The sequence below is a fragment of the Massilia sp. genome, assembly GCF_046293535.1.
GTDB lineage: Bacteria > Pseudomonadota > Gammaproteobacteria > Burkholderiales > Burkholderiaceae_D > Telluria.
The window spans coordinates 56,462-154,908 of sequence record NZ_JBKBOV010000008.1; the positions used below are offsets into that span (position 1 = coordinate 56,462).

At 64.6% G+C, this 98,447-nt stretch carries 90 protein-coding genes, 3 tRNA genes and 1 other annotated feature (1 of these 94 cut by a window edge); of the genes, 51 read left to right on the plus strand and 42 right to left on the minus strand.

What is annotated here, in order from left to right; translation table 11 throughout:
• From ACK4S9_RS06645 to ACK4S9_RS06665, 5 genes are all read left to right on the plus strand, one after another.
• A protein-coding gene (locus ACK4S9_RS06645; RefSeq protein WP_409723194.1) for a ribonuclease E/G crosses the window boundary here: on the plus strand, positions 1-2,606 show its 3' portion. It extends 475 nt beyond the left edge of the window; the window shows 2,606 of its 3,081 coding nt (coding positions 476-3,081); its start codon lies beyond the left edge, outside the window; the stop codon is at positions 2,604-2,606.
• Positions 2,607-2,864: 258 nt separating this feature from the next.
• Complete coding sequence (chrA, locus tag ACK4S9_RS06650) at positions 2,865-4,184, plus strand: chromate efflux transporter (protein ID WP_409723197.1); 1,320 nt, start codon at positions 2,865-2,867, stop codon at positions 4,182-4,184.
• Complete coding sequence (moaA, locus tag ACK4S9_RS06655; protein ID WP_409723199.1) at positions 4,177-5,286, plus strand: GTP 3',8-cyclase MoaA; 1,110 nt, start codon at positions 4,177-4,179, stop codon at positions 5,284-5,286. Before chrA ends, moaA begins: the two co-directional genes overlap by 8 nt.
• A gap of 11 nt (positions 5,287-5,297) precedes the next feature.
• Complete coding sequence (glp, locus tag ACK4S9_RS06660) at positions 5,298-7,169, plus strand: gephyrin-like molybdotransferase Glp (RefSeq protein ID WP_409723202.1); 1,872 nt, start codon at positions 5,298-5,300, stop codon at positions 7,167-7,169.
• An 84-nt stretch (positions 7,170-7,253) separates the two neighbouring features.
• Positions 7,254-7,787, plus strand: coding sequence for an REP-associated tyrosine transposase (locus tag ACK4S9_RS06665; RefSeq protein WP_409723205.1), 534 nt, complete (start codon positions 7,254-7,256; stop codon positions 7,785-7,787).
• 54 nt (positions 7,788-7,841) lie between these two features.
• Here the strand turns inward: ACK4S9_RS06665 and ACK4S9_RS06670 are convergent, their stop codons facing one another.
• Entirely contained in the window at positions 7,842-9,158 is a 1,317-nt protein-coding gene (locus tag ACK4S9_RS06670; protein WP_409723208.1) for a DNA recombination protein RmuC, read from the minus strand.
• A gap of 3 nt (positions 9,159-9,161) precedes the next feature.
• Positions 9,162-9,566: a group II truncated hemoglobin gene (locus ACK4S9_RS06675; RefSeq protein ID WP_409723422.1), complete on the minus strand. Its 405-nt coding sequence runs from the start codon at positions 9,564-9,566 to the stop codon at positions 9,162-9,164.
• A gap of 189 nt (positions 9,567-9,755) precedes the next feature.
• Between ACK4S9_RS06675 and ACK4S9_RS06680 the strand changes: the two genes are divergently transcribed.
• On the plus strand, positions 9,756-10,037 hold the full coding sequence (locus ACK4S9_RS06680) for a hypothetical protein (protein ID WP_409723211.1): 282 nt from the start codon (positions 9,756-9,758) through the stop codon (positions 10,035-10,037).
• Between the two features lie 17 nt (positions 10,038-10,054).
• Here the strand turns inward: ACK4S9_RS06680 and ACK4S9_RS06685 are convergent, their stop codons facing one another.
• Together ACK4S9_RS06685 and ACK4S9_RS06690 are read right to left on the minus strand one after the other, a co-directional pair.
• Positions 10,055-12,598 carry an ABC transporter permease gene (locus ACK4S9_RS06685; RefSeq protein ID WP_409723214.1) on the minus strand — a complete coding sequence of 848 codons (2,544 nt, stop codon included), beginning with the start codon at positions 12,596-12,598 and terminating at the stop codon, positions 10,055-10,057.
• Between the two features lie 9 nt (positions 12,599-12,607).
• Positions 12,608-13,639: an adenosine deaminase gene (locus ACK4S9_RS06690; RefSeq protein ID WP_409723217.1), complete on the minus strand. Its 1,032-nt coding sequence runs from the start codon at positions 13,637-13,639 to the stop codon at positions 12,608-12,610.
• Between the two features lie 581 nt (positions 13,640-14,220).
• Here ACK4S9_RS06690 and ACK4S9_RS06695 point away from each other — a divergent pair.
• The 3 genes from ACK4S9_RS06695 to ACK4S9_RS06705 all read left to right on the plus strand — a co-directional run bounded on the left by ACK4S9_RS06695 (position 14,221) and on the right by ACK4S9_RS06705 (position 19,199).
• A complete protein-coding gene (locus tag ACK4S9_RS06695; RefSeq protein WP_409723220.1) occupies positions 14,221-16,143 on the plus strand; it encodes a PrkA family serine protein kinase in 1,923 nt (640 codons plus the stop codon).
• 240 nt (positions 16,144-16,383) lie between these two features.
• Positions 16,384-17,655, plus strand: a complete 1,272-nt coding sequence (locus ACK4S9_RS06700; protein ID WP_409723223.1) for a YeaH/YhbH family protein — start codon at positions 16,384-16,386, stop codon at positions 17,653-17,655.
• Positions 17,656-17,675: 20 nt separating this feature from the next.
• Positions 17,676-19,199 carry a SpoVR family protein gene (locus ACK4S9_RS06705; RefSeq protein WP_409723226.1) on the plus strand — a complete coding sequence of 508 codons (1,524 nt, stop codon included), beginning with the start codon at positions 17,676-17,678 and terminating at the stop codon, positions 19,197-19,199.
• A gap of 138 nt (positions 19,200-19,337) precedes the next feature.
• On the opposite strand, the gene ACK4S9_RS06710 is transcribed toward ACK4S9_RS06705, so the two are convergent.
• Positions 19,338-20,015, minus strand: coding sequence for a transposase (locus ACK4S9_RS06710; RefSeq protein ID WP_409723229.1), 678 nt, complete (start codon positions 20,013-20,015; stop codon positions 19,338-19,340).
• A gap of 833 nt (positions 20,016-20,848) precedes the next feature.
• On the opposite strand from ACK4S9_RS06710, the gene ACK4S9_RS06715 reads away from it, so the two are divergent.
• The 11 genes from ACK4S9_RS06715 to ACK4S9_RS06765 all read left to right on the plus strand — a co-directional run bounded on the left by ACK4S9_RS06715 (position 20,849) and on the right by ACK4S9_RS06765 (position 32,327).
• Positions 20,849-21,511, plus strand: coding sequence for an energy transducer TonB (locus ACK4S9_RS06715; protein ID WP_409723232.1), 663 nt, complete (start codon positions 20,849-20,851; stop codon positions 21,509-21,511).
• Between the two features lie 86 nt (positions 21,512-21,597).
• Positions 21,598-22,539 (plus strand): MotA/TolQ/ExbB proton channel family protein, encoded by a 942-nt coding sequence (locus ACK4S9_RS06720; protein ID WP_409723235.1) that lies wholly within the window; start codon positions 21,598-21,600, stop codon positions 22,537-22,539.
• Between the two features lie 2 nt (positions 22,540-22,541).
• Entirely contained in the window at positions 22,542-22,970 is a 429-nt protein-coding gene (locus tag ACK4S9_RS06725; protein WP_409723237.1) for an ExbD/TolR family protein, read from the plus strand.
• 81 nt (positions 22,971-23,051) lie between these two features.
• Positions 23,052-23,486 carry an ExbD/TolR family protein gene (locus tag ACK4S9_RS06730; RefSeq protein WP_409723240.1) on the plus strand — a complete coding sequence of 145 codons (435 nt, stop codon included), beginning with the start codon at positions 23,052-23,054 and terminating at the stop codon, positions 23,484-23,486.
• Between the two features lie 68 nt (positions 23,487-23,554).
• Positions 23,555-24,784 carry a tetratricopeptide repeat protein gene (locus ACK4S9_RS06735; protein ID WP_409723243.1) on the plus strand — a complete coding sequence of 410 codons (1,230 nt, stop codon included), beginning with the start codon at positions 23,555-23,557 and terminating at the stop codon, positions 24,782-24,784.
• A 180-nt stretch (positions 24,785-24,964) separates the two neighbouring features.
• A complete protein-coding gene (locus ACK4S9_RS06740) occupies positions 24,965-25,936 on the plus strand; it encodes a bifunctional riboflavin kinase/FAD synthetase (RefSeq protein ID WP_409723246.1) in 972 nt (323 codons plus the stop codon).
• A gap of 81 nt (positions 25,937-26,017) precedes the next feature.
• Positions 26,018-28,909 (plus strand): isoleucine--tRNA ligase, encoded by a 2,892-nt coding sequence (gene ileS, locus ACK4S9_RS06745; RefSeq protein WP_409723248.1) that lies wholly within the window; start codon positions 26,018-26,020, stop codon positions 28,907-28,909.
• A 64-nt stretch (positions 28,910-28,973) separates the two neighbouring features.
• Entirely contained in the window at positions 28,974-29,501 is a 528-nt protein-coding gene (gene lspA / locus ACK4S9_RS06750; RefSeq protein ID WP_409723251.1) for a signal peptidase II, read from the plus strand.
• 29 nt (positions 29,502-29,530) lie between these two features.
• Positions 29,531-30,751: a bifunctional phosphopantothenoylcysteine decarboxylase/phosphopantothenate--cysteine ligase CoaBC gene (gene coaBC / locus ACK4S9_RS06755; protein ID WP_409723424.1), complete on the plus strand. Its 1,221-nt coding sequence runs from the start codon at positions 29,531-29,533 to the stop codon at positions 30,749-30,751.
• 17 nt (positions 30,752-30,768) lie between these two features.
• The gene (gene dut, locus ACK4S9_RS06760) at positions 30,769-31,218 is read left to right on the plus strand and encodes a dUTP diphosphatase (protein WP_409723427.1); all 450 of its coding nucleotides are present in this window, start codon (positions 30,769-30,771) and stop codon (positions 31,216-31,218) included.
• A 26-nt stretch (positions 31,219-31,244) separates the two neighbouring features.
• Positions 31,245-32,327 (plus strand): M48 family metalloprotease, encoded by a 1,083-nt coding sequence (locus ACK4S9_RS06765; protein WP_409723254.1) that lies wholly within the window; start codon positions 31,245-31,247, stop codon positions 32,325-32,327.
• An 84-nt stretch (positions 32,328-32,411) separates the two neighbouring features.
• On the opposite strand, the gene ACK4S9_RS06770 is transcribed toward ACK4S9_RS06765, so the two are convergent.
• Positions 32,412-33,152 (minus strand): DUF4214 domain-containing protein, encoded by a 741-nt coding sequence (locus tag ACK4S9_RS06770; RefSeq protein WP_409723257.1) that lies wholly within the window; start codon positions 33,150-33,152, stop codon positions 32,412-32,414.
• Positions 33,153-33,302: 150 nt separating this feature from the next.
• On the opposite strand from ACK4S9_RS06770, the gene ACK4S9_RS06775 reads away from it, so the two are divergent.
• From ACK4S9_RS06775 to ACK4S9_RS06785, 3 genes are all read left to right on the plus strand, one after another.
• Entirely contained in the window at positions 33,303-34,337 is a 1,035-nt protein-coding gene (locus tag ACK4S9_RS06775; protein ID WP_409723260.1) for an XdhC family protein, read from the plus strand.
• Between the two features lie 100 nt (positions 34,338-34,437).
• A complete protein-coding gene (locus tag ACK4S9_RS06780; protein ID WP_409723263.1) occupies positions 34,438-35,343 on the plus strand; it encodes a DMT family transporter in 906 nt (301 codons plus the stop codon).
• A 10-nt stretch (positions 35,344-35,353) separates the two neighbouring features.
• On the plus strand, positions 35,354-36,247 hold the full coding sequence (locus ACK4S9_RS06785) for a DNA-3-methyladenine glycosylase 2 (protein WP_409723266.1): 894 nt from the start codon (positions 35,354-35,356) through the stop codon (positions 36,245-36,247).
• Between the two features lie 10 nt (positions 36,248-36,257).
• On the opposite strand, the gene ACK4S9_RS06790 is transcribed toward ACK4S9_RS06785, so the two are convergent.
• Positions 36,258-36,671, minus strand: coding sequence for a T6SS immunity protein Tdi1 domain-containing protein (locus ACK4S9_RS06790; RefSeq protein WP_409723269.1), 414 nt, complete (start codon positions 36,669-36,671; stop codon positions 36,258-36,260).
• 186 nt (positions 36,672-36,857) lie between these two features.
• Positions 36,858-36,934: transfer RNA gene (locus ACK4S9_RS06795), tRNA-Met, on the minus strand.
• Positions 36,935-37,107: 173 nt separating this feature from the next.
• Here ACK4S9_RS06795 and ACK4S9_RS06800 point away from each other — a divergent pair.
• The 3 genes from ACK4S9_RS06800 (at position 37,108) to ACK4S9_RS06810 (ending at position 39,244) form a co-directional block, all read left to right on the plus strand.
• Positions 37,108-37,689 (plus strand): NUDIX hydrolase, encoded by a 582-nt coding sequence (locus tag ACK4S9_RS06800; protein ID WP_409723272.1) that lies wholly within the window; start codon positions 37,108-37,110, stop codon positions 37,687-37,689.
• 14 nt (positions 37,690-37,703) lie between these two features.
• The gene (gene aat, locus ACK4S9_RS06805) at positions 37,704-38,432 is read left to right on the plus strand and encodes a leucyl/phenylalanyl-tRNA--protein transferase (protein WP_409723275.1); all 729 of its coding nucleotides are present in this window, start codon (positions 37,704-37,706) and stop codon (positions 38,430-38,432) included.
• Positions 38,433-38,515: 83 nt separating this feature from the next.
• Positions 38,516-39,244 (plus strand): arginyltransferase, encoded by a 729-nt coding sequence (locus ACK4S9_RS06810; protein ID WP_409723278.1) that lies wholly within the window; start codon positions 38,516-38,518, stop codon positions 39,242-39,244.
• Between the two features lie 63 nt (positions 39,245-39,307).
• Here the strand turns inward: ACK4S9_RS06810 and ACK4S9_RS06815 are convergent, their stop codons facing one another.
• Positions 39,308-41,035 carry a peptidoglycan DD-metalloendopeptidase family protein gene (locus ACK4S9_RS06815; RefSeq protein WP_409723280.1) on the minus strand — a complete coding sequence of 576 codons (1,728 nt, stop codon included), beginning with the start codon at positions 41,033-41,035 and terminating at the stop codon, positions 39,308-39,310.
• A 378-nt stretch (positions 41,036-41,413) separates the two neighbouring features.
• On the opposite strand from ACK4S9_RS06815, the gene ACK4S9_RS06820 reads away from it, so the two are divergent.
• Together ACK4S9_RS06820 and ACK4S9_RS06825 are read left to right on the plus strand one after the other, a co-directional pair.
• Entirely contained in the window at positions 41,414-42,457 is a 1,044-nt protein-coding gene (locus ACK4S9_RS06820; protein WP_409723283.1) for a quinone-dependent dihydroorotate dehydrogenase, read from the plus strand.
• 23 nt (positions 42,458-42,480) lie between these two features.
• A complete protein-coding gene (locus tag ACK4S9_RS06825) occupies positions 42,481-43,527 on the plus strand; it encodes an aldo/keto reductase (protein WP_409723286.1) in 1,047 nt (348 codons plus the stop codon).
• A gap of 181 nt (positions 43,528-43,708) precedes the next feature.
• Here the strand turns inward: ACK4S9_RS06825 and ACK4S9_RS06830 are convergent, their stop codons facing one another.
• The 7 genes from ACK4S9_RS06830 to ACK4S9_RS06860 form a co-directional block, all read right to left on the minus strand.
• Entirely contained in the window at positions 43,709-44,638 is a 930-nt protein-coding gene (locus ACK4S9_RS06830; RefSeq protein ID WP_409723289.1) for a CysB family HTH-type transcriptional regulator, read from the minus strand.
• Positions 44,635-45,717 (minus strand): sulfate/molybdate ABC transporter ATP-binding protein, encoded by a 1,083-nt coding sequence (locus ACK4S9_RS06835; protein ID WP_409723292.1) that lies wholly within the window; start codon positions 45,715-45,717, stop codon positions 44,635-44,637. The genes ACK4S9_RS06830 and ACK4S9_RS06835 overlap by 4 nt, the downstream gene beginning before the upstream one ends.
• A complete protein-coding gene (cysW, locus tag ACK4S9_RS06840; RefSeq protein WP_409723295.1) occupies positions 45,714-46,634 on the minus strand; it encodes a sulfate ABC transporter permease subunit CysW in 921 nt (306 codons plus the stop codon). The genes ACK4S9_RS06835 and cysW overlap by 4 nt, the downstream gene beginning before the upstream one ends.
• Positions 46,631-47,482 carry a sulfate ABC transporter permease subunit CysT gene (cysT, locus tag ACK4S9_RS06845; protein ID WP_409723298.1) on the minus strand — a complete coding sequence of 284 codons (852 nt, stop codon included), beginning with the start codon at positions 47,480-47,482 and terminating at the stop codon, positions 46,631-46,633. The genes cysW and cysT overlap by 4 nt, the downstream gene beginning before the upstream one ends.
• Before the next feature lie 114 nt (positions 47,483-47,596).
• Positions 47,597-48,370, minus strand: a complete 774-nt coding sequence (locus ACK4S9_RS06850; RefSeq protein WP_409723300.1) for a sulfite exporter TauE/SafE family protein — start codon at positions 48,368-48,370, stop codon at positions 47,597-47,599.
• 139 nt (positions 48,371-48,509) lie between these two features.
• On the minus strand, positions 48,510-49,148 hold the full coding sequence (locus tag ACK4S9_RS06855) for a peroxiredoxin (protein ID WP_281909993.1): 639 nt from the start codon (positions 49,146-49,148) through the stop codon (positions 48,510-48,512).
• A 112-nt stretch (positions 49,149-49,260) separates the two neighbouring features.
• Positions 49,261-49,647, minus strand: a complete 387-nt coding sequence (locus ACK4S9_RS06860; RefSeq protein ID WP_409723304.1) for a diacylglycerol kinase — start codon at positions 49,645-49,647, stop codon at positions 49,261-49,263.
• 133 nt (positions 49,648-49,780) lie between these two features.
• Between ACK4S9_RS06860 and ACK4S9_RS06865 the strand changes: the two genes are divergently transcribed.
• Positions 49,781-50,581, plus strand: coding sequence for an IclR family transcriptional regulator (locus tag ACK4S9_RS06865; RefSeq protein ID WP_409723307.1), 801 nt, complete (start codon positions 49,781-49,783; stop codon positions 50,579-50,581).
• Positions 50,582-50,682: 101 nt separating this feature from the next.
• Here the strand turns inward: ACK4S9_RS06865 and ACK4S9_RS06870 are convergent, their stop codons facing one another.
• The 3 genes from ACK4S9_RS06870 to ACK4S9_RS06880 form a co-directional block, all read right to left on the minus strand.
• Complete coding sequence (locus tag ACK4S9_RS06870) at positions 50,683-51,882, minus strand: serine hydrolase (protein WP_409723309.1); 1,200 nt, start codon at positions 51,880-51,882, stop codon at positions 50,683-50,685.
• Between the two features lie 163 nt (positions 51,883-52,045).
• On the minus strand, positions 52,046-52,741 hold the full coding sequence (locus ACK4S9_RS06875; RefSeq protein ID WP_409723311.1) for a nitroreductase: 696 nt from the start codon (positions 52,739-52,741) through the stop codon (positions 52,046-52,048).
• Positions 52,738-53,664 carry a DMT family transporter gene (locus tag ACK4S9_RS06880; protein ID WP_409723313.1) on the minus strand — a complete coding sequence of 309 codons (927 nt, stop codon included), beginning with the start codon at positions 53,662-53,664 and terminating at the stop codon, positions 52,738-52,740. The genes ACK4S9_RS06875 and ACK4S9_RS06880 overlap by 4 nt, the downstream gene beginning before the upstream one ends.
• A 339-nt stretch (positions 53,665-54,003) precedes the next feature.
• Between ACK4S9_RS06880 and phaP the strand changes: the two genes are divergently transcribed.
• The gene (gene phaP, locus ACK4S9_RS06885; RefSeq protein WP_409723315.1) at positions 54,004-54,588 is read left to right on the plus strand and encodes a TIGR01841 family phasin; all 585 of its coding nucleotides are present in this window, start codon (positions 54,004-54,006) and stop codon (positions 54,586-54,588) included.
• Positions 54,589-54,651: 63 nt separating this feature from the next.
• Here the strand turns inward: phaP and ACK4S9_RS06890 are convergent, their stop codons facing one another.
• The 6 genes from ACK4S9_RS06890 to ACK4S9_RS06915 all read right to left on the minus strand — a co-directional run bounded on the left by ACK4S9_RS06890 (position 54,652) and on the right by ACK4S9_RS06915 (position 60,015).
• The gene (locus tag ACK4S9_RS06890; protein ID WP_409723319.1) at positions 54,652-55,374 is read right to left on the minus strand and encodes an ABC transporter ATP-binding protein; all 723 of its coding nucleotides are present in this window, start codon (positions 55,372-55,374) and stop codon (positions 54,652-54,654) included.
• Between the two features lie 8 nt (positions 55,375-55,382).
• Positions 55,383-56,168, minus strand: coding sequence for an ABC transporter ATP-binding protein (locus ACK4S9_RS06895; protein WP_409723321.1), 786 nt, complete (start codon positions 56,166-56,168; stop codon positions 55,383-55,385).
• The gene (locus tag ACK4S9_RS06900; protein WP_409723324.1) at positions 56,165-57,376 is read right to left on the minus strand and encodes an ABC transporter permease subunit; all 1,212 of its coding nucleotides are present in this window, start codon (positions 57,374-57,376) and stop codon (positions 56,165-56,167) included. Before ACK4S9_RS06900 ends, ACK4S9_RS06895 begins: the two co-directional genes overlap by 4 nt.
• A 16-nt stretch (positions 57,377-57,392) precedes the next feature.
• On the minus strand, positions 57,393-58,322 hold the full coding sequence (locus ACK4S9_RS06905) for a branched-chain amino acid ABC transporter permease (RefSeq protein WP_409723326.1): 930 nt from the start codon (positions 58,320-58,322) through the stop codon (positions 57,393-57,395).
• A 287-nt stretch (positions 58,323-58,609) separates the two neighbouring features.
• Entirely contained in the window at positions 58,610-59,551 is a 942-nt protein-coding gene (gene ispH, locus ACK4S9_RS06910) for a 4-hydroxy-3-methylbut-2-enyl diphosphate reductase (RefSeq protein WP_409723329.1), read from the minus strand.
• A gap of 14 nt (positions 59,552-59,565) precedes the next feature.
• The gene (locus ACK4S9_RS06915) at positions 59,566-60,015 is read right to left on the minus strand and encodes a peptidylprolyl isomerase (protein ID WP_409723331.1); all 450 of its coding nucleotides are present in this window, start codon (positions 60,013-60,015) and stop codon (positions 59,566-59,568) included.
• Between the two features lie 105 nt (positions 60,016-60,120).
• Here ACK4S9_RS06915 and radC point away from each other — a divergent pair, with 105 nt between their 5' ends.
• The 5 genes from radC (at position 60,121) to ACK4S9_RS06940 (ending at position 62,969) form a co-directional block, all read left to right on the plus strand.
• Positions 60,121-60,792, plus strand: a complete 672-nt coding sequence (gene radC / locus ACK4S9_RS06920; protein WP_409723334.1) for a RadC family protein — start codon at positions 60,121-60,123, stop codon at positions 60,790-60,792.
• 143 nt (positions 60,793-60,935) lie between these two features.
• The gene (locus tag ACK4S9_RS06925) at positions 60,936-61,298 is read left to right on the plus strand and encodes a hypothetical protein (protein ID WP_409723337.1); all 363 of its coding nucleotides are present in this window, start codon (positions 60,936-60,938) and stop codon (positions 61,296-61,298) included.
• Between the two features lie 322 nt (positions 61,299-61,620).
• Positions 61,621-61,857, plus strand: coding sequence for a 50S ribosomal protein L28 (gene rpmB, locus ACK4S9_RS06930; protein WP_026354825.1), 237 nt, complete (start codon positions 61,621-61,623; stop codon positions 61,855-61,857).
• Between the two features lie 13 nt (positions 61,858-61,870).
• Complete coding sequence (rpmG, locus tag ACK4S9_RS06935; RefSeq protein ID WP_005665735.1) at positions 61,871-62,038, plus strand: 50S ribosomal protein L33; 168 nt, start codon at positions 61,871-61,873, stop codon at positions 62,036-62,038.
• A gap of 184 nt (positions 62,039-62,222) precedes the next feature.
• Positions 62,223-62,969, plus strand: a complete 747-nt coding sequence (locus ACK4S9_RS06940) for a hypothetical protein (RefSeq protein ID WP_409723341.1) — start codon at positions 62,223-62,225, stop codon at positions 62,967-62,969.
• Positions 62,970-63,149: 180 nt separating this feature from the next.
• On the opposite strand, the gene ACK4S9_RS06945 is transcribed toward ACK4S9_RS06940, so the two are convergent.
• The 5 genes from ACK4S9_RS06945 to ACK4S9_RS06965 form a co-directional block, all read right to left on the minus strand.
• Positions 63,150-64,364 carry a fatty acid desaturase gene (locus tag ACK4S9_RS06945; RefSeq protein WP_409723343.1) on the minus strand — a complete coding sequence of 405 codons (1,215 nt, stop codon included), beginning with the start codon at positions 64,362-64,364 and terminating at the stop codon, positions 63,150-63,152.
• Positions 64,365-64,515: 151 nt separating this feature from the next.
• Positions 64,516-65,799 carry a mechanosensitive ion channel family protein gene (locus ACK4S9_RS06950; RefSeq protein WP_409723346.1) on the minus strand — a complete coding sequence of 428 codons (1,284 nt, stop codon included), beginning with the start codon at positions 65,797-65,799 and terminating at the stop codon, positions 64,516-64,518.
• Positions 65,800-65,808: 9 nt separating this feature from the next.
• Positions 65,809-67,116 carry an RsmB/NOP family class I SAM-dependent RNA methyltransferase gene (locus ACK4S9_RS06955; RefSeq protein WP_409723349.1) on the minus strand — a complete coding sequence of 436 codons (1,308 nt, stop codon included), beginning with the start codon at positions 67,114-67,116 and terminating at the stop codon, positions 65,809-65,811.
• A gap of 41 nt (positions 67,117-67,157) precedes the next feature.
• Positions 67,158-67,775 carry a phosphoribosylglycinamide formyltransferase gene (purN, locus tag ACK4S9_RS06960; RefSeq protein ID WP_409723352.1) on the minus strand — a complete coding sequence of 206 codons (618 nt, stop codon included), beginning with the start codon at positions 67,773-67,775 and terminating at the stop codon, positions 67,158-67,160.
• A gap of 71 nt (positions 67,776-67,846) precedes the next feature.
• Positions 67,847-68,254 carry a barstar family protein gene (locus ACK4S9_RS06965; protein WP_409723430.1) on the minus strand — a complete coding sequence of 136 codons (408 nt, stop codon included), beginning with the start codon at positions 68,252-68,254 and terminating at the stop codon, positions 67,847-67,849.
• 403 nt (positions 68,255-68,657) lie between these two features.
• Here ACK4S9_RS06965 and ACK4S9_RS06970 point away from each other — a divergent pair, with 403 nt between their 5' ends.
• From ACK4S9_RS06970 to ACK4S9_RS06995, 6 genes are all read left to right on the plus strand, one after another.
• The gene (locus ACK4S9_RS06970; RefSeq protein WP_409723354.1) at positions 68,658-69,167 is read left to right on the plus strand and encodes a glycine zipper 2TM domain-containing protein; all 510 of its coding nucleotides are present in this window, start codon (positions 68,658-68,660) and stop codon (positions 69,165-69,167) included.
• A 105-nt stretch (positions 69,168-69,272) separates the two neighbouring features.
• The gene (locus ACK4S9_RS06975) at positions 69,273-70,052 is read left to right on the plus strand and encodes a spermidine synthase (protein WP_409723357.1); all 780 of its coding nucleotides are present in this window, start codon (positions 69,273-69,275) and stop codon (positions 70,050-70,052) included.
• A 25-nt stretch (positions 70,053-70,077) separates the two neighbouring features.
• Positions 70,078-71,886, plus strand: a complete 1,809-nt coding sequence (locus ACK4S9_RS06980) for a GspE/PulE family protein (protein ID WP_409723359.1) — start codon at positions 70,078-70,080, stop codon at positions 71,884-71,886.
• A gap of 62 nt (positions 71,887-71,948) precedes the next feature.
• Positions 71,949-72,024: transfer RNA gene (locus tag ACK4S9_RS06985), tRNA-Lys, on the plus strand.
• A 147-nt stretch (positions 72,025-72,171) separates the two neighbouring features.
• The gene (locus ACK4S9_RS06990) at positions 72,172-72,687 is read left to right on the plus strand and encodes a hypothetical protein (protein ID WP_409723361.1); all 516 of its coding nucleotides are present in this window, start codon (positions 72,172-72,174) and stop codon (positions 72,685-72,687) included.
• An 83-nt stretch (positions 72,688-72,770) separates the two neighbouring features.
• Positions 72,771-72,846 (plus strand) — tRNA-Lys (locus tag ACK4S9_RS06995).
• A gap of 78 nt (positions 72,847-72,924) precedes the next feature.
• On the opposite strand, the gene ACK4S9_RS07000 is transcribed toward ACK4S9_RS06995, so the two are convergent.
• Positions 72,925-73,746: a tyrosine-type recombinase/integrase gene (locus tag ACK4S9_RS07000; protein WP_409723363.1), complete on the minus strand. Its 822-nt coding sequence runs from the start codon at positions 73,744-73,746 to the stop codon at positions 72,925-72,927.
• Positions 73,747-73,828: 82 nt separating this feature from the next.
• On the opposite strand from ACK4S9_RS07000, the gene ACK4S9_RS07005 reads away from it, so the two are divergent.
• From ACK4S9_RS07005 to ACK4S9_RS07040, 8 genes are all read left to right on the plus strand, one after another.
• Positions 73,829-75,051, plus strand: a protein-coding gene (locus tag ACK4S9_RS07005; protein WP_409723365.1) for an IS3 family transposase whose coding sequence is annotated in 2 segments (ribosomal slippage) — positions 73,829-74,117 and positions 74,117-75,051 — 1,224 coding nt in all. Because the reading frame shifts where the segments join, the coding sequence is not laid out codon by codon here.
• Positions 74,107-74,223 (plus strand) — a sequence feature (AL1L pseudoknot). Its footprint overlaps the gene before it by 117 nt.
• Positions 75,052-75,353: 302 nt before the next feature.
• On the plus strand, positions 75,354-76,580 hold the full coding sequence (locus ACK4S9_RS07010) for a hypothetical protein (RefSeq protein WP_409723367.1): 1,227 nt from the start codon (positions 75,354-75,356) through the stop codon (positions 76,578-76,580).
• A 92-nt stretch (positions 76,581-76,672) separates the two neighbouring features.
• Positions 76,673-79,423 carry a type VI secretion system Vgr family protein gene (locus ACK4S9_RS07015; RefSeq protein ID WP_409723370.1) on the plus strand — a complete coding sequence of 917 codons (2,751 nt, stop codon included), beginning with the start codon at positions 76,673-76,675 and terminating at the stop codon, positions 79,421-79,423.
• 10 nt (positions 79,424-79,433) lie between these two features.
• Positions 79,434-81,455, plus strand: coding sequence for a phospholipase D-like domain-containing protein (locus ACK4S9_RS07020; RefSeq protein ID WP_409723373.1), 2,022 nt, complete (start codon positions 79,434-79,436; stop codon positions 81,453-81,455).
• An 88-nt stretch (positions 81,456-81,543) separates the two neighbouring features.
• Entirely contained in the window at positions 81,544-83,058 is a 1,515-nt protein-coding gene (locus ACK4S9_RS07025; RefSeq protein ID WP_409723376.1) for a tetratricopeptide repeat protein, read from the plus strand.
• A complete protein-coding gene (locus ACK4S9_RS07030; protein ID WP_409723378.1) occupies positions 83,055-83,309 on the plus strand; it encodes a PAAR domain-containing protein in 255 nt (84 codons plus the stop codon). The genes ACK4S9_RS07025 and ACK4S9_RS07030 overlap by 4 nt, the downstream gene beginning before the upstream one ends.
• A 318-nt stretch (positions 83,310-83,627) precedes the next feature.
• On the plus strand, positions 83,628-84,221 hold the full coding sequence (locus ACK4S9_RS07035) for an IMPACT family protein (RefSeq protein ID WP_409723381.1): 594 nt from the start codon (positions 83,628-83,630) through the stop codon (positions 84,219-84,221).
• Positions 84,222-84,335: 114 nt separating this feature from the next.
• Positions 84,336-85,511 (plus strand): MFS transporter, encoded by a 1,176-nt coding sequence (locus tag ACK4S9_RS07040; RefSeq protein ID WP_409723383.1) that lies wholly within the window; start codon positions 84,336-84,338, stop codon positions 85,509-85,511.
• Here ACK4S9_RS07040 and ACK4S9_RS07045 read toward each other — a convergent pair.
• Positions 85,500-86,066, minus strand: a complete 567-nt coding sequence (locus ACK4S9_RS07045) for a cysteine hydrolase family protein (RefSeq protein ID WP_409723386.1) — start codon at positions 86,064-86,066, stop codon at positions 85,500-85,502. The two genes, ACK4S9_RS07040 and ACK4S9_RS07045, sit on opposite strands and share 12 nt — an antisense overlap.
• Positions 86,067-86,156: 90 nt before the next feature.
• Here ACK4S9_RS07045 and ACK4S9_RS07050 point away from each other — a divergent pair, with 90 nt between their 5' ends.
• A complete protein-coding gene (locus tag ACK4S9_RS07050) occupies positions 86,157-87,089 on the plus strand; it encodes a LysR family transcriptional regulator (RefSeq protein WP_409723388.1) in 933 nt (310 codons plus the stop codon).
• Positions 87,090-87,102: 13 nt separating this feature from the next.
• On the opposite strand, the gene ACK4S9_RS07055 is transcribed toward ACK4S9_RS07050, so the two are convergent.
• The 6 genes from ACK4S9_RS07055 to ACK4S9_RS07080 all read right to left on the minus strand — a co-directional run bounded on the left by ACK4S9_RS07055 (position 87,103) and on the right by ACK4S9_RS07080 (position 94,135).
• Positions 87,103-87,921 (minus strand): HDOD domain-containing protein, encoded by an 819-nt coding sequence (locus ACK4S9_RS07055; RefSeq protein ID WP_409723391.1) that lies wholly within the window; start codon positions 87,919-87,921, stop codon positions 87,103-87,105.
• A gap of 107 nt (positions 87,922-88,028) precedes the next feature.
• Positions 88,029-89,045, minus strand: a complete 1,017-nt coding sequence (locus ACK4S9_RS07060) for a BON domain-containing protein (RefSeq protein ID WP_409723394.1) — start codon at positions 89,043-89,045, stop codon at positions 88,029-88,031.
• 143 nt (positions 89,046-89,188) lie between these two features.
• The gene (locus ACK4S9_RS07065; protein ID WP_409723396.1) at positions 89,189-89,884 is read right to left on the minus strand and encodes a hypothetical protein; all 696 of its coding nucleotides are present in this window, start codon (positions 89,882-89,884) and stop codon (positions 89,189-89,191) included.
• 103 nt (positions 89,885-89,987) lie between these two features.
• On the minus strand, positions 89,988-91,163 hold the full coding sequence (locus ACK4S9_RS07070; protein WP_409723398.1) for an MCP four helix bundle domain-containing protein: 1,176 nt from the start codon (positions 91,161-91,163) through the stop codon (positions 89,988-89,990).
• A gap of 147 nt (positions 91,164-91,310) precedes the next feature.
• On the minus strand, positions 91,311-93,020 hold the full coding sequence (locus ACK4S9_RS07075; protein WP_409723401.1) for a dipeptidyl-peptidase 3 family protein: 1,710 nt from the start codon (positions 93,018-93,020) through the stop codon (positions 91,311-91,313).
• Positions 93,021-93,070: 50 nt separating this feature from the next.
• On the minus strand, positions 93,071-94,135 hold the full coding sequence (locus ACK4S9_RS07080; RefSeq protein ID WP_409723404.1) for a WD40/YVTN/BNR-like repeat-containing protein: 1,065 nt from the start codon (positions 94,133-94,135) through the stop codon (positions 93,071-93,073).
• 356 nt (positions 94,136-94,491) lie between these two features.
• Between ACK4S9_RS07080 and ACK4S9_RS07085 the strand changes: the two genes are divergently transcribed.
• On the plus strand, positions 94,492-94,677 hold the full coding sequence (locus tag ACK4S9_RS07085) for a hypothetical protein (protein ID WP_027865183.1): 186 nt from the start codon (positions 94,492-94,494) through the stop codon (positions 94,675-94,677).
• A 67-nt stretch (positions 94,678-94,744) separates the two neighbouring features.
• Here the strand turns inward: ACK4S9_RS07085 and ACK4S9_RS07090 are convergent, their stop codons facing one another.
• The 4 genes from ACK4S9_RS07090 to ACK4S9_RS07105 all read right to left on the minus strand — a co-directional run.
• Entirely contained in the window at positions 94,745-95,065 is a 321-nt protein-coding gene (locus ACK4S9_RS07090; protein WP_409723407.1) for a hypothetical protein, read from the minus strand.
• A 144-nt stretch (positions 95,066-95,209) separates the two neighbouring features.
• Positions 95,210-95,380, minus strand: coding sequence for a hypothetical protein (locus ACK4S9_RS07095; RefSeq protein WP_409723410.1), 171 nt, complete (start codon positions 95,378-95,380; stop codon positions 95,210-95,212).
• A gap of 178 nt (positions 95,381-95,558) precedes the next feature.
• The gene (lpdA, locus tag ACK4S9_RS07100) at positions 95,559-97,394 is read right to left on the minus strand and encodes a dihydrolipoyl dehydrogenase (protein ID WP_409723413.1); all 1,836 of its coding nucleotides are present in this window, start codon (positions 97,392-97,394) and stop codon (positions 95,559-95,561) included.
• A gap of 10 nt (positions 97,395-97,404) precedes the next feature.
• On the minus strand, positions 97,405-98,447 hold a 1,043-nt coding region (locus ACK4S9_RS07105; protein ID WP_409723416.1), incomplete at its 5' end, for a 2-oxo acid dehydrogenase subunit E2.

The window sequence follows — 98,447 nt, forward strand, 5'->3', positions numbered from 1 at the left end:
TGCCGCAGGGCATGTCGGTGATCGCCCGCACCGCCGGCATCGGCCGCACCGTCGAAGAACTGCAGTGGGACCTGAACTACCTGATGCAGCTGTGGCGCGCGATCGAAGGCGCCGGCAAGTCGGCCGCCGGTCCGTTCCTGATCTACCAGGAAAGCTCGCTGGTGATCCGCGCAATCCGCGACTATTTCCAGCCCGACATCGGCGAAGTCCTGATCGACACCGACGATATCTTCGACCAGGCCCAGCAGTTCATGTCGCACGTGATGCCGGACATGGCGCATCGCGTCAAGCGCTACAGCGACGACGTGCCGCTGTTCTCGCGTTTCCAGATCGAACACCAGATCGAGACCGCCTACGCGCGCACCGTGCCGCTGCCGTCGGGCGGCGCGATCGTCATCGACCACACCGAAGCCCTGGTCTCCATCGACGTCAACTCGGCGCGCGCCACGCGCGGCTCCGATATCGAAACGACCGCCTTCAACACCAATTGCGAAGCGGCCGACGAAGTGGCGCGCCAGTTGCGCCTGCGCGACCTGGGCGGCCTGATCGTGATCGACTTCATCGACATGGAAGTGGCGAAGAACCAGCGCGAGGTGGAAACCCGCCTGAAGGAAGCCCTGCACCATGACCGTGCACGCGTGCAGATGGGCAAGATTTCCCGGTTCGGCTTAATGGAGTTATCGCGCCAGCGCCTGCGTCCGTCGCTGTCGGAAGGCTCGCACGTGACCTGCCCGCGCTGCTCGGGCACCGGCCACATCCGCGATACCGAATCCTCGGCCCTGCAAGTCCTGCGCATCATCCAGGAAGAGGCCATGAAGGAGAACTCGGCCGCGATCCACGTGCAGGTGCCGGTCGACGTCGCCGCCTTCCTGCTGAACGAAAAGCGCGGCGAAGTGCTCAAGATCGAGAACCGCCACCGCATCACCGTGATCCTGATCCCGAACAAGCATCTGGACACCCCGCACTACAAGCTCGAGCGCATCAAGGGCGACGACCCGCGCCTGGAAGACGCCGCCGCCAGCTACACCATGGCGGAATCGGCCGAGACCGACATGGGCTTCGCCAAGCGCCAGAAAGAAGAAGCCAAGCCGCGCCAGGAAGCCGTGGTCAAGACCATCACCCCGGCCCAGCCGGCCCCGATGGTGGACCGCAGCGAAGCCGCCAAGCCGGCCAAGGCCGCGCCTGCCGCTCCGGCAGCGGCGCCAACGCCGGCCGCTCCGGCCCCGAGCGAACTGGGCTTCTTCGCCCGCATCAAGCAATTCTTCATGGGCGCCCCGGTTCCGCCGGCGCCGGCGCCGGCTCCGGTGGTCGCTGACAAGCCGGCAGCACCGGCAGCCGCAGCCGAGCGCGGCGAACGCGCCGGCCGCAACGGCAGCGGCCAGCGCACCCGCAACGGCCGCGGCGCCAAGGGCGGCCGCGAGCGCGACGAGCGCGACCTGACTGCCAAGCTCGAAGAGGGCGTCAAGCCGGTGGAAGCCGAGGCCAAGCCGGCCCGCCCACCGCGCGAGAAGCGCGAACCGCGTGCACCGCGCGAGCCGCGTGAGCAACTCGATACCGCAGCCGCACCGCGCGCCGAACGCGAGCCGGGCGAGCGCAAGGAACGCGCACCGCGCCAGCCGCGTGGCGAGCGCAGCGAGCGTAGCGCTCAGCAGCCGGTCGAGGCCAAGGCCGAAGAACTGAAGCTGCAGGCCGTCGCGGCCCCGGTCGACGAAAGCGAACTGTCGACCACCACGCCGCACGGCGACGTGCTGGACCACGCGGTGAAAGTGGCAGCAACGGGCGCCAATGGCGAGGAACTGGACGCCGAAGGCGGCGACGAACCGCGCCGCCGCCGCCGCCGCGGTGGCCGCAACCGCAACCGCCGCGACCGTGACCAGGTCGAGGGCATCGAGTCGGCCGACGGCCAGGACGGCGTGCCGGCCTTTACGCCGGTCGCCGACGAGGAAGCCGCCAAGGTCGCGGCCGCCGCCAAGGCTGCGCCCAAGGCAAAGGCAGGCGCCGCATCGGGTCCGTGGCCCTTCCCGACCGCCGCATCGGTGGCTGCCAAGGCGCAGGCTGAAGCCGCTGCCAAGGCTGCCGCCGCCGCACCGGCCCCGGTTGCAGAACAAGCACCGGCCGCTGCCGCACCGGCTCCGGCCGTAGCAGCCGCACCGGGTCCATGGCCGTTCCCGACCGCAGCCTCGGTGGCTGCGGCCAAGGCGCCGGAAGCGCCGGCCGTCCAGACTCCAGTGGCCGCAGCGCCGGTCGTGGAAGCGCCGGTTGTGGAAGCGCCGGTTGTGGAAGCTCCCGTCGCCGAAGCTGCACCGGTGGCCGAAGCTGCACCGGTGGCCGAAGTACCGGCTGCTCCGGCTGCGCCTGCTCCTGCGCCTGTCGCTGCCGCCGCTCCTGCGGCAGCCGCACCGGCGCCGGCACCGGCGCCGGCGGCGGACATGAACGAAGTCCTGTCCATGGCCGGCCTGCAGCTGGCGTCGACCGACCCTGAAAAGCTGCGCGCCGCCCAGGAAGCCGCCGCCGCGGCCAACACCCCGCCGCGCATGGGCCGTGCCCGCAAGCCGGTGCAGGTGCCGGTGGACGAGCCGCTGGTCCAGGTCGATACGCGTCAATAAGCGCTAGCTTGACGTCGCGAAAAGGGAAGCCGAGCCAGGCTTCCCTTTTTCTTTGCAAGTCTCGGGGTCAGGTCTGACATTCAGACACAAACTCAAGCGTGAGTTGCTTGTCTTGCTGGGCTCGTGTCCAAATGTCAGACCTGACCCTGCCCTGTCGGCGCAGGCGTGAACAATGTCACTGGCATTGTTCACGCCAATTTCCTCACCGAAGTCGCGCCCGCAAGCAACAAGTCATATTGCTGGGTTACGATGACAAGCATGCAAGCCCCCGCCCCCATCACCTTCCGCGAAGCCCTGCTCTACTGGCTCAAGCTCGGCTTCGTCAGCTTCGGCGGCCCCGCCGGCCAGATCGCCCTGATGCATGGCGAACTGGTGGAGCGCCGCCGCTGGATTTCCGAGCAGCGCTTCCTGCACGCCCTGAACTACTGCATGCTGCTGCCGGGCCCCGAGGCCACCCAGCTGGCCGTCTACATCGGCTGGCTGCTGCACCGCACCTGGGGCGGCATCATGGCCGGGCTGCTGTTCATCCTGCCTTCGCTGGCCATCCTGATCGGCCTGTCCTGGGTCTACCTCGCCTGGGGCCACCTGCCGGCCATCGCCGGCGTCATGGCGGGCATCAAGCCTGCGGTGGTCGCGATCGTCATCGCCGCCGCCTGGCGCATCGGCACGCGCACGCTGCGCAATGGCGCGCTGGCCGCGATCGCCGCGCTGGCCTTCGTCGCCATCGCCCTGCTCGACATTCCCTTCCCGCTGATCGTGCTGGGCGCAGCAACGGCCGGCTGGGTTGGCGGGCGCATCTGGCCGCAGCGCTTCCAGCCGGGCGGCGGCCATCCGGCCGAGCGCAAGCACTACGGCCCGGCCCTGATCGACGACGACACCCCAAGCCCATCCCACGCCCGGTTCTCGCTGCGCGCCCTGCTCAAGGCCACGCTTGCCGGCGCCGGCCTGGCGCTCGTGGCCTGGCTCCTGCTGGCGGCCGTCTACGGCGTGGACGGCACACTGGCGCGCATGGGCTGGTTCTTCACCAAGGCCGCCCTGATGAGCTTCGGCGGCGCCTATGCGGTGCTGCCCTACGTGGTGCAGGGCGCGGTCGAGAAATACGGCTGGCTCGGCGCCAGCCAGATGATCGACGGCCTGGCGCTGGGCGAGACCACGCCCGGCCCCCTGATCATGATCGTGGCCTTCGTCGGCTTCGTCGGTGGCTGGACCCACGCGCTGTTCGGACCGGATGCGCCGGCCCTGGCCGGCATCGCCGGGGCACTGGTGGCAGGCCTGTTCACCTTCCTGCCCTCCTTCGTCTTCATCCTGGCCGGCGCGCCGCTGGTCGAGTCCGGGCGCGGCAACCTGCGCTTGACGGCCCCGCTCACCGCGATTTCCGCCGCCGTGGTGGGCGTCGTCGCCAGCCTGGCCGTGTTCTTTGGCCAGCACGTGTTCTTCGCCGGCGGCCAAGCCCGCTTGGGGCCGATCGCCATCGGCATTGCCGCCAGCATCGCCCTGCTGAGGTTCAGGATCGGGCCGATCAAGCTGATCGCCGCCTGTGCGCTGGCAGGCATCGTGCTATCGTATTGGCATGCCTGAAAAAATCATCCTGCTGAACGACCTGCGCTCGCCCGCCATGCCGGTGCCAAGCGAGCTTGACGCGCCCACCGGCCTGCTGTCGGATGCCCTGGGCCGCCCGCTGCACGACCTGCGCATCTCGGTGACCGACCGCTGCAATTTCCGCTGCGTCTACTGCATGCCGAAAGAGGTCTTCGACAAGGATTACGCCTACCTGCCGCACGGCGACCTGCTCTCCTTTGAGGAAATCACGCGCGTGGCGCGCCTGTTCATCGCCCACGGGGTCGAGAAGATCCGCCTGACCGGCGGCGAACCGCTGCTGCGCAAGAACCTCGAACGCCTGGTCGGCATGCTGCGCGCCCTCGGCACGCCAAGCGGGCGCCCGCTCGACCTCACGCTCACCACCAACGGCTCGCTGCTGGCACGCAAGGCCCGGGCCCTGAAGGACGCCGGCCTGGACCGCGTCACGGTATCGCTCGACGCCCTCGACGACACGGTGTTCCGGCGCATGAACGACGTCGACTTCGCAGTGGCCGACGTGCTGCACGGCCTGGACGCGGCCCACGCCGCCGGGCTGGGGCCGATCAAGGTCAACATGGTGGTCAAGCGCGGCACCAACGAGGACCAGATCCTGCCGATGGCGCGCCACTTCAAGGGTTCTCCTTTCATCCTGCGCTTCATCGAATACATGGACGTGGGCGCCTCGAACGGCTGGAACATGATTGATGTCATCCCTTCCGCCGAGGTGGTGCGCCGGATCGGGCTCGAGTTGCCGCTGGCGCCGCTTGCCGCCAACTACAGCGGCGAGACCGCCGCCCGCTGGCGCTACCTGGACGGCAGCGGCGAGGTCGGCTTCATCTCCAGCGTCACGCAAGCCTTCTGCCACGACTGCACGCGCCTGCGCCTGTCCACCGAGGGCAAGCTCTACACCTGCCTGTTCGCCACCCGCGGCCACGACCTGCGCGCCCTGCTGCGCGGCGACCGGCCGGACGCGGAGATCTCGGGCGCGATCGCCCAACTGTGGCGCGGGCGCGCCGACCGCTACTCGGAAACGCGCACCGTGGACACCGCCGGGCTGGCGCGCGGCGGCAGGAAGGTCGAGATGTCGTACATCGGCGGTTGATTCGGACTCATATGGACAAACAACTCATCACGGGATTGATCCTGGCGGGCGGCCGTGGCTCGCGCATGGGCAACGTGGACAAGGGCCTGCAGCCCTTCCGCGGCAAACCGATGGCGCAGCACGCGATCGAGCGCCTGCTGCCGCAGGTCGGCTCGGTCATGGTCAACGCCAACCGCAACCTCGAACGCTGGCTGGAGCTGGCCGCGCCGGTCTGGGCGGACGAAACGCCGGGCTTTGCCGGACCGCTGGCCGGGCTGGAAGCCGGCCTGCGCCACTGCGTCACGCCCTGGCTGCTGGCGGTGCCCTGCGATTCGCCCTTCCTGCCGCCCGACCTGGCCGAGCGCCTGGGCGCCGCCGCCGAAGAAGCCGATGCCGACCTCGCCTTTGCCGTCACCCGCGAGCCGGGCATGCGCCCCCAGCCGCATCCGGTGTTCTGCCTGGTGAAGACGAGCCGCCTGCCGGTGCTGTCGCAATACCTGCTTGAAGGCGGACGCCGCATGGACGGCTGGTACAAGGACCTGAAGGCGGTCGAGGTGCTGTTCGAGGACGCCGACGCTTTCCGCAACATCAATACGCTCGAGGAGTTGCAGGGCTTCGACGACAGCCTGCCGCCTACCCTGGCGACAGTGACCAGTTGCCTGTCGGGCTACGATCCGGACGCCCTGCCGGTGCGCGACGCCCAGCGCATCATCCGCGAGTTCGTGCAGCCGGTGCGCGCCGTGGAAAAGGTGGCGCTGCGCGCCGCGCTCGGCCGGGTGCTGGCCAGGGACCTCATCTCGCCGATCGACGTGCCGGCGCACGACAATTCGGCCATGGACGGCTTCGCGCTGCGCGGCGAGGACTTGCGTGGTGACACGCCGGTGACGCTGCGTGTGATCGGCACGACCTACGCAGGCAATGCTTCCGGGCTGGTTCCGGCCGCGGGCGAGTGCGTGCGCATCATGACGGGCGGCGTCATGCCGGACGGCTGCGACAGCGTGGTGCCGCAGGAATTCGTCACCCAGGAAGGCGAAACCATCACCCTGCCGGCGGGCGTGATCCGCCCCGGCGACAACCGGCGCTTCGCCGGCGAAGACCTGAAGGCCGGCAGCCCGGCCTTGAAGGCGGGCCGCGTGGTGCGTCCGGCCGACCTCGGTCTGATGGCCTCGCTCGGCGTCGCCGAAGTCGCGGTGCGGCGCCGCCTGCGCGTGGCCTTCTTCTCGACCGGCGACGAACTGCGCTCGGTCGGCGAGCCACTCGACGAGGGCTGCGTCTACGACAGCAACCGCTACACCATCTACGGCATGCTGCAGCGCCTGGGCTGCGACATCATCGACATGGGCGTGGTGCGCGACGACCCGCTGGCACTGGAAGAGGCGCTGCGCTGCGCCTGCGAGAACGCCGACGCCATCATCACCTCGGGCGGCGTGTCGGTCGGCGCGGCCGACTACACCAAGCAGATCATGGCCAGGCTGGGCGACGTGAGCTTCTGGAAGATCGGCATGCGTCCGGGGCGCCCGCTGGCCTTCGGGCGCGTGCATTCGAACGGCCGCAGCGCCTTCCTGTTCGGGCTGCCGGGCAATCCGGTGGCGGTGATGGTTTCCTTTTACTTCTTCGCGCGCGAAGCCCTGCTGCGCATGATGGGCGCCGAAGCCCCGCTGCCGCTGCTGCGCGCCAGGTCCGGCGGCGCGATCCGCAAGAAGACCGGGCGCACCGAATACCAGCGCGGCATCCTGGCGCCCGGCGCGGACGGCCAACCGGAGGTGCGCATCACCGGATCGCAGGGCTCGGGCATCCTGCGCTCGATGTCGGAAGCGAACTGCATGGTGGTGCTGCACGACGAGCAGGGCAATGTCGCGGCGGGCGACATGGTCGATGTACTCATATTTGACGGGTTGACGTAGGGTGGGCGGCTTTGCCGCCCACGCGGTCAACGCACGTTTGATTTACCACACACTTGGCGCCATTTGCTGCCGTACGATGCGCCGATGTCCCGCTACCGCCGCTCCCTGAATGGGGTCTCCTATTTTTTCACGGTTGTGATTCACCACCGACGTCCCATCCTTTGCCGTGAGCCCGTCCGTCGGGCCCTTCGTGCTGCCATCGAGCGGGTCCGGATTCGTCTGCCTTTCGAAACCGACGCGATGGTCTTGATGCCCGACCATCTTCACTGCATCTGGACACTGCCAGATGGAGACGCGAATTTTTCCATGCGCTGGTCCCAGATCAAGCATGACGTGTCTTATGCGTGCCGTGATTTATATGAGGCTTCACTTTCTACGTCACGCCGACGGCAGCGGGAAGCATCTATATGGCAACGGCGATTTTGGGAGCATCAGATTCGTGACGAAATCGACATGGAGAGGCATGTCGATTACATCCATTTCAATCCAGTAAAGCATGGCTTCGTCAATGCAGCATCAAAATGGCCTTACTCGACGTTCGCACGGTACGTCCGAGATGGCGTGTACGAGCAGGATTGGGGCGGCAATCCGGCATGTGACGATATGAAATTCGAGTAGACAGCGCGGCGGCGCATCTGTCCGTTGACCGCGTGGGCGGCATAGCCGCCCACCCTACTCTTCGGGGCCGAGCATCAGCTGCGCCGCCTCGCTCGGCAGCGCCTCCACCGACTTCAGCTTGCGCGCCATCTGGCGGCTGCGCACCTCGGCGCTTTCGATGTTCTTGGCGGCCTTCTCCAGCGTGGCCTTGGTGGTGGCCAGCACGTCGCCGAACTTGGTGAATTCGGTCTTCACCGCGCCCAGCACCTGCCACACCTCGGACGAGCGCTTCTCCAGCGCCAGCGTGCGGAAGCCCATCTGCAGGCTGTTGAGCAGCGCGCTCAGGGTCGACGGTCCGGCGATGGTCACGCGCAAGCTGCGCTGCAGGTCGTCGGCCAGGCCGGGACGGCGCATCACTTCCGCGTACAGGCCTTCGGTCGGCAGGAACAGGATCGCGAAATCGGTCGTCTGCGGCGGCGACACGTATTTCTCGCAGATCGTTTTCGCCTCTACACGCACTGCCCGTTCGAGCTCGGCGCCGGCACGCGCGACGCCATCGGCATCGGCCAGCTCGGCCGCTTCCAGCAGGCGCTCGTACTGCTCCTTCGGGAACTTGGCGTCGATCGGCAGCCACAGCGGCGGGCCGCCATCGACCACGCCCGGCAGCTTGATCGCGAATTCCACGCGCGCGCCGCTGCCCGCGATGGTCTCGACGTTTTTCGCGTACTGGTCCACCGTCAGCACCTGTTCGAGCAGCATCTCGAGCTGCACCTCGCCCCAGGTGCCGCGGGTCTTGACATTGGTGAGCACACGCTTGAGGTCGCCCACGCCGATGGCCAGCTGCTGCATCTCGCCCAGACCCTGGTGCACCTTCTCCAGGCGCTCGCTGACCTGTTTGAAGCTCTCCGTCAGGCGCGTCTCCAGCGTCGCGTGCAGCTTCTCGTCGACCGTTTGACGCATCTCTTCGAGGCGCTTGGCGTTGTCGTTCTGCAGGTCGCGGATCTTGGTTTCCAGCGTGCCGCGCACTTCCAGCATGCGCTGGGCGTTCGATTCGGTCAGGTTCGACAGGGTCAGCTGCAGGGTGTCGGCGAAGCGCTTCAGCGCCCGCGCCTGCTCTTCGCGGCCGCTGGCGGAATGCAGCTGCATCTGCTGGCGCATGCCGTCGAGCTGCTGCACGGTGGCGGCGTGGTACTGGCCCATGTGGCCCGCCACTTCCTGGCGCGTGGCCTGGGCGGTGGACTGCAGCTCGAGGCGCAGCTCGCGCTCCAGGCGCTCGATGTGGCGGCCGTCGTCGGCCGCAGCGCCGGCCTTCCGCGAACGCGCCAGCAGCGCCAGCTGCAGGACGATGACGACGGCGAGCGCCGCCAGGATCAGGAGTTCGGCGATACCCATGCGTCAGTCGGCCTTGTTCCGCATCCAGTCGGCGGTATGGTAGAAGGACTGCATCAGGCGCATGCGCAGGTCTTCGTCGTAGCCCAGGTCTTCCATCGCCCAGGCCATGGCGCGCAGCCACTGGTCGCGCTCCTTGGTGCCGATGGCGAACGGTAGATGGCGCGCGCGCAGGCGCGGGTGGCCGTAGCGTTCGACGAACAGGTCGGGGCCGCCCGTCCAGCCGGACAGGAACATGAACAGCTTCTCGCGCGAGCTGTCGTTGGGTTGCGGGTGCATGGCGTGGATGACGGCGAATTCCGGCTCCAGCTGCATCAGGTCGTAGAAGCGGTCGACGAGTTCGCGCAGGCGCGCGGCGCCGCCCATCACCTCGTAGAGAGTTTGTGCGTCAGGGGTGTTCGGTTCGGACATGCCGCCATGATAGCGCAGCCGGAACCCACCGTGGCCGCCGCGGCCGGCTGCTGTTGCAAAGCGGGCGCGTACGATGCCCGGCGCCGGCGGCGCTACCTGCGGGCGCATTGCGCGCTACCCCGCCGGAAGCGCTGGGAGCTCGACCGCGGGCTGGGGCATTGCGGCTCCGAGGTGATCGGAGAGATATACGTGCCACGCGAGCGCCTGGTCGATTTCATGCACGCGGCCGCGGCCGGCTTCAGGCGGCATGCGGTAGGTCGGCTGATCGACATGGCGATCGCGCGCGGCGGCAGCTTCTACCTGACCTATTCGCGCGCGGCCACGGCCGAGCAGGTACGCGCCTGCTATCCGGACATCGCGCAGTTCTTCGAGGCGAAGCGCCGCTACGATCCGCAGCAGCGCTTCCAGAGCAGCTGGCACCGCCACTACCAGCCGTTGCTGGCGGCTGCGTCGGCAGCGCTGGCGGCATGATGCGAACGGGCTGCGCCTCAAGCCTCGCGCAGGGTCTGCAGCGGCGGCTGGCGCAGCACGCTGCGCAGCCCCAGCCAGCCACCGATCAGCGCGCAGACGGCGCCCACGACCACGCCGGCCAGCCACACCTGCGGCTCGAACTTCCATGGGAACTTGAACACGTATTCGGCCAGCACCCAGCCCATGGCCGCCGCGCCGGTCGCCGCCAGCACGCCGGACAGGCCGCCGACCAGCACGAACTCGATCCGCTGCGCCGTCGCCAACTGGCCCCGCGTGGCGCCGAGCGCGCGCAGCAGGCCCGCTTCGCGGGTGCGTTCGGACTGCGAACCCATCAGGGCCGCATACAGCACCAGCACGCCGGAGGCGAGCGTGAACATGAACAGGAACTCGACCGCCACCACCACCTGGTCGAGCACTTCCTGCAACTGGCGGATGATGCCGGAGACGTCGATCACGGTCAGGTTCGGATAGGCGCGCGTCAGGGCGTTGGTCAGCTTGCCGGCCGCATTGGCCCCATCTTCGGGCAAATGGAAAGCCGTCATGTAGCTCTTCGGCGCATTCGCCATCGCCTGCGGGTTGATGATGACGAAGAAGTTGGCGCGCATCGAGCCCCATTCGAGCTTGCGCAGGCTGGTCACTTTCGCCTCGACCGGCATGCCGGCCATGTCGAAGCGCATGACGTCGCCCAGCTTCAGCCCCAGCCTGGTCGCCAGGCTCTGCTCCACCGAGGCCTCGGCCACGCCTGGTCCATCGGTGTACCACTTGCCGGCGACGATCTCGTTGGTCTCGGGCAGCTCGGCCACCGTGGACAGGTTGAACTCGCGCTCGGCCAGGCGGCGCGCCTCGCCGTTCTGGAAGGAGTTGCGGGTGAGCTCGGCGCCGTTGACGTGCGTCAGGCGCCCGCGGATCATCGGGTACAGGAACACGTTCTTGACGCCGGCGCCCGCCAGCTGCTGCTCGAGGCCCTGCGCCTGCTCCGGCTGGATGTTGATGATGAAGCGGTTCGGCGCGTCCGGCGGCGTGGCCGTGCGCCAGGCCGTCATCAGGTCGCCGCGCACCACGGTGAGCAGCAGCAGCGCCATCAGGCCGAGCGACAGCGACACCACCTGCACCACGGTGGCGCCGGGACGGCGCTGCAGCGAGGTGATGGCGAAGCGCCAGCTCTGGTTCTTCGAGGCGCCGCGCAGCTGCCGCAGCAGGCGCAGGCCGAGCCAGGCCACCAGGGCGAACAGGCCCAGGCCGCCGAGGAAGCCGCCGGCCGTCATGAAGGCCAGCCTGGTGTCGCCGGCCTGCCACAGCAGCAGGGCCAGGAACACGCCGGTGCCCAGGCCATAGGTGGCCAGCGCCAGCGGCTGCGGGCTGGCCGCTTCGCGCCGGATGACGCGGTTGTGCGGCACGTTGCGCAATTGCAAGACCGGCGGCAGCGCGAAGCCGACCAGGAGCAGCAGGCCGGTGGCGATGCCCTGCAGCGCAGGCAGGAAGGATACCGGCGGCAGGTCCGGCGGCAGCAGGTTGCCGATCATCTGGATCAGGACGAAGTGGGCGCCGAAGCCGACCGCCACGCCCACGATGCTGCCGACCAGCCCGACGATGGCGAATTCGATCAGGTAGAGCGCGCCCACCTGGTTCTGGGTCATGCCGAGGCAGCGCAGCATCGCGCAGGCGTCCAGGTGGCGCTGCATGAAGCGGCGCGCCGCCATCGCGACCGCCACCGCGGCCAGCATCGCCGACAGCAGGCCGACCAGCGACAGGAAGCTGTCGGCGCGGTCGAGCGTGGCGCGCATCTCGGGGCGGCCGTTCTCGAGCGTCTCGATGCGCACGCCGCGCACGTTGCGGGTGGCGATGTCCTTGCGCAGCCATTGTTCGAAGGCGGCCACACCGGACATGTCATTTTTCGAAGTCGAAGCCACCTGCATGCGGTAGGTCACGCGCGAGAACGCGTCCACCAGGCGGGTAGCCGGCAGGTCCTGCAGCGCCAGCATCACGCGCGGCGCGAAATTGGAGAAGCCCGCGCCGCGGTCCGGTTCGGTGGCGATCAGTTGGGCGATGCGAAACTGCTTGTCGCCCAGCTGGAGGGTGCCGCCCACTTCGGTGCGCAGCGCCGGCAGCAGGTTGGCGTCGACCCAGACCGTGCCCGGCGCCGGAATGTCCCTGGTTTTCTGTCCGATGGCGCGGCTGGCGTCGTCGGGATTCGTGCTGATGCTGAGCTGGCCGCGCAGCGGGTAACCGTTCGAGACCGCCTTGACCGCGGACAGCTGCGCCATCGAGGCTTCGCCTTCGCCGGCCTGCGCCATGCTCTGGAAGGCGACCGTCTCGGCGACCAGCAGGCCGCGCCGCGCCGCCTCGTTCTTCCAGCGCTGCTGGATCGGATCGTCGGCGTTGACCAGCAGGTCGGCGCCCAGCAGCTGGTGCGCGTCGCGGTTCAGGCCCGCGCGCATGCGGTCGACGAAGAAGCCGACCGAGGACAGCGCGGACACCGCCACGATCAGGGCCACCAGCAGGAAACGCAGCTCGCCCGCGCGCCAGTCGCGCGCGGTCATGCGGAGGGACTGGATGAACATCGCCCCCCCTTATGCGGCTGCGGCGCCGGCGGCGTTCGCCTTGGCGAAGAACGCGTCCACCTCGGCCAGGAAAGCGCGCTTGCGCTCCGGGTCGAGGAAGGAGGCGGCGAAGCTGTTGCGGGCCAGTTGCCTGGCGTGGCCGGCATCGAGCGGCAGGGCCTCGAAGGCGGCGATGAAGTTGTCGTTCATGTAGCCGCCGAAATAGGCCGGGTCGTCCGAATTGACGGTGGCGGCCAGGCCGGCGTCGAGCAGCGCGCGCAGGTTGTGGCGGTCCATCGCGTCGAACACGCGCAGCTTGATGTTCGACAGCGGGCAGACCGTGAGCGCCATGCCCTCGCGCGCCAGGCGCTCGGTCAGTTCCCGGCTGTCGAGGGTGCGCACGCCATGGTCGATGCGCTCGACCTTGAGCACGTCGAGCGCGCTCTCGATGTAGCTTGGGGGCCCCTCCTCGCCGGCGTGCGCCACCAGGCGCAGGCCGAGCTGGCGCGCGCGCTCGAACACGCGCGCGAATTTCTCGGGCGGGTGGCCGACCTCGGACGAGTCCAGGCCCACGCCGATGAACTTGTCGCGGTAGGGCAGCGCCTCGTCCAGCGTGGCCAGCGCCTCTTCCTCGGACAGGTGGCGCAGGAAGCACATGATCAGGCTCGCGCTGATGGGGCCGTCCTGGCAGGCGCGCCAGATGCCGTTGATGACGGTCTCGAAGGGCACGCCGCGCGCGGTGTGGGTTTGCGGATCGAAGAAGATCTCGGTGTGTCGAACATTGTCGGCATGCGCGCGGGCCAGGTAGGCGGCGGTCATGTCGTAGAAATCCTGCTCGGTCAGCAGCACGCTGGCGCCGGCGTAATAGATGTCGAGGAAGGATTGCAGATCGCTGAAAGCGTAGGCCTGGCGCAACGCCTCGACCGAGGGGTAAGGCAGCGAAATACCATTTCTTTGTGCCAGCGCAAAAATCAGCTCGGGTTCCAGCGAACCTTCGATGTGAATGTGTAATTCTGCCTTCGGCATGTTCTGCAGGATATTGCGTAATTGGGAATGCAGCATGGTCTTCTCCGGCGCTGGTGTGTATTCGATGGGACGTGGCCGACAAGTGTAACGCATGCGTGCGCACCCCTTCCGTCACAGGCAAAAATGGGGGTCCGTATTGACGGTTCGCGTGCGCCACAGCTTGAGCATATCGTGCACTATCGGCTCACAAAGTTGGTATTTAAGCAGGCTGAAGCGGACTGAATCGACCGCTTCGAAACCGCCCTGAAACGGCCTGTCGGGAGCGCATTCCGCATGCTCTCCCGGCGCCTTTGGAACTCAGCTTTTCTTATACGATTCAAGCACTTGCATATGCAGTACCAGCGCGCACGACACGCTTTGACTTCGGGAACTAATAGGCACATAATAAATTTCACAAACGCAAAAAAAAGACGCTCTCCAAGCAACGGGAGACCGGAGCGGCCATATTCGGGTACGTCCGGTACGACAACAAGAAAATCGCAGCATCCACGGCCCCGGTGATCCCGGCGCCAGGTGCGCGACCCACAAGGAGCACGCCAATAAAGACCGGGGCCTGAGGCAGCCCTTGCACAGTCGGCTGCCAGTGATCGTTGTTCGTAACCTTGAGGACATTCGAAATGAGCATCTTTGACAACTATACCGCCCGCTACGAGCGTACCCGCGAAGAGGAATACTCCATGTCGGAGTTCCTCCAACTGTGCAAGAAGGACCCTCTGACCTATGCGAGCGCGCCGGAGCGCATGCTGGCCGCGATCGGCGAACCGACCCTGGTCGACACCCGCCTTGACCCGCGTCTGTCGCGCATTTTCGCCAACAAGGTCATCAAGATTTATCCCGCCTTCCGCGAGTTCTACGGCATGGAAGAAGTGATCGAGCAGGTCGTCTCCTACTTCCGTCACGCGGCCCAGGGCCTGGAAGAACGCAAGCAGATCCTCTACCTGCTCGGCCCGGTCGGCGGCGGCAAGTCCTCGATTGCGGAAAAGCTCAAGCACCTGATGGAAATGGTGCCTTTCTACGCCATCAAGGGTTCGCCCGTGAACGAATCGCCGCTCGGCCTGTTCAACGAGGAAGAAGACGGCACCATCCTCGAAGAGGACTACGGCATCCCGCGGCGCTACCTGCGCACCATCCCGAGCCCGTGGGCGGTCAAGCGCCTGCACGAGTTCGGCGGCGACATCAACAAGTTCCGCGTGGTCAAGCGCTACCCGTCGATCCTGAAGCAGGTGGCGATCGCCAAGACCGAGCCGGGCGACGAGAACAACCAGGACATTTCCTCGCTGGTCGGCAAGGTCGACATCCGCAAGCTCGAAGACTATGCCCAGGACGATCCGGACGCCTACAGCTACTCGGGCGGCCTGTGCCTGGCCAACCAGGGCCTGATGGAGTTCGTCGAGATGTTCAAGGCGCCGATCAAGGTGCTGCACCCGCTGCTCACCGCCACCCAGGAAGGCAACTACAAGGGCACCGAGGGCTTCGGCGCGATTCCCTTCGAGGGCATCGTGCTGGCCCACTCGAACGAGTCCGAGTGGAAGACCTTCCGCAACAACCGCAACAACGAGGCCTTCCTCGACCGTATCTACATCGTCAAGGTGCCCTACTGCCTGCGCGTATCGGACGAGATCAAGATCTACGACAAGCTGCTGCACAACTCCTCGCTCGACAAGGCCCCCTGCGCCCCGGGCACGCTGCGCATGATGGCGCAGTTCGCGATCCTGTCGCGGCTGAAGGATCCGGAGAACTCGAGCATCTATTCCAAGATGCTGGTGTACGACGGCGAGAACCTGAAGGACACCGATCCCAAGGCCAAGTCGATGCACGAATACGTCGACTACGCCGGCGTGGACGAGGGCATGAACGGCCTGTCGACCCGTTTCGCCTTCAAGATCCTGTCCAAGGTCTTCAACTTCGACAATACCGAAGTGGCGGCCAATCCGGTGCACCTGCTCTACGTGCTCGAGCAGCAGATCGAACGCGAGCAGTTCCCGCCGGAGACCGAGCAGCGCTACATGTCCTATATCAAGGAACACCTGGCGCAGCGCTACGTCGATTTCATCGGCAAGGAAATCCAGACCGCCTATCTCGAAAGCTATTCGGAATACGGCCAGAACATCTTCGACCGTTACGTGACCTTCGCCGACTTCTGGATCCAGGACCAGGAATTCCGCGACCCGGACACCGGCGAGAGCTTCGACCGCGAATCGCTCAACGCCGAACTCGAGAAGATCGAGAAGCCGGCCGGCATCTCGAACCCGAAGGATTTCCGCAACGAGATCGTCAACTTCAGCCTGCGTGCGCGGGCCACCAACGCCGGCAAGAACCCGGCCTGGACCAGCTACGAGAAATTCCGTAGCGTGATCGAGAAGAAGATGTTCTCGAACACCGAAGAACTCCTGCCTGTCATTTCGTTCAATGCGAAAGCGAATACCGAGGATGCCAACAAGCATGCCGACTTCGTGGCCCGCATGGTCGAAAAGGGCTACACGCCGAAGCAGGTACGCCTGCTGTGCGAATGGTACCTGCGCGTGAGGAAGTCCTCCTGACAAGGGCCAGCGCACGCCGCAAAATAAAGGCGTGCGCTGCACGCGCGATCTCGGTGCGTATTAAGATAGAAGCATCGAGATTCCGCTAGTCCGCCCGCAACGTATCGGCGGCGCGAAGAACCGTCGCGAGCGGCAGCAGTTGCGGTCGAGAAGCGCAACCGTACAAACGTACGGTGAGCGTCGCAGACCGCAAATGCAACGCGCAGCAGGTTCTTCGCGCCGCCACCACAGGAGGTTAGTTTGACTTATCTCATCGACCGTCGCTTGCAGGGCAAGAACAAGTCCGCGGTCAACCGCGAACGCTTCCTGCGCCGCTACAAGGCGCAAATCAAGGACGCGGTTGGCCGCGCCATCAAAGGCCGTTCGATCACCGATATCGAGAACGGCGAAAAGGTCACGATCCCCGTCAAGGACGTGAACGAACCCCATTTCGGCCATGCCCATGGAGGCGTTTGGGAAACCGTTAACCCGGGCAATACCGAATACCAGAAAGGCGACCAGTTCAACCGTCCGCGCAGCGGCGGGGGCGGCGCCGGGCGCGGGCGTGCCGGCAACAGCGACCAGACGGTCGAGGACGACTTCATCTTCGAGCTGTCGCGCGAAGAATTCATGAATTATTTCTTCGAGGATCTTGAGCTGCCGAATATGATCAAGACGCAGCTCACCCAGACCATCGAATACAAGAACCAGCGCGCCGGCTACAACGTGTCCGGCACGCCTTCGAACATCCACGTGCTGCGCTCGCTGCGCGGCGCGCTTGGACGCCGCATCGCCGTCGGCGGCCCCGCCAAGCGCCAGCTGAAGGAAGCCGAGGAAGCGCTGCGGGCCCTGTTCGACGAAGGCGCGCCTTCGGATGATGAACAGGTGATCGAACTGAAGGACAGGATCCACCACCTGCACATCCGGCTCAACGCGATTCCCTTCATCGACCCCTTCGACCTGCGCTATTCGAACCGGATCAAGGTGCCCAAGCCGAGTACTTCGGCGGTGATGTTCTGCATCATGGACGTCTCGGGCTCGATGGACGAAACCCGCAAGGACACCGCCAAGCGCTTCTTCATCCTGCTCTACCTGTTCCTCAAGCGCGTCTACGAAAAGATCGAGGTCGTCTTCATCCGCCACCACACCGCCGCGGCCGAAGTCGACGAGAACGAGTTCTTCCATTCGCGCGAATCGGGCGGCACCGTGGTGTCCTCGGCCCTGCACCTGCTGCAGAAAGTGCTCACCGAGCGCTACGGCAGCGCGGACTGGAATGCCTACGTGGCCCAGGCCTCGGACGGCGACAACTGGGACAACGACTCGGTGCTGTGCAAGCAGATACTGAACAACGCCATCATGCCGCGGGTCCAGTACTACACCTACGTCGAGATCACCGACGGTCCGCCGCAGAACCTGTGGGAGCAGTATTGCGAGGTGGCCGACCGTCACAAGAACTTTGCGATGCAGAAGATCGTCACCCCGGCCGACATCTATCCGGTCTTCCGCGAGCTGTTCAAGAAACAGCCGAAGTGAGCAGAAACAAGAGGCCCGCCATGCCAAGAGACCCCAACAATCCGCGCGCCCTGCCCGACCAGTCGGAATGGACCTTCGACCTGATCGAGCAGGCGCACGAGGAAATCAAGCGGGTGGCCAAGCGCTACGGCCTGGACACCTATCCCAACCAGCTCGAGATCATCACCGCCGAGCAGATGATGGACGCCTACACGTCCGTCGGCATGCCGGTGTCGTACAACCACTGGTCGTTCGGCAAGCACTTCCTGACGACCGAAAAAAGCTACAAGCGCGGCCAGATGGGCCTGGCCTACGAGATCGTCATCAACTCGAATCCCTGCATCGCCTATCTGATGGAGGAGAACAGCCTGACGATGCAGGCCCTGGTGATCGCCCATGCTGCCTACGGGCACAATTCATTCTTCAAGGGCAACTACCTGTTCCGCACCTGGACCGATGCCGACGCCATCGTCGACTACATGGTCTTCGCCAAGAACTATATTGCCGAATGCGAACAGCGTTATGGCATCGACGCCGTGGAGGAACTGCTCGACTCCTGCCACGCCTTGCAGAACTACGGGGTCGACCGCTACAAGCGACCGGCCAAGCTGTCGGTGGCGCAGGAGACCGCGCGCCAGAAGGAGCGCGAGGAATACGCCCAGTCGCAGATCAACGAAATCTGGCGCACCCTGCCGCTGCGCGAGGAACAGGTAGCCAGTACGGCGCCGACCCGGTTCCCGCCGGAGCCGGAAGAAAACCTGCTCTACTTCATCGAGAAATACGCGCCCCTGCTGGAACCCTGGCAGCGCGAACTGGTGCGCATCACGCGCAAGATCTCGCAGTACTTCTATCCGCAGCGCCAGACCCAGGTGATGAACGAAGGCTGGGCCACCTTCTGGCACTACACCATCCTGCAAGAGCTGTACAAGGAGGGCATCGTCGGCGACGGCTTCATGCTGGAGTTTCTGCAAAGCCATACGAACGTCGTCTACCAGCCGCCAGCGACCAGCCCCTACTACAGCGGAATCAACCCGTATGCGCTCGGTTTCGCGATGATGACGGACATTCGGCGCATTTGCGAAGAGCCTACCGACGAGGACCGTGCCTGGTTCCCGGACATCGCCGGCAGCGACTGGCAGAAGACCCTGGACTTCGCGATGCGCAACTTCAAGGACGAGAGCTTCATCGCCCAGTACCTCTCGCCCAAGCTGATCCGCGAATTCCACTTCTTCGCCGTACTCGACGACGACCGCAGCGACAAGCTGACGATCTCGGCGATCCACGACGAGCAGGGCTACCGCTACGTGCGCCACAAACTGGCCGAGCAGTACAACATCGGCAGCCGCGAGCCGAACATCCAGGTCTGGCAGGTCAACACGCGCGACGACCGTGCCCTGACCCTGCGCCACACGCAGTTCAACCGCCGACCGCTGAACCAGCAGGCGCAGGAGGTGCTGAAGCACGTGGCGCGCCTGTGGGGCTTCGACGTCAGGCTCGAAACGGTGGACCCGAGCGGCCACGTGGTCAGCTTCCTCGAGTGCCGCCGCGAGAAGCGCGGCCGCTGACGCCACCCCGGGCAGCGGCCTTTCGGCGCTGCCCTTCCCTATCCCTCCTTATCCTTCCGCCAGCCTGGCGCGATACCGACGGCGCCGTTTCCGGCAAGCCGGCAATCCCCAGCGCCCCATCCAAGAAAATTGGCGCTGTCACCGTTCGCTATGGATGACTCCGATCGCGATGCGCAGCAATTGCTCCGCCATCGTGATCCGTCCTCCATCGAGCGCCCGGCGCCATCCAAGATAGTTCGGCAAGATTTCGTCGGCTTCGGCAATGCCGCCCAGCCGCTGTGGCTGGTCCTGCTCCGGGCCTTTGAGGAAGCGGTGGCGCCAGCGAAAGGCGGTGTTGCGGTGCACCCCGACTTCCTTGGCGGCGGCGCGCACCGACGTCGAGTCGATCAAGGTGCCCAGGTAATCGAGCCATTTTCCACGCAGCCGCAACCGCGCCAGCGGTGTGCCGCTCAGGTCGTTATAAGTGCGGCCGCAGGCGCGGCAGCGGTAGCGCTGCAGGCCGTTGGCTTGCCCATGCCGGTAGTAACGTTCGCATGCGCAACTGGGGCAGCGACGCATCGCGCCGCCGATCTGGCCGATGAGGGCAATCACCTGGTCCAGCCCGGCAGCGGGATGCAGGGCGGCCAGCGTCTGCAGGCGCTGGGGCAGGTTCAGTGAAGGAGCCTGGCAAACCACTTCTTGAAATGCGGTGCGCGCATGGTCGTTCCCGTCTGTGGTGACAGGCGTTCGACCATGGAGCAGCTCAGCAGTTCGGCGCTCATCCATAGTGAAGGTGGACAGCGCCAAAAAATTTGTACGCTCGGCCGCGCCATCCAAGCAATTTTCCTGTAATAATGCGTGCGCGCGGGATTCGGCTGGACCAATTCGCGCTGAACATGCGCCAACTGCATAAGTGACGCTACGAAAGGCGCCCTGCCGGGGCCGAACAGGCCACTTTCCGGGGTCGCGGCTGGTGCCACCGCGGTGTCCGCACGGCGAAAAGTCTACCCTTGCAACCTAGCACTGGCTTCCATCGCCTCGCGCACCGCCTTACTACCCTCTAGCCGCCCAAATGACCATCCCGACGTAATTTTTTTGCGCTTCAGTACGCAAACACACTGTTCAAAACGTCCAAATCCATGTAGTTTTGCTATGCATGAGAAGCAGATATCCGCAAAGCGCTTATCAAAAGCACAACTGAAGCATATCAAGACGGGGCTCTCCCATGAGTTTTAGCTATGAGTTTGGCGGGAGAGAATCGCGTTCGGCATCTGCTCAACAGTACGCGCCGCTTCGGCAAAACTAGCTATAGTTTTCGTAAATACCGAGGCGGCGTCATACGAAATTTGCTATGTGCGTGCCCTGGCATGGAAAATTCGGCAAAACCATGTTAGCTGCCTCATGATCCACAGATGGAGGAAAACCGCTACACAAAATTACAATCACCCCCTGCTTTCTGGACCACGCACGCACGACTGCGGGACTTGTATAGATGAGCTTCTTTGCCTGTTTTTACAGGCAGTTAGCATCCCTTCAGGGGTGTAAAAATGTCTCCTCAAAAAAGAATTCGTAGGTATAATTCTTTGATGTCCCAGATGCGGCCCTAGGTTTTTGTCGTGTTTAGTGGGTTTAGTGGCAACAAAAAAGAGTTGGTATTGGAGAAAGATGGCATGAATTTTACGCATGATAAGAACCCGGGAAAGAATTACACCGGTCTCGCCATTGTTATCCTGTTGCACGTGGTGGTCGCTTGGGCATTTGTCAATGGCCTGGGCACCCGGATCGTGGAAAAGGTAACTGAGTCCGTTGAAACGAAGCTGATTGAAGAGGTGAAGCCGCCGCCACCGCCGGAGACGCCGCCACCGCCGCCGCCGCCGGAAATGAAGGCTCCGCCACCGCCGTTCATCCCGCCGGTCGAAGTCCAGGTGCAGCAACCGCCGCCGCCGCAGAACACGATCGTGACGGCGACCAACACGCCGCCGCCGACCACGACCCTGGCCCCGCCGGCCCCGCCGGCACCGCCGGCACCAGCGCCAGCGCGTCCTGCAGGCCCGAGCCGTACCGAGGCAGTGGCAGACTTTAATACTTGCGCACGTCCGGAATATCCGCGCTCGTCGCAGCGTAACGAAGAAACCGGTACCACGACCCTGCAGTTCCTGATCGGTGTCGATGGTCGAGTGATGGAATCCAAGCTGCAGAAGTCGTCCGGCTTCCGCGATCTGGATCGGGCCGCACAATCGGCCCTGAGCAAATGCCGATTCAAGCCGGCCACTGTTGATGGTCAGCCGCAACAGGCGTGGACAGCGGTGCAGTACGTCTGGACGCTGGAATAAAACCGAGACAGAACATCGTCTCAACTCTATGATTTTCGTTGTTAATTAGTTCAGCGAACTGTCTATTTTATATTTTTGGAGGAAGCATGTTTAAGAATACCCGTTTGTCCGCTATGCTGGCGGCTGTCCTGTTCTCGGTAATGACGGCATCGGCCCTGGTCTCCGCACCGGCCTTCGCCGACGCTCCTGCCGCAGGCGCCACCGCTCCGGCGGCTGACGCGGCTGCCCCGGCTGCAGACGCTGCGGCACCGGCGGCTGACGCTGCTGCTACCGACGCTGCAGCTGCTCCGGCTGGCGACGCAGCTGCTGCGGCCGCTCCTGAAACCGAAGAAGTCATCAACCCATACGGCATCGAAGCCATGTGGATGCACGGCGACTTCGTCAACAAGGGCACCATCATCATCCTGTCGCTGATGTCGATCGGTTCGTGGTACATCATCATCACCAAGCTGATCGACCAGCAGAAGATCATGCGCCAGTCGAAGGACGCTTCGGCCAAGTTCTGGAAAGCACCGTCGATCGCCGCTGGCTCGGCTCAGCTGAAAGAAGGCTCGCCGTTCCGCTTCATCGCTGAAACCGGCACCAAGGCAACCCAGCACCACGACGGCGCCCTGCTCGAGCAGATCGACCTGTCGACCTGGGTGACCATGCAGATCCAGCGCGCCGTGGACCGCGTCCAGTCGCGTCTGCAAGACGGCCTGTCGTTCCTGGCAACCGTCGGTTCGACCTCGCCGTTCATCGGTCTGTTCGGTACCGTCTGGGGCATCTACAACGCGCTGACCGCCATCGGTATGTCGGGTAACGCATCGATCGACAAAGTGGCAGGCCCGGTGGGTGAAGCACTGATCATGACCGCGTTCGGTCTGTTCGTTGCAGTCCCGGCGGTTCTGGGTTACAACTGGCTGGTTCGTCGTAACAAGTCGGTCATGGAAGACATCCGTTCGTTCTCGGCCGACGTTCACTCGGTCCTGATCTCGGGTGCCATGTCGACCTCGAACGCTGCCGCTGGTGCTAAGAAGGCTGGCTAATCATGTCGATGAGTGTCGGCTCCGATTCCGGAGATGAAGATGCCGTGATGTCGGAGATCAACACGACGCCCCTCGTGGACATCATGTTGGTTCTCCTGATCATCTTCCTGATCACCAGCCCGGTGGTGTTGAATCTGCAGAAAGTGAACCTGCCTGCAGAGACGAACCAGGTTACCAAGCCTACGCCGGAAGACGTCAACATCACCATCAACAAAGATGGCGAGATGTACTACAACCAGACGCGCCTCGCGAACACGGACGAGCTGTTCAAGTTCCTCGCGGAGCAGTCGGTGAAAGTGCCGCAACCGGCAGTGAAAGTTCGTGGCGACCAGGAGTCGCGTTACGAAGCGATCGGCCGGGTGATTTACACGGCTCAGCGTGCTGGGATTCAGAAGGTCGGTTTCATTATCGAACCGCCTGACAAGGGCTAACACCCTGTCCGCGATATCGGGGTTTTCCACGGAAGACCTTGATATCGCGTCCGAGACCCCAACATTTGAAAAGGAAACACCATGGGCATGAACATAGGTTCGGGCTCCGCTAAAGGAGCCGATCCGGAACCGATGATGGAAATGAACATGACGCCGCTGATCGACGTCCTGCTCGTTCTCATCATTATGATGATTATCACGATTCCGAAACAAGACCACTCGGTCAATCTGAACATGCCGGTCGGCACCCCGCCACCGCAGACGAACGAGCAGCCGGTCGTGGTCACGATCGACGTGGACTTCGACGGCACCATCCTGTGGGATGGCCAGGTTGTCCCGAGTCGTGCAGATCTGGAAGCCAAGATGAACGGCGTTGCCGCAATGCCGAACCAGCCGGAAGTGCACCTGCGTCCGAACAAGCTGGTCGAGTACAAGGTAGTGGCCGGTGTCATGGCAACCGCTCAGCGTCTCGGCGTCACCAAGATCGGCATGGTCGGTAACGAGCAGTTCCAGTAATCGATCCATGTTTGACCAACACGGCAGGGTTTCCCTGCCGTGTCCATTTTGAAGAAGGATGTTTTCAGATGATTAAATTTCGTCTCGCACACCTTGGCCTTGCACTGGCTGCCGTAGGATTTACCGCCGCCGTGCCGGTCATTGGCCTGGCCCCCGCACACGCCCAAGTCACCCTGCGCCCGGAACTCGGCAAGCCACTGCAGCAGGCACAGTCGCAAATCAAGCAAGGCAATGCCAAGGGTGCACTGGCTACCCTGCGCGACGCGGACAAGGCAGCGAAGACCGATGACGAACGCTTCCTGATCGAGCGCGTACGCGCTTCGGCAGCCTCGTCGGCAGGCGATTGGAACACCGCCGCCGCTTCGTTCGAAAAGCTGCTCGACTCGGGCAAGCTGAGCGCCAGCGAGCGTTCGCAGTTCTCGGAAGGCCTGGTCGGCATCTACATGCGCGCCGGCGACCTGAACAAGGCGAACGCCACCATCCTGAAGCTGTTGCAGAAGGGTAACGATCCGAAGCTGCGCGCCTACCTGCTGCAGAACTACTACAAGCAGGGCAACGTCGCCGCGCTCGAGCAGGAACTGCGCAAAGCCGAACAGAGCGGCCGCCTGAGCGAAGACGAACTCGGCATGCTGGCGAACATCCAGCTGAAGAAGAACGACAAGGCCGGCTATGTGCAGACCATCGAGAAGCTGGCCGCCAGCTACCCGAAGGCCCAATACTGGAACGACCTGCTGAACCGCGTGCAGGGCAAGCCTGGCTTCTCGGGCCGCCTGGCCGTGGACGTCTACCGCCTGAAGCTGGCCAACAACCTGATGAAGAAGCCGAGCGAGTTCATGGAAATGGCCCAGCTGGTGCTGCAGGCGAAAGCCCCGGCCGAAGCGCTGAAGGTCATCGACAAGGGCTACAAGGCCGGCGCCCTGGGCACCGGTCCGGATGCCGAGCGTCACAAGCGCCTGAAGGACCTGGCCGAGAAGAACCTGGCCGACCAGAACAAGGGCGTCGCCGCCCTCGAAGCCGAATACACCGCCGCCAAGGACAACGACGCGCTGGTGGGCCTCGGCTACGCGCTGGTGCAGGCTGGCCAGGCCGACAAGGGTCTGAAGATGATGGAAGCCGCCATCAAGACCGGCGGCCTGCGTTACGCCGACGAAGCCAAGCTGCGCCTGGGCGAAGCCTATGCCGTGGCCGGCAAGAAGCAGCAGGCCATCAGCACGCTCAAGACCGTGGGCGGCAAGGACGGCAGCGCCGACCTGGCCCGCTACTGGATCATGGCGATCAATCGTCCGATCGCCGGCTAAGCCAGCGCCCGGCTCCGAGCGAGTTCGTGACGCCGCCTGTTCGCAGGCGGCGTTTTTTATTGCGCGGACGCATCTCTTGTCCATTCCCCCACCGAAGGCATCGTTGCTGTGCAACATGCGAGTTACCGTATAATCAGGTATTTCGCGCCGGACCGGCCGGCTGCGCCACTGGAAGCATTGATGAAGGTATTTCGCGGACTACCCAACGACAGGGCGCGCGCACCCTGCGCCCTCACGATCGGCAACTTTGACGGTGTCCACCGTGGCCACCAGGCATTGTTGGCACACGTGCGCGGCGCCGCCGTCGAACTCGGGATCGAAGCCGCCGTCATGACCTTCGAACCGCATCCGCGCGAATACTTCGCCCGGAAGATGGGCGACCTGTCCAAAGCCCCCGCCCGCATCGCCAACCTGCGCGACAAGCTGGAAGACTTGTCCGCCGCCGGCATCGACCGCGTCATCGTCGAGCACTTCAACGAACACTTCGCCAGCCAGTCGCCGCGCGACTTCATCGAGCGCGTGCTGGTCGACGGCCTGCACGTCAAATGGCTGATGGTCGGCGACGACTTCCGCTTCGGCGCCAGGCGCGCGGGCGACATCGCCATGCTGCTGGAAGCCGGCCGCGAGTACGGCTTCCAGGTCGAGACCCTCGACGCCGTGATGCTGGGCCAGCGCCGCATTTCCTCCTCGGCCGTGCGCGAAGCGCTGGCCGCCGGCGATTTCGGCGCCACGCAGGAACTGCTGGGCCACCCCTACGCCATGTCGGGCCACGTGATCCACGGGCAGAAGCTCGGCCGCACCCTGGGCTTCCCGACCCTGAACCTGCGCGTGACGCACCGCCCTGCCTTGTGCGGCATCTTCGTGGTGCAGGTGCACGGCCTGGCGCAGCAGCCCCTGCCGGCCGTCGCCAGCCTCGGCGTGCGCCCTACCGTCGAGGACCAGGGGCGCATGCTGCTGGAGGTGCACGTGTTCGACTACGACCAGCCGGCCTACGGCAAGATGGTCAGGGTCGAATTCCTCGCCAAACTGCGCGACGAGGAAAAATACGTCGACCTGCCCAGGCTCACCGCCGCGATCGAAGGCGATGCTGTCCAGGCGCGCGCCTTCTTCGCGCACCGCAACGGCGCGCTCACCGCGACCGACCGAATTTGACGCCTGTCACCAGGCGCGCCGACACCGGCGCACGCGCGGCCCGGGCGCGCACCTCATCCGAATCCCTTAGAGAAGAATCTTATGTCCGATACAAAACCTGAACAGAACAAGGCCCAGAAGGGCGCCAAGAAGCCTGAGAGCAAATACCCGGTCAACATGACCGACACGCCCTTCCCGATGCGCGGCGACCTCGCCAAGCGCGAACCGGGTTGGGTCAAGCAGTGGCAGGACAAGAAGATCTACCAGCGCATCCGCAAGGCGGCCGCCGGTCGCCCCAAGTTCATCCTGCACGATGGCCCGCCGTATGCGAACGGCGACATCCACCTCGGCCACGCGGTCAACAAGATCCTGAAGGACATGGTCGTGAAATCGCGCACCATGGCCGGCTTCGACGCGCCCTACGTGCCGGGATGGGACTGCCACGGCATGCCGATCGAGATCCAGATCGAAAAGCAGTTCGGCAAGAACCTGCCGACCGCCGAGGTGCTGCAGAAGGCGCGCGCCTATGCGCTCGAGCAGATCGACCGCCAGCGCGCCGGCTTCATCCGCCTGGGCGTGCTGGGCGAATGGGAAAACCCCTACATGACCATGGCCTACGGTAACGAGGCGGACGAACTGCGGGCACTGGGCAAGCTGCTCGAAAAAGGTTACGTGTACCGCGGCCTCAAGCCCGTGAACTGGTGCTTCGATTGCGGCTCGGCGCTGGCCGAGGCGGAAGTGGAATACCAGGACAAGCGCGACCCGGCGATCGACGTCGGCTTCCCGTTTGCCGAACCAGAGAAAGTAGCAAGCGCCTTCGGCCTCGCCTCGCTGCCGACCACCAACGGCTTCATCGTGATCTGGACCACCACCCCGTGGACCATCCCGTCGAACCAGGCCCTGAACGCCAACCCGGAAGTGACATACGCGCTGGTGCAGGCCGAGCGCGATGGTGGGCCGCTGCTGCTGATCCTGGCGCAGGACCTGGTCGAAGCCACCCTGCAGCGCTACAAGCTGGAAGGCACGGTGATCGCCACCGCCCCCGGCGCCAGCTTGGCGGGCATCCGCTTCAAGCACCCGCTGCACGCCCAGGACCCGTTCTACGACCGCAGCTCGCCGGTCTACCTGGCCGACTACGTCACGGTCGACAGCGGCACCGGCGTGGTCCACTCGGCCCCTGCCTACGGCCTGGAAGACTTCCAGTCCTGCAAGGCGCACGGCATGAAGGACGACGAGATCCTCAAGCCGGTGATGGGCGACGGCCGCTTCGCCTCGAGCCTGCCGCTGTTCGGCGGCCTGACCATCTGGGAAGCCAGCAAACCGATCTGCGAAGCCCTGCGCGGCGCGGGCGCCCTGTTCGAACTGAAGATGTTCGACCACAGCTACATGCACTGCTGGCGCCACAAGACCCCGATCGTATACCGCGCGACCTCCCAGTGGTTCGCCGGCATGGACGTCACGCCCAAGGACGGCGGCCCGACCCTGCGCGACAGCGCGCTGGCCGGCATCGCCGAGACCCGTTTCTTCCCGGACTGGGGCCAGGCGCGCCTGCAGGGCATGATCGCCAACCGTCCGGACTGGACCCTGTCGCGCCAGCGCCAGTGGGGCGTGCCGATGGCCTTCTTCCTGCACAAGGAAACCGGCGAGCTGCATCCGCGCACGCCGGAACTGCTCGAACAGGTCGCCATGCTGATCGAAGAAAAAGGCATCGAGGCCTGGCAGCAGCTGGAGCCGAGCGAGCTGCTGGGCGAGGACGCCGCCAACTACGAGAAGAACAAGGACACGCTGGACGTGTGGTTCGACTCGGGCTCGACCCACCAGACCGTGCTGCGCGGCTCGCACAAGGAACAATCCGCCTTCCCGGCCGACCTCTACCTGGAAGGCTCGGACCAGCACCGCGGCTGGTTCCACTCCTCGCTCCTGACGTCCTCGATGCTCAACGGCCGCCCGCCCTACAAGGCGCTGCTGACCCACGGCTTCACCGTCGACGAGAACGGCAAGAAGATGTCCAAGTCGCTCGGCAACACCCTGGCGCCGCAGAAGATCTCCGATACGCTCGGCGCCGACATCCTGCGCCTGTGGGTGGCCTCGACCGACTACACGGGCGAGCTGTCGATCGGCGAAGAAATCCTCAAGCGCGTGACCGAGTCCTACCGCCGCATCCGCAATACCCTGCGCTTCCTGCTGGCCAATACCTCGGACTTCGACCCTGCCAAGGATGCCGTGCCTGTGGCCGAACTGCTGGAGATCGACCGCTATGCGATCGCCGCGATGGCCCAGCTGCAGAACGACATCGCCGGCCACTTCGAGCGCTACGAATTCCACCCGGTGGTGTCGCGCCTGCAGAACTACTGCTCGGAAGACCTGGGCGGCTTCTACCTCGACATCCTGAAGGACCGCCTGTACACCAGCGGCGTGGACTCGCGTGCCCGCCGCTCGGCCCAGACCGCGCTGTGGCACATCGCCCACGCGCTGCTGCGCGTGATGGCGCCGATCCTGTCCTTCACCGCCGAGGAAGCCTGGGCGGTGTTCGCGGGCCAGCAGGCCTATCGTGATTCCGACGAGACCATCTTCACGCAAACGCTGTGGGCCTTCCCGGAAGTCGCCGACGGCGACGCCTTGCTGGCCAAGTACGCCGCGCTGCGCGAAGTGCGTGCCGATGTCACCAAGCAGCTGGAAGAAGTGCGCGCCTCGGGCGCCATCGGCTCCTCCCTGCAGGCGGAATTGGCGATCAAGGCCGCCGGCGAAAAATTCCAGCTGCTGGCCAGCCTCGAGGATGACCTGAAGTTCGTCTTCATCACCTCGCAGGCCAACGTGGAGCAAGTGGCCGACGCCGCCGGCGAAGCGGTGAGCGTGACCCCGTCGGAAGCGGAAAAGTGCGAGCGTTGCTGGCACTACCGCCGCGACGTCGGTCACGATCCAGCGCACGCCGGCCTGTGCGGCCGCTGCACCAGCAACCTGTTCGGCAGCGGCGAAGCCCGCCGCTACGCTTGAGCCCACACGGGCTTTTACCGCCATGCCGGCCTTGATGCCGGCATGGCGGCACCGACCTGAGACCATGGCCACCAAAACCAAAAAAGCTTCCCCGGGCGCCAAGCCCGGCTACCAGTCCTCCGCCAGCCTGTTCCCATGGCTCGGCCTGGCAATGATCATCGTCCTGCTCGACCAGGTGACCAAGCTCACCGTCGAGCGCACCTTCGCCTATGCCGAGACGCTGCCGATCACCAGCTTCTTCAACCTGATCAAGGTCTACAACCCGGGCGCGGCGTTCAGCTTCCTCGGCGACGCCGGCGGCTGGCAGCGCTGGCTGTTCCTCGGCATCGCCATCGGCGCGGTGGGCTTCTGCCTGTACATGATGAAGAAGAACGCCAGCCAGCGCCTGTTCTGCTTCTCGCTGGCCCTGATCATGGCGGGCGCCATCGGCAACGGCATCGACCGCGTGGTCCACGGCCACGTGATCGACTTCCTCGATTTCTACTGGAAGGGCATCGGCCACTTCCCGGCCTTTAACATCGCCGACATCGGCATTTCGGTCGGCGCGGCCCTGTTCGTCCTCGACGAGCTGCGGCGCGTGAACAAGTCCTGACAAGCATCGAATCCGGAGTCATCATGAGCATGGACCTCAAGGGCAAGAAGATCGTCCTCGGCCTGACCGGGGGCGTGGCCTGCTACAAGGCGGCGGAGCTGTGCCGTTCCCTGGTCAAGGAAGGCGCCAACGTGCAGGTGGTCATGAGCGAAGCGGCCACCCACTTCATCGGCACGGTGACCATGCAGGCCCTGTCCGGCCAGCCGGTCTATACCGACCAGTGGGACCCGCGCATGGCCAACAACATGGCCCACATCGACCTCACGCGCGACGCCGACGCGATCCTGATCGCGCCCTGCTCGGCCGACTTCATCCGCAAGCTGGCGCACGGCGCCTGCGACGACCTGCTGTCGACCCTGTGCGTGGCGCGCCCGCGCCGCGTGCCGCTGCTGGTGGCGCCGGCGATGAACGTCGAGATGTGGGAGAACCCGGCGACCCAGCGCAACGTCAGGCAACTGCTCGACGACGGCCTGTGCCTGTTCGGCCCCGCGGCCGGCTCCCAGGCCTGCGGCGAGACCGGCCTGGGCCGCATGCTCGAGCCGGAACAACTGGTCGATGAACTGATCGCCTCCTTCCAGCACAAGGTGCTGGCCGGCCGGCGCGTCCTGATCACGGCCGGCCCCACCTTCGAGCCGATCGATCCGGTGCGCGGCATCACCAACCTCTCGTCGGGCAAGATGGGCTATGCGGTGGCGCGCGCGGCGCGCGAAGCCGGCGCCGAGGTCACCCTGGTGAGCGGACCGACCTCCTTGAGCACCCCGCACGGCGTGCGCCGCATCGACGTGCTCACGGCCCAGCAGATGCACGACGCCGTGATCGCGGGCATCCAGGGGCAGCACGTCTTCATCGGCGTGGCCGCGGTGGCCGACTGGCGCGTGGCCAATGCCAGCGGCCAGAAGATCAAGAAGCAGGAAGGCGGGGGCGCACCCCAGCTGGAGTTCGTGCAGAACGCCGACATCCTGGCCTCGGTGGCCGCCACCACCTCGCTGTCCGGCTGGCCCTATTGCGTGGGCTTCGCCGCCGAATCCGAAAACCTGATGGCATTCGGCGCGGCCAAGCGCGAGAAGAAAGGCATTCCCCTGTTGGTCGGCAACATCGGGCCCCAGACCTTCGGGCAGGATGAGAACACCATCATCCTGTTCGACGAGAGCGGCCACACCGTGCTGCCGCGCGCCGACAAACTGAGCCTGGCGCGCCAGCTGGTCTCCGAAATCGCGAAGCGCCTCGAACAGCGTTCGCTCCTCACATGAAAAAGCATCAGAACAGCATGAAGAACATCGACCTCAAGATCCTCGACCCGCGCATGAAGGAACTGCTCCCGAGCTACGGCACGCCCGGCAGCGCGGGCCTGGACCTGCGCGCCTGCATCGACGCCCCGCTCGTCATCGAGCCGGGCCAGACGGTGCTGGTGCCGACCGGCCTGGCGATCCACATCGGCGACCCGGGCTATGCGGCCATGATCCTGCCGCGCAGTGGACTCGGCCATAAGAACGGCATCGTTCTCGGCAATCTGGTAGGCTTGATCGACTCCGACTACCAGGGACAGCTGATGGTCTCGACCTGGAACCGCGGCCACGCCAGCTTCACGCTGCAGCCGCTCGACCGCCTGGCCCAGCTCGTGATCGTGCCCGTGCTGCAGGTCGGCTTCAACGTGGTGGAGGAGTTCGCATCGAGCGAACGGGGCGCCGGAGGCTTCGGTAGCACCGGCAAACAATAACAACCAAGCACCGGATAAGGAGGACCATGTTCCGCATAAATCGTTTGCGCCAGACTGCGCTGGGTATCTCCATCGCCGTATTGCTGTCGGCCTGCGCCACGCAGGGACCGATGCAGCCGGTGGAAGGGCGCCCGACCGGCTCCCTCGAGCCGGTCGCTCCGCAAGTGACCCCGGAGATGGCGGCGGCGGCCGAGACCCTCACCAGGATGGCGAACCTGCAGGACCGCCTGTACAAGGTGGCCGCGCCTCTCCTCATCGACAATGCCGAACTGTGCACGCGCCACGCGCGCAACCTGCTCGGTTTCACCGCCAAGAACCGCTACACCTACCCCGGCAGCTACAACGACGCCGCGCACGCCGTGCTCGGCATGGGCGAACGCCTGCAGGTGACGAATGTCCTGGCCGGGAGCGGCGCCGCCAAGGCCGGCCTGCGCAACGGCGACGAACTGGTGGCCGCGGGCGGCAAGCCTTTGCCCACCGGCCCGAATGCGCTGTCGCAGGCCGGCGCCGTGTTCGGCCCCATCGTGCAGAAGCAGGCCAGCCTGCCGCTGACCATCGAGCGCCGCGGTTCGCAGCGCGACGTGACGGTTCCCGTCACCCGCGCCTGCGCCTTCGGCATCGAACTGGGCAACGCGGACAACGTCAACGCCTATGCCGACGGCCAGCGCGTGATGGTCACGCGCGGCATGATGGGCTTCGTGCAGAACGACGATGAACTGGCCTACGTGGTGGCGCACACGATGGCGCACAACATGCTGAACCACGCGGCCAGCCAGCGCAACGCCGCCACCATCGGCAGTATCATCGACAACCTCACCCGGATCGCGCCGGACACCTCGATGCTGATCGGCAGCGGCGGCATCAAGGCCATGCCGGCCGGGCTCGACAGCGCCGCCGACCGCCTCGCGGTCTACCTGCTGGCGCGCGCCGACTACCGTGTCGACGGCATCTCCGGGTTCTGGAAGCGCTTCGCGGACAGCTACCCGGCGACGGTCATGAACGGCCACACCGCCAACCACCCCGCGCTGGCGCAGCGCCTTGCTGCGATCGACAAGGCGGTGGCCGAGGTCAAGTCGAAGAAGTCGGCCAACAGGCCGCTGACGCCTTGATCCGGGCACGCTGAGGCACAAGGACGAGGGGGCCGATCCTGCGGGATCGGCCCCCTTCTCGTTTGCAGCGCAGCGTCTTCCTGATTACAGCAGCCAGATGCCTTGGTTGCCGTAGTGCGCCGCCTGCACGCTGTCCTGCGCGATCCAGGCAGCCACCAGTTCGGCGCGCGAATGGCCCTGCAAATAGTTCTCCCACGCCGCCATGCCGCCCGCCGCCGATGCGTCCAGGCTCGAGTTGGCGTAGAGCGCCCGCACGAATTCGGCATCGTCCATGGCGCCGAAGCGCGCCTGGAACTCGCTGCTGCCGGTAAAGGCGCGCGCCATCTGGCCCGCCGACAGGCCCAGGCCCAGCCACCATGCCAGTCCGGCCGCATCGCCTGCACGGTCCAGCACCGCCTGGTACAACAGGCCGGCCGCGCCGACCAGGCCCGGATCCTTCGCCAGGAAGCCCAGGTCGAGCGTGCCGTCCGCGAACTCGGCCGCCTCGATGCCCGACAGGGTGTCCACCGAACGATCGATGTCGTCGGCCACGCGCAGCGTGCCGTCGGCGCCGAACAGGATGCGATGATCGTGGCGCGCGCCGGCGAAGACGGCCGTGTCGAAGCCGTCGCCGCCGACCAGCAGGTCGTCGCCGCTGCCACCCTCCAGCCGGTCGTCGCCGCTCGAGGAAAGCCAGCCGCGTTCCTGGGCCAGGCTTTCCTGTCCGATCAGGTAGCCGTCCCTGGTGAGCGCGCCCGCGCGGTGCTCCTCGCCGAGCGCCGCGGCCAGCAGCACGTCGCTGCGCTTGGCTGCTCCACTGGACAGGCTCGCCATCCAGAACGCCATCCCCGCCTCCCTCCACGCAGCTGACCGAGCCTCATCGCATCCCACCGGAGGCGCAGCCCTGCGCCTCTGTTCCGTCCTGCCCGGCAGAGCGCGCCCGTTTTTTGTATCATTGTCCATTCCGACCACCCAGCCGCCCGTGCGGCCGCCCTCATGGACAGCATCGACCTCGACGTACTGAAGACCTGCGACGCCTGGCTCGCCAGTGGCCGCCGCTGCCAGCTGGTCACGGTCATCAAGACCTGGGGCTCGAGCCCGCGCCCGATCGGCGCGCTGCTGGCCATCTGCGACGACGGCAGCGTGGCCGGCTCGGTCTCGGGCGGCTGCATCGAGGACGACCTGATCGAGAAGGTGCGCCGCAACGGCATCGAGCTGGCGCGTCCCGAGATCGTCAGCTACGGCATCAGCGCCGACGAGGCGCACCGCTTCGGCCTGCCTTGCGGCGGCACCATCGAACTGGCCATCGAGCCGCTCTCGGGGGACAGCCGGATCCGCGAACTGCTGGCGCGGCTCGCCGAGGGCGAACTGGTCGAGCGCCGCGTGAACCTTGCGAGCGGCGCGGTCACCCTGGCGCGCGCCGAAGCCGGCGCCATCCTGCGCGTGCAGGACGGCGAGCTGGCCACCATCCACGGTCCGCGCTGGCGCCTGTACATCATCGGCGCCGGCCCGCTGTCGCGCTTCCTGGCGCAGATCGCCAGCGGCATGGACTACCGCGTGGTCGTGTGCGACCCGCGCGAGGAGTACCGCAGCGGCTGGAACCTGGCCGGCGTGGAACTGGTGCATGCCATGCCGGACGACCTGGTGATCGAGGCACGCCTGGATGCGCGCAGCGCGGTGGTCGCCCTCACCCACGACCCCAAGCTGGACGACCTGGCCCTGATGGAGGCGCTCAGGTCCGAGGCCTTCTATGTGGGCGCGATCGGCTCGCGCCTCAACAACGACAAGCGCCGCGAACGCCTCAGGCTGTTCGACCTCAGCGAAGCCCAGCTGGCGCGCCTGCACGGCCCGATCGGCATCTACATCGGCAGCAAGACCCCGAGCGAGATCGCGGTGTCGATCATGGCCGAAATGACGGCCGTGAAGAACGGCGTGCCTGCCGACCTCCTGGTGCCGCATGCGGCTGCTGCCGCGGCCTCACGGCCGGCCGGCGGCGCGGCCTGCAGCGTACTGCGTGACGCGGCCGCGTGAGGCGCCCCGGCCCGCATGCGTTGGCAAGCAGTAGCAAGAAACGGATGGCGCAGCCTGCGTCCTGCCGCCACCATCGAAACTTTGTCCCGCAAGTGCCCCAATGAATACCGTGAACATGCTGCGCCTGGTGGCGCTGGCCGCCATCTGGGGCGGCTCCTTCCTCTTCATGCGCATCGCCGCGCCCGTGCTGGGCCCGGCCGTGCTGATCGAATACCGGGTGCTGTTCGCGGCCCTGTTCCTGCTAGGGGTGGCCTGGGTGATGCACCGGCGCGGCAAGGGAATCCCGCTCGACCTGCGCCAGCACTGGAAGCACTACCTGATGCTGGGCTTCTTCAACTCGGCCCTGCCCTTCCTGCTGTTCGCCTTCGCCGCGCGCACGCTGTCGGCGTCGGTGCTGTCGGTGCTGAACGCCACCGCGCCCATGTTCGGCGCACTGGTCGGCGCCGTATGGGCGCGCCAGGGGGTATCGGCGCGCACCGGACTCGGCCTGGTGCTGGGTACGGCCGGCGTGGCCCTGCTGGTCGGGTTTGACCATGTGTCGGAGCGTCCCGGCGCCGCGCTCGCGATCGCGGCCGCGCTGGTGGCGGCCTTCTGCTACAGCATCGCCAGCCAGTACGCCAAGTCGGCCAAGGCGGTGCCGCCGTTCGCCAACGCGCACGGCTCGATGTGGGCCGCGACCCTGTTCGTGATCCCCGCGCTTCCCTTCTTCCCGGCGCCGGGCGAACCGACGGCCGGCATCTGGGCCGCGGTGCTGGCGCTGGGGGTGGTCTGCAGCGGCATCGCCTACATCCTCTACTTCAAGCTGATCGAGGAGGTCGGCACCACCTCGGCACTGACGGTGACCTTCCTGAACCCGATGTTCGGGATCCTGTGGGGGGCGATCTTCCTGCACGAGGTGATCGGCTGGCACACCCTGCTCGGGTCCGGCATCGTGCTGGTGGGCACGGCGCTGGTGACCGGCTTCGTGCCGTCCTTCCTGCGCGCGCCTGCAGCGCAGGCCAAGTAGGGTCATCGCGATGCGCACCGAAATCATGCTCGACCTGCCGGTCGGCTACCGCACCGAGGACGTGCTGGCCTTCCACAGCCGGGATGCGGAAGGCATCGCGGAACAGGTGTCGCCCGACGGCCTGCGCAAGGGTGTGCTGTTTGAAGGCACGCCCGTGGTGCTGGAAGTGCGCTTCGGTCGCGACACAGCCGCTTGCTGCGTCGATGCCGATGGCGATGGCGATTCGAGGCCGGCACTGCTGGCACAGGCGCGCGACGCCTTGCTGAGTATCCTCGGCCTGCGCATCGACCCGGCCGAGTTTGCCGCGTTCGCGCGTCATGATCCTGCATTGGGCCCGGTCGTGGCGCGCCGGCCTGGTCTGCGCATCGTCCAGTCGGCGACCGTGTTCGAAGCCCTGACCTGGGCCATCATCGGCCAGCAGATCAACCTGCCGTTTGCCATCTCCCTGCGCCGTACCTTGATCCAGCTCGCGGGCCGGGTCCATGCGAGCGGCCTGTGGTGCTATCCGGAAGCGGCCGACGTCGCCCGCCTCGCATTGGACGACCTGACCAGCCGCAAGTTCTCGCGCTCAAAAGCCGAGACGTTGCTACGCCTGGCGCAGCTCGTCGTCGACGGCCGGCTCGTGCTCGACCGCGGACGCCCTGTCGATGAGGTCGTACAGGAATTGTTGGCCATCAAAGGCATCGGGCCCTGGACCGTGAATTACGCCCTACTGCGCGGCTATGGCTACCCGGACTGCTCGCTGGAAGGCGACGTGGCCGTCCGTACCGCCTTCCACCGCCTACTGGGTGGGAATACCCGTCCGGACATCCCCACCACGCAAGGCCTGCTGGAACGCTATGCGCCGCACCGCACGATGGCGGCGGCTTACCTATGGGCCAGCCTCAGCGACACCGCCGCTTAGGGAAGGCAGTTCAATTCCAGCGCGGCAAGTCGTCGAACTGCTGCGCGCTCTCCCCCGAAAAACGGATCAGTTCCGGCAGCGGCACCGTGGCCAGGTTGTCGCGCCCGTAGTGGCCGCCGAGGGCGCTCGGAATCTTGAGGCAGTATTTGCGCCCCTCGGCCAGGGGGCCGAGCGTGGCTTCCGCCAGGTGCACGACTTCCGGCATGTACCAGTCGTTCAGGAAATCCTGGTTATAGGCGAGCGCGTCGAGCGCGGCGCGGCTGTCGGCGACCGGTTCGCAGCACAGGTCTTGCGGGCGCAAGCGCCAGTAGCGTCCTTCGTCGTCGCGGATGATGAGGTTGCCGAATGCATTGGACCCAAGGACCTCGACAGCGGTCAAGCCGACCCAGCCCCAGGCGTCGTTGATGTCGTCTACGTTGATCATGTGGTCTGCCCCGTTGGTTCGCAGGCCCGCGCCGAGTGCCGGCACCGGCCGTTTCGCCTGTTGGACAAGACAGGCTCGACAACATTCCGAACGCTTGCGTCTGGTTTGATATGGCTCTTGTAGGTGCAGATGTGGCGAGAAAAAACAAAAAGCCGTTGATCCTTGCGAATCAACGGCTCTGAATTCTGGTTGCGGGGACAGGATTTGAACCTGTGACCTTCGGGTTATGAGCCCGACGAGCTGCCAGACTGCTCCACCCCGCGTCTGATGAAATGAATTATACGCCGTAACGGCCTTTTAGGCAAATGCAATCCTCCACCGATGTGCGATTGCAGCACGGTCTGGCTCAGCCGCGAACACTTCTGCACACGCCGGCAGCGGCCAAGGGCCGGCAATTCAGTGTAAAGTAAGCACAATCTCAATCTGCCGCTGACCTATGAAATTCTGTTCCGAGTGCGCCCATCCTGTCGCCCTGGCAATCCCCGAAGGCGACAACCGGCCGCGCTACGTCTGCCCCAACTGCCACGCGATCCACTACCAGAACCCCAAGCTGGTCGTCGGCTCGATCCCCGTCTGGGAACAGGACGGCAAGCTCCAGGTGCTCCTGTGCAAGCGCGCGATCGAACCGCGCTACGGCTACTGGACCTTGCCGGCCGGCTTCATGGAAAACGAGGAAACCACCGAGCAGGCCGCCGTGCGCGAAACCGAGGAGGAAGCCGGCGCCGACGTCGAACTCGGCAAGCTGTTCACCCTGCTCAACGTCGCCCACGTGCACCAGGTCCACCTGTTCTACCTGGCGCGCCTGCGCAATCTCGATTTCGCGCCGGGCGAGGAAAGCCTGGAAGTGCAGCTGTTCACCCAGGACGAGATTCCCTGGGACGAACTGGCCTTCCCGACGGTGCGCAGCACGCTGGAACTCTTCTTCGCCGATCGCGTCAAAGTGCGCGAGGGCGGCAGCTACGGTTTTCATAGCCGGGACATCGTTCGCCCGATGCTGGCTCCCCGCGAACCCGACTGATCCACGCGCCCGCCATGATTCCCTGGCTCGAGCCGACATCGCCGTTTCCCGACGTATCCGAGGCGCTGACGATCGACGCTCCCGGCCTGCTCGCGGCCGGCGCCGACCTGTCGCCGCAGCGCCTGCTGCTGGCCTACCAGAACGGCATCTTCCCCTGGTTCTCGGAAGGCCAGCCCATCCTGTGGTGGAGCACCGACCCGCGCATGGTGCTGCGACCCGAGCGCTTCAAGCTCAGCGACAGCCTGAAGAAGACATTGAGACGCGTCGAGCGCAGCCGGCTCGCGGGCGGTCCCTGGGACGTGCGTTTCGACAGCGCCTTCGAGGACGTGATGCGCGCCTGCGCCGCCCCGCGCAAGGACGGGCCGGGCACCTGGATCTCGGAAGACATCATCGACGGCTATACCGGCCTGCATGCCATGGGCTATGCCCATTCGACCGAAGTGCGCTACGAGGGCGAACTGGTCGGCGGCGCCTACGGCGTCTGCATCGGCCGCATGTTCTACGGAGAGTCGATGTTCGCCCGGGTGACGGACGCGTCCAAGGTGGCCCTGGCCTACCTGGTGGCCTTCCTCCGCAGCCAGGGCGTCGCGATGATCGACTGCCAGCAGGAGACCGGCCACCTGGCCTCGCTGGGCGCCGCGCCGATTCCACGCAGCGCCTTCCTGGCGCACCTGCGCCAGGCCATCCGCGAGCCGGCCATCACCCGCTGGGACATTGTGCCGCCTCTGGGCGCGGCGTCCTGAAGGCGGCACCGTTGACTGGCTAACAGTGGCACCGGCTTGATTTCGCTAAAATAGGTCCATCACGTCGTTCGAGAGCTTTTTGCATGACGCACCTAAATGACCTGCCTTTCGCCACGCTGCAGTTCTACACGACGGCGCCCTATCCCTGCAGTTACCTCGATGCGCGCCAGGCCCGTTCGCAGGTCGCGACACCCTCGCACCTGATCAACGCGGACGTTTATTCCGAACTGGTGCGCAACGGATTCCGCCGCAGCGGCATCTTCACCTACCGTCCCTACTGCGACGGCTGCCAGGCCTGCATCCCGGTGCGCGTCAAGTGCGAGGATTTCACGCCCAGCCGCACCCAGCGTCGCGCCTGGAAGCGCCACGGCAATCTGGTGGCGATGGTGGCCAACCTCGCCTTCTCGGACGAGCACTACGCGCTCTACCTGCGCTACCAGACCACCCGCCACGTCGGCGGCGGCATGGACCAGGACAGCCGCGACCAGTACGCCCAGTTCCTGCTGCAGAGCCGGGTGAACACCCGCCTGGTCGAGTTCCGCGAGCCCGACGGCCTGCTGCGCATGGTGTCGATCATCGACGTGCTGTCCGACGGGCTATCCTCGGTCTACACCTTCTTCGACCCGGACCTGGCGGGCGCGTCCTTCGGCACCTACAACGTCATGTGGCAGGTGAACCAGGCGCGCGAGCTCGGCCTGCAGTACGTCTACCTGGGCTACTGGATCGAGCAGAGCCCGAAGATGGCCTACAAGATCAACTTCCGCCCGCTGGAAGCGCGCATCAAGGGCGTGTGGAGCGTGCTCGAACGCTGAGGGAATTGCGCGCCTGCTTCCTGGCGCCGTGGGTAAGCGTATTGTCGAGGTGCGCGTGAGGGTTCAGGGAGCGCTGATGACAAACGTCGCCGAGGCGCCCTGCCCGATCGTTCCCGACACCATTGATCCCCCATCCTGAAAAGTGAGGCCGCCACTCAGCGTGATTTCGTATGTGCCGACATTATCCGGAGCTACGGTTGCGGTAATCGAAAGGCTCGCTGTTCCGGATCGGAGAGCACCGATTGAGCAGCGGTTCGCAGCACCAATGGCTGTGGTGCATATTTGTCTCCCGTTGATGGAAACAGAGAAGGCATCGTCCGCCAGGGTGCCGTTATCCCGCACCTGGACATTTCCATCAATATTTTGTCCGATACATGCGTGCGGATCGACTTTGCTCCCCTTCCTGAAAATCTCCCCACTCGGGGCGTATTCCACGTGCAAGTGCGAGGCCTGTGAGCCTCCCGAGTTATCAGATAAGGCAATCGCTTCCCCTGCGGTAACCGTGTCGCCCACAGACACCTTGATATCTCCCGTCTGCAAATGGGCATACAGCGACTTACTGCCACCCCCGTGCTCGATCACTACGTAATTCCCCCATCCCTTCACCCTCTTCCCACTGCGTGGATCGGGTTCTGGAAGCGGGCGCTCGTCAAAGCCGACCTTGAATACTTTGCCGTCCGCCATCGAGCGAACCTCAGTACCGTCTGGCGCGCGGTAATCGGCGCCATAATGTTTTGGAGGGTTATATGCACCAGTCACGGTCAGATTGGCAAGCGGGGCCTGAAGACTACTCCCTTCGCATTCGGGCACTGCGGATGCCGCGGAGCGCACCGTGTCTGCGGGCGCTGAAAAATCGAGTAATCCGGGAATGGCGAAGCGAGGCCAAGGGCGGACTGCCTCAGCCTCTCCCGACTTTCCCAGTGCACTGCTCGGTGCCATTGTCCTTGCAGGCGAGGTCGGCTTCGTGCGTGTAGACCCGACCACGATGACTGCCTCCCACGATTCATCGACATTGCGGCGGTTCGTGAACATGTCGGGATCGAGGGCGAAACGCAAAGTGTTGCTGCCGGCATCGTATGCGGATGAGACAAGCTCGAAACTGTCCAGTACTTCCTCTCCACCGTCCTGGAATATTTGAACGAAAACCTGCGCTTCATCGTTTGCCTGCATGCGGGCCGCCAGTTCGGGATCAAGGTTCGCTGTGACCGTCAATGTTTTCAGCGGTTTTAACTGCCCAGTATTGACCCGGATTTCTTGTTTCGCCCTAAGGGGTGCAGTAAACATCTGAGCAGTCAACTCGAATTCGGCGGCAGTTGCCGAATTCTCGGTAACCCAAACTCCAATACGCGTAGGTGCCGGGAACGTTGCTTCTGGCACCTCAACAGTTGCGACTCGAGCCAGCGTCAGGGTAGTCGCCGCAGTACCCACAGCTACGGACACTGCCGGTGTTCTGATGTCGACAGTGCGCGTCGCCGATGCTGTCGCCCCATCGTTGTCGGTCAGTGTCAGCTTCACCACGAACGAACCCGAAGTACGGTAGGTATGCACTGGTGACGGTTCAACACTGCGGGCGCCATCTCCGAAATCCCAAGCATACGAAACGATCGTTCCGTCGCTATCGACGCTCCCCTTGGAGGAAAATGCATAGCTTGTCATCTGCTCAGCCGATTCCTGCGATGCCGAGAACACCACTGACGGAGCTTGATTGTCGGCGCGGCGGTCGCATCCGACTTGCAGCAGAACTGCCGCGATGAGCAACATCGAACCGATGCCGTGACGGTGGTGAGACATATCATTCCTCCAATAGTCGCAATCCTTGGTCGCACTGCCGTTTTTGGTGATGGAGGAAGTACCGTGGCGGTGGATGCGCGGGCAAGGTTCGCAATCGTGAGCGAGTACGACTCCGCCATGAAACCGATACCGCTACGGTATTTCTCCTCACGTAGCCTACTGCGACTTTGAGGAATAGACTTTGGCAACATCAGCTTGGTTGAGATAGCTTGACATCCGTCACTGTATTCTGGACCGTTACAATGACGAGTATTGGGCGGAACCGTGATCTGATCGGGTCGACCACATGAACGCGGAACGCTAAGAACCTATCCCGATAGGGAATGAGTCGTTGCCGGCGCTGTAAAATGGCGGGAGTCACTTACGATGAGTCCCCCCATGTCCGACAAGCTTCTGTATTCCCTCGCCCGCCCGCTGCTGTTCTCGCTCGACGCCGAGCAAGCCCACAACCTGACCCTGCCGCTGCTGCGCCGCGCCGCCGCGCTCGGCCTCACGCGCTTGTCCAGCCGTCCGGCGCCGGACCCGCGCACGGTCATGGGCATCACCTTCCCGAACCCGGTCGGCCTGGCCGCCGGCCTGGACAAGGACGGCGCCTACATCGACGGCCTGGCCTCGCTCGGCTTCGGCTCGATCGAGATCGGCACCGTGACGCCGCGTCCGCAGGGCGGCAACCCGAAACCGCGCATCTTCCGCCTGCCGCAGGCGCAGGGCATCATCAACCGCATGGGCTTCAACAACGGCGGCGTCGACGCCTTCGTGGCCAACGTGCAAGCCTCCCGCTTCTACCAGGACAAGCAGGGCGTGCTTGGCCTGAACATCGGCAAGAATGCCGACACCCCGATCGAGCGCGCCGCCGACGATTACCTGGCGTGCCTGCGCAAGGTCTACCCCTACGCCAGCTACGTGACGGTCAACATCTCCTCGCCGAACACCAAGAACCTGCGCCAGTTGCAGGGCGAGTCCGAGCTCGACGCGCTGCTGGCGCAGCTCAAAGAAGAACAGCTGCGTCTGGCCGACGAGCACAAGCGCTACGTGCCGGTGGCCCTGAAGATCGCCCCGGACATCGACGGCGACCAGGTGCGCAACATCGCCGGCGCCCTGCTGCGCCACAAGATCGACGGCGTCATCGCCACCAACACCACGCTCAGCCGCACGAAGGTAGCCGGCATGCAGCATGGCGAGGAAACCGGCGGCCTGTCGGGGGCCCCGGTATTCGAACTGTCGAACACGGTGATCCGCCTGTTGAAGGCCGAACTGGGCGACGCCCTGCCGATCATCGGCGTGGGCGGCATCATGCGCGGCGAGGATGCGCGCGCCAAGATCGAGGCCGGCGCCCAGCTGGTGCAGCTGTATAGCGGCCTGATCTACGCCGGCCCGGCGCTGGTGCGCGACACCGCGGCCGCGCTGCGCCAGGCACGGTAAACGCGTCAACGCGGGAGGCAATCATGGAACGCAGGCAGCTGGGACAAACCGATCTGATGGTCTCGAAAGTGTGCCTCGGCACCATGACCTTCGGCGAGCAGAATACCGAGCTTGATGCGCACAGCCAGCTCGACTACGCTTTGGCGCGCGGCATCAACTTCATCGATACCGCCGAGATGTATCCGGTGATGGCGCGGCCCGACACGCAAGGCCTGACCGAGCGCTACATCGGCAGCTGGCTCAAGAAGCGCGGGCGCCGCGCCGACGTGGTGCTGGCCACCAAGGTCGCCGGCCCCAACAAGATGATGCCCTGGATCCGCGGCGCCAACCACAACCTGGATGCGGCCAACATCCGCGCCGCCGTCGAGGACAGCCTGCGCCGCCTGCACACCGACTACATCGACCTGTACCAGATCCACTGGCCGAGCCGGAACCTGCCGATCTTCGGGTCCAACAGCTTCAACCCGCGGGCCGAGCGGCCGGCCGTGCCGATCGCGGAAACGCTCGGGGCGCTGGGCGAACTGGTGCGGGCCGGGACCATCCGCCACATCGGCGTGTCGAACGAAAGCGCCTGGGGCGTGTGCCAGTACATCAAGCGCTCCGAGCAGCTTGGGCTGCCGCGCATCGCGACGGTGCAGAACCTGTACAACCTGACGGCGCGCGCTTTTGAAACCAGCCTGATGGACGAGGCCTGCTACCGCGAAGGGGTCGGTTTGCTGGCTTACAGCCCGCTCGCTTTCGGGCAGCTCACGGCGAAGTACCTGGACGATCCGGATGCGCTTGGGCGGCTGACGGTGTTTCCGAAGAACTGGAGTCCGCGCTATGTGCGCCCCGCCGTACTGGCGGCCACGGCGGAGTATGCGGCGCTGGCGCGTTCGAACGGGTTGACGCCTGCACAGATGGCGCTGGCGTGGTGCTACTCGCGCTGGTTCGTCGGGTCGACCATCATCGGGGCGACCAATCTAACGCAGTTAAAGGAAAACATCGACGCGGTGGATGTCGTGTTGTCCCCGGAGGTGTTGAAGGGGATCGATGAGATTCATGCACGGTACATGAACGTTGGGCAGTAACGCGCTGGCGGTCTGCATGCAAAACTGGGTTCCCGCCTTCGCGGGAACGACGTGTTGAGGGTACGTGAGGAGGGCTTTTCAGCAAGCTGCTCGCGCGGAACCCGTCGTCCCGGCGAAGGCCGGGACAATGCCGCTGGCATTGTCCCGCCCAAGTTCGTTGCGCGGCCACCAGCTCACGCGTTCACTCCACCGCCTGCAAGGCCTTCTCGATATCCGCTCGCGTATACCCTTGCGCGAAGCGCTCGATGAAGTGATACGCATAGGCCCGCAGGTACGACCCGCGGCGCACGGCAAGCCGCGTCACGTTCTGCGCGAACAGGTGCGAGGCCTCGATCGCGCGCATGCCCTTGTCGCGGCCATGATCGAAAGCCATCGAGGCCACGATGCCCACGCCCATCCCCAGCGACACGTACTGCTTGATGACGTCCGAATCCATCGCGGTCAGCACGATGTCCGGCGCCAGCCCGGCTTCCACAAAGGCGGCGTCGATGTGGCTGCGGCCCGTGAAGCCGACGTCGTAGGTAATCAGGGGATGCTCGGCCAGGTCTTCCAGGCGCAGCGGCTGGCTGGAAGTGAAGATCGGATGTCCTTCCGGCGCCACGACCAGGTGGCTCCAGCGGTAGCACGGGAAAGAGACCAGGTCGGGGAAGGCCGACAGGCCTTCGGTGGCGATGCCGATGTCGGCCTTGCCCGACAGGACCCATTCGGCGATGTGTTCCGGCGCGCTTTGCTGCAGGGCGATGCGCACGTTCGGGAAGGCGTTGCGGAAGGACTGCACCACCTGCGGCAGCGCATAGCGCGCCTGGGTGTGGGTGACGGCGACGGTGAGCGTGCCGCTGTCCTGGGCCGCGAACTCGGCGCTGGCCTGCTGCAGGTTCTCGGCCTCGACCAGCAGGCGTTCGACGATCTTCAGGATGCCCTTGCCGGGCGGCGTGAGGCCGGTCAGGCGCTTGCCGTTGCGCTCGAAGATCACGACGCCGAGCTCTTCCTCGAGCTCGCGGATCTGGCGCGACACGCCCGGCTGCGAGGTGAACAGCGCATTGGCGACGTCGGTCAGGTTGAAGTCGCGGCGGGCGGCTTCGCGCACCGAACGCAGCTGCTGGAAGTTCATATCCCCTCTCCTGCATCGACGAAGATCTCGATGCGGCGCGGCTTGACCACCAGGGTGTCGCCTTCGACGAAGCCGTGGCGTGCGAACAGCTCGTTGGGCATCACGGCCTCGATCAGCTGCTGGTTGTCGGCGCGCTCGAGGTCGAGCTGGGCCAGCGGGCCGATCGCATGCGCGCGGCGCAGCTTGGCGACCACGCCGCCGCCATCGCCCTGGCCCGGGGTGTAGCGCTCGACGTCGAGCTCGTGCGGACGTACGTAGCCGATGCCTTCGCCGTTGCGCACGCCGGCGTGCTCGGGCGCCTTGAACTGCGCCTCGCCGCTGGCCAGCACGCCTTCGTGCACGCGCCCATGGAACAGGTTGACGTTGCCCAGGAAGCCGTAGACGAAAGGCGAGGCCGGCTTGTTGTACACCTCGCTCGGCGCGCCGAGCTGCTCGATGCGGCCCTTGTTCATCAGGACCACCTGGTCGGCCACTTCCAGCGCTTCTTCCTGGTCGTGGGTGACGAAGATCGAGGTCACGTGCAGCTCGTCGTGCAGGCGGCGCAGCCAGCGGCGCAGTTCCTTGCGCACCTTGGCGTCGAGCGCGCCGAAGGGTTCGTCGAGCAGCAGCACGCGCGGCTCCACCGCCAGGGCGCGCGCCAGCGCGATCCGCTGGCGCTGGCCGCCCGACAGTTGCGGCGGGTAGCGGTCGGCGATCCAGTCGAGCTGCACCAGCTCGAGCAGACGGCGCACCTTGTCGCGGATCTGCTGCTCGGACGGGCGCTCCTTGCGCGGTTTCACGCGCAGGCCGAAGGCCACGTTCTCGAACACGGTCATGTGCTTGAAGAGCGCGTAGTGCTGGAACACGAAGCCGACCTGCCGCTCGCGCACGTGGCGGTGCGAAGCGTCCTGGCCGTCGAGCAGCACGGCGCCCGAATCGGGGTGCTCGAGGCCGGCGATGACGCGCAGCAGGGTGGTCTTGCCGCAGCCCGACGGGCCCAGCAAGGCGGTCAGCTGGCCGTCGGGGAACTGCAGCGAGACGTCGTCGAGCGCGGTGAACTGGCCGAACTGTTTGCGGATGTGTTGGACTTCGATCGTCATGCTGCGTGCTCCATGTTGCGTTCGTCTGCGGCGGCCTTGCGGGCTTGATGCAGGCGCCATTCGATAAAGCTCTTCACCGCCAGGGTCACCAGCGCCAGCAGCGCCAGGAGCGACGCGATCGCGAACGCGGCCGTGAAGTTGTATTCGTTGTAGAGGATCTCGACCTGCAGCGGCATGGTGTTGGTCTCGCCGCGGATGTGACCCGAGACCACCGACACCGCGCCGAACTCGCCCATCGCACGGGCATTGCACAGGATGACGCCGTACAGCAGGCCCCATTTGATGTTCGGCAGCGTCACCCGCCAGAAGGTCGACCAGCCCGAGGCGCCCAGCACCAGCGCGGCCTCTTCCTCTTCGGTGCCCTGCTGCTGCATCAGCGGGATCAGCTCGCGCGCGATGAAGGGGAAGGTGATGAAGATGGTCGCCAGCACGATGCCCGGCACCGCGAACAGGATCTTGATGTCGTGTTCCGCCAGCCATTCGCCGAACCAGCCCTGGGCGCCGAACAGCAGCACGAAGGTCAGGCCCGCGATCACCGGCGAGACCGAGAACGGCAGGTCGATCAGGGTCAGCAGGACGCTCTTGCCCCTGAATTCGAACTTGGCGATGGCCCAGGCCGCGGCCACGCCGAACACCAGGTTGAGCGGCACCGAGATGGCGGCCGCGATCAGGGTGAGCTTGATGGCCGACAGCGCATCCGGATCCACGATCGATTCGATATAGACGTCCCAGCCGCGCTTGAGCGCCTCGGTGAACACCGCGGCCAGCGGCACGAACAGGAACAGGGTCAGGAAGACCAGCGCCACCGCGATCAGGAGGTAGCGGACCCAATCCGGCTCCAGCACGTTGGTCTTCTGGCGGCGCGCGGGTGCGCCGGCCTTCGGGACCGCCTTGATGTTGTCGAGGACGGCGCTCATTTCTTGCCTGCCCGTTTGCGGGTCCATGCCTGCAGCAGGTTAATCGTCAGCAGCAGGATGAAGGAGATGAGCAGCATCACCACCGCGATCGCCGTGGCGCCCGTGTAGTCGTACTGCTCGAGTTTGGTGATGATGAACAGCGGCGTGATCTCGGAGACCATCGGCAGGTTGCCGGCGATGAAGATGACGGAACCGTATTCGCCGGTGGCGCGCGCGAAGGCCAGCGCGAAGCCGGTGAGCAGCGCCGGCACGATCGAGGGCAGCACCACGCGCCAGAAGGTCTGCAGCGGCGAGGCGCCCAGGCTGGCGGCGGCTTCTTCCAGCTCGCGCTCGGCTTCTTCCAGCACCGGCTGCACCGTGCGTACCACGAAAGGCAGGCCGATGAAGGTCAGCGCCAGCACGATGCCGAGCGGGGTGAAGGCCACCTTGATGCCGAACTTGGCCAGCTGTTCGCCGATGAGGCCATTGTGCGAGTACAGGGCGGTGAGCGTGATGCCGGCCACCGCGGTGGGCAGCGCGAATGGCAGGTCGACCAGGGCGTCGACGATGCGCTTGCCCGGGAAGGTGTAGCGCACCAGTACCCAGGCCACGATGCCGCCGAAGATGACGTTGATGAAGGCGGCCAGCAGCGACGCGCCGAAGCTGAGCTTGTAGGACGCGACCACGCGCTCGGACGTGACGGCCGCCCAGAACGCCTCCCAGCTCATCGTGAAGGTGTTCAGGAAGACCGCCGACAGCGGGATCAGGACGATCAGCGCGAGGTAGAAAATGGTGAAGCCGAGCGAGATGCCGAAGCCGGGAATGACCCGGCCGGGGGATCGTCGCGCAGGCAGTGCGAGCGTGGTCATGGAAGCCCTTATTACAAATTCTTCTAACGGGCCACCATAATCTCACGCAGCTCTTATATTACAAACGAAACTTTCCTCATTTGCATAGACGGTTTCGGCTATTAAGTCTTGGCATCAGAACACCAGCTTGGCCGCCACGCCGGTCAGCGTGGTCGCCAGCAGGGCGCGCAGGAAGCGTTCCGGCACCTTGCGCGCCGCCATGGCGCCCAGCGTGATGCCCGGCACCGAACCCACGAGCAGGGTCAGCAGCAGCATCCAGTCGATCGAGCCCAGCCACCAGTGGCCGATGGCGGCGATCGCGGTCAGGGGCACGGCATAGGCGATGTCGGTGCCGGCCACCTCGGCCGGGCTCAGGCGCGGATACAGCATGACCAGCAGCGTGGCGCCGATGGCGCCCGCGCCGATCGAGGACACGGTGACGAGCACGCCCAGCACCGCGCCGGAGACCACGGTGACGGTGGTCAGCGCCCTGCCCTGCAGCTGGCGCCCCGGTTTGGCATTGACCCAGGCCAGCATGCGCGCGCGAAACAGCAGCGCGATCACGGTCAGCATCACGGAGCCGGCGATCGAATAACGGATGAGCTGCCCGATCTCTTCATCGAGCCCGCCGACATATTTCAGCGCCAGGGTCGCCGCCAGCGCGGCCGGCAAGGCGCCCAGGCACAGGCGGCCGACGATCTGCCACTGGACGGTGCGGTTGAAACGGTGGGTGATGGTGCCGACGCCCTTGGTGATCGAGGCGAAGGCCAGGTCGGTGCCGACGGCGACCGAGGGCGAGACGCCGAACAGGAGCGTGAGCAGGGGCGTCATGAGCGAACCGCCGCCCACGCCGGTCATGCCGACCAGTAGCCCTACTGCGAAACCCGCGATGATGTACGTCGTCGACATGCCTTACCCCTCAGTGAAGCCACAGGGTAAGGGGACTCGGCAGTCAGGCAAACAACAGGTTTCTTATTTGCTTATGCGGCGACGGATGGGCTTGTAGGGTGGACGGCAGAGCCGTCCACCCCACGAAAAGCGGCGACGCTTATTTATTCGGCTGCGGGGTCAGGCGCAGGTAAGGACGCGGCGAGGTATAGCCTTTCGGATACTTCTGCTCGATGACGGCCGGATCCTGCACGGTCAGCGGAATGATGACGTCGTCGCCATCCTTCCAGTTGCCCGGCGTGGCCACGGTGTAGCCATCGGTCAGTTGCAGAGCGTCGATCACGCGCAGCACTTCGTCGAAGTTGCGGCCGGTGCTCATCGGATAGGTGATGATCAGGCGCACCTTTTTGGCCGGATCGATCACGAACAGCGAGCGCACGGTGGCGGTGGCCGAGGCTTCCGGGTGGATCATGTCGTACAGGCTGGATACCGACTTGTCGGCGTCGGCGATGATCGGGAAGCCGACCACGGTCTGCTGGGTTTCCTCGATGTCCTTGATCCAGGCACGGTGCTGGTCGGCCGGATCGACCGACAGCGCGATCGCCTTGACGTTGCGCTTGTCGAACTCCGGCTTCAGCTTGGCGGTCAGGCCCAGTTCGGTGGTGCAGACCGGGGTGAAGTCGGCCGGGTGCGAGAACAGCACCACCCAGGAATCGCCCGCCCACTCATGGAAGCGGATCTTGCCGATGCTGGAATCCTGTTCGAAATCGGGGGCGGTATCGCCGAGGCGTAAGGTCATCGTCATTTCTCCATGTAATTGGATGTCGGGTTGCTACATCAAGACATAGTCTAAGAGCAGCGGGCAGTTTAGCAAACGACGCTTTAGTTATTTGCTTGTTCCACAATCATGTTTAGAAAAACCGGCTGTACAGCACGACCGCCCAGATGGCCGCCGCCAGCAGCAAGGCCAGCGCGACGGCCGCGCTGCCCATGTCCTTCGCGACCTTCGACAAGGGATGGCGCTCGAGCGAGATGCGGTCGACGACGGCCTCGATGGCCGAATTGATGATCTCGACGATCAGCACCACGACCAGCACGCCGATCAGGGCCAGCTTCTGGAAGCCAGACAGCGGCAGCAGCAGGGCCACGACGCTGGCGATGGCGATCAGCACGACCTCTTGCCGGAAAGCGGCCTCGCTGCGCCAGGCCCAGGCCAGGCCATCCCAGGTATTGCGGCAGGCGGCGAAGATGCGGGCGATGCCGCGCCTGGTCTTGAACTCGCTGGTCGGGTGTTCCATTGGCTTGTCGGAAATAAATATAGGATTGTCATTATGCCGTGCTTGCCATGGCTTGCACACAGCGCCCCATCGGTTTGCACCAGCGTTTCACATCATGGTATAAAGGGGTAATACTGCACTGCACAAAGCCCTCATGAAAATGGAAACCCCAGAACTGGCAGCCGCTGCGTCGGGCAAGACCTCGATCCAGGTGATCGAACGCATGATGGCGCTGCTCGATGCGCTGGCCAACTATTCCGATCCGGTCAGCCTGAAGGAATTGTCGAAGGTCTCGGGCCTGCACCCCTCGACCGCGCACCGCATCCTGAACGACATGGTGGTCACGCGCTTCGTCGACCGCGTCGAACCGGGCACCTACCGCCTCGGCATGCGCCTGCTCGAACTGGGCAACGTGGTGAAAAGCCGCCTGTCGGTGCGCGAAGCGGCGCTCGACTTCATGCGCGCCCTGCACAAGAAGACCCAGCAGACCGTGAACCTGTCGGTGCGCCAGGGCGACGAGATCGTCTACATCGACCGCGCCTATTCGGAACGCTCGGGCATGCAGGTGGTGCGCGCGATCGGCGGCCGGGCGCCACTGCACCTGACCTCGACCGGCAAGCTGTTCCTGTCGATCGACGACGCCAAGGCGATCCGCGCCTACGCCACCCGCACCGGCCTGGCCGGCCACAACAAGAATTCGATCACCGACCTGGCCCGCTTCGAGCGCGAGCTGAGCCTGGTGCGCGCGCGCGGCTATGCGCGCGACAACGAGGAACTGGAACTGGGGGTGCGCTGCATGGCCGCCGGCATTTTCGACGACAGCGGCAAGCTGGTGGCCGGCCTGTCGATCTCGGCGCCGGCCGACCGCCTGCAGGAAGAATGGCTGGAAGACCTGGTGCAGACCGCCTCGAGCATCTCCGCGACCCTGGGCTACCGCCCTGCTCCCGCACTGTGAACGCTGCTGCCCCAACGTAGGGTGGGCGGCACAACCGGGGCGGGCAAATCGGCGCTCCGGGTGGAGCCGCCCACCCTACGGACCAGTAGCTCGCGGCGTGATCAGTGCAGCACCGGCGCCGCCGCGGTGGCGCTGCTCATGATGGGGACCTCGGTATTTCCCAGCGTTCCCGGCGCCAGCACGTCGAGCTTGTCGGGCGCCAGCGACTCCAGGAAACGGCGTACCCGGCCCGCGTCGGCGGTGCGCGACATCTTGCCCTTCGAATCCAGGAACACCATGATCACGTTGCGGCCGTGGATGGCTGCCTGCATCACCAGGCAGCGGCCCGCTTCGTTGATGAAGCCGGTCTTTTGCAGGCCGATGTTCCAGTCCGGCAGCGCCACCAGGTAGTTGGTGTTCGCATAGCGCATCGGCCGGCCGCTCGCCTTCACGACGGAATTGGGCGTGGTGGAGAATTCGCGCAGCAGCGATTCGCCGTGGGCGGTGGCAACCAGGCGCGCCAGGTCGCGCGCGCTGGACACGTTACGGCTCGACAGGCCGCTCGAATCGACGAAGCGGGTATCCTTCATGCCCAGCTCGCGCGCCTTGGCGTTCATGGCCGCCACGAAGGCCTGGATGCCGCCGGGGTAGTGGCGACCGAGCGCGGAGGCGGCGCGGTTTTCCGAACTCATCAGGGAAATATGCAGCATCTCGCGGCGCGTCATGCGCGTGCCCACCGGCAGGCGCGAGCTGGAATACTTGTGGCGGTCGACGTCGGCGTCGGCGATGCGCAGCACCTCGTCGAGGTCCTGCCCGGCCTGCACCACGACCAGGCCGGTCATGAGCTTGGTGATCGAGGCGATCGGCAGGGCGATGTTGGCGTTCTTTTCGAACAGCACTTCCGAGCTGTTCTGGTCGAGCACGAAGGCGACGTTCGAACGCAAGGACAAGGGATCCGATGTACCGCGCAGGCCGGCGGCATCGCCGAAGGTGCGCGGATCGACCACGGCCGCGGCGGCGCCGGCGCGGCGCACCGCGTGATAGGTGACCTTGCGCTTGCCGCGCACCATTTCCACGCGGCGCACCATGCGCTGGCGGTTGTCGTCGGCAATGGCGTGGGCCAGGTCCTTGCGCTTGGCAGGCGCGGCCTTGCGACCGGTGGCGCGCTTTTTCTTGGCGGCCTTCTTCTTGGCCGGCTGGGCCTTCTTCGGTTTGGATTCGGCGGCCGCGCCGGCGCCCGCACCGGCGCCCGCGCCGGCCGCGTTGACGGGCTGGAGCGCAAACAGCAGCGAAACGATGGCAGCCAATGCAACTTTGAACATCTCGAACCCTTCGGCGCAAACTGATGAGGTACGGAATGCAGTTTAGCGGAACGCCGCTTGATCGCAAGCGAAAAGACACGTTCCGTGCGGCAACAGTCAAAAACCAACAATCCTTAACAATCAAGTATTTACGCTTGCATTGTCGCGCAACTTGCGCTGCGCTTTACGTCATGAAGCGGGCAAAGTGTCCGACCGGTTCGCGCTCGGTAACGAGCGAATTCTCGATCTTGCCGGGGTCTGCCCAGCCGAGCGCCATGCCGCACACCACCATTTCATTCTCCGGCAACCCGAGCTGCCGCGCAATCACGCGGTGATACTGTGTGAAGGCTGCCTGCGGACAGGTGTCGAGGCCGCGGCCGCGCGCGGCGACCATGATGTTCTGCAGGAACATGCCATAGTCCAGCCAGGAGCCCTGCTCCAGGATGCGGTCGATGGTGAAGATCAGGCCGACCGGCGCGTCGAAGAAGCGGTAGTTGCGCGCGTGCTGGGCCGCCATGCCGGCCTTGTTGTCGCGCGTGAGCCCCAGCAGGGAATACAGGTCCCAGCCCACCTTGCGGCGCCGGTCGACGTAGGGCGAGATCCATTCGCGCGGGTAGTAGGCGTATTCCTCGGCGTGCTGGCTGGCCTGCCCGGGCTCGGCGGCGACCGCCAGGATCGCCTCGCTCAACTCCTCGCGCGCCTGCCCCGTCAGCACGTAGACCTTCCATGGCTGGGTATTGGTGCCCGAGGGCGCGCGCGCCGCCACCTCGAGGATGCGCTCGATGTCGGCACGCTCGACCGGCTTGGGTAGAAAGGCGCGGATCGAGCGGCGCGAGGTGATGGCGGCGTCGACGGCTTCCTGCTGGGGGCTGTGGATCATGGGGTCTCCTTGTTGTGTGGTTTCTTGACGACGAATGCAACGCCCAGCACGGCGACGAGCATGCCGGCCACGGCCAGCGGGCCGAAGGACTCGCCGAACAGCAGCCAGGCCATGAGGGCCGTGGTGGGCGGGGTCAGGTACAGCAAACTGGTGACTTCGGTGGCGCGGCTGCGCCGGATCAGCGTGAACAGCAGGAAGATCGCGCCGATCGACAGCGCGAAGATCGACCACAGCCATGCGATGACGAAATCAAGGCTCCAGGTAATGCTGGAAAAGCGCGGGTCCAGGCCTTCGAGCGCGATGGCCAGCGGCAGCAGCGCCAGCACGGTGGCGGCGAACTGGATCACCGTGCCGGTGCGCAGGTCGAAGCCCGGGCAATGGCGTTTCTGGTACATGGTGCCGGCCGTGATGCAGAACAAGGCGAACACGCACAGGGCGATGCCGCTTGCGGTGAGCCCGGCCAGGTGCAGCTTGCTGTAGACCACCAGCAGCACGCCGGACAGGCCGAGCGCGAAACCGAGCCACTGGCGCGGGCGAACCCGCTCGCCGATCAGGGGCGCCGCGGCCGCCGTGAGGATCGGCTGCATGCCGACGATCAGCGCGGTCAGCCCGGCCGGCATGCCGATCTTGATCGCGGCCCAGACCCCGCCCAGGTAGCCGGCCTGCAGCAGCAGTCCGGCCACGGCCACGTGCAGGATCTGGCCGCGCGGCCAGGGTGCGCGCAGGATGAACACGACCGGCAGCAGCACCGCCAGCACGCCCAGGCAGCGCAGGATCACGAAAGTCAGCGGCGGCGCGTACGGCAGGCCGAGCTTGGCAACGATGAAGCCGGTACTCCACAAGAACACGAACAGCAGCGGAACGGGCGACAGCCAGGCAGCGGCAGGGGCGGAAGGCGTGCTTGTTCGGGTACCGGAAGACATGAATGGATCGCTGCGGGGCAGCGCGATGGAGGCTTGGCGAAAACACAAGCCATCAGTCTAGCACGCCGGCGCCCGCGCTTCCGGCCGCCGCGGAAAGTAAGATTACTTGCGTTAAATCAACGCTAAGTCCTTGAAATTTCTTGCAAACAATGCATTCAAGAAATTTATGCACACGCGATGGTGCGACGCATCAAATTCGCTTGACTCGTTCGAGAACATGGTTGAAAATTCGCCCTGTTGCGGTGCACAAAAAAGAGTTTCGTTGAGCCCATACGAAAAAAACCTGCCTCACCGGTCCAAGCAACATTTCCACTAAACGCACTGAAATTGGAGAGTCACATGTTTGCAATTCCTGAGCAGTTCTCGAATGCCACCAAAGCCAACCTGGAGTCGCAGTTCGCGCTGATGTCCTCGCTGACCGCCAAGACCTTCGAAAGCATGGAGAAACTGGTCGAGCTGAACATCAGCACCGCCCGCAGCACCCTGGAAGAATCGTCGAACGTCACCCGCCAGCTGCTGAGCGCCAAGGATCCGCAGGAGTTCTTCTCGGTCACCACGTCGCAGGCCCAGCCGGCCGCTGAAAAAGCCCTGTCGTACAACCGCCAGCTGGCCGCCATCGCCACCGGCACCGGCGCCGAGTTCTCGAAGGCCGCCGAAAGCCAGATCGTCGAAACCAACCGCAAGGTCATCGCCCTGGTCGACGAAGTGAGCAAGAACGCCCCGGCCGGTTCGGAAACCTTCGTTGCCGCCGTCAAGACCGTGATCAGCAACGCCAACGCCGGCTACGAGCAGTTCAGCAAGACCAGCAAGCAGGCTGCCGAAGCGATCGAAAACAACGTCAACGCAGCGGTGAGCCAGTTTTCGGCGACTGCTCGCAAGGCTACCGCTACTGCCGCTGCCGCGACCCAGAGCGCTGCCGCCTAAGCTGCGACTGGTCAAATGAAAAAGCCGGGACTTGTCCCGGCTTTTTGCTTTTTGCGTTTCTGCTCACTCGCCCAGGTAGGCCGCCTGCACCCGCGGATCGTTCAGCATGTCCGCCGCCTTCCCCGTCATGGTCATGGTTCCCGACTCCATCACGTAGCCCCGGTGCGCCGCCTGCAGCGCCAGCCTGGCGTTCTGCTCCACCAGCAGGATCGTGATGCCCTGGTTCGAGACGTCGCGGATCACCTCGAAGATCTTCTCCACCATGATCGGCGACAGGCCCATCGAAGGCTCGTCCAGCAGCAGTAGTAGCGGGTGGCACATCAGCGCGCGCGCCATCGCCAGCATCTGCTGCTCGCCGCCCGACAGCGTGCCGGCCAGCTGGCTGGAACGCTCCTTCAGGCGCGGGAACACCGCGTACCACTTCTCGATGTCCGCCGCGATCCCGTCCTTGTCGTCGCGCGTGTAGGCGCCCATCAGGAGGTTCTCGTGGATGCTCATGCGGGTGAACACGCCCCGCCCTTCCGGCACCATGGCCAGCTTCTGCTGGACCATGCGAAAGGACGGTGTGCCGCCCAGCGGCCGGCCCAGGTAGCTGATCTCGCCTTCCACCTTGCACGGCGGGAGCGTGCCGGTGATGGCCTTCAGGGTGGTGGTCTTGCCGGCGCCGTTGGCGCCGATCAGGGTGACCAGCTCGCCCTTGTTCACTTCCAGGTCCAGGCCCTTGACCGCCTTGATGCCGCCGTAGGCCACCTGCAGGCCCTTGATGCTCAGGATGTTGTCGCTCATGTCCTTGTTCACTGAGGTGCTCCGCCGAGATAAGCCTTGATCACGGCTTCGTTCCTCTGGATGTCGCTGGGGATGCCTTCCGCGATCTGCTTGCCGTACTCGAGCACGGTGATGCGGTCGCACAGGCCCATCATCAGCTTGACGTCGTGCTCGATCAGCAGCACGGTCTTGCCTTCGTTCTTGATTTTCACCAGCAGCTCACGCAGGGCCAGCTTCTCGGTGGCGTTCATGCCGGCCGCCGGCTCGTCCAGCGCCAGCAGTTGCGGATCGGTGGCGAGGGCGCGCGCGATCTCCAGGCGGCGCTGATCGCCGTAGGACAGGTACTTGGCGGTGCGGTTGGCATACTGGCCGATGCCCACGAATTCCAGCAACTCCTGCGCGCGCCGGCGGATCGCCGCCTCCTCTTCGCGCGCCGCCCGGTGGCGCAGGATCGCGCCGAGCACGCCCTGGCGGGTGCGCACGTGGCGCCCCACCATCACGTTTTCCAGCGCGCTCATCTCGCCGAACAGGCGGATGTTCTGGAAGGTGCGGGCGATGCCGGCCTTGGCCACCTCGTGCGGAGCCGAGGGCGAATACGGCTTGCCGGCCAGCTCGAACGTGCCGCTGTCCGGCTGGTACAGGCCGGTGATCACGTTGAAGAAAGTGGTCTTGCCGGCGCCGTTCGGGCCGATCAGGCCGTAGATCTGGCCGCGCTCGATGCGGATGCCGACGTCGGTGAGCGCCTGCAGGCCGCCGAAGCGCTTGTTCACGCCACCGATGTTCAGGATCAGGTTCGTCGAATGCAGCGCGCTCATGCCTTGGTCCCCTCTTCTTCCTCGCGCGCCAGGGCCGCGTTGGGTCGCTCCTCCCGGTTCGGCGAGGGCCACAGCCCGGCCGGGCGCACCAGCATGATCAGCACCAGTGCCAGGCCGTAGAGCAGCTGGCGCAGCACCTCGGCCTCGATCACGACGGTGCCGAACAGCGCCTGCTGGGCCGGCTCCACCACGTGGCGCAGCACTTCCGGCAGCGCCGCCAGCAGCACGCCGCCCAGCACCACACCGGGGATGTGGCCGATCCCGCCCAGCACCACCATCGCCAGCACGGCGATCGATTCGGTCAGCGAGAACGACTCCGGCGATACGAAGCCCTGGAAGGCGCCGAACATGGCGCCCGCCACGCCCCCGAAACTGGCGCCCATCGCAAACGCCAGCAGCTTGACGTTGCGGGTGTTGATGCCCATCGCCTTGGCCGCGATCTCGTCCTCGCGGATCGCCACCCAGGCGCGTCCCAGGCGCGAATGCTGCAGGCGCGAGGTAATAAAGATGGTGGCGATGGTGAGAAACAGGAAAAGGAAGTAGTAGGCGTTCACCGAGGGCATCGAGAAGCCGCCGATGTACACCGTGGCCTGCGATCCCGCCTCGCCCGCCAGCGACACGCCGAACACGCGGATCGGGTCGATCATGTTGATCCCCTGCGGCCCGTTGGTGAAGTTGATCGGGTCGTTCAGGTTGTTCATGAAGATGCGGATGATCTCGCCGAAGCCGAGCGTCACGATGGCGAGGTAGTCGCCGCGCAGCTTCAGGGTCGGCGCGCCCAGCAGCGCGCCGCACAGGCCCGCCACGATGGCCGCCAGCGGCACGATCGCCCACACCGACAGGTGGATGCCGTTCTGCTGGATCTCGGGCCCGAAGAAGCTGACCAGGGCTTCGCCCAGCGCCGGCGAATAATAGATGACCGATTCCAGCAGGCTTGCAAACTGCGGCGATGAGAACAGCCCGACCAGGTACGCGCCCACCGCGAAGAAGGCGATGTAGCCCAGGTCGAGCAGGCCGGCGAAGCCGACCACGATGTTCAGGCCCAGCGCCAGCATGATGTAGAGCAGCGCGATGTCGATGATGCGCACCCAGGAGTTGCCGAACTGGGAAGCGACGAAAGGGAAGACCAGCATCAGGGCCAGCACCGCCGCCATGCTGAGGTAGGCCTGGCGCGGCTTGCGCTGGACGTCGAAAGTCAGGAGTGCCATGGTGTGTCCTCCTCCCTTACGCGCGGTCCGCCACGCGCTCGCCCATGATGCCGGACGGGCGCAGGGTCAGCACCAGGATCAGCACGACGAAGGCGAAGATGTCCTGGTAGTGGCTGCCCAGGAAGCCGCCGGTCAGGTCGCCGATGTAGCCGGCGCCGAGCGCTTCGATGATGCCCAGCAGGATGCCGCCGATCATGGCGCCGTAGATGTTGCCGATCCCGCCCAGCACGGCGGCGCAGAAGGCCTTCAGGCCCGGCAGCATGCCCATGGTGAAGGTGACCGAGGCGTAGTTGGCGCCCCACATCACCCCGGCCACCGCGGCCAGCGCGGCGCCGATGGCGAAGGTGGCGACGATCACGCGGTTCGAGTCCACGCCCATCAGGCCGGCCACGCGCGGGTTCTCGGCCACGGCGCGCATCGCCCGGCCCATGCGGGTGCGCTCGACCAGCAGCACCAGGCTGACCATCGCCACCGCCGCCAGCACCAGCAGCAGGATCTGGGTAGGCGAGATCAGGGCGCCCATGATCTCGACCGGCTCGGGCGAGAGCAGTTGCGGGAAAGGCAGCGGGCTGCGGCCCCAGATCATCATGGCGAAGGTCTGCAGCAGGATCGACACGCCGATCGCGGTGATCAAGGGCGCCAGGCGCGGCGCGTTGCGCAGGCGGCGGTAGGCGACGCGCTCGATCACGATGTTGACCAGGATGGCCACCGGAATCGCGCCGAGGATGGCGATGGCCAGTTGCAGAGCGCCGGACAGGCCGGGCGCATGGGCATCCAGCAGCTTGAGGATGGTGAGGCCGACCATGGCGCCGATCATCAGGACGTCGCCGTGCGCGAAGTTGATCAGGTTGAGCACCCCGTAGACCATGGTGTAGCCGAGGGCCACCAGGGCGTACATGCTGCCCATGACCAGGCCGTTGAGGATTTGTTGGATGAATGTTTCCATCGTGCGCGTTCGCTTTCGTTGCGGTCAAATGAAAACGGCACTGCCGGGTATCCCCGCAGTGCCGTCCTTGGCCTGGCGTTCATGTTCCGATGGCCGTCATGATAACTTGGCAAATGGAAAACTTACACCGGAAATTTCCCTGGGCTGCCGATTTTCGTAGGGTGGACGGGGTAGATCTGGGCAATGCCCGGAACTACAAACGTCTGCGCGTCCAATTCCCGGACGCGCTGTGATAACGCATGCACTATTTGAACGCGCGGTCGGCGGAGCCGACCACCCTACAGCCATTACGCGGCTTTCGCCCCATCCAGCCCTTTCGGCAGCGGGAACACCACGTTCTCTTCGACGCCCTCGAGCGCACGCACGCTGGCCGCACCCAGCTCCTTGAGGCGGTCGATCACGGCCTGCACCAGCACTTCGGGGGCCGAGGCGCCGGCGGTCACGCCGATGCGCTTCTTGCCGGCGATCCATTGCGGATCGATCTTGCTGGCGTTGTCGACCATGTAGGCCGGGGTCCCCATCTTCTCGGCCACTTCGCGCAGGCGGTTCGAATTGGAACTGTTCGGGCTGCCGACCACGACCACGACTTCCACCTGCGGCGCCATGAACTTGACGGCTTCCTGGCGGTTGGTGGTGGCGTAGCAGATGTCGCCCTTCTTCGGCTCGATGATGTTCGGGAAGCGCGCCTTGAGCGCGGCGATGATCTCGGCGGTGTCGTCCACCGACAGGGTGGTCTGCGACACGTAGGCCAGCAGGTCGGGATTGTTCACCTGCAGTGTCGCCACGTCTTCCACGGTCTCGACCAGGTGCATGCCCTCTTCGGCCTGGCCCATGGTGCCTTCGACTTCCGGGTGGCCGTCGTGGCCGATCATGACGATCTCGCAGCCCTGCTTGCGCATCTTGGCGACTTCGACGTGGACCTTGGTCACCAGCGGGCAGGTGGCGTCGAAAATGGTCAGGCCGCGCGCTTCGGCCTCGAGGCGCACGGCTTTCGAGACGCCGTGGGCCGAGAACACCAGGGTATTGCCCGACGGGACGTCTTCGAGTTCCTCGATGAAGATCGCGCCCTTGTTGCGCAGGTCTTCGACCACGTAGGCGTTGTGCACGATCTCGTGGCGCACGTAGATCGGGGCGCCGAACTGGTTCAGGGCGCGCTCGACGATCTCGATGGCGCGGTCAACGCCGGCGCAGAAGCCGCGCGGCTGGGCAAGCAGAATTTCGTTGTCCATGAAGGTTTCCTGTTTTACAGAACCGAAATCAGTTGTACTTCGAATTGCAGGGCCTGGCCGGCCAGCGGATGGTTGAAATCGAACAGCGCGGTGGTCTCGCGCATTTCCAGCAGCACGCCGGCGAAGCGGCCGCCCTTGGGTGCGTTGAATTCGATCAGCTCGCCCACCTTGTAGTCGGCGTCGGGCACCGAGTTCTCTTCCAGCGTCGCCTTCGACACCGGCTGGATCAAGTCGGGATTGCGCTCCCCGAACGCTTCCGCAGCGCTGAGCTGGAAGGTTTCGTGCGCGCCCTCCGGCAGGCCGATCAGGCGCGACTCGAGGAAGGGTGCAAGCTGGCCCTGGCCCAGCAGCAAGGTGGCCGGCGTGCCCTTGAAGGTAGTGACGAGATCAGTACCGTCGGCGGTGGCAAGCCGATAATGCAGGGTCAGGTAGGACGATTCGTTGACGACTGGAGCGTTGGACATGTTCTTTGTGGTGACAGGCAGGCCTGTTGCAGGCAAACCGCTATTGTAAGCCACGCCCGGCGCCTCTGCCCCCGGCGCGTCCGTTTTTATCGCAAGGATCAGACAATGAGAATCACTGAATGGCCGAAGGAGCAACGTCCACGCGAACGGCTGCTGAGCGGCGGCCCCGGGGTCTTGTCGGATACTGAACTGCTGGCGATCTTCCTGCGCGTCGGCGTCGCGGGAAAAAGCGCCGTGGCGCTGGCGCGCGACATGCTCGACCACTTCGGCTCGCTGCACCGGCTGCTGCACGCCAGCTCGAGCGAGTTCGGCGCCCTGCACGGGCTCGGCCCGGCCAAATATGCCCAGCTGCAAGCGGCGATCGAACTGACGCGCCGCGCCGTCGCCGAAGAGTTCGAGCGCAAAGGCATGTGCTCGCCGGATGCGGTGCGCGCCTGGCTGCGCCACCAGTTCGCGCTGCAGGCGCACGAATCCTTCGTCGTGCTCTTCCTGGACGTCAAGAACCGCCTGATCAACTACGAAGAAATGTTTCGCGGCACGCTAACGCATACCAGCGTGTACCCGCGCGAGGTCGTCAAGGCGGCGCTGCGCCGCAATGCCGCGGCCGTGATCCTGGCGCACAACCACCCGTCCGGCGTGCCGGAACCGAGCGAAGCCGACCTGCGCCTGACCTCGAGCCTGGCGCAGGCGCTGGCCCTGGTCGATATCCGGGTCCTGGATCACTTCGTCGTGGCGGGTTCCCACGTGTACTCGTTCGCCGAACATGGACAGTTGTAATTGGAGATAAGCCGCGTCCCCAGCAAGAACCACGCACCTGTGCCCCGAGTCGAAACAAGTGCGTCCTGGATGGTGTCCAGGACGTCATCCTTGCGATCGCGGGGAATCATATGGCTGTGCTTCATTCTTGAAAGGGGATAAAAATGAAAACAAGCAGGATGTGGGCTGCAGCGGGATGCCTGTTGGCAGGCCTGAGCGCCAGCGTGGAAGCACAAGACACGACCTTCACCTTGGTCAACAACACGGAGTTCACGGTGCGCTCGGTGTACATCTGGCCGGTGACGACCGACTACCGGGGACCAGACCGGCTCGGGACCGACTACATCCCGAGCGGACGATCCCACACCTTCCGCCCCCTGGACGACGAGTGCCGGTACAACATCCGCGTCACACTGACGGACAGCAACGACGAGTTCCGCACCAATGGCGTCGACCTGTGCGGGTTGGGCAAACTGACGCTGTATTACGACTACGAGGAGCGCGATCTGAGGGCTAGCGTGGACTAGGCGACCGGGCGGAGACACGCGCGAATCGTCCGCCAGCCCAGCCGTGGTGAGCGGCGCCGCAGCAGCACGAGGCTGCGGTGGGCGCTGTCGCGCCTGTGTCTCTGGCTTCTCCGGCCACCGATACGGCCGTCCATGTCCAGTCCCCAGGCGCGAGCATGAACAGACAAGACCGTAAAAACAGGGCTTTACATCACTCATCCACAATTGTTAAATCCGTTGAATGACGCAAGACACGATTGTTTTTCGCAAGTGATTGATTTCTCGTTGGTTTCCACGCTATACTCTCGTTTTTCCAAATCTGGATATTCTTAAGGAGTGCACTATGGCACGTGTCTGCCAAGTTACCGGCAAGGGAGTGATGGTTGGCAACAACGTCTCCCACGCTAACAACAAAACCAAGCGTCGTTTCCTGCCGAACCTGCAGAACCGCCGCATCTTCGTGGAATCGGAAAACCGCTGGGTCTCCCTGCGTCTGTCCAACGCCGGTCTGCGCGTGATCGACAAGCTCGGCATCGACGCCGTGCTGGCCGACATGCGTGCCCGTGGCGAAAAAGTTTAATTAGGGAGCTATCATGGCAAAAACTGGCCGCGACAAAATCAAGCTGGAATCGACCGCAGGTACCGGTCACTTCTACACCACCACCAAGAACAAGCGCACCATGCCGGCGAAGATGGAAATCACCAAATTCGACCCGAAGGCACGCAAGCACGTGATCTACAAGGAAACCAAGATCAAGTAATCGATCTTGCTCCAGTTAAAAAGCCGCCCGTTTCGACTGGCGGCTTTTTTATTGCCGGGTCCGGCACGTGCCGTCGCGAATACAACACCGCCTTGACTCGGCGCAGCGGCATGGAGTGCGAATATTGCAATGGTCGCCCGGCCGTGAAAGCATAAGGACTTGCCGACTTCGCCACGAGCCCAGCATGCATGCGCTGCTGACATTGCCTGTGTTGTCCATCCTGGCCGCCTGCATGGCGTGCGCCCTGCCCGCGCACGCCCAGCCGCCCGGTCCCGAGGGTGTGCCGATGGTCGAAGTCAAGGCCGCCGCACGCACGCGCCTGCTCCCCTACCGGCCCCTGTTCTATCCAATGGCCAAGGCGGTCCAGAAAAACCTGCTCGGGCGCGCCGTGCTGGCGGTGCAGCTGCGCCCCGCGCACGCCGGCGTCCGTACCGACGACCTGGTCCTCTGGCTGGAAGGCGGCGGCGAATCGCTGCCGATGCGCGCCGACGAACACGGCCTGTACATCGTGCCGGTCGCCGACCGGATCGCGCAGCAGGACGGCGGCTTCTCGATCAACAAGAATCCCGCCGAACTGCGCGCCAACCTGGTGCTCATCCCTACCCTGGCGCCGGATGCCTGGACGGTCGGCGAAATGCGGCGCCTGCTGCGCGACGTGCACGCCACCATCGATCCGCTCGTGCCCTGGCACCACCGCTTCCTGAACTGGGCCTCGACGCGCAAGCTGGGCGTGTCGGTGTGCAGCCTGTCGCCGCGCGCCCAGGTCGAGGTGGTCGACGGCGAGCGCCTGCTGGCGCGCTACCCCACCAGCGAGCCGGCACGCAACCACGCGAATGCCCCGGTGTATTGCCACCGCTTTACCGGCAACGAGGATTTCGACCCGCGTGCGCGGCTGGTGCTGCCTGAAGACGCGCAGGTGCTGCTGATCTAAGAAGATGTCGCACCGAGCGTAGGGTGGGCGGGTCTTCCCGCCCACGCGGTGATCGTTACAGGCTCCGATGTCGGGCGGGATGATCTTGCGGCAAACTATCACCGCGTGGGCGGAGAATCCGCCCACCCTACAAAAAAACGGCTCCCGAAGGAGCCGCCCGTTGTTGTCTTATCAAACCGCTTATGCGTAGCTGCGCAGGCGCAGCGAGAAGTCCTGCAGCGACTTGATGCCCGAGGCTTCGGCGCGTGCGCACCAGTCCTGCAACTGCTGCAGCAACTGGTCGCGGGTCGCGTGCGAACGTTCCCAGATCGCGCCCAGTTCCACGCGCATCTGGTGCATGGTTTCCAGCGCCTTGCTGTGCTGGAACAGCTCGACCAGCTGCTGCTTCTGCGACTGCTCCAGCTTGGCCGGTTCGCGCTGCATCAGCTTGCGCGAGCTCTTCAGGAAACGTGCTTCCAGCTCGGCCTTGTGCTTCAGGTGCTCGAATTCCTCGCGGAAAGCATGACGCACCGACTTGGCATACTTGGCCATCACGTCGTAACGGTTGGCGATCACCGACTGCAGGGTGTCGAGGTCGGCAACCATCTTGTCCTTGGCGAACTTCGGCGCCGGCGCGACCTTTTTCACCTTGGCAAGGCGCAGGGTTTCCAGGATGCGGATGTAGCCCCAGCCCAGGTCGAACTCGTACCACTTGCTCGACAGCTTGGCCGAGGTGGCGAAGGTATGGTGGTTGTTGTGCAGTTCCTCGCCGCCGATCAGGATGCCCAGCGGGAAGATGTTGGTGGCCGCATCGCTGCAGTCGTAGTTGCGGTAGCCCCAGTAGTGGCCGATGCCGTTGATGATGCCGGCCGCGGTGATCGGAATCCACATCATCTGGACTGCCCACACCGAGATACCGACGATGCCGAACAGCGCAACATTGATGAACAGCATCAGCACCACGCCCATGGCACTGTGCTTCGTGTACAAGTTGCGCTCGATCCAGTCGTCCGGGGTGCCATGGCCGTATTTCTCCATGGTTTCCTTGACCTTGCTTTCAGCACGGTACAGCTCGGCGCCTTCGAACAGCACCTTGCGGATGCCGCGGGTCTGCGGGCTGTGCGGGTCTTCTTCGGTATCGCACTTGGCGTGGTGCTTGCGGTGGATCGCTGCCCACTCCTTGGTCACCTGGCCGGTGGTCAGCCACAGCCAGAAGCGGAAGAAATGGCTCGGAATCGGGTGCAGGTCGAGGGCACGGTGCGCCTGGTGGCGATGCAGGTAGATCGTCACGCTGGCGATCGTGATGTGCGTCAGCACCAGCGTGGCGATGACGACCTGCCAAGCGGTGAAGTCGAGCAGGCCGGTCGACAGGAAGCTCAGCACGGCTTGCACGGGTTCGCTACTAAAGAAATTCATTCAGTCTCCATGGATATCGCGTCGACACGCCAACAGTCGCGGCGGCTCGCAACCCGATATTTTACGCGGTTCCACTGCCACGCGGCACGCAATAAAACTTTAACGCATGCCTTATTTCAAGGAGCCGTCGGGGTTCGTGCCACAAGCGATGTCATGTGGGCATCGGCTGGCTGACACTCGCGCTCGGATAACCAAGCTTGATCTCACCTGTCTGGACAAGTTCGTGAATCTTCTTGTTGACGTTGGAGATGGGGCCACCCTGCCCGTTTTCGGGATCGCCCAGCCAGAAGCCGACCTCCAGTTCGTAGCCGTCCGGCGTGAACGCGTTGAGCAGCACGTTTGGCGCCGGCGCTTCCAGCACGCGGGGGACGCCGCGCGGCAGTGCTTCCAGCAGCGGCATGACGGTCGAGAGGTCGCTGTCGTAGGACACGGTCAGCCTGGTCACCGCGCGCACGTTGCGGTTGGTCCCGGATTGGTTCATCACGACACCCGTGATCAGCATTTCGTTCGGCAGCAGGGTCTGGGTGCCGTCGGTGCCGCGCAGCACGGTGTAGCGCGTATTGATGCGCGCCACCTTGCCGGAATACTTGTCGAGCGTGATCGGATCGCCGATCGTCAGGCTGCGTTCCAGCAAAATGATAAAGCCGGACACGTAATTACTGGCGATACGCTGCATGCCCAGACCGAGGCCGACGCCGAGCGCGCCGCCGAACACCGACAACACGGTCAGGTCCAGGCCGGCCAGATCCAGGCTGAACAGCACTGCGACGAGGATCAGCACCGCCCGACTCATGCGCGCAAGCACCACCCGGATCGACGTATGCATGCGCTCGACATGCATCAGGCGCTCCTCGAGCGCCGCGCCAGCCCACAGCGCCAGCATCATCAGGACCACGATCGACACGAGCCCGCCGACCAGGTCCGCCAGGTTCAGACGATACTTGCCGATCGGCAGTGTGATTCCCTCGAAGTAGCGGATGACATCCGGCAGCACGCCGACGATGTGCAGGGCCACGCCGAGCCACACGACCAGCGCGAAAATCTTTTCGAAGGTCTGCAGCGCCTCCCCCAGCGGGCCGTGGCGCGCGAACACCCGGCGCAGCAGGTAGAAGAAGGTACGGATGACGGTGAACGAGGACGCCAGCGGCACCGCGATGTCGAGCAGGTGCACGCTCTGGTAGTGCGCCATGACGGCGCGCGTGGTTACCAGCAGGCCCAGGATCAGCAGCGGCGGCAGCACGCGGCTGAAGCTGGCCATGCCCAGGCCGATCAGGCCCTGGTGCTGGTCCTGGTGGCTCTGCAGCCAGGAACGGTGCATCAGCCGCGCCAGGCCCCAGCCGACCCCGATACACAGGACGATGGCAAGCGCCTGCCACAGGATGGCAGGCTGTCGGATATCGCCGAGCAGGTCGGCCAGCAGTTGCTGGAGCGGCATGTGTCGGCGTTATTCCTCGGGCTGGTCGACTTCCGACTCGTCAGCCGGGGCTGGCTTGGCTTTTGCCTTGCGCTCGAGCACGGCCGCGAAGAAACCGTCGGTCTGGTGCTTGTGCGGCAGCATCTTGAGGTACTGGTCCATTTCGAGCGGAATCTTCTGCTCGGCCAGCACCTTGCTCATCGGCACCAGTTCAAATTCCGGATGGGTAGCCAGGAACCCTTCGACGATCACGTCGTTTTCTTCGTTCAGCAGGCTGCAGGTGGCGTACACCAGGCGGCCGCCGTTCTTGACCAGGCGCGCGGCGCCGTCCAGGATCGAGGCCTGCTTTTCCTGCATCTCGGCCACCGCTTCCGGGCGCTGGCGCCACTTGACGTCCGGGTTGCGGCGCAGGGTGCCCAGGCCGGAGCAAGGCGCGTCGACCAGCACGCGGTCGATCTTGCCGGCCAGGCGCTTGATCTTGGCGTCGCGCTCGTGCGCGATCAGCTGCGGGTGCACGTTCGACAGCCCGCTACGCGCCATGCGCGGCTTCAGCTTGGCCAGCCGCTTCTCGGAGACGTCGAAGGCGTACAGGCGGCCGGTATTGCGCATGGTCGCGCCCAGGGCCAGGGTCTTGCCGCCGGCGCCGGCGCAGAAGTCCACCACCATCTCGCCGCGGCGCGCGCCGACGATCTGGGCCAGCACCTGGCTGCCCTCGTCCTGCACCTCGATCGCGCCTTCCTTGAACAGCGGCAGGTTCTGCAGCGCCGGCTTCTTCAGGACGCGCAGGCCCAGCGGCGCATACGGCATCGGCTCGGCGGCGATCGGCGCCTTGGCCAGTTCGGCGATGACCTCGTCGCGGTTGGCCTTGATGGAATTGACGCGCAGGTCGAGCGGGGCAGGCGTATTCAGCACGGCGGCCAGCTCCAGCGCCTCGGCTTCGCCGAACTGCGCCACCAGCTTGTCGTACAGCCAGGCCGGCAGGTTGGCCTGCATCTGCGGCGGCAGCAGCGAACGGTCGACTTCCTTCACGCGGGTGAGGAGATGGGTTTCGTCCTCGCTCAGGCCGCCCAGGGCGTCGATGCCGACGGTCTCGGCCAGGCCCAGCAAGGCCAGCTTGCGCATCGAAGGCGTGTTGCCGGCGCCGGCGAAGTCGGTATAGAAGGATTTGTTGCGCAGGACGGCATAGACCGCCTCGGCGATGACGCCGCGCTCGCGGCCGCCGAAACGTGGATGGTCCTTGAAGTAGCGCGACAGGGTGACGTCGGCGGGCGACATAAAGCGCAGGATCTCGCGCAATACTTCTTCGGTATTGCCGATGATCGCTGGAGGCAATCTCATGGTGTTCCTTACTCAGTTAAAACTGATCAAATGCTTGTGGTTTAGGCGGCCGCAGCGTCAAGGATGCGCACCTCGCCGTTTTCAATACTGAGCCTGTCTTCGACGAAGAGGCGCACCGCATACGGGTACAGCTTGTGTTCTTCGACCAGCAGACGGGCGGACAGCGTTTCCTCGGTGTCGCCAGGCAGCACCGGAACGCGCGCCTGGGCCACGATCGGACCGTGGTCCAGCTCGGCCGTCACGAAGTGAACGGTCGCGCCGTGTTCCTTGTCGCCGGCATCGATCGCCTGCTGGTGCGTGCCCAGGCCCGGGTACAGCGGCAGCAGCGATGGGTGGATGTTCAGCATGCGGCCGGCATAGTGCTCGACGAAAGGCGCCGTCAGGATGCGCATGAAGCCGGCGAGCACGACCAGGTCGGGGACGAAGCGGTCGATCGTCTCCTGCAGCGCCGCATCGAACTCGGCACGCGTGGCAAATTCCTTATTTGATACGACCGCGGTCGGGATGCCGCGCGCCTGCGCATAGTGCAGGCCCTTGGCTTCCGGCTTGTTGCTGACGACGGCGGCGATCCGGGCCGGCCAGGCTTCGTTTTCCATGGCGCGCACGATCGCTTCCATGTTGCTGCCACGGCCAGAAATCAGGATGACGATATTTTTCATAGCGCGCATTGTACCGTATCGCCGGCGGGCAACCGCAGCGGGCGATGGCGGCTCAGCGCTGAAGCGGCCGCCTATGTCGGGATGGCGAACGAGTAGAATACCCGGAACGGGACCTTCTTTTCGGCCCAGAATTCGGCCGCGTCGCGGAAGACGTCGAGCAGGTTTTCGCGCGCTTCCTTGTCAAATTTTTGCGCACTGGGCAATTGCTCGAGAACGACGAGGAAGCCCGGCTGCGGGCCGGCCTCGGCAACGGTCTCGGTCAGGCATTTGCGCAGCGCGTCAAAATTCTTGCTGCAAGGCTTGGGGAAATAAAAGTTCTCGCCGATGCGGGCGCACACCTGCTGCTTGGTCAAGGTATTGGCACAATGTGCATACAGGAAATGCTGACCCAGGCGCGCAGCCTCCTGCTGCAGCTCGGCGACGCGGAAGGCGCGGATCGACTGCACAAGATTGGGCGGCACTCTCATCAACAAATTCATTTTTTCCTCAAGCTGACCAGGTCGGTGTGATGTGGCCATGTCTGCGCCACGTGCGCGACGCTTGGCATGCGCCGCATTCATCTCTCCCGCTGTTGTTTCCATACGCCAATAAAAAGACCCTTAGTGTGTAAGGGTAACGTTTTGTGGTATGGGAAGCAACCCAAATGTGATTACAGGAATTGCATTTGTAAGAATTGGTATGCACTCATCTGTATAAACAAGGCCCTCGGCAACAGCCCCGCCATTCTTGCGCGAGCCGGAAAATGCTTGCGTTGCTGTTACATTTTGTTGCCACGTGGATTGGGATGAGGCTGGCCGATCGGATTACCATAGGAGGCATGAAAGTCCGGTCGGTTCCCTGCTCCCCCACCAGACTCGTCGATTGCCCACTACGAGGTAGAACATGAATACTCAAGCCAAACTGATCATTGCTGCAATGGGTCTTGCCACGCTGCCGCTGGCCCAGGCCCAGGACTTCGAAGACTTCGGCCGCGTGGTGCGCGTCCAGCCGCGCCTGGAAGAAATCCGGATCCCGCGCCAGGAATGCCGTACCGAATACGTGCAGGTGCCGGTCCAGCAGCAACGCGGCGTCGGCGGCGGCATCGTCGGCGGCGTCGTCGGCGGCCTGCTCGGCAACCAGGTCGGCAGCGGCAGCGGCCGTGTCGCCGCCACGGCCGCCGGCGCCATTGCCGGCGCCATGATCGGCGACCGTTCGGAAAACGCCAACCGCGGCGGGCCTGCCGTGCAGGAACAGGCCGTGCGCCAGTGCCGCACCGTCGACACGATCGAATCGCGCACCAACGGCTACGACGTCACCTACGAGTTCCGCGGCCAGACCTACAACACGGTGATGAACCGCGACCCGGGCAACCGCGTGCGCCTGCGCGTCTCGGTCCAGCCGATCGATTACTGATTCCCGCGCCGGCCTTGCGCCGGCAACCCGCAGCGCTTGCCGAAGGCGTGCTTGCGCTGCGGGAACCCCTCCCCCGATAATAGGGCGATTCAACCAGGTTGCCCTATGCTCATCAAACGCAAATCCATCGAACAGGCCGAATCCTCGCGCCGTCCCGCGCGCAAGCCCAAGTTCGCCCCCGTCACCCTGTCAGAACAGGACGGCGTCCGCTATCTCCATTTCGGCACCGAATGGGTGCAGGGCGCGATGCGCATCCGCAAGCCGGACTGGCCGGAACTGGAATACGCGCAGCAGATGATGGCCTGGATGCTGTTCATCGACGCGCCGCGCGCCATCGCCCAACTGGGCCTGGGTGCCGCTACCTTGACCAAGTTCTGCTACCGCCAGTTCCCTGAGGCGAGCGTGACCGCCGTCGAGCTCAATGCCTCGGTGATCGGCATCTGCGCCTCCATGTTCAAGCTGCCGCCCAATGACGAGCGCCTGAACGTGGTGGAGATGGACGCGATGGATTTCGTGCTCGACCCGGCCAATCACGGCGCCTTCGACGTGCTGCAGTGCGACCTGTACGACGCCACCGCGCGCGGGCCGGTGCTGGACACGCCGGAGTTCTACCAGGCCTGCAACGACTGCCTGCTTGATGGCGGCATCATGACCGTCAACCTGTTCGGCGACCACCCGAGCTTTGCCAAGAACCTGAAGGCGATGAAGTTCGCCTTCGAGCACGTGATCTGCCTGCCGGAAGTCCACGACGGCAATGTGGTGGCGCTGTGCTTCAGGAACCGTCCGCAGCTGGACAAGGAAGCGCTCACTCACCGTGCAGCCCAGATCACAGCAGCCACCAAGCTGCCGGCGAAGTCCTGGGTCAAGGGCATCCTCGCCGCCTGAACCACCCCACCATCGGGAGCCGAACGTGAATACGCCTGCCATCCCCGCTTCTTCCAGGACGCCACGCCTGCGGTCGCTCGATCTGCAGTCCATCTTCTCCTGGCTGCTGGCGGACGGGATCGTCACCAAGGAGAACGTGAAGGCGCTGTTCGCGCAGGCACAGGGCATCCTGAAGAACGCGGCCGGATCCATGCATCCGCTCACGGCCGTGGCCCAGTGCAAGCTCGTCTCGAACCTGCCCCCGCACCGGCTGCTGACCCTCGACGCGCTGACCGAATGGTGCGCCAGCAAGGTCGGCCTGCCCTTCATCCGCATCGATCCGCTGAAGATCGATTTCACCAAGGTGGCGGACGTGATGTCGGCCAGCTACGCGGCGCGCTTCAATATCCTGCCGGTGGACATGAGCGCGTCGACCCTGGTGGTGGCGACGGCCGACCCGGCCAATGTGGAATGGGAAGCGGAAATCGCCAAGGTGTCGCGCCGCAGGATCGAGCTGGTGCTGGCCAATCCGCTCGATATCGCGCAGTACATCTCGCAGTTTTTCAGCCTGGCCAAATCGATCCGCGACGCCAACCGCCATAACGGGCAAGACCTGGCGATGCGCAGCAATTTCGAGCAGCTGGTCGAGCTGGGCAAATCGAACAAGCAGTTCGATGCCAACGACCAGCACATCGTCAACATCGTCGACTGGCTGTGGAGCTATGCCTTCGAGCAGCGCGCGTCCGATATTCACCTGGAGCCGAAGCGCGAATTCGCGACCATCCGCTTCCGCATCGACGGCGTGCTGCACCAGGTGTACCAGGTGCCGGCCGTGGTGATGATTGCGATGACGGCGCGCATCAAGCTGCTCGGGCGGATGGACGTGATCGAGAAGCGGCGCCCCCAGGATGGGCGGATCAAGACGCGCACCGCCGGGGGCCAGGAAGTCGAATTGCGCTTGTCGACGCTGCCGACGGCGTTCGGCGAAAAGCTGGTAATGCGTATCTTCGATCCGGAAGTGGTCGTCAAAACGCTGCCGGAGCTGGGCTTTCCGCCGGACGACGCGGCGCGCTGGGATGCGCTGACCAACCGGCCGCACGGGATCATCCTGGTGACCGGGCCGACCGGCTCGGGCAAGACGACCACCCTGTATACGACGCTGAAGGCGCTGGCCACCAGCGAGGTGAACGTGTGCACGGTCGAGGATCCGATCGAGATGGTGGAGTCGTCGTTCAACCAGATGCAGGTGCAGCCGGGGATCGATCTGTCGTTTGCCGATGGCGTGCGGGCGCTGATGCGGCAGGACCCGGACATCATCATGGTGGGCGAGATCCGCGACCTGCAGACGGCCGAGATGGCGATCCAGGCGGCGCTGACGGGACACCTGGTGTTCTCCACCCTGCATACGAACGATGCGCCGGCCGCGGTGGTGCGCCTGCTTGAACTCGGCGTGCCCGACTATCTGCTGGAAGCAACCCTGATCGGCGTAATGGCGCAACGACTGGTGCGCACGCTCTGTGCGGACTGCAAGGCGCCCGGCGGCGAGCTCAGTGACGAGGTGTGGCAGGGCATCGGGGGGGCGTGGAAGATTCCCAAGCCCGGCGTGGTGTATCGGCCGATCGGATGTCCGGAATGCCGGCAGACGGGGTATCGGGGACGCACCGGCATCTATGAACTCCTGACCGTGAGCGAAGGGTTTGCGCGCGTGGTGCGCGAATCGGGCGAGATCCAGAAGCTGCGCCAGCAGAGCGTGGCGGACGGCATGAAGCCGCTGCGCATCGCGGGAGCCATGAAGGTGGTCGAAGGCGTGACCACCGCCGACGAGGTGCTGAAGGTGACTGCCGCGCTGGTGTGATGCGCTCTTGTTCAGGTAGCACTAGCGCAAACCGGAATGCCCGGCTATAATGCTGCCTCTTCGGGTCGTTAGCTCAGTTGGTAGAGCAGCGGACTTTTAATCCGTTGGTCGCTGGTTCGAGCCCAGCACGGCCTACCAGAATTAGTTGTAGCAAAGAAGGCGTTACGAGTGATCGTGACGCCTTCTTTGTTTTTTGCGCTCCCCCTTGCGAGGCAGCGCGCAATCGAACTCGCCGGCACTGCGGATAGCGTTAAGATATTTACAGCTCATTCGACAGCGTGTACCGTGAAATTCGTCCAGAACGTCTTCCTCCTCGGCTACATGCTGATCGTCGCCCTGTTCTTCGTGTGCGGCGTGGGCCTGATCATTCTGGCGGGCGTGGAAACCTGGCAAGCGCTCGATCCTCGCGACAATTTCAAGGTGCGGGAACGTTTCGAACTCATCCTGGAATGCGTCGGCCTGCTGACCATCGCCGTCGCCTCCCTGGAACTGGGCCAGACCGTGCTCGAGAAAGAAGTGCAGCGCTCGGTCAACATCAGCGCCCCGACCCGGGTGCGCCGCTTCCTGTCGCGCTTCCTGATCGTGGTCGTGGTGTCGCTGTCGATCGAATGCCTGATCGGCGTGTTCCAGTTCATGCACGGCCGCCCGGAATACCTGCCGCATGCGGCCTCCATCGGTGTCGCCGCCGCCGCGATCCTCGCTACCTGGGGCATGTTCGTCCGCATGAATGTCGAGGCCGAAAAACTCGAGCCGCACTCGATGAACGACGTCATGGCCGAGGACAGGGAAGTCGAGCGCTGAGCGACCCGCCCGGCGCCGCACCAACAAATTGACACGAAGCACTTGGATATTCGCGCAAACGCCGCTATAATCTTGGCTTCTTCGGGTCGTTAGCTCAGTTGGTAGAGCAGCGGACTTTTAATCCGTTGGTCGCTGGTTCGAGCCCAGCACGGCCTACCACGAATTTGCAGTATCAAATGAAGGCGTTACGAGTGATCGTGACGCCTTTTTTGCATCTGCGGCAGTCCCCTCTTCTACCTACTGTGCCGTACTTGTGACGCGCAGCAGTCCGTCTACTACCGCCGCGTGACGCGCCATGTGCGCCGGCGCCAAGTGCGCGTACCGTCGCACCATCGCGGCCGATTTCCAGCCGCCCATCTCCTGCAGGTCGTACAACGGTGTGCCGTTCTGGATTAGCCAGCTGGCCCAAGTGTGCCGCAGGTCGTGCCAACGGAAGTCGGCAATTCCTGCGCGCTTCAGGGCATTGCGCCAGGCTTTCGTGTTCACGTACCTCACCGGTTTGCCTTCATACGTGAAGACGCGCTCTGGATGCTTTCCACGCTGGCGCTCCAAGACCTCCAGTGCCAAGTCACATAACGAAATGTGGATGTCCTCACCACCTTTTGCCTCGTCAGCCGCAACCCAGGCCGTGCGCCGCTTGAGATGAACCTGCGTCCAACATAGGCCTGTTACGTTGCTCTGCCTTAGACCGGTCGCGAGCGCGAAAAGCGTCATCTCACGTTGATGCTCCGGCAATGCCTCCAGTAGCGCCCTCGCCTGCTCGGGTGCAATCCAACGAACGCGGCGCTTGGGCTCTGGGTACATCTTCACTTTCGGCACCCGGTCGATCCATTCCCATTCCAGGCACGCCTTTCGCAAGATCGAACGGATCAGAGCCAGGTAACGGTTGGCGGTCGCGTTGCTCGCCTCGCGTTTCTTGTGCAGACCGATTGCCGCGACCTCGTCGCGCGTGATTTCGCTCAGCACCCGGTTCCGTAAAAACTTCATAAGCCAGTCGAGCTTGAGCAAATCTTCGTGATGAGTGCGTTTGTACGAAGTTTCCTGCATCCACTTGCGCACTGCTTCGTTCCAAGTACGCTTCGGCTGCTCTCTGAACCGCCCCGGGTTTTGTAGAGGCTCCATTGTTTGAGAAAATGGAGCTATGAAGAAGCAACCCAAGTATTCCCCTGAAGTCATCGAGCGCGCTGTGCGCATGGTCAGCGAAGCGGCCAGCGAGTACGAATCGCAATGGGCAGCCATCACGTCGATCGCGGCCAAGATCGGCTGTACGCCTGAAACGTTGCGTCGCTGGGTCCGTCAACAGGAACGTGACGCTGGCCAGCGCCCAGGTCCAACCACGGCCGAAGAGGAGCGCATCGAGGCGCTGGAGCGAGAGGTGCGCGAGCTGCGCAAGGCGAACGAGATTCTGCGTCTGGCGAGTGCGTTTTTCGCCCAGGCGGAGCTCGACCGCCGCTTCAAGCCGTGAGGAAGTTCATCGACCAGTACCGTCATGCCTACGGCGTCGAGCCGATCTGTCGGGTGATGCAGGTCGCGCCGTCGGGCTACTGGCGTTATGCCGCGCAGCAGCGAAACCCTGAGTTGCGTTGCGCACGTGCACAGCGCGACGACGTGCTGAGCGTCGACATCGAACGAGTCTGGCAGGCGAACCTGCAGGTCTATGGAGCTGACAAGGTCTGGCGCCAGCTGCGGCGTGAGGGAACCGAGGTAGCCCGCTGCACGGTAGAACGCTTGATGCGCAAGGCCGGGCTGCGCGGGGTTATGCGCGGCAAGGTCGTACGCACCACGGTTCCCGATGCGAAGACGCCGTGCCCGCTCGACAGGGTCCATCGCCAATTCAAGGCACAGCGACCAAACCAGCTGTGGGTCAGCGACTTCACGTACGTCTCGACTTGGCAGGGCTTCGTCTACGTCGCCTTCGTCATCGATGTTTTTGCCCGGCGCATCGTCGGCTGGCGCGTCAGCAGCTCGATGCGAACCGACTTCGTGCTCGACGCGCTGGAACAGGCGCTGTATGCGCGGCAGCCGGAGCGAAACGAGCTGGTCCATCATAGGGACCGCAGGTCTCAATATGTATCGATAAAGTACAGCGAGCGCCTGGCGGAAGCAGGCATTGAGCCCTCTGTGGGCAGCAAAGGGGGCAGTTATGATAACGCCCTGGCCGAGACCATTAACGGGCTCTACAAGGCTGAGCTGATCCACCGCCGCGCTCCCTGGAAGACGCGTGAGGCCGTCGAACTGGCGACCCTGGAGTGGGTTTCCTGGTCCAACCATCACCGTTTGCTGGAGCCGCTCGGCTATATACCGCCGGCGGAAGCTGAGGCAAACTATTACAAGCAACTGAGCAGTCAGGTTATTCCGGCCTGACTCACACTAACCGGCCTCCACGAAAGCCGGGGCGATTCATTCGTGCGTCGAAAATATGCGCTACGTTAGCATCGACGACGGCATGATCTGCTTAAAGCGTTTAGTCGAGTGAGGTTTTAACGTCGTTGCTGACCGCATAGTTCCCCGCAGGCATAAGCTCGACTTCCCAACCTACATCGAACCACGTGTCGTCTAGCTACCTACAAGTTGCGTTTGCTCAAGTTTCACCGCTGCATATCCTTGAATAATCAAAAGGTTTTCATTGCAGCAGGTAGCAACTCTCGCAACCGTAGATGGTCTTTATGGCAGATACCGCGTTCAGCGTCCCTGAAATAGAACTTGTACCTCGCGCCAGCGTCCCTGCAGCCGAGTACGCCGAATACAAGGCGATGCGACACAAGTTCCCAACCACGGCCTTGGGAGAGCTCGACCTGGCGATACGGGCGAGCATGGTGGTCACGTTGGACAACCTCCCTTTTCCGATCAAGTTCCGCAACCAGGGCGCGCTGGAAGAGTGGCAGCGCCTGTTCACTGCTCATGACCGGAGCCGGCGTGTTTGGGACGACTGGGCCGGCGCGCGCGCCACTTGCCTCGACTGCATCAATGAACTTTGCTGGCAGGTGGACAAGCACCTTGAGCGGCATTCGCGCTACCAGCGCCCGCCTGGCTGGGCTGACTCCACGCTCGCCATCGTCGCCAGGTGGGCTGCCAATATTCATTTCGAACGAAAACACGGCGCACTGATCGAGACCACGCCGGCGCTAGACGCGCTTCTCATGCAGTCCGATATCGACGACACGCTGCCGATGCAGCTGTTCTCGCCGCCGTTCGATGCGCAGTATCTTCAGCTGAACCGGACTACGGCGGAGCATTTCAGGACGCTTGAAGACCGTGCCAAAGGCCGCTGGATCGAGGGCATTTTCTGTTTCATGAGCAGGCCAGGCCCGTCCGACAATCGCAAAGAATTCATCACTGTGATTGAACTGATGGTCGTCTACGCCTCGAACGACAGGGGAATCAGTACGCGACTGCTGCGCGGCCCGTTGCTCTCGCTGGACGAGACCGTTATGGAATGGGCCGAGGGGATCCTGACGCCAGAAAACGGCCAGCGCACGACCGACGACGATGTGCTGATAAAGCTGATCAACAACATGGTGAAGGTGTTCCTGTACCTCGGCCTGAAGGACGCTCGCAAGGAGGTGAACGCGGAACACAGCGCCGCACTGAAGCGGTTGGCGGGCGTGGGGCCGAAAAAGCAGGCCAAACTGCAGCGCCGCATGGATTCCCTGTATGACCGCATCACGGTCGGCCCTGCGAGCGCGCCTGTAATCCTACCGGCGCCCGGCGCGGCCGGCATCAGGGCGCCGCACTGGCGGCGCGGCCATTTCCGAGCCCAGCCGTGCGGCCCCGCGCGCAGTTCGCGCAAGCTGATCTTCGTCGCTCCGATCCTCATACATGCCGACCAGCTAGGCGGCCAGGCGCCGCCACCGAAAGCATACGAGCTCACAACAGGCCGGACCGGGCATTGAAGTGGCAGCGACCGGCAACGAAGCAGCGCATTCACCCTGCCGGGTTCCCGGCAGAAACAAACGACCATTAGCCGAGCGTTCCAGGACCCCGCATGAGCACCCTAAGTCATTCCCTTCACGAGCTGATGCATGACAGGCAGCACCACCGCATCCTGCGCCTGTTGTTCCCCAAGGATGATGCGCCAAGGGCGCAATTCCTGGTCAACAGGATCAACGCGACCGAGTGCCTGTCCAGGGACTTCGAGTTCATGGTCGAACTGCTGTCCGACGACGCCGACGTCGCCCTTAAGGAGATGCAGGGCAAGCTGCTCAACATCGAGCTGGTGCGCAAGGATGGCAGCCTGCGCTACTTTTCCGGCTACGTGTTCAGCTTCCGCCGCCGCCATTCCGATGGCGGCATCACCTTCTACGAGGCCAAGCTTGGCCCCTGGCTGAAATATCTCAGCCTGCGCAAGGACAGCTACCTGTTCCATGGGAAGAGCTTGCGCGAGCAGACGGAGGACATCTTCCGTGACTATGGTACGCATGCCCAATGGGATTGGCACGTCAGGGCAGACGACCCGGTCATGACCGATGCCTGCCAGTTCAACGAGACGGACTACAACTACTTGAGCCGGCGCTGGGAAGCCGCAGGCTGGCATTACTGGTACGAACACGATGCGAGCGGCCATAAGCTCATCGTCGGCAGTGATTCGACCTATGCTCCCGCCATCGACGGCGGCGCGGAAGTGCGCTTTCACGGAGAAGGCGGCACGCTGGAAGAAGATGCCATTGATCGCTGGTCGCCGGTGCGCCAAGCTATCCCCTCCAGCGTTGCCCTGAACGGCTTCAATTTCAAGGATCCGATTCCGGCCAGCGTCAGCGTTCCGTCATTGAACATCCAGGAAAATCTACCGGAGCTTGAGTCGTACGAGTACACGGGTGCCTACGGCTTCCGGAATTTCAGAGACGGCGATGCGCAAAGCCGCATCCGCATGGAAGAATTCGAAGCCGCTGCCAAGTACGTCGAGGCACAAGGTAATGACCGCTACCTGATGCCGGGCCGCTGGTTCCATTTGGTAGAGCACTTCAATCACAATATCTTTGCGGCTAAGCGCGACGCCAGCAAGGATGAATTCCTGATCCTGTCGGTTCGCCACACCGCCACCAACAACTACCTGCAAGATGCGGATGAAAAAGTCCTCTATCGCAACTGGTTGATCTGCACGCGCAAGAGTGTGCCCTGGCGACCGGGCCGGAACTTCAACAGCACGGGCACCAGGATTCACGCTCCGCAAACCGCCATCGTCGTCGGTCCATCCGGCCACGACTCGATTCATACCGACGAGTACGGTCGGGTGCGGGTGCAATTCCATTGGGACCGAGAGGGTAACAACGATGAACGCAGCTCTGCCTGGATACGGGTATCCAGTTCCTGGGCGGGAGCCGAGCTTGGCGCCGCCGCGATTCCACGAGTAGGAACGGAAGTGATTGTCCAATGGCTAGAAGGCTGCCCGGACCATCCAATCATCACAGGATCCGTGTTCAACAAGCGCAACATGCCCCCATGGCGCGTACCGGCGCAGCGGGCACTGACGGGATTGCGCAGCCGCGAGCTCGCGCCCGGCAATTCCTCAGCCGGACGTAGCAACCACCTGATCCTTGACGATACGAACGGGCAGATCCAGGCGCAGCTCAAGAGCGACCATCAGCACAGCCAACTCTCCCTCGGCCACATCACGCGGATCGAAGACAACGCGGGCCGCAAGGAGTCGCGCGGCGAAGGGTGGGAGCTGCGCACGGACGGGCATGGGGTCGCGCGCGCGGCGGAAGGCATGCTGATCACCACCGAACGGCGCACCGGGGCACAGTCCTCCATCAAGGACATGGGCGAAACCACGCAACGCTTGAAGGCGGCGCATAAGCTCCACGACGCCAACGCTACGGCTGCGCTACAGGGACAGGCCCAGGAGAGCGGCCAGCAGCACGACGTGGCCGATGCGCTCAAGGCGCAAAACGACGCCGTCCGCGGCGCCGGCGATAGATTCCCCGAACTCGCAGAGCCCCATCTCGTGCTGGCCAGCCCGGCCGGAATCGAAACCACCAGTGCACAGTCAACCCATATCGCCAGCAGCCAGCACACGGCCTTGACGACGGGCCGCAGCCTGTCGATCGCGACCGGCGAGAGCGTGTTTGCCAGCATCCGGGAAACGTTGCGGCTGTTCGTGCACAAGGCCGGCATGAAACTGGTTGCCGCCGCTGGCAAAGTCACGGTGCAGGCCCAGAGCGACGATATCGAGATTATCGCCAACAAGGTGCTTAGCCTGATCAGCCAGTCCGATTGGATCGACCTGAAGGGCAAGAAGGGCATCCGCTTGCACGGCGGCGAGAGCATGGTGGAAATCAGCGACCTGGTGCAGGTGTTCACGTCCAGGCCGGTGCTGTTTCATGGGAACCTCGAAACCCTGGGGCCGCAGAATCGACCCCAATCCGCTGCTCCACAACAGCCGCGTATCGAACCGACTCCCGAACAACTGTACTTTCAGCTGCAGAGCCATGGGCTGGACGGCGGCGAACTCGCCAACGTCCCATACAGCCTGTATCAAGGCGAAACCAAAATCGAGGACGGCGTGACCGACGAGTCCGGCGGCGTGACGGTGCCGCACAAGCCGGGCACCGCGAACTACAGCGTACAGCTCGCGACCGGGGACCGCCTCGCGCTGAACGTCGTCCCGCAATTCGCCCACCGCGACGATCCCCTGCATCGAGAACAGACGGCCACGAATAGTGGACTTCGGGGCCTTGAAGCCACCATCGAGAAGCTATCACGCGCGAAAAACAGCACAGCGACCCGCAGGAAATGAGAGGACGCCTATGTCAAATGATATGAAGCATGCCGAGAAATTCCACATCGATGAGGTCACCCGAACCGCAAAGGGGACCGTGCAGTGGTTTCTGGACAAGCGGAACAAACCGGATGACCACCCGATCACGCATAACAACCGGCTCAAGTTGTTTATTTGCGGCGAAGAAGGATTCGCCAGCATCGCTGCGGACATCGAGAATGCCAAGGAAAGCATCGATCTTTGCTGCTGGGGCTTCGACCCGGGCATGGAACTGATCCGCGCCGATAGCTTGTGGCCGCGCGGCGTAACGTTTGGAGATTTGCTGATTGCCGCTGGCGAGCGCGGCGTGCGCGTCAGGCTGTTGGTCTGGCTGCATCCGAGGCTTGCTACGGCGGGCAGCTTTTATGGCACCGACTTTGTCAATCCGAAGAACCTTCCTGGCTGGACCCACGACACGTTTTCCTTCGGCCTCACCCTCAAGGAAACCGCAGTCAGCGAGATCAATGCACATCGCACACTTGCCCGGCATCGCGAGCCCTACTTGAAGAAGGCTGGCGGGCGTACCGACGGTATCGCGCGGAAAGACCAGATTGCGATTGCAGACAAGGCGCGCAGGGAATACTGCTGCAACTGGTTTCGTACCGCCCGCGGCTTGAATGGACGTTTCAAGAATATCTCGGTCATGTACCGCGAGGCCAACCCGGAAGCCATCAAGCGTAACCTTGCATCGGAAACCAACCGTATCGACAACTCGGAATCGCTCGCTTTTACCCAGGTGGGCTCGCATCACCAGAAGACGATACTGATCGATTACGCGCACGAGGATGGTGCGAATGCGGTCGGCTATGTCATGGGTCTTAATTCCGTAACCGACTATTGGGACACGACGGATCACAAGATCGAGGACGGCCGCCGTGAACTGGGCGACGATCGTGAAGAAGATGAAGCCGTTCAGACACTGAAGGAGGACGATAAGGAGGATGCCGGCTTCCGTACCTACAAACCGTACCGCGATTATGCATGCCGGTTCGAGGGCGGCGGCGCGCTCATCGCCGTCAACAGGAATTTCGAATCGGCGTGGGCCCGTGCCGCCGTCCCTGCCGATCACCCGGCCCGTAAATTCATCCCTAGCGAAATCAACGGGAAAGCAGTGCCATCGAAATTACTGCGTCCCGCCAGGAAGAACGACGCCAGCGTCCAGATCGTCCGCACGGAACCGGAAGAAAGCGACAAGACCATCAAGGAATTGTATTTCCAGGCAACCGACATCGCCTCCGCTGTCGGCGGCTACATCTACATCGAGAACCAGTATTTGCAGTACGAAGAATGGGCCCAGCGGCTCGTCAAGCAATGCAAGGCCAAGGCGGCGCTATGGCGTAACGCCGCTGCCAAGTCAGGCAAGTCGATGGAAGACATGCCGGTCCTGCATGTGTTCGTCGTGGCGCCAGTGGCGGAACGCAAGCAGATGGTGCCACGCACCTACGACACGTTGGCGACCATGGGACAGCACGGGGGCATGAAAGGCCAGGAGGAGCTGATCGCCGAGAAAACTGCGAAGGGATCGAAGGAGGACGTCGTCGTACATGCCACCTCGATCAAGAAGCCGACCGTGAAGCAACTCGAAGCTGACGGCCTGCGGGTGGTAGCGTCGATGTTGCAAGTGAGCGGCCATTGCCGCGACCTCAAGGGAAAGGTCCGGATGCGTTACCGGGAGATCTATATCCATTCAAAGCTGCTCCTGATTAACGACAGCTTCTTTTCCCTGGGCAGCGCCAATCTTAACCAGCGCAGCATGTCCAGCGACAGCGAATTGAATTTTGGGACTAATGACCGGACTTGGGCACGGTATCTACGCCAGAACATCTGGTTCAAGCTGAGTGGGGATGAGTTCGATGGTGGTCAGGTGCAACAACACGAGTTGAAATTAGTTTTCGAAAAGTGGAAAACGCGACAATCGGACAACCGCGAACAAAAGCAAAAAGGCGAGCGCATGCGAGGGTTCTTGCTCCCCATTGAAGACAACCGCAAATCAACCATTCGGCTGGGCTGATATGAAAGCCACGACCCTATTCCACTCTCCAGTAATCCGCGCCTTGTCCGCGGCACTGGTTTTTTTCCTCCTACTCTCGGCTTGCAAAATGACAAACGAACTGCCTCGTAACGAAAAACTACCCCTGTTCAATCCACACCGGCCCGACTTCACTTGCCAGATCGAAGCAACAAAGGTGCCGCCCATTGATGCGGAAGCGGACAAATGGTTCAACGAGGCGCTTGCTCTGGAAGCCCCCGAAATCTACGAAGACGACCGCGACTACAAAAAGATCTTGCAACTGACGCGGCAGGCGGCGCAGCGGCGGCATTGGAAAGCCATGCTCAACCTCGCAAGTCTGTATCTGGAAGGGCGCGACCCCGAGCATGGCCATGAGGATGCGATCCGGATCGTCGAGGAAGCGATGAAGCTCGGGATACCGGCCGCCTATGACCGTATGGGCACCTATCACATGGAGGGAATCGTTCCCGGAGATGCAACTACGGCGTATGCGTTTTGGCAGAAGGCTGCGGACATGGGAAGTCCGCAAGCGATGGCCTTCCTTGGTGAAAAGCTGAAGGCCACTTGGGATAACCCGCGTGAGAGCTTCTGGGCGAATGTGCCGGTAGCGACCAAAATGCTGGAATGCGCTTTTGGACAAGGGAATGGCGAAGCAGCGTTCTATCTGCATTATTTATATAAGCGTAAGGGAAACACAAGAGAAGACAAAGCACGTGCGCTGGCGATTCTGCACGAGGGCGTGAAACTTGGTTCCGTAAATTGCGCTGGCGCCTTGGTAGCTGATTTTGATGGCCGCGCCGACCACGAAGACCAGCTGGCGCCTTTCGTCGACAAGGCTAGAGTTGAGCGTTACCTGATGTTGGCCAACGCACTACGATTCAATCCTCTGCGCCGCTTCCCCAACCTCGACAAGGTGCTTCCCCTGCCGCCAGCCCCGCTTCCCCGCTGGGACGGCAAGCGCGAAACCCTGCTGAAGGCTGCCATGGCCGTTACGCCACCAAAGGCCGCGCCAAAGCCGAGCGCTGCATCGCAACGGAGTGGCCGGGAACACCTCGATTCCGCCTACAATTTCCGTGAGACCGACGACTTCACGAATGAACAGAACGCCCCGTTTGCCGCCTACTGGCGCCCGGCCGCCGACCACGAAGCGGAGCCGGTGCGAACGCACCTCGCCGGTATCCTGCCCCGGCTGTTCCTCCCGGGCGAAACCTTCAACAAGCTGCGCTATCCAGACGAAACCGGGCGTGGCGCGATTCCGAACGTCATGTGGCAGCGGCTGCTGACTGTCCGCCACAACCACGGCGCCGTCGAACTGCAGACCGTTGCCAGCCTAGCGCGCGAAGTGGCCCGGCCCGAGCCGCACCATGTCTGTGCGGCAGACGATGCATGCCCAGTCACGGGCACCTGGCAGCCCTGGCTTGCACTCGACCACCCATTGCGCCATGCGGTAAACCAAGTCTGGCGGCAAACGTGGCTCACGGCCGGCCAGCACTTCCCCGACCCGCAGCGCGACTGGCTGCTTCCGCTGGACCCGGACGAACTGGTCTGGCATCTGCTCGATTCCGAAACGCCCGACCTCTTACAAGACAAGGAGCCGGCATGAAACACGAAGGACGCGGTGTGATTCGACTTAATGACAAGACTGATCACGGAGGCCAGGTCATCTCCGTCTCGTCCGGAACCATCGTCATGGGAACGGAGGCAGCGCTCGCGGGCGACATGACGTTTTGTCCAAAGTGCAAGGGGAAATTCCCGATCAAGCCGGACGGAGCTGGGGCAAAGCACGAAGGTCGGCCCTATGCGTACCACAATGATGTGACAGCTTGTGGGGCCAAGTTGATTTCCTCGCTGTAGCCATTGAGCGCGCCGTCAACAGTAGAGCCGCATCGCCGCTCGTCTTCGCACCACGGGCAGCCTTGCCGTATTGCGTATGAAACCATGTGACGTACTTGTGACGTGACTCCTGATAGGTTACCATTCCTCCCCTTTGGCATGACTGGTTATCGCAGCTGGCAAGCGTTGCAAGTCATTGATTAATAAAGAATGCTCATTTCGACCTGGCGACTTTTAATCCGTTGGTCGCTGGTTCGAGCCCAGCACGGCCTACCAAAGATTCAGCAGGGAAGGCGTCATGAGCAATCGTGACGCCTTTTTTGTTTTCCGTGTCCTGTCATGCCACAGACCATCGCCGCCCCCGTCCACGTCGAACTCGTCATCAAGAAGAGCCGTTTCATTGCCTGCGTCCAGCCGATGGCGGACCGGGCCGGCGCCCAGCAGGTCGTCGCCGGGCTGCGCGCCGAGCATCCCGGCGCCGCCCACGTGTGCTGGGCCCTGCTGGCCGGCGGCCAGTCGGCCGCGGTCGACGACGGCGAACCGAGCGGCACCGCGGGACGCCCCATGCTCGACGTGCTGCGCCACCAGGACCTGGAAGGCGTGCTGGCCACCGTGGTGCGCTACTTCGGCGGCGTCAAGCTGGGAGCGGGCGGGCTGGTGCGCGCCTACACCGACAGCGTGGCGCAAGCCCTGCTCCAGGCGCAGAAGGTGCCGATCATCAAGCTGCAGGCGCTGCGCTGCAGCGCACCCTACGCGCTCGAAGGCATGGTGCGGCGCGAACTCGACGCCGCCGGCGCCCGCCTGGACGCGGTGGCGCATGGCGACGAGGTGCTGTTCGATTTCAGCCTGCCCGCGCAGGATGCCGGCGCGCTGCGCACCCGGCTCGACAACGCCGGCCACGGCCGCATCGGCTGGCCGGAGCTCGATGAGTAAGGGTTAATACGTACTTCATTCCAGGCTGCTATACCTGTCATCACGACTCAAAAGCGGACTGGGCGCGCATCAAGCGCTATAGTGGCCGATCCTCCTCGCCACGCGCAGCGCATCTTGATCAAGAAAAGCCTTCTTCCCCTCGCCCTGGGCGGCTTCGGCATCGGCATGACCGAATTCGTCATCATGGGCATCCTGCCCGACATCGCCGGCGGCCTGCAGATCAGCATCCCGCAGGCCGGCTACCTCATCACGGCCTACGCCCTCGGCGTCGTGGTCGGCGCGCCGACCCTGGTGAGCCTGATGGCGCACCGTCCGCCGCGTACGGTGCTCATGTGGTTCATGGCGATGTTCACGCTGTTCAACGCGATGTCGGCTTTCGCGCCGAACTTCGAGGTGATGATGCTGTCGCGCTTCATGGCCGGCCTGCCGCACGGCGCCTTCTTCGGCGTCGGCGCCGTCGTCGCCAGCCGCCTGGCCGACGAAGGCAAGGTGGCCGCGGCGCTGGCGACCATGTTCACCGGCCTGACGCTGGCCAACGTGGTGGGAGTGCCGGCAGGCACCTGGCTCGGCCATAACATGAGCTGGCGCGCGGTGTTCCTGGTGGTGGCCGCGATCGGCCTGGTTACCGTGCTGGCCCTGCGCCGGCTGGTGCCCTGGATCGAGGCCAAGGGGCGCACCAGCTTGACACAGGACCTGCGCATTTTCCGCAGCCCGGCCCTGTGGCTGGCGCTGGCCATCACCTCGATCGGCACCGGCGGCTTCTTCGCCTTCTTCAGCTATATCGCGCCGCTGCTGACCGAAGTCAGCCGCTTCCAGCCGGCCAGCATTCCGCTGGTGATGACCGTGGTCGGCGTCGGCATGACGGTGGGCGTGAACCTCGGCGGCCGGCTGGCCGACCGGGTACCGCCGCTGCACGCCATCCTGATCCTGCTGGTCACCATGACCGCCCTGCTGCTGTGCAATGGCCTGTTCGCCAGCTCGCAGGCGGCCATGCTGGTGCTGGCCTTCGCCACCGGCGCCAATGCGCTGGCGCTGGGCCCGCCGATCCAGATGCTGCTGATCGAGCACTCGCGCGAAGCGGAAATGCTCGGTTCCTCGTTGGGCCAGTCAGGTTTTAATATCGGCAACGCCCTGGGCGCCTTCTTCGGCGGGATCCCGCTGACCCTGGGCTATTCCTACGCTTCGCCGCAATGGGTCGCGGCCGGGCTGGCCCTGTCGGGCGTCCTGCTGGCGCTCCTGATGCTGGCGCAGGGCCGTGGCCAGACGCGTCTGGCCGTGTCAGGCGGCTAGCGCCGCCAGCACCTCCTGCGACCACACGACGGTCGCGAATTCGCCATGCAGGCTGGCCAGGGCCGTGTCGTGCATCTGCTCGGCCGTATAGTGGCGGCCGTCCGGCCCCGTGCGCTCAAAGGTCGCGGTGGCGTCAGCCACGAAATACGTGTCGAAACCGAGATTCCCGGCCATGCGCGTCGTGGTCGAAACACAATGATCGGTCGTCAATCCCATGATCACCAGCACCCCGATGCCGGCCGCGCGCAGGCGCGCCTCCAGGTCGGTGCCGATGAAGGAACTGTTGACGCTCTTGACGATCACGGGTTCGCCGGGTTGCGGCTGCCCCTCCTGCTTGTGCAGGTAGCCTGGCGTCCCCGGGCGAAACAGGCCGGTCGGCGAGGCCGAACGGTGCTGGACGTGGAAGATCGGCCGCCCCGTATTCCGCCAGGCCGCCAGCAGCGCGGCGATCCGTTGTTCGGCATCCGGGTTGTTGCGCTGGCCCCAGCCGGGGTCGTTGAAGGCCTGCTGCACGTCGATGCTGATCAGGGCTGCGTTCAGGGGTAGTGCTTTCATGTGGTTTTTCAGGTGAGTGGATCGGAACCGTATGCTGCGCCGGCGCCTTGCAATGCCACAACCGAAATGGCGGATAATGGCCGGCTTGACATGAAGGATTTCGATGGCATGAAGCTGAGCCAACTGAAGATGCTGGTAGCCGTGGCCGAGCACGGCAGTTTCAGCGCCGCCGCCGCGGAGCTGGGCTGCACGCAATCGCGCATCAGCCATGCAATCGCCGAGCTCGAAGGCGAACTGGGTGTCAGCCTGCTGGCGCGAGGCCGCGCCGGCTCCCTGCCGACCGGGGCAGGACTGCGGGTACTGGACAAGGCGCGCCAGATGCTGCGCCTGGAAGACGGCCTGCGCGAGGCGGCGCTGGCGGATGGGGGCCTGTCCGGCACCGTGCGCATCGCCTGCTTTCGCAGCATCGGCACCCATTTGCTGCCCCATGTGGTGGAAGCGCTGGCGCTGCGCCATCCGCAATTGCGCGTCGAGATCGACGACAGCTGCGAGCAGCGCCTCGATGTGACGGCCGCGCTGCAGGACGGCCTGGCCGAGATCGGCATCGCCCAACTGCCGCTGGCCGGCACGCTGGCTTCCTTCCCTTACCTGCACGACGACTATGTGCTGGTGCTCCCGGCCGCACTGCCGCCGGCCAGCCATGCGCCCACCGGCTGGCCGGCGCTGGACGCCCTCCCTTTCATTGGCCTGGCCTGCAGCGGCGCGGCGGAAATCCTGGCGCGCTGCCGCGCGGCCGGGTTCGCGCCCGAGCCCGGGCGTACCCTGAGCAACGACACCAGCATCGCCGCCATGGTCGGCCGCGGCATGGGCTATTCGATCCTGCCGCGCCTGGCCTGCTTTCCGGAAGCGCCCGACGTACGCATCCAGCCATTGCCGATCCCGGCGCGGCGCCAGTTCGCTATCGCGGCGCTACCGGACGTGATGCGCCTGCCCCGGGTGCGCGCGGTGGTGCGTGCATTGCGCGAGCGCAGGCTGGCGGCTGTCACGCAGGCCGGCCGCGCCGGCATCATCGGTTGGGATTAGAGGGGAAGAGGAGTCAGACCAGGGTCGGGTCGCCCAGCGCCTGCGCGGTCTCGGCCGCTTCGCTGCGCAGCAGCTGCAGCATGGCCGCGTCCAGCGGGCCGGCTTCGTGGTCGTCCGCCGCGCCGCCCAGCGGCGAATCGACCAGCGCATAGCGGTTCGCCAGCAGCAGCGTATCGAGCAGGGTGTGCGGCGCCGGATCGAGCACGCCGTCGCGCAGTCCGCCGATAGCCTCGGCCACGCCGGCGGGAATCGCCAGCTTGCGCATGATCTCCAGGCTGGCCACATCCTCGACCAGCACGCCCCAGTTCTCGGTATCGTCCTCGAGCAGGCCGGGGAACTCGTCGGCGCGCGACAGCAGGTAGAAGCCGCCGACCTCGTGCACGATACCGGCGAACAGCGCGGTGTCGGGATCGACCCTGGTGACATGGCGCGCGACGGCCTGCGCCAGCGCCGCCACCTGGGCGCTGTGGGTCCACAACTGCTCGGCCTTGGCACGCAGCAGCGGGTCGGCGATACGGTGGCCGAACTGGCGCACCATCAGCGCCGCGACCAGGCCGCGCAGCCGGCGGTAGCCGATGCGCAGTACGGCGGCCCGCACATTGCTCACCTGGGCGCCGCCGGCCGGCCCATAGGCCGCGGTATTGGCCAGCGCCACGGTGCGCGCGGCCAGCTGCGGTTCGGACAGCACCAGGCGGATCGCCTCGTCCACATGGCAATCCGGATCGTCCAGGGCCAGTTGCAGGCGCAGCACGGCATTCACGCTGGTGGGAAAGGTGATGTCCCCGCGCGCGGCCTGGGCGGCGATATATCCGAAGGCTTCGAGTTTGTTCACAGGGGAATTATACCGTTGCTCCGGTCTGGAACCGCTCGGCAAGCGGTGTAGCCGAAAAGAAAAAGCCCGCACGGCCAACGTGCGGGCTTCCGGCTACTGCGAGGCGCTTACTTTACCTTGAGCGTGCTCTTGACGCTGGTGACGCCTTCGACGCCCTTGGCGACCTTCTCGGCGCGCTCGGCCTCGGCCTTCGAGTCGACGAAGCCGCTCAGCATGACCACGCCCTTCTCGGTCTCGACCTTCACGGCCAGCGCGCTGGTGTCCTTCTCGGCGGCCAGGCCGGCCTTGACCTTGGCGGTGATCGCCGCATCGGACATGTTGGACGCGGCGCGCGATCCGGCGCGCTCGGTCTTGTCGGTCGCGTTCGAGGCGGTGGCGCGGGTCTTGTCGCCGGCGTTCTCGGCGGCGCGCTCGGTCGTCGCGGCGGCGCCGGCAGTCAGTTCCTTGGTCTTGTCGGCAACGTTGCGGCCGGCTTCCTTGGTCTTGTCGACCGCGCCGGCGATGACGGCGCGGGTCTTTTCGCCGGCACGCTCGAGGGCCGTGTCCGGCTGGCCCTTGTTCTCGACCAGGCAGGCGGTCTTGTTGCCCTTCTCGTCGCACTTCTCGACGGCGGCCGACTTCACCGGATCCTTGGTGTCGGTCGAGGCGACCAGGCCGGCGCTACCGGCGGCGCCCGCGGTGGCGGCGGTGCTGCCGCTGCCGCCGGTGGTGCTGGCGCGGTCGTCGCGCTTGCCGTCGAGCTCGGCCAGAGCGGCGGTGCGCACCGACTTGGCGGTGTTCATGCAGCTATCCTTCTGGTTGCCTTTCATGGCATCGCACTTCTCTTCGGCCAGCTCGTACTCGGCGTCGGCCAGCTTGCGCTGCGCGGCATTCACCCGGGCCGGGGTGTTGTCGTATTTTTGCGCTGCAGCCAGCTCGGCCTTGGCGCGGGCGACGTCGGCCTGCTCTTCGCAGACGTCTTCCTTGGTCAGGGCATCGCACTTGTCCTTGGCGGCGTCGTGCTCTTTCTCGATCTTCTGCATGGCGGCGCGGTAGCCGGCGGCATCGGACTGGGCGAAAGCGGGAGCGGCGACGATGGTGGCGCCGGCAACGGAGGCCAGCAGGGTGGCGAGGAGTCGGTTCATGGTGTGTCCCTTGTGGTCGGTTGTTGTGATGACATCATTAGACGCCCCAAGCCCGACAACATCTGTGCGACAACGTACACTCGTCCGCTCAGCGCCCATTTGACGGCCCCGACTGTTGCTGCGGGGCCGCGAACCGGCTCGATTCATTCGGTCGCGAGCAGGCCTTCGCGCCAGAGCCCATCGACGTCGTCGAACGGCGCCTCGGCCTTGCCGAAGGCGGCGCCGTCGCTCGCCAGGCGCACCCAGGCCCGGGTGTCGTGGCCGCTGCGCGGCACCGCCACCTTGGCGCGCACCCCGGACAGCCAGCGGTACACCCGCGCGTACTCGTCCGGATTGCTGCGCTGGATCCAGGCCAGCGCGGCCAGGTCGGCGAAGCCCTCTTCGCGGCGGGTCTCGCGCATGGCCTTCGAGGCCGCCAGCAGCGAGGCGTCGAGGGCGCGCTCCTCGCCCACTTCGACGAAGCCGGCCGGCAATGCATGCCAGGCGCCCTGCACGTAGCGCCAGCAATGCGCGATCTCGTGGGCCGCCATGGCTTCGATCAGCACCGCTTGCTGCGCCTCGGGAATGCCGGCCAGGATCGTCTCGGCATCGGGATTGTTGCGCAAGGACATGACCAGCTTGCAGCGGCCCTTGTCGAAACCCATGGCCAGCGGCACGTCGCCGGGACGCGGCTGGGGCTGGACGGTGATGTCGAGGGGAAGCTTGAGTTGCTGGGAGTACGCCAGCACTGGCTGCGCAGCGCTGAGCCAGCGCTGTTCCAGTGCGGTCAGCTCGGCAGCCTGGAGTGCCGGCGCCGCCGCCAGGGCGGCGAGCGCGGAGAGGATCAGGGGCTTGAACACGAAAATTCTCCCAAGGACGATGAAATGCCTATCGGCAATTCTAGCCCGTGAGCAAGCCCTACTTTCGGGAATATTTTCCTCTGTGTCGAGAACGCTAAACTTGTCAGTTTTGCTTTTCGGCTTCCCCGGCGGGCAGCACCGGGGCGACCATGGCCGCCAGGCGCTGCGCCTCGGCTTCCATGGCGGCGGCGGCCGTCGAGGCCTGCAGCAGGGCCGTGGTGCGGCGCGCGCTTTCGGTCTGCGCCCGAGACTGGTCTTCTTCCAGGCCGATCGCCGAGGTGACGGCGGTGACGCGGGCCACCGCGTTGGCGATCGCCTGCAGCGCGCCGGCGTCTTCCATGTGCGCCACCGGACTGCCGACCAGGTCGCGGATATCCTTCACCACGGCCGTGGAACGCAGCGCCAGCGCCTGCAATTCCTGCACGGCGGCGGTCTGTTCTTCGTCGGCTTCGCCGGTACGCAGCGCCTGCACCGCGGCGTCGAGCGCCAGGATATTGGCGCGGAAGGCCAGGCCATCGATGGCGCCGACGATGTCGTCGACGCGCTTGGGCGCAGCCGCGCTTTCCGCGCCGGCTGCCACGGCATCTTCCGCGGGCGCGGGCGCAGCTTGTTCGGCCGCCGGCAGTGCGCGCACCACACGCCAGGTGCCGGCCACGGCCGCCACCACCGCCCCGGCGCACAGCAGCACGATCCACTGCGCGAAACCGGACGCCAGCTGGCGCGTCGAAGCCATGTCCTTGGCCGCGAGTTTCTGCTCGAGTTCGATGAAGCGGTTCAGGCTGGCGAGCCAGTCCGCGAAAGCCGGCGCCACCTGCTGCGACAGCAGGGCGGCCGCGTCGCGCGTCTCCCCCAGCGCATGCAGGGCCAGCACCCGGTCGACCAGCAGGCGGGTGCGGCGTTCCTGTTCCTTGATGGCGGCCAGCGCCTCGCGCTCCGCCGGCTGAATGCCCGGCAGTTCGTGGAACAGCGCGTCCAGCGGCGACGCGGCGCGCGCATAGGCGTCGGCCAGGGTCTTGAGGCGGCCGATGGGGGCGGCCGCGGCGGCGGAATCGGGAGCGAGGACGACGTCGCGCAGCGCGATGGCACGGTCGTAGACGCTGCTGCGCAGTTCGAAGGCGTAGCGCTGCTTGATGCCGCCGACCTCGTCGATGCGGAACAGCAGCTGCTCGATCTGCCCCGCGCGCGCCGCGGCCAGCACGCACAGCGCGATCATCAGGAGGATCACGGCGCCGTAGCCGATGGCCAGCCGCGCGCCAGTGGTAAGGGGCTTCGTCGTCATGTTCTGGTCGTTTGCAGCCCGGGAATTTCTCCCAAGCAATGCAGCGACTATAACATGCCCCTTGTATGGATTGACGCAGCTTTCAGTTCAAGTTAAGTAAACGCGGCGGCACTGTTGCGTCCATACCAATGCCGCCGCTTTCCCTGCTTATTTCGTCAGCGCCGCCGCCGTCACGAAGCTTGGTCGGATGTCGTTCGGCACGCTCGACTTGAGACGGTCGAGGGCCTTTTGCACTTCCGGACGGATCACCACGTACTTCGCCATCATCGCCTTGGCGGCCTCGTAGTCACCGGTGGCTTCGATGGTCAGGAAATCGCGGTCGAGGTCGGTGACCGCGCCCTTGATCTTCTTGAAGTCCACCGAGAACGTGCCGTCGCTATTGGCCACGAAGGCGCCCTTGTCGAGCAGGTAGTTCATCTGGATCGCCATGCCGCGCGCGTGCGAGGACGTCAGCCCGAAATGCAGGGTGCGGAAGGCGGACGCCAGGAAGGTGTTGTACAGCTTGCGCTCGGCAGCGGCGCCCTGCCCCAGCGTGTCCTTCAGCAGGCCCTTGTCCATCATGTAGCCCAGCGCCCACAGGCCGGTGATGTCGGCCTTGGCTTCCTCGATGGTCGAGTAGGTTTCCTTCAGGTCCTGGCGCGGGGTCGATTCCTTGCCGTTCTTTTTCGTGGTGTGCGGGCCGAGGCCGTGCATGATCTCGTGCGCCAGGATGTGGGTGAAGAAGGAGTCGAAATCGAGGTCCTTCTGGTCCTGCGGGCGCAATACCAGCTTGGAGATCGGCTTGAGGGTCGATTCGAACTTCGCTTCCTGCACGTTCTTGAGCATCACGCGCTTGGAACCGCGCTCGCGGATCACACGCTCGTCGTTCGGCAGGTTGTAGGCGGCGGTCTGCACGCCCATGTTGCCGTCGCCGGCGCCGAATACCTGGTTGACCACCACCATCGGGGCGATCGCGCCGACCTTCGGGTTGCGGTACTGCTTGGCGAGCGGCAGGTTGTCTTCCAGTTCCTGCAGGTGCTTGCCGAAGAAGGCCAGCTTCTGCGTTTCCTTCTGGTCGCGGATGCTCACATAGGCTTCGAAGGCGGCCTTGTAGCCAAACAGCTCGTCGTTATAGGTTTCGTACGGGCCGATCGTGACGTCCACCGGCGAGTCCAGGTCCATCCAGGCGAAGTCCGAGGCCAGGTAGTCGTTGGACAGGAAGGCGTCGGCGCGCAGGCTCAGGAATTTCTTGAGCGAGGCGTTGTCGGTGAGCGCGGCCGCTTCGCGCAGCAGCTTGGCCAGCTTCTCCAGGTCCGGGCGGTATTCGTCGGAATACTTCACGGTGCGGAACTTGCCGTCGGGACCGGTGCGGATCACGGTGAAGAACCATTGCGCATCGGCCTTCTGCGCGCTCGGCAAGCCGTTCATCCAGCCCTCCAGCGCTTCCTTGGTGGCGTTCTCCGGGTAGAAGTTGGCGCCCAGCGGTTTCTTGGCCGGGATCTTGATGCCCGCGTACTCGGCCGGCATGAAGGACTGGTTGTCGTCCAGGCTGGACCAGGGGCCCTTGTTCAGCCAGAAGGCGTCCCGGCGCGCGCGGCCGAGTTCGGAATTGTCCTTCTGCAAGGCGGCCCACAGGGCTTCGTTGCCGGCCCAGCGCTGGCGCAGTTGCAGGGTATCGATGATGTTGGCCGCTTCGATCAGCTTGGCCATGGCGGCGCGGTCGCCTTTGGAGAGCTTGGAGGTGTCGGCCTTCAGCTCGACCGGCGCGAAGCGCTTGGCCATGGTGCCCAGTTGGGCGGCCGTGGCGGGTTCGGCCGCATTGGCATAAGCGCCGGCGATGGCTGCGAACAGCACGAGAGGAGCGAGGAATTTCTTCATGGTGTCTCTAGTCAAATAGTTGTAGTCCGGCGATTGTAACGCTTGTCCTGTTACTGCCCTTGCTGCCGGTACAGCGCGGGACCGGCATACTTCATCAGCAAGCCCTTGGGCCCCACCGCCCAGCCCTGCGCCGGGCCGGCAAAACCGACCGTGTTCATCGGCGTCCTGTCGAGCTCGACCCAGGTACGGCCAGCGTCGGGCGAATAGCCCGATCCGGCCAGGCCGGCGGCCACCAGCGCGCGCGGCGCGCCCGGCACCGGCACCACCACCGACATGTAGCCGGCCGGCGCCACCTGTACCGGCGTCCAGCTGGCGCCGCCGTCGACGGTATAGGCGCCGTTGGTGCCGGCCATGCGGGTTTCCTTGTAGTCGCCGCCGGCGGCAAAACCTTCTTTCGGATTCAGGAAGGCGACCGAGAACACGCCGCGCGCGGCCGCGCCGGCCGGGATCGGTGTGGACGACACGCGCCAGGTCTTGCCGCGATCGGTGGAGTGGAACACGCGCGAACTGGCGCTGCCGCCAGTGGCGATCCAGGCGTCGGTGCTGCCTGCCACCGTGAGGCAGGTGCCGCTGGCGGCGAAGGCGCCCTCGTTCGGCATCGCCTCCAGTCCCTTGGCCGGGACTTCCTGCCAGCTGCGGCCGCCGTCGCTCGTCGTGTAGACCTGGAAGCTGCCCTTGACCGGGTCGCCGAACAGGATGCCGTTGTCCTTGTCCCAGAAAGCCAGCGCGTCCCAGAAGCCCTCGGCTACTGCGTTGGTGGTGACCAGCTGCCAGGTCGCGCCGCCGTCCCCGGTGCGGTAGATGCGCGAGGCCGCGCCGGGCCCCGCCCCCATCACGACGGCCGTCTGCGCGTCGAAAGCGTGGATGTCGCGAAAATCGATCTTGTCGGCATCCGGCACCTGCATCGCCTGCCACGCCTTGCCGTCGACCGTGCGCAGCACGGTGCCCTTGGCGCCGCTGGCCCAGGCGACCTTGCCGCTCACGACCGACAGGCCGCGCAGTTCGGCGCCGGTGCCGCTGGGGACGGCTTGCCAGTGCTGGGAAGAGGATGAGGCGGAGGCTGCGCTGGAGGCCAGGAGGGCGGCGATGAGCAAGGCGCGTGCGGGCAGGAACATGGGTGCGGATCTTCGTATGCTTGAGTGATCACGCATTGTAGCCTGCTGCTCCGGTGCAAAGCCGGATGATCTTGCAGCCGCTTGAACGCCCGGTCGGCGAAGCCGACCACCCTAGGCTATCTCCTTCCCAGGCGCGCCCCACCGCGCCAGGAAGCGCGGCGCCAGGAAGCGCGGCGCCAGCTTGCCCAACGTTTAGAGTTGTTTTACCGCAGCATTTTTTGACCATATGGTCAAAAACGGGTCTGTGCGTCATCGCACCGACCCTGGGCAAGCTTTTATGACAATCTGACATCCTTATTAATGGAGGATGTCATGAACAATAAAACGACAGCGGCTGTTCGCCGCGAGGAGGAAGCATGAGCAAGTCTTCCCGTTACGAATGGCGCGACCAGCAGGCTTCCCTGCAGGAACGCATGAAGGGATTCCTGCAAAACCCGAACAACGAACAGCTGGAAGCGGTCGTTGCGGAAATGCGCGCCTATGCCGCCGCTGCCCAGTCCGGCAGCATCGACATCCCGGCACGCTTCATCGCATTTACCTGAACGCACCGGCACACCGAAAAGCCGCCCCGCGCAAGCCGGGCGGCTTTTTTTTGCGGTGTCGCCGCGCTCAGCCGGCCATGACCGGCGCCGGTGTATCCTGGGAGCGGGGCTCGAAGTCGAACAGCCGGCTCAGGCAATACACCTTGCGCGGGGCACGGTGGCGTTCGTGGATCTCGCGGGTCATGACTTCGACCCGGCGCGGCTGGAGCGACAGCTGGCGCGGATCGATGTAATCCGGCGCAGCTTCCGCAAAACGCGCGGCGAGCTGCTGGGAAACCGTGCCGTGGACGAGATGCGGCTCGCCATGCACGGTAGTCCTGAGTTCGAAGCAGCGCGTTTCGGGCAGGACGAATACCGTCCCGATGTATTCATTGCCGTATTCAACCATGGCACTCTCCCCCTGTGGCTTGACACGCAAGCGGCGGCAAGTGGCTCACCGCCACACGCTCCCATCATACAAGTCAATACAGCGAAGCGATGCTGTCACGATTGAAAATCTTCCACAGCGCTGCGGCGAGCCGATGCCCGCAGGCTATCCAAGCTTGCCTATCTCGCCCAGCAGCAGGAACAAGCCGCCATATGTCAGGCCGGCCATCAGGATCGCCAGCAAGACGCCCAACAAGGGATAGTAATTGAATGCGCGCGCCGTTTCGCGCTTTTCTACGGGCTGATCGGCGGCTTCCAGAGGAGGTACTGCGGTCATGCTTGTGCTGCCAAAATAATGGGACAGCGAGTATAAGCGAGAAAAAATGCACTGCAAATAATTGTTAGTTAATTGCAATTATGTTGCCACAAAGATGCTTGTTCATTATCTGCGGATGTGACAAAAAAAGGGACCGCGTGAACGGTCCCTTGCTTACTGCCTGCGCTTGAGAGAGCGCTTACTTCTTGCGTGCCGGCGGCAGGTCGGTGCAGACGCCCTTGTAGGCTTCCGCCGCCATGCCGATCGATTCGCCCAGGGTCGGGTGCGGGTGGATGGTCTTGCCGATGTCCACGCCGTCCGCGCCCATCTCGATGGCCAGCGCCACTTCGCCGATCATGTCGCCGGCATTGGTGCCGACGATGGTGCCGCCGATGATGCGCTTGGTCTCGGCGTCGAACAGCAGCTTGGTGAAGCCCTCTTCGCGGCCGTTGGCGACCGCGCGGCCGCTGGCGTTCCACGGGAAGTGGCCCTTCTCGACCTGGATGCCCTTCTGCTTGGCTTCCTCTTCGGTCAGGCCGACCCACGCCACTTCCGGATCGGTGTAGGCCACCGACGGGATCACCTTGGCGTCGAAGAAGGCCTTCTCGCCGTGCGCCGCTTCCGCCGCCACGTGGGCCTCGTGCACCGCCTTGTGCGCCAGCATCGGCTGGCCCACCAGGTCGCCGATGGCGAAGATGTGCGGCACGTTGGTGCGCATCTGGCCGTCCACGCCGATGAAGCCGCGCTCGGTCACCGCCACGCCGGCCTTCTCGGCGGCGATCTTCTTGCCGTTCGGGCTGCGGCCCACGGCCACCAGCACCAGGTCGTACAGCTGCGGCTCGGGCGCGCTGGCCCCGGCTTCCGCTGCCTCGAACGAGACCTTGATCCCTTCCGGCAACGCTTCCACGCCGACGGTCTTGGTCTTCAACATGATGTTGTCGAAGCGGTGCGCGTTGTACTTCTGCCAGACCTTGACGGCCTCGCGGTCGGCGCCCTGCATCAGGCCGTCCATCATCTCGACCACGTCGATGCGCGCACCCAGGGTCGAGTACACGGTGGCCATCTCCAGGCCGATGATGCCGCCGCCGATGACCAGCATGCGCTTGGGCACCTGGCGCAGTTCCAGCGCGCCGGTCGAATCGACGATGCGCGGGTCTTCCGGCACGAAGGGCAGCTTCACCACCGAGGAACCGGCGGCGATGATCGCCTTGGCGAACTTGACGACCTTCTTCGAGCCGTCGGCTGCGGTGACTTCGATGTGGTTGGGGCTGAGGAACTGGCCCACGCCCTGCACCACATTGACCTTGCGCGCCTTGGCCATGAAGTTCAGGCCGCCGGTCATCTTCTTGATCACGCCATCCTTGTAGGCGCGCAGCTTGTCGATGTCGACGTCGGGCTTGGCGAAGGAGACGCCCAGGTCGGCCATGTGCGCGGTCTCGTCCATGATGTGGGCCACGTGCAGCAGCGCCTTGGACGGGATGCAGCCCACGTTCAGGCAGACGCCGCCCAGGGTCGCGTACTTCTCGACCAGCACGGTGTTCATGCCCAGGTCGGCCGCGCGGAAGGCGGCCGAGTAGCCGCCCGGGCCGGCGCCCAGCACCATCATTTCGCATTCGATGTCCACCGGGCCGCTGTAGCTGGCCGCGCCCGGCGCAGGCGCCGCAGCGGGGGTGGCCGCCGGCGCCGGATGGGCCGGCGCATACGAGTCGGTCGGCGCGGCGGCGGCGGTCGGCGCCGCTGCCTGCGCGCCGATCCCTGCTGCCGGCTTGGCTTCTGCAGCCGGCGCAGCACCGGCGCCCGACTCTTCCACCATCAGCAGCAGCGAACCTTCGTTCACCTTGTCGCCGACTTTCACTTTGACTTCCTTGACCACGCCGGCGTTCGTCGACGGGATCTCCATGCTGGCCTTGTCCGACTCGACGGTCACCAGGGACTGGTCGACCTTGATGGTGTCGCCCGGCTTGACCAGCAGTTCGATGATCTCGACGTCCTTGAAGTCGCCGATGTTCGGTACTTTTACCTCAACAGTGCTCATTCGGCGCTCCTTACAGAAGGGTCTTGCGCAGGTCGGCCAGCACGTCCGCCAGGTAGGCGGCGAAGCGAGCGGCGCCCGCGCCGTCGATCACGCGGTGGTCGTAGGACAGCGACAGCGGCAGCATCAGGCGTGGCTGGAAGGTGGAACCGTCCCACACCGGCTTCATCGCCGACTTCGACAGGCCCAGGATCGCCACTTCCGGCGCATTGATGATCGGCGTGAAGGCCGTGCCGCCAATGCCGCCCAGCGAGGAGATGGTGAAGGTCGCGCCCTGCATCGCGGCTGGGCTCAGCTTGCCTTCGCGCGCCTGTGCGGAGAGCTCGCCCATTTCGACGGCGATCTGCGAAATCGTCTTCTTGTCGGCATCCTTCACGACCGGGACCACCAGGCCGTTCGGCGTGTCCGCCGCGAAGCCGATGTTGTAGTACTGCTTGACGATCAGGCTGGCGCCGTCTTCCGACAGCGACGAATTAAATTGCGGGAACTTCTTCAGTGCCGCAACCGAGGCTTTGATCACGAAGGCCAGCATGGTCAGCTTGACGCTTGATTTCTGCTTGGCCAGCGCGGCGTTCGAATCGACGCGGAACTGCTCCAGGTCGGTGACGTCGGCGTCCTCGAAGTGGGTCACGTGCGGGATCATGACCCAGTTGCGGTGCAGGTTCGGGCCGGAGATCTTCTTGATGCGCGGCAGGGCCACGGTCTCGGTCGGGCCGAACTTCGAGAAGTCCAGCGACGGCCAGGCCAGCACTTCCATGCCGCCGCCCGAACCACCCTTCGACGGTGCCGCGGAGGTCGGGCCGGCGGCCATCACGCCCTTGACGAAGTTCTGCACGTCCTGCTGGGTGATGCGGCCTTTCGGGCCGGTGCCCGGCACGCGCGCCAGGTCCACGCCCAGTTCGCGGGCGAACTTGCGGATCGACGGCGAGGCGTGGGCTTTCGAACCGGTCACGCCCTGTGCCGGGGCGGCTGCGGCAGGCGCCGGGGCGGCGGCGGCAGGAGCAGGCGCAGCTGCGGCGGCCGGTGCTGCGGCAGGCGCCGGGGCAGCGGCTGCAG

Excerpts from the sequence above, each read along its gene's own strand:
- radC (WP_409723334.1), top strand. The coding sequence starts at position 60,121 with ATGAGAATCACTGAATGGCCGAAGGAGCAACGTCCACGCGAACGGCTG.
- ACK4S9_RS06765 (WP_409723254.1), top strand. The coding sequence starts at position 31,245 with ATGTTCCGCATAAATCGTTTGCGCCAGACTGCGCTGGGTATCTCCATC.
- ACK4S9_RS06945 (WP_409723343.1), bottom strand. The coding sequence starts at position 64,364 with ATGAATTTCTTTAGTAGCGAACCCGTGCAAGCCGTGCTGAGCTTCCTG.
- ACK4S9_RS06890 (WP_409723319.1), bottom strand. The coding sequence starts at position 55,374 with ATGAGCGACAACATCCTGAGCATCAAGGGCCTGCAGGTGGCCTACGGC.
- ACK4S9_RS06695 (WP_409723220.1), top strand. The coding sequence starts at position 14,221 with ATGAGCATCTTTGACAACTATACCGCCCGCTACGAGCGTACCCGCGAA.
- cysT (WP_409723298.1), bottom strand. The coding sequence starts at position 47,482 with ATGACCACGCTCGCACTGCCTGCGCGACGATCCCCCGGCCGGGTCATT.
- ACK4S9_RS07070 (WP_409723398.1), bottom strand. The coding sequence starts at position 91,163 with ATGACGACGAAGCCCCTTACCACTGGCGCGCGGCTGGCCATCGGCTAC.
- ACK4S9_RS06850 (WP_409723300.1), bottom strand. The coding sequence starts at position 48,370 with ATGTCGACGACGTACATCATCGCGGGTTTCGCAGTAGGGCTACTGGTC.
- ACK4S9_RS07095 (WP_409723410.1), bottom strand. The coding sequence starts at position 95,380 with ATGACCGCAGTACCTCCTCTGGAAGCCGCCGATCAGCCCGTAGAAAAG.
- ACK4S9_RS07060 (WP_409723394.1), bottom strand. The coding sequence starts at position 89,045 with ATGAACCGACTCCTCGCCACCCTGCTGGCCTCCGTTGCCGGCGCCACC.
- ACK4S9_RS06835 (WP_409723292.1), bottom strand. The coding sequence starts at position 45,717 with ATGACGATCGAAGTCCAACACATCCGCAAACAGTTCGGCCAGTTCACC.
- ispH (WP_409723329.1), bottom strand. The coding sequence starts at position 59,551 with ATGGACAACGAAATTCTGCTTGCCCAGCCGCGCGGCTTCTGCGCCGGC.
- ACK4S9_RS07075 (WP_409723401.1), bottom strand. The coding sequence starts at position 93,020 with ATGAAGAAATTCCTCGCTCCTCTCGTGCTGTTCGCAGCCATCGCCGGC.
- rpmB (WP_026354825.1), top strand. The coding sequence starts at position 61,621 with ATGGCACGTGTCTGCCAAGTTACCGGCAAGGGAGTGATGGTTGGCAAC.
- ACK4S9_RS06870 (WP_409723309.1), bottom strand. The coding sequence starts at position 51,882 with ATGTTCAAAGTTGCATTGGCTGCCATCGTTTCGCTGCTGTTTGCGCTC.
- ACK4S9_RS06970 (WP_409723354.1), top strand. The coding sequence starts at position 68,658 with ATGAATACTCAAGCCAAACTGATCATTGCTGCAATGGGTCTTGCCACG.
- ACK4S9_RS07035 (WP_409723381.1), top strand. The coding sequence starts at position 83,628 with ATGCCACAGACCATCGCCGCCCCCGTCCACGTCGAACTCGTCATCAAG.
- ACK4S9_RS06900 (WP_409723324.1), bottom strand. The coding sequence starts at position 57,376 with ATGGCACTCCTGACTTTCGACGTCCAGCGCAAGCCGCGCCAGGCCTAC.
- ACK4S9_RS07050 (WP_409723388.1), top strand. The coding sequence starts at position 86,157 with ATGAAGGATTTCGATGGCATGAAGCTGAGCCAACTGAAGATGCTGGTA.
- ACK4S9_RS06820 (WP_409723283.1), top strand. The coding sequence starts at position 41,414 with ATGTCCGACAAGCTTCTGTATTCCCTCGCCCGCCCGCTGCTGTTCTCG.
- ACK4S9_RS07080 (WP_409723404.1), bottom strand. The coding sequence starts at position 94,135 with ATGTTCCTGCCCGCACGCGCCTTGCTCATCGCCGCCCTCCTGGCCTCC.
- ACK4S9_RS06740 (WP_409723246.1), top strand. The coding sequence starts at position 24,965 with ATGAAGGTATTTCGCGGACTACCCAACGACAGGGCGCGCGCACCCTGC.
- ACK4S9_RS07030 (WP_409723378.1), top strand. The coding sequence starts at position 83,055 with ATGAAACACGAAGGACGCGGTGTGATTCGACTTAATGACAAGACTGAT.
- ACK4S9_RS06690 (WP_409723217.1), bottom strand. The coding sequence starts at position 13,639 with ATGCTGCATTCCCAATTACGCAATATCCTGCAGAACATGCCGAAGGCA.
- dut (WP_409723427.1), top strand. The coding sequence starts at position 30,769 with ATGAAGAACATCGACCTCAAGATCCTCGACCCGCGCATGAAGGAACTG.
- ACK4S9_RS06725 (WP_409723237.1), top strand. The coding sequence starts at position 22,542 with ATGTCGATGAGTGTCGGCTCCGATTCCGGAGATGAAGATGCCGTGATG.
- ileS (WP_409723248.1), top strand. The coding sequence starts at position 26,018 with ATGTCCGATACAAAACCTGAACAGAACAAGGCCCAGAAGGGCGCCAAG.
- ACK4S9_RS06790 (WP_409723269.1), bottom strand. The coding sequence starts at position 36,671 with ATGATCAACGTAGACGACATCAACGACGCCTGGGGCTGGGTCGGCTTG.
- ACK4S9_RS06975 (WP_409723357.1), top strand. The coding sequence starts at position 69,273 with ATGCTCATCAAACGCAAATCCATCGAACAGGCCGAATCCTCGCGCCGT.
- purN (WP_409723352.1), bottom strand. The coding sequence starts at position 67,775 with ATGAAAAATATCGTCATCCTGATTTCTGGCCGTGGCAGCAACATGGAA.
- ACK4S9_RS06705 (WP_409723226.1), top strand. The coding sequence starts at position 17,676 with ATGCCAAGAGACCCCAACAATCCGCGCGCCCTGCCCGACCAGTCGGAA.
- ACK4S9_RS06665 (WP_409723205.1), top strand. The coding sequence starts at position 7,254 with ATGTCCCGCTACCGCCGCTCCCTGAATGGGGTCTCCTATTTTTTCACG.
- ACK4S9_RS06715 (WP_409723232.1), top strand. The coding sequence starts at position 20,849 with ATGAATTTTACGCATGATAAGAACCCGGGAAAGAATTACACCGGTCTC.
- ACK4S9_RS06735 (WP_409723243.1), top strand. The coding sequence starts at position 23,555 with ATGATTAAATTTCGTCTCGCACACCTTGGCCTTGCACTGGCTGCCGTA.
- lpdA (WP_409723413.1), bottom strand. The coding sequence starts at position 97,394 with ATGAGCACTGTTGAGGTAAAAGTACCGAACATCGGCGACTTCAAGGAC.
- ACK4S9_RS07025 (WP_409723376.1), top strand. The coding sequence starts at position 81,544 with ATGACAAACGAACTGCCTCGTAACGAAAAACTACCCCTGTTCAATCCA.
- ACK4S9_RS06825 (WP_409723286.1), top strand. The coding sequence starts at position 42,481 with ATGGAACGCAGGCAGCTGGGACAAACCGATCTGATGGTCTCGAAAGTG.
- ACK4S9_RS06905 (WP_409723326.1), bottom strand. The coding sequence starts at position 58,322 with ATGGAAACATTCATCCAACAAATCCTCAACGGCCTGGTCATGGGCAGC.
- ACK4S9_RS06865 (WP_409723307.1), top strand. The coding sequence starts at position 49,781 with ATGAAAATGGAAACCCCAGAACTGGCAGCCGCTGCGTCGGGCAAGACC.
- chrA (WP_409723197.1), top strand. The coding sequence starts at position 2,865 with ATGCAAGCCCCCGCCCCCATCACCTTCCGCGAAGCCCTGCTCTACTGG.
- phaP (WP_409723315.1), top strand. The coding sequence starts at position 54,004 with ATGTTTGCAATTCCTGAGCAGTTCTCGAATGCCACCAAAGCCAACCTG.
- ACK4S9_RS06830 (WP_409723289.1), bottom strand. The coding sequence starts at position 44,638 with ATGAACTTCCAGCAGCTGCGTTCGGTGCGCGAAGCCGCCCGCCGCGAC.
- ACK4S9_RS06810 (WP_409723278.1), top strand. The coding sequence starts at position 38,516 with ATGACGCACCTAAATGACCTGCCTTTCGCCACGCTGCAGTTCTACACG.
- ACK4S9_RS06915 (WP_409723331.1), bottom strand. The coding sequence starts at position 60,015 with ATGTCCAACGCTCCAGTCGTCAACGAATCGTCCTACCTGACCCTGCAT.
- ACK4S9_RS06785 (WP_409723266.1), top strand. The coding sequence starts at position 35,354 with ATGCGCACCGAAATCATGCTCGACCTGCCGGTCGGCTACCGCACCGAG.
- ACK4S9_RS06770 (WP_409723257.1), bottom strand. The coding sequence starts at position 33,152 with ATGGCGTTCTGGATGGCGAGCCTGTCCAGTGGAGCAGCCAAGCGCAGC.
- ACK4S9_RS07090 (WP_409723407.1), bottom strand. The coding sequence starts at position 95,065 with ATGGTTGAATACGGCAATGAATACATCGGGACGGTATTCGTCCTGCCC.
- lspA (WP_409723251.1), top strand. The coding sequence starts at position 28,974 with ATGGCCACCAAAACCAAAAAAGCTTCCCCGGGCGCCAAGCCCGGCTAC.
- moaA (WP_409723199.1), top strand. The coding sequence starts at position 4,177 with ATGCCTGAAAAAATCATCCTGCTGAACGACCTGCGCTCGCCCGCCATG.
- aat (WP_409723275.1), top strand. The coding sequence starts at position 37,704 with ATGATTCCCTGGCTCGAGCCGACATCGCCGTTTCCCGACGTATCCGAG.
- ACK4S9_RS06925 (WP_409723337.1), top strand. The coding sequence starts at position 60,936 with ATGAAAACAAGCAGGATGTGGGCTGCAGCGGGATGCCTGTTGGCAGGC.
- ACK4S9_RS06800 (WP_409723272.1), top strand. The coding sequence starts at position 37,108 with ATGAAATTCTGTTCCGAGTGCGCCCATCCTGTCGCCCTGGCAATCCCC.
- ACK4S9_RS06815 (WP_409723280.1), bottom strand. The coding sequence starts at position 41,035 with ATGTCTCACCACCGTCACGGCATCGGTTCGATGTTGCTCATCGCGGCA.
- ACK4S9_RS07015 (WP_409723370.1), top strand. The coding sequence starts at position 76,673 with ATGAGCACCCTAAGTCATTCCCTTCACGAGCTGATGCATGACAGGCAG.
- ACK4S9_RS06685 (WP_409723214.1), bottom strand. The coding sequence starts at position 12,598 with ATGTTCATCCAGTCCCTCCGCATGACCGCGCGCGACTGGCGCGCGGGC.
- ACK4S9_RS07020 (WP_409723373.1), top strand. The coding sequence starts at position 79,434 with ATGTCAAATGATATGAAGCATGCCGAGAAATTCCACATCGATGAGGTC.
- ACK4S9_RS06955 (WP_409723349.1), bottom strand. The coding sequence starts at position 67,116 with ATGAGATTGCCTCCAGCGATCATCGGCAATACCGAAGAAGTATTGCGC.
- cysW (WP_409723295.1), bottom strand. The coding sequence starts at position 46,634 with ATGAGCGCCGTCCTCGACAACATCAAGGCGGTCCCGAAGGCCGGCGCA.
- ACK4S9_RS06855 (WP_281909993.1), bottom strand. The coding sequence starts at position 49,148 with ATGACCTTACGCCTCGGCGATACCGCCCCCGATTTCGAACAGGATTCC.
- ACK4S9_RS06720 (WP_409723235.1), top strand. The coding sequence starts at position 21,598 with ATGTTTAAGAATACCCGTTTGTCCGCTATGCTGGCGGCTGTCCTGTTC.
- ACK4S9_RS06730 (WP_409723240.1), top strand. The coding sequence starts at position 23,052 with ATGGGCATGAACATAGGTTCGGGCTCCGCTAAAGGAGCCGATCCGGAA.
- ACK4S9_RS06860 (WP_409723304.1), bottom strand. The coding sequence starts at position 49,647 with ATGGAACACCCGACCAGCGAGTTCAAGACCAGGCGCGGCATCGCCCGC.
- ACK4S9_RS06675 (WP_409723422.1), bottom strand. The coding sequence starts at position 9,566 with ATGTCCGAACCGAACACCCCTGACGCACAAACTCTCTACGAGGTGATG.
- ACK4S9_RS06670 (WP_409723208.1), bottom strand. The coding sequence starts at position 9,158 with ATGGGTATCGCCGAACTCCTGATCCTGGCGGCGCTCGCCGTCGTCATC.
- ACK4S9_RS06895 (WP_409723321.1), bottom strand. The coding sequence starts at position 56,168 with ATGAGCGCGCTGCATTCGACGAACCTGATCCTGAACATCGGTGGCGTG.
- ACK4S9_RS06875 (WP_409723311.1), bottom strand. The coding sequence starts at position 52,741 with ATGATCCACAGCCCCCAGCAGGAAGCCGTCGACGCCGCCATCACCTCG.
- ACK4S9_RS07045 (WP_409723386.1), bottom strand. The coding sequence starts at position 86,066 with ATGAAAGCACTACCCCTGAACGCAGCCCTGATCAGCATCGACGTGCAG.
- ACK4S9_RS06965 (WP_409723430.1), bottom strand. The coding sequence starts at position 68,254 with ATGAATTTGTTGATGAGAGTGCCGCCCAATCTTGTGCAGTCGATCCGC.
- ACK4S9_RS06775 (WP_409723260.1), top strand. The coding sequence starts at position 33,303 with ATGGACAGCATCGACCTCGACGTACTGAAGACCTGCGACGCCTGGCTC.
- ACK4S9_RS06940 (WP_409723341.1), top strand. The coding sequence starts at position 62,223 with ATGCATGCGCTGCTGACATTGCCTGTGTTGTCCATCCTGGCCGCCTGC.
- ACK4S9_RS06950 (WP_409723346.1), bottom strand. The coding sequence starts at position 65,799 with ATGCCGCTCCAGCAACTGCTGGCCGACCTGCTCGGCGATATCCGACAG.
- rpmG (WP_005665735.1), top strand. The coding sequence starts at position 61,871 with ATGGCAAAAACTGGCCGCGACAAAATCAAGCTGGAATCGACCGCAGGT.
- coaBC (WP_409723424.1), top strand. The coding sequence starts at position 29,531 with ATGGACCTCAAGGGCAAGAAGATCGTCCTCGGCCTGACCGGGGGCGTG.
- ACK4S9_RS07085 (WP_027865183.1), top strand. The coding sequence starts at position 94,492 with ATGAGCAAGTCTTCCCGTTACGAATGGCGCGACCAGCAGGCTTCCCTG.
- ACK4S9_RS06880 (WP_409723313.1), bottom strand. The coding sequence starts at position 53,664 with ATGTCTTCCGGTACCCGAACAAGCACGCCTTCCGCCCCTGCCGCTGCC.
- ACK4S9_RS07010 (WP_409723367.1), top strand. The coding sequence starts at position 75,354 with ATGGCAGATACCGCGTTCAGCGTCCCTGAAATAGAACTTGTACCTCGC.
- ACK4S9_RS06780 (WP_409723263.1), top strand. The coding sequence starts at position 34,438 with ATGAATACCGTGAACATGCTGCGCCTGGTGGCGCTGGCCGCCATCTGG.
- glp (WP_409723202.1), top strand. The coding sequence starts at position 5,298 with ATGGACAAACAACTCATCACGGGATTGATCCTGGCGGGCGGCCGTGGC.